This is a genomic window from Peribacillus sp. R9-11 (genome assembly GCF_031345095.1).
GTDB lineage: Bacteria > Bacillota > Bacilli > Bacillales > DSM-1321 > Peribacillus > Peribacillus butanolivorans.
Genome location: NZ_CP133763.1, coordinates 1,646,788 through 1,762,130, shown reverse-complemented (window position 1 = coordinate 1,762,130; position 115,343 = coordinate 1,646,788). Strand labels below are relative to the sequence as shown.

General features: G+C 39.5%; 114 protein-coding genes, 1 pseudogene and 2 other annotated features (1 of these 117 running past the window's edge). Of the genes and pseudogenes, 18 read left to right on the top strand and 97 right to left on the bottom strand.

The features are described 5' to 3' along the window. The 13 genes from pknB to RE409_RS08455 all read right to left on the bottom strand — a co-directional run. On the bottom strand, positions 1 to 805 hold the 5' portion of the coding sequence (pknB, locus tag RE409_RS08515; RefSeq protein WP_201249827.1) for a Stk1 family PASTA domain-containing Ser/Thr kinase. Its footprint begins 1,211 nt before the window's first position; only the first 805 of its 2,016 coding nucleotides appear in the window; the start codon lies at positions 803 to 805; its stop codon lies off the left edge, out of view. 5 nt (positions 806 to 810) lie between these two features. Beyond that, the gene (locus tag RE409_RS08510; protein WP_201181485.1) at positions 811 to 1,560 is read right to left on the bottom strand and encodes a Stp1/IreP family PP2C-type Ser/Thr phosphatase; all 750 of its coding nucleotides are present in this window, start codon (positions 1,558 to 1,560) and stop codon (positions 811 to 813) included. 4 nt (positions 1,561 to 1,564) lie between these two features. Further along, on the bottom strand, positions 1,565 to 2,659 hold the full coding sequence (rlmN, locus tag RE409_RS08505; protein WP_201181486.1) for a dual-specificity RNA methyltransferase RlmN: 1,095 nt from the start codon (positions 2,657 to 2,659) through the stop codon (positions 1,565 to 1,567). Next, positions 2,660 to 4,012 carry a 16S rRNA (cytosine(967)-C(5))-methyltransferase RsmB gene (rsmB, locus tag RE409_RS08500; RefSeq protein ID WP_309558818.1) on the bottom strand — a complete coding sequence of 451 codons (1,353 nt, stop codon included), beginning with the start codon at positions 4,010 to 4,012 and terminating at the stop codon, positions 2,660 to 2,662. Continuing rightward, complete coding sequence (gene fmt / locus RE409_RS08495) at positions 3,999 to 4,958, bottom strand: methionyl-tRNA formyltransferase (protein WP_056526637.1); 960 nt, start codon at positions 4,956 to 4,958, stop codon at positions 3,999 to 4,001. The genes rsmB and fmt overlap by 14 nt, the downstream gene beginning before the upstream one ends. Then, positions 4,955 to 5,440 (bottom strand): peptide deformylase, encoded by a 486-nt coding sequence (gene def, locus RE409_RS08490; protein WP_309558817.1) that lies wholly within the window; start codon positions 5,438 to 5,440, stop codon positions 4,955 to 4,957. Before def ends, fmt begins: the two co-directional genes overlap by 4 nt. 95 nt (positions 5,441 to 5,535) lie before the next feature. After that, entirely contained in the window at positions 5,536 to 7,947 is a 2,412-nt protein-coding gene (priA, locus tag RE409_RS08485) for a primosomal protein N' (RefSeq protein ID WP_201181489.1), read from the bottom strand. Positions 7,948 to 7,953: 6 nt separating this feature from the next. After that, entirely contained in the window at positions 7,954 to 9,156 is a 1,203-nt protein-coding gene (coaBC, locus tag RE409_RS08480; RefSeq protein ID WP_201221457.1) for a bifunctional phosphopantothenoylcysteine decarboxylase/phosphopantothenate--cysteine ligase CoaBC, read from the bottom strand. 273 nt (positions 9,157 to 9,429) lie between these two features. Further along, positions 9,430 to 9,636 carry a DNA-directed RNA polymerase subunit omega gene (gene rpoZ, locus RE409_RS08475; RefSeq protein WP_056526628.1) on the bottom strand — a complete coding sequence of 69 codons (207 nt, stop codon included), beginning with the start codon at positions 9,634 to 9,636 and terminating at the stop codon, positions 9,430 to 9,432. Positions 9,637 to 9,639: 3 nt separating this feature from the next. Then, positions 9,640 to 10,254, bottom strand: a complete 615-nt coding sequence (gmk, locus tag RE409_RS08470; protein ID WP_034313809.1) for a guanylate kinase — start codon at positions 10,252 to 10,254, stop codon at positions 9,640 to 9,642. A 10-nt stretch (positions 10,255 to 10,264) separates the two neighbouring features. After that, on the bottom strand, positions 10,265 to 10,528 hold the full coding sequence (gene remA / locus RE409_RS08465) for an extracellular matrix/biofilm regulator RemA (RefSeq protein ID WP_034313813.1): 264 nt from the start codon (positions 10,526 to 10,528) through the stop codon (positions 10,265 to 10,267). A 54-nt stretch (positions 10,529 to 10,582) separates the two neighbouring features. Beyond that, positions 10,583 to 11,458, bottom strand: coding sequence for a YicC/YloC family endoribonuclease (locus tag RE409_RS08460; protein WP_053345269.1), 876 nt, complete (start codon positions 11,456 to 11,458; stop codon positions 10,583 to 10,585). Positions 11,459 to 11,612: 154 nt separating this feature from the next. Continuing rightward, on the bottom strand, positions 11,613 to 14,291 hold the full coding sequence (locus tag RE409_RS08455; RefSeq protein WP_201224987.1) for a calcium-translocating P-type ATPase, SERCA-type: 2,679 nt from the start codon (positions 14,289 to 14,291) through the stop codon (positions 11,613 to 11,615). 450 nt (positions 14,292 to 14,741) lie between these two features. Here RE409_RS08455 and RE409_RS08450 point away from each other — a divergent pair, with 450 nt between their 5' ends. After that, complete coding sequence (locus RE409_RS08450) at positions 14,742 to 16,469, top strand: Rqc2 family fibronectin-binding protein (protein WP_309558816.1); 1,728 nt, start codon at positions 14,742 to 14,744, stop codon at positions 16,467 to 16,469. Positions 16,470 to 16,523: 54 nt separating this feature from the next. Here the strand turns inward: RE409_RS08450 and pyrE are convergent, their stop codons facing one another. From pyrE to murB, 30 genes are all read right to left on the bottom strand, one after another. Continuing rightward, entirely contained in the window at positions 16,524 to 17,159 is a 636-nt protein-coding gene (gene pyrE, locus RE409_RS08445) for an orotate phosphoribosyltransferase (RefSeq protein WP_116821766.1), read from the bottom strand. Continuing rightward, on the bottom strand, positions 17,153 to 17,869 hold the full coding sequence (gene pyrF, locus RE409_RS08440) for an orotidine-5'-phosphate decarboxylase (RefSeq protein WP_053345266.1): 717 nt from the start codon (positions 17,867 to 17,869) through the stop codon (positions 17,153 to 17,155). The genes pyrE and pyrF overlap by 7 nt, the downstream gene beginning before the upstream one ends. A 1-nt stretch (position 17,870) precedes the next feature. Then, a complete protein-coding gene (locus tag RE409_RS08435; RefSeq protein WP_201254405.1) occupies positions 17,871 to 18,782 on the bottom strand; it encodes a dihydroorotate dehydrogenase in 912 nt (303 codons plus the stop codon). Beyond that, positions 18,779 to 19,558, bottom strand: coding sequence for a dihydroorotate dehydrogenase electron transfer subunit (locus tag RE409_RS08430; RefSeq protein ID WP_053345264.1), 780 nt, complete (start codon positions 19,556 to 19,558; stop codon positions 18,779 to 18,781). The genes RE409_RS08435 and RE409_RS08430 overlap by 4 nt, the downstream gene beginning before the upstream one ends. Continuing rightward, positions 19,555 to 22,761, bottom strand: a complete 3,207-nt coding sequence (gene carB / locus RE409_RS08425) for a carbamoyl-phosphate synthase large subunit (RefSeq protein ID WP_309558815.1) — start codon at positions 22,759 to 22,761, stop codon at positions 19,555 to 19,557. Before carB ends, RE409_RS08430 begins: the two co-directional genes overlap by 4 nt. Continuing rightward, a complete protein-coding gene (locus RE409_RS08420; protein ID WP_098175394.1) occupies positions 22,740 to 23,846 on the bottom strand; it encodes a carbamoyl phosphate synthase small subunit in 1,107 nt (368 codons plus the stop codon). The genes carB and RE409_RS08420 overlap by 22 nt, the downstream gene beginning before the upstream one ends. Beyond that, positions 23,843 to 25,129 (bottom strand): dihydroorotase, encoded by a 1,287-nt coding sequence (locus RE409_RS08415; RefSeq protein ID WP_056526604.1) that lies wholly within the window; start codon positions 25,127 to 25,129, stop codon positions 23,843 to 23,845. The genes RE409_RS08420 and RE409_RS08415 overlap by 4 nt, the downstream gene beginning before the upstream one ends. Further along, positions 25,092 to 26,027: an aspartate carbamoyltransferase catalytic subunit gene (locus RE409_RS08410; protein ID WP_098175396.1), complete on the bottom strand. Its 936-nt coding sequence runs from the start codon at positions 26,025 to 26,027 to the stop codon at positions 25,092 to 25,094. Before RE409_RS08410 ends, RE409_RS08415 begins: the two co-directional genes overlap by 38 nt. Before the next feature lie 199 nt (positions 26,028 to 26,226). Next, the gene (locus RE409_RS08405; protein WP_309558814.1) at positions 26,227 to 27,516 is read right to left on the bottom strand and encodes a solute carrier family 23 protein; all 1,290 of its coding nucleotides are present in this window, start codon (positions 27,514 to 27,516) and stop codon (positions 26,227 to 26,229) included. Between the two features lie 182 nt (positions 27,517 to 27,698). Further along, positions 27,699 to 28,244, bottom strand: a complete 546-nt coding sequence (gene pyrR / locus RE409_RS08400; RefSeq protein WP_056527097.1) for a bifunctional pyr operon transcriptional regulator/uracil phosphoribosyltransferase PyrR — start codon at positions 28,242 to 28,244, stop codon at positions 27,699 to 27,701. A gap of 193 nt (positions 28,245 to 28,437) precedes the next feature. Further along, positions 28,438 to 29,355, bottom strand: coding sequence for an RluA family pseudouridine synthase (locus RE409_RS08395; RefSeq protein WP_201221465.1), 918 nt, complete (start codon positions 29,353 to 29,355; stop codon positions 28,438 to 28,440). Between the two features lie 4 nt (positions 29,356 to 29,359). Then, positions 29,360 to 29,818 carry a signal peptidase II gene (gene lspA, locus RE409_RS08390; RefSeq protein WP_053345257.1) on the bottom strand — a complete coding sequence of 153 codons (459 nt, stop codon included), beginning with the start codon at positions 29,816 to 29,818 and terminating at the stop codon, positions 29,360 to 29,362. Between the two features lie 252 nt (positions 29,819 to 30,070). Then, positions 30,071 to 32,839 (bottom strand): isoleucine--tRNA ligase, encoded by a 2,769-nt coding sequence (gene ileS, locus RE409_RS08385; protein ID WP_201181509.1) that lies wholly within the window; start codon positions 32,837 to 32,839, stop codon positions 30,071 to 30,073. A 396-nt stretch (positions 32,840 to 33,235) separates the two neighbouring features. Further along, positions 33,236 to 33,751 (bottom strand): DivIVA domain-containing protein, encoded by a 516-nt coding sequence (locus RE409_RS08380; RefSeq protein ID WP_053345255.1) that lies wholly within the window; start codon positions 33,749 to 33,751, stop codon positions 33,236 to 33,238. Positions 33,752 to 33,836: 85 nt separating this feature from the next. Then, positions 33,837 to 34,610: a YlmH family RNA-binding protein gene (locus RE409_RS08375; RefSeq protein ID WP_201181510.1), complete on the bottom strand. Its 774-nt coding sequence runs from the start codon at positions 34,608 to 34,610 to the stop codon at positions 33,837 to 33,839. Positions 34,611 to 34,750: 140 nt separating this feature from the next. Beyond that, positions 34,751 to 35,017 carry a YggT family protein gene (locus tag RE409_RS08370; RefSeq protein ID WP_053345253.1) on the bottom strand — a complete coding sequence of 89 codons (267 nt, stop codon included), beginning with the start codon at positions 35,015 to 35,017 and terminating at the stop codon, positions 34,751 to 34,753. A gap of 6 nt (positions 35,018 to 35,023) precedes the next feature. Next, positions 35,024 to 35,488, bottom strand: coding sequence for a cell division protein SepF (locus RE409_RS08365; RefSeq protein ID WP_201181511.1), 465 nt, complete (start codon positions 35,486 to 35,488; stop codon positions 35,024 to 35,026). A gap of 14 nt (positions 35,489 to 35,502) precedes the next feature. Next, the gene (locus tag RE409_RS08360) at positions 35,503 to 36,180 is read right to left on the bottom strand and encodes a YggS family pyridoxal phosphate-dependent enzyme (RefSeq protein WP_201181512.1); all 678 of its coding nucleotides are present in this window, start codon (positions 36,178 to 36,180) and stop codon (positions 35,503 to 35,505) included. Further along, positions 36,177 to 37,010, bottom strand: a complete 834-nt coding sequence (pgeF, locus tag RE409_RS08355; protein WP_201221471.1) for a peptidoglycan editing factor PgeF — start codon at positions 37,008 to 37,010, stop codon at positions 36,177 to 36,179. The genes RE409_RS08360 and pgeF overlap by 4 nt, the downstream gene beginning before the upstream one ends. 56 nt (positions 37,011 to 37,066) lie before the next feature. Next, positions 37,067 to 37,336 carry a YlmC/YmxH family sporulation protein gene (locus tag RE409_RS08350; RefSeq protein WP_053345249.1) on the bottom strand — a complete coding sequence of 90 codons (270 nt, stop codon included), beginning with the start codon at positions 37,334 to 37,336 and terminating at the stop codon, positions 37,067 to 37,069. Positions 37,337 to 37,574: 238 nt separating this feature from the next. After that, the gene (gene sigG, locus RE409_RS08345; RefSeq protein WP_053345248.1) at positions 37,575 to 38,354 is read right to left on the bottom strand and encodes an RNA polymerase sporulation sigma factor SigG; all 780 of its coding nucleotides are present in this window, start codon (positions 38,352 to 38,354) and stop codon (positions 37,575 to 37,577) included. 151 nt (positions 38,355 to 38,505) lie between these two features. Beyond that, a complete protein-coding gene (sigE, locus tag RE409_RS08340) occupies positions 38,506 to 39,225 on the bottom strand; it encodes an RNA polymerase sporulation sigma factor SigE (RefSeq protein WP_053345247.1) in 720 nt (239 codons plus the stop codon). A gap of 59 nt (positions 39,226 to 39,284) precedes the next feature. Then, positions 39,285 to 40,211: a sigma-E processing peptidase SpoIIGA gene (gene spoIIGA, locus RE409_RS08335; RefSeq protein ID WP_201181523.1), complete on the bottom strand. Its 927-nt coding sequence runs from the start codon at positions 40,209 to 40,211 to the stop codon at positions 39,285 to 39,287. A 585-nt stretch (positions 40,212 to 40,796) separates the two neighbouring features. Beyond that, positions 40,797 to 41,954: a cell division protein FtsZ gene (gene ftsZ / locus RE409_RS08330; RefSeq protein WP_053345245.1), complete on the bottom strand. Its 1,158-nt coding sequence runs from the start codon at positions 41,952 to 41,954 to the stop codon at positions 40,797 to 40,799. Positions 41,955 to 41,998: 44 nt separating this feature from the next. Continuing rightward, complete coding sequence (gene ftsA / locus RE409_RS08325; protein WP_201181525.1) at positions 41,999 to 43,297, bottom strand: cell division protein FtsA; 1,299 nt, start codon at positions 43,295 to 43,297, stop codon at positions 41,999 to 42,001. 262 nt (positions 43,298 to 43,559) lie between these two features. Then, on the bottom strand, positions 43,560 to 43,925 hold the full coding sequence (locus tag RE409_RS08320) for a small basic family protein (RefSeq protein WP_053345243.1): 366 nt from the start codon (positions 43,923 to 43,925) through the stop codon (positions 43,560 to 43,562). Then, positions 43,925 to 44,635 carry a DUF881 domain-containing protein gene (locus RE409_RS08315; protein ID WP_053345242.1) on the bottom strand — a complete coding sequence of 237 codons (711 nt, stop codon included), beginning with the start codon at positions 44,633 to 44,635 and terminating at the stop codon, positions 43,925 to 43,927. Before RE409_RS08315 ends, RE409_RS08320 begins: the two co-directional genes overlap by 1 nt. A gap of 41 nt (positions 44,636 to 44,676) precedes the next feature. Beyond that, positions 44,677 to 45,369 carry a DUF881 domain-containing protein gene (locus tag RE409_RS08310; protein WP_201181527.1) on the bottom strand — a complete coding sequence of 231 codons (693 nt, stop codon included), beginning with the start codon at positions 45,367 to 45,369 and terminating at the stop codon, positions 44,677 to 44,679. Continuing rightward, entirely contained in the window at positions 45,356 to 46,138 is a 783-nt protein-coding gene (locus RE409_RS08305) for a cell division protein FtsQ/DivIB (RefSeq protein ID WP_201181529.1), read from the bottom strand. Before RE409_RS08305 ends, RE409_RS08310 begins: the two co-directional genes overlap by 14 nt. Before the next feature lie 138 nt (positions 46,139 to 46,276). Next, positions 46,277 to 47,185, bottom strand: a complete 909-nt coding sequence (gene murB, locus RE409_RS08300; protein ID WP_309558813.1) for a UDP-N-acetylmuramate dehydrogenase — start codon at positions 47,183 to 47,185, stop codon at positions 46,277 to 46,279. Between the two features lie 423 nt (positions 47,186 to 47,608). Between murB and RE409_RS08295 the strand changes: the two genes are divergently transcribed. Then, a protein-coding gene (locus RE409_RS08295) for an IS3 family transposase (RefSeq protein ID WP_201221481.1) occupies positions 47,609 to 48,942 on the top strand; the annotation gives its coding sequence in 2 pieces (ribosomal slippage) (positions 47,609 to 47,981 and positions 47,981 to 48,942; 1,335 coding nt in all). An 83-nt stretch (positions 48,943 to 49,025) separates the two neighbouring features. Here RE409_RS08295 and spoVE read toward each other — a convergent pair. From spoVE to RE409_RS08235, 12 genes are all read right to left on the bottom strand, one after another. Further along, entirely contained in the window at positions 49,026 to 50,132 is a 1,107-nt protein-coding gene (spoVE, locus tag RE409_RS08290; protein ID WP_083450687.1) for a stage V sporulation protein E, read from the bottom strand. A gap of 156 nt (positions 50,133 to 50,288) precedes the next feature. Next, complete coding sequence (gene murD, locus RE409_RS08285) at positions 50,289 to 51,641, bottom strand: UDP-N-acetylmuramoyl-L-alanine--D-glutamate ligase (protein WP_201181531.1); 1,353 nt, start codon at positions 51,639 to 51,641, stop codon at positions 50,289 to 50,291. Beyond that, a complete protein-coding gene (mraY, locus tag RE409_RS08280) occupies positions 51,642 to 52,619 on the bottom strand; it encodes a phospho-N-acetylmuramoyl-pentapeptide-transferase (protein WP_053345236.1) in 978 nt (325 codons plus the stop codon). Positions 52,620 to 52,707: 88 nt separating this feature from the next. Beyond that, positions 52,708 to 54,180: a UDP-N-acetylmuramoyl-L-alanyl-D-glutamate--2,6-diaminopimelate ligase gene (locus RE409_RS08275; RefSeq protein ID WP_201221483.1), complete on the bottom strand. Its 1,473-nt coding sequence runs from the start codon at positions 54,178 to 54,180 to the stop codon at positions 52,708 to 52,710. Positions 54,181 to 54,338: 158 nt separating this feature from the next. Continuing rightward, positions 54,339 to 56,261: a stage V sporulation protein D gene (locus tag RE409_RS08270; RefSeq protein ID WP_201181533.1), complete on the bottom strand. Its 1,923-nt coding sequence runs from the start codon at positions 56,259 to 56,261 to the stop codon at positions 54,339 to 54,341. Positions 56,262 to 56,393: 132 nt separating this feature from the next. Then, entirely contained in the window at positions 56,394 to 58,556 is a 2,163-nt protein-coding gene (locus RE409_RS08265; RefSeq protein ID WP_309558812.1) for a penicillin-binding protein, read from the bottom strand. Positions 58,557 to 58,558: 2 nt separating this feature from the next. After that, positions 58,559 to 58,915, bottom strand: coding sequence for a cell division protein FtsL (ftsL, locus tag RE409_RS08260; RefSeq protein WP_201181540.1), 357 nt, complete (start codon positions 58,913 to 58,915; stop codon positions 58,559 to 58,561). Positions 58,916 to 58,945: 30 nt separating this feature from the next. Beyond that, on the bottom strand, positions 58,946 to 59,878 hold the full coding sequence (rsmH, locus tag RE409_RS08255) for a 16S rRNA (cytosine(1402)-N(4))-methyltransferase RsmH (RefSeq protein ID WP_201181542.1): 933 nt from the start codon (positions 59,876 to 59,878) through the stop codon (positions 58,946 to 58,948). 52 nt (positions 59,879 to 59,930) lie between these two features. After that, the gene (mraZ, locus tag RE409_RS08250) at positions 59,931 to 60,362 is read right to left on the bottom strand and encodes a division/cell wall cluster transcriptional repressor MraZ (RefSeq protein WP_053345229.1); all 432 of its coding nucleotides are present in this window, start codon (positions 60,360 to 60,362) and stop codon (positions 59,931 to 59,933) included. 342 nt (positions 60,363 to 60,704) lie between these two features. Continuing rightward, on the bottom strand, positions 60,705 to 62,333 hold the full coding sequence (gene bshC, locus RE409_RS08245) for a bacillithiol biosynthesis cysteine-adding enzyme BshC (protein ID WP_201181550.1): 1,629 nt from the start codon (positions 62,331 to 62,333) through the stop codon (positions 60,705 to 60,707). 109 nt (positions 62,334 to 62,442) lie between these two features. Then, the gene (locus RE409_RS08240) at positions 62,443 to 62,835 is read right to left on the bottom strand and encodes a DUF3397 domain-containing protein (RefSeq protein ID WP_053345227.1); all 393 of its coding nucleotides are present in this window, start codon (positions 62,833 to 62,835) and stop codon (positions 62,443 to 62,445) included. Positions 62,836 to 62,839: 4 nt separating this feature from the next. After that, the gene (locus RE409_RS08235; RefSeq protein WP_201181552.1) at positions 62,840 to 63,724 is read right to left on the bottom strand and encodes a 2-dehydropantoate 2-reductase; all 885 of its coding nucleotides are present in this window, start codon (positions 63,722 to 63,724) and stop codon (positions 62,840 to 62,842) included. 458 nt (positions 63,725 to 64,182) lie between these two features. Here RE409_RS08235 and RE409_RS08230 point away from each other — a divergent pair, with 458 nt between their 5' ends. Beyond that, on the top strand, positions 64,183 to 64,674 hold the full coding sequence (locus tag RE409_RS08230) for an N-acetyltransferase (protein ID WP_053345225.1): 492 nt from the start codon (positions 64,183 to 64,185) through the stop codon (positions 64,672 to 64,674). Positions 64,675 to 64,714: 40 nt separating this feature from the next. Here the strand turns inward: RE409_RS08230 and RE409_RS08225 are convergent, their stop codons facing one another. The 4 genes from RE409_RS08225 to RE409_RS08210 all read right to left on the bottom strand — a co-directional run bounded on the left by RE409_RS08225 (position 64,715) and on the right by RE409_RS08210 (position 67,088). Then, complete coding sequence (locus RE409_RS08225; protein WP_309558808.1) at positions 64,715 to 65,332, bottom strand: RsfA family transcriptional regulator; 618 nt, start codon at positions 65,330 to 65,332, stop codon at positions 64,715 to 64,717. A gap of 78 nt (positions 65,333 to 65,410) precedes the next feature. Next, complete coding sequence (locus tag RE409_RS08220) at positions 65,411 to 66,175, bottom strand: enoyl-CoA hydratase/isomerase family protein (protein ID WP_309558807.1); 765 nt, start codon at positions 66,173 to 66,175, stop codon at positions 65,411 to 65,413. A 152-nt stretch (positions 66,176 to 66,327) separates the two neighbouring features. Further along, the gene (rpmF, locus tag RE409_RS08215) at positions 66,328 to 66,501 is read right to left on the bottom strand and encodes a 50S ribosomal protein L32 (protein WP_034313929.1); all 174 of its coding nucleotides are present in this window, start codon (positions 66,499 to 66,501) and stop codon (positions 66,328 to 66,330) included. Positions 66,502 to 66,566: 65 nt separating this feature from the next. After that, complete coding sequence (locus RE409_RS08210) at positions 66,567 to 67,088, bottom strand: YceD family protein (protein ID WP_201181555.1); 522 nt, start codon at positions 67,086 to 67,088, stop codon at positions 66,567 to 66,569. Between the two features lie 218 nt (positions 67,089 to 67,306). Between RE409_RS08210 and RE409_RS08205 the strand changes: the two genes are divergently transcribed. Next, positions 67,307 to 68,515: a nucleotidyltransferase gene (locus RE409_RS08205; RefSeq protein ID WP_201221492.1), complete on the top strand. Its 1,209-nt coding sequence runs from the start codon at positions 67,307 to 67,309 to the stop codon at positions 68,513 to 68,515. Between the two features lie 125 nt (positions 68,516 to 68,640). On the opposite strand, the gene RE409_RS08200 is transcribed toward RE409_RS08205, so the two are convergent. Together RE409_RS08200 and RE409_RS08195 are read right to left on the bottom strand one after the other, a co-directional pair. Further along, complete coding sequence (locus RE409_RS08200) at positions 68,641 to 69,666, bottom strand: SepM family pheromone-processing serine protease (RefSeq protein WP_056526530.1); 1,026 nt, start codon at positions 69,664 to 69,666, stop codon at positions 68,641 to 68,643. Then, on the bottom strand, positions 69,656 to 70,453 hold the full coding sequence (locus RE409_RS08195) for a patatin-like phospholipase family protein (protein ID WP_053345219.1): 798 nt from the start codon (positions 70,451 to 70,453) through the stop codon (positions 69,656 to 69,658). The genes RE409_RS08200 and RE409_RS08195 overlap by 11 nt, the downstream gene beginning before the upstream one ends. A gap of 313 nt (positions 70,454 to 70,766) precedes the next feature. On the opposite strand from RE409_RS08195, the gene ylbJ reads away from it, so the two are divergent. Next, entirely contained in the window at positions 70,767 to 71,987 is a 1,221-nt protein-coding gene (gene ylbJ, locus RE409_RS08190) for a sporulation integral membrane protein YlbJ (protein WP_201221494.1), read from the top strand. Between the two features lie 42 nt (positions 71,988 to 72,029). On the opposite strand, the gene coaD is transcribed toward ylbJ, so the two are convergent. Both coaD and rsmD read right to left on the bottom strand, forming a co-directional pair. Then, the gene (gene coaD, locus RE409_RS08185) at positions 72,030 to 72,521 is read right to left on the bottom strand and encodes a pantetheine-phosphate adenylyltransferase (RefSeq protein ID WP_053345217.1); all 492 of its coding nucleotides are present in this window, start codon (positions 72,519 to 72,521) and stop codon (positions 72,030 to 72,032) included. After that, a complete protein-coding gene (rsmD, locus tag RE409_RS08180) occupies positions 72,522 to 73,097 on the bottom strand; it encodes a 16S rRNA (guanine(966)-N(2))-methyltransferase RsmD (protein WP_201181559.1) in 576 nt (191 codons plus the stop codon). 476 nt (positions 73,098 to 73,573) lie between these two features. On the opposite strand from rsmD, the gene RE409_RS08175 reads away from it, so the two are divergent. After that, positions 73,574 to 73,963 (top strand): DUF7147 family protein, encoded by a 390-nt coding sequence (locus tag RE409_RS08175; protein ID WP_201181561.1) that lies wholly within the window; start codon positions 73,574 to 73,576, stop codon positions 73,961 to 73,963. Between the two features lie 54 nt (positions 73,964 to 74,017). Here RE409_RS08175 and RE409_RS08170 read toward each other — a convergent pair whose 3' ends face one another. After that, complete coding sequence (locus RE409_RS08170; RefSeq protein WP_048684554.1) at positions 74,018 to 74,293, bottom strand: YlbG family protein; 276 nt, start codon at positions 74,291 to 74,293, stop codon at positions 74,018 to 74,020. Positions 74,294 to 74,431: 138 nt separating this feature from the next. On the opposite strand from RE409_RS08170, the gene RE409_RS08165 reads away from it, so the two are divergent. Next, the gene (locus RE409_RS08165; protein WP_201181564.1) at positions 74,432 to 74,761 is read left to right on the top strand and encodes a hypothetical protein; all 330 of its coding nucleotides are present in this window, start codon (positions 74,432 to 74,434) and stop codon (positions 74,759 to 74,761) included. A gap of 43 nt (positions 74,762 to 74,804) precedes the next feature. On the opposite strand, the gene RE409_RS08160 is transcribed toward RE409_RS08165, so the two are convergent. The 4 genes from RE409_RS08160 to RE409_RS08145 are packed head-to-tail and all read right to left on the bottom strand — an operon-like array spanning position 74,805 to position 76,502. Next, positions 74,805 to 75,254 carry a YlbF/YmcA family competence regulator gene (locus RE409_RS08160; protein ID WP_201181569.1) on the bottom strand — a complete coding sequence of 150 codons (450 nt, stop codon included), beginning with the start codon at positions 75,252 to 75,254 and terminating at the stop codon, positions 74,805 to 74,807. 60 nt (positions 75,255 to 75,314) lie between these two features. After that, positions 75,315 to 75,740 carry a hypothetical protein gene (locus RE409_RS08155; protein WP_201181571.1) on the bottom strand — a complete coding sequence of 142 codons (426 nt, stop codon included), beginning with the start codon at positions 75,738 to 75,740 and terminating at the stop codon, positions 75,315 to 75,317. Between the two features lie 60 nt (positions 75,741 to 75,800). Further along, positions 75,801 to 76,043, bottom strand: a complete 243-nt coding sequence (locus tag RE409_RS08150; protein ID WP_053345212.1) for a YlbE-like family protein — start codon at positions 76,041 to 76,043, stop codon at positions 75,801 to 75,803. A 24-nt stretch (positions 76,044 to 76,067) separates the two neighbouring features. Beyond that, positions 76,068 to 76,502 (bottom strand): YlbD family protein, encoded by a 435-nt coding sequence (locus RE409_RS08145; RefSeq protein ID WP_201221496.1) that lies wholly within the window; start codon positions 76,500 to 76,502, stop codon positions 76,068 to 76,070. Positions 76,503 to 76,636: 134 nt separating this feature from the next. Between RE409_RS08145 and RE409_RS08140 the strand changes: the two genes are divergently transcribed. After that, positions 76,637 to 77,131, top strand: a complete 495-nt coding sequence (locus RE409_RS08140) for a PaaI family thioesterase (protein WP_201221498.1) — start codon at positions 76,637 to 76,639, stop codon at positions 77,129 to 77,131. Positions 77,132 to 77,171: 40 nt separating this feature from the next. Here the strand turns inward: RE409_RS08140 and RE409_RS08135 are convergent, their stop codons facing one another. After that, positions 77,172 to 78,062 carry a CAP domain-containing protein gene (locus RE409_RS08135; protein WP_309558805.1) on the bottom strand — a complete coding sequence of 297 codons (891 nt, stop codon included), beginning with the start codon at positions 78,060 to 78,062 and terminating at the stop codon, positions 77,172 to 77,174. A gap of 489 nt (positions 78,063 to 78,551) precedes the next feature. Between RE409_RS08135 and RE409_RS08130 the strand changes: the two genes are divergently transcribed. Then, complete coding sequence (locus RE409_RS08130) at positions 78,552 to 78,914, top strand: YugN family protein (protein WP_053345208.1); 363 nt, start codon at positions 78,552 to 78,554, stop codon at positions 78,912 to 78,914. A gap of 113 nt (positions 78,915 to 79,027) precedes the next feature. Here the strand turns inward: RE409_RS08130 and RE409_RS08125 are convergent, their stop codons facing one another. The 7 genes from RE409_RS08125 to cyoE form a co-directional block, all read right to left on the bottom strand. Further along, positions 79,028 to 79,489: a DUF420 domain-containing protein gene (locus RE409_RS08125; RefSeq protein WP_053345207.1), complete on the bottom strand. Its 462-nt coding sequence runs from the start codon at positions 79,487 to 79,489 to the stop codon at positions 79,028 to 79,030. Positions 79,490 to 79,740: 251 nt separating this feature from the next. Beyond that, positions 79,741 to 80,643: a cytochrome c oxidase assembly factor CtaG gene (gene ctaG, locus RE409_RS08120; RefSeq protein WP_201181577.1), complete on the bottom strand. Its 903-nt coding sequence runs from the start codon at positions 80,641 to 80,643 to the stop codon at positions 79,741 to 79,743. A gap of 150 nt (positions 80,644 to 80,793) precedes the next feature. Next, positions 80,794 to 81,129 (bottom strand): cytochrome c oxidase subunit IVB, encoded by a 336-nt coding sequence (gene ctaF, locus RE409_RS08115; RefSeq protein ID WP_053345205.1) that lies wholly within the window; start codon positions 81,127 to 81,129, stop codon positions 80,794 to 80,796. 3 nt (positions 81,130 to 81,132) lie between these two features. Then, a complete protein-coding gene (locus RE409_RS08110) occupies positions 81,133 to 81,762 on the bottom strand; it encodes a cytochrome (ubi)quinol oxidase subunit III (protein ID WP_098175429.1) in 630 nt (209 codons plus the stop codon). Next, on the bottom strand, positions 81,762 to 83,633 hold the full coding sequence (gene ctaD / locus RE409_RS08105; protein ID WP_309558803.1) for a cytochrome c oxidase subunit I: 1,872 nt from the start codon (positions 83,631 to 83,633) through the stop codon (positions 81,762 to 81,764). Before ctaD ends, RE409_RS08110 begins: the two co-directional genes overlap by 1 nt. 24 nt (positions 83,634 to 83,657) lie before the next feature. Then, on the bottom strand, positions 83,658 to 84,740 hold the full coding sequence (gene coxB / locus RE409_RS08100) for a cytochrome c oxidase subunit II (RefSeq protein ID WP_053345202.1): 1,083 nt from the start codon (positions 84,738 to 84,740) through the stop codon (positions 83,658 to 83,660). A gap of 267 nt (positions 84,741 to 85,007) precedes the next feature. Continuing rightward, positions 85,008 to 85,946 (bottom strand): heme o synthase, encoded by a 939-nt coding sequence (gene cyoE / locus RE409_RS08095; RefSeq protein ID WP_057213479.1) that lies wholly within the window; start codon positions 85,944 to 85,946, stop codon positions 85,008 to 85,010. A gap of 621 nt (positions 85,947 to 86,567) precedes the next feature. On the opposite strand from cyoE, the gene RE409_RS08090 reads away from it, so the two are divergent. Further along, entirely contained in the window at positions 86,568 to 87,554 is a 987-nt protein-coding gene (locus RE409_RS08090; protein ID WP_309559249.1) for a COX15/CtaA family protein, read from the top strand. Positions 87,555 to 87,735: 181 nt separating this feature from the next. Here RE409_RS08090 and pyc read toward each other — a convergent pair whose 3' ends face one another. Beyond that, complete coding sequence (pyc, locus tag RE409_RS08085; protein WP_201181579.1) at positions 87,736 to 91,173, bottom strand: pyruvate carboxylase; 3,438 nt, start codon at positions 91,171 to 91,173, stop codon at positions 87,736 to 87,738. A gap of 702 nt (positions 91,174 to 91,875) precedes the next feature. After that, positions 91,876 to 92,157, bottom strand: a complete 282-nt coding sequence (locus RE409_RS08080; RefSeq protein WP_201181580.1) for an Fpa/YlaN family protein — start codon at positions 92,155 to 92,157, stop codon at positions 91,876 to 91,878. A 247-nt stretch (positions 92,158 to 92,404) separates the two neighbouring features. On the opposite strand from RE409_RS08080, the gene RE409_RS08075 reads away from it, so the two are divergent. Beyond that, positions 92,405 to 92,908, top strand: coding sequence for a peptidyl-prolyl cis-trans isomerase (locus RE409_RS08075; protein WP_201181581.1), 504 nt, complete (start codon positions 92,405 to 92,407; stop codon positions 92,906 to 92,908). Between the two features lie 75 nt (positions 92,909 to 92,983). On the opposite strand, the gene RE409_RS08070 is transcribed toward RE409_RS08075, so the two are convergent. Further along, a complete protein-coding gene (locus RE409_RS08070; protein WP_053345196.1) occupies positions 92,984 to 94,315 on the bottom strand; it encodes a PhoH family protein in 1,332 nt (443 codons plus the stop codon). A 267-nt stretch (positions 94,316 to 94,582) separates the two neighbouring features. On the opposite strand from RE409_RS08070, the gene RE409_RS08065 reads away from it, so the two are divergent. From RE409_RS08065 to RE409_RS08055, 3 genes are all read left to right on the top strand, one after another. Further along, positions 94,583 to 95,182 carry a YhcN/YlaJ family sporulation lipoprotein gene (locus tag RE409_RS08065; RefSeq protein ID WP_309558802.1) on the top strand — a complete coding sequence of 200 codons (600 nt, stop codon included), beginning with the start codon at positions 94,583 to 94,585 and terminating at the stop codon, positions 95,180 to 95,182. Positions 95,183 to 95,344: 162 nt separating this feature from the next. Next, complete coding sequence (locus RE409_RS08060; RefSeq protein ID WP_072272690.1) at positions 95,345 to 95,545, top strand: YlaI family protein; 201 nt, start codon at positions 95,345 to 95,347, stop codon at positions 95,543 to 95,545. Next, positions 95,535 to 95,960 (top strand): hypothetical protein, encoded by a 426-nt coding sequence (locus RE409_RS08055; RefSeq protein ID WP_201181585.1) that lies wholly within the window; start codon positions 95,535 to 95,537, stop codon positions 95,958 to 95,960. Before RE409_RS08060 ends, RE409_RS08055 begins: the two co-directional genes overlap by 11 nt. A 37-nt stretch (positions 95,961 to 95,997) precedes the next feature. Here the strand turns inward: RE409_RS08055 and RE409_RS08050 are convergent, their stop codons facing one another. The 3 genes from RE409_RS08050 to typA are packed head-to-tail and all read right to left on the bottom strand — an operon-like array spanning position 95,998 to position 98,465. Beyond that, positions 95,998 to 96,282 (bottom strand): hypothetical protein, encoded by a 285-nt coding sequence (locus RE409_RS08050; protein WP_053348008.1) that lies wholly within the window; start codon positions 96,280 to 96,282, stop codon positions 95,998 to 96,000. Positions 96,283 to 96,286: 4 nt separating this feature from the next. Continuing rightward, positions 96,287 to 96,595 (bottom strand): YlaH-like family protein, encoded by a 309-nt coding sequence (locus tag RE409_RS08045; RefSeq protein ID WP_053345193.1) that lies wholly within the window; start codon positions 96,593 to 96,595, stop codon positions 96,287 to 96,289. 22 nt (positions 96,596 to 96,617) lie between these two features. After that, positions 96,618 to 98,465 (bottom strand): translational GTPase TypA, encoded by a 1,848-nt coding sequence (gene typA, locus RE409_RS08040; protein ID WP_309558801.1) that lies wholly within the window; start codon positions 98,463 to 98,465, stop codon positions 96,618 to 96,620. Positions 98,466 to 98,589: 124 nt separating this feature from the next. Here typA and RE409_RS08035 point away from each other — a divergent pair, with 124 nt between their 5' ends. Beyond that, a complete protein-coding gene (locus tag RE409_RS08035; RefSeq protein WP_053345191.1) occupies positions 98,590 to 98,772 on the top strand; it encodes a YlaF family protein in 183 nt (60 codons plus the stop codon). Positions 98,773 to 98,916: 144 nt separating this feature from the next. On the opposite strand, the gene RE409_RS08030 is transcribed toward RE409_RS08035, so the two are convergent. Then, positions 98,917 to 99,720 (bottom strand): inositol monophosphatase family protein, encoded by an 804-nt coding sequence (locus RE409_RS08030; RefSeq protein ID WP_201249840.1) that lies wholly within the window; start codon positions 99,718 to 99,720, stop codon positions 98,917 to 98,919. A gap of 417 nt (positions 99,721 to 100,137) precedes the next feature. Beyond that, entirely contained in the window at positions 100,138 to 100,335 is a 198-nt protein-coding gene (locus tag RE409_RS08025; RefSeq protein WP_053345189.1) for a hypothetical protein, read from the bottom strand. Between the two features lie 201 nt (positions 100,336 to 100,536). Between RE409_RS08025 and RE409_RS08020 the strand changes: the two genes are divergently transcribed. Beyond that, positions 100,537 to 101,157 (top strand): YktB family protein, encoded by a 621-nt coding sequence (locus RE409_RS08020; protein ID WP_201221515.1) that lies wholly within the window; start codon positions 100,537 to 100,539, stop codon positions 101,155 to 101,157. 101 nt (positions 101,158 to 101,258) lie between these two features. Here RE409_RS08020 and trpA read toward each other — a convergent pair whose 3' ends face one another. The 9 genes from trpA to RE409_RS07975 form a co-directional block, all read right to left on the bottom strand. Beyond that, positions 101,259 to 102,038 carry a tryptophan synthase subunit alpha gene (trpA, locus tag RE409_RS08015; protein WP_309558800.1) on the bottom strand — a complete coding sequence of 260 codons (780 nt, stop codon included), beginning with the start codon at positions 102,036 to 102,038 and terminating at the stop codon, positions 101,259 to 101,261. Continuing rightward, a complete protein-coding gene (gene trpB / locus RE409_RS08010) occupies positions 102,031 to 103,236 on the bottom strand; it encodes a tryptophan synthase subunit beta (protein WP_053345186.1) in 1,206 nt (401 codons plus the stop codon). The genes trpA and trpB overlap by 8 nt, the downstream gene beginning before the upstream one ends. A 4-nt stretch (positions 103,237 to 103,240) precedes the next feature. Next, the gene (locus tag RE409_RS08005) at positions 103,241 to 103,855 is read right to left on the bottom strand and encodes a phosphoribosylanthranilate isomerase (RefSeq protein WP_057213461.1); all 615 of its coding nucleotides are present in this window, start codon (positions 103,853 to 103,855) and stop codon (positions 103,241 to 103,243) included. Between the two features lie 10 nt (positions 103,856 to 103,865). Beyond that, the gene (gene trpC, locus RE409_RS08000; RefSeq protein WP_201181595.1) at positions 103,866 to 104,642 is read right to left on the bottom strand and encodes an indole-3-glycerol phosphate synthase TrpC; all 777 of its coding nucleotides are present in this window, start codon (positions 104,640 to 104,642) and stop codon (positions 103,866 to 103,868) included. Next, positions 104,643 to 105,665 carry an anthranilate phosphoribosyltransferase gene (trpD, locus tag RE409_RS07995; RefSeq protein WP_201181597.1) on the bottom strand — a complete coding sequence of 341 codons (1,023 nt, stop codon included), beginning with the start codon at positions 105,663 to 105,665 and terminating at the stop codon, positions 104,643 to 104,645. Positions 105,666 to 105,693: 28 nt separating this feature from the next. Then, entirely contained in the window at positions 105,694 to 106,299 is a 606-nt protein-coding gene (locus RE409_RS07990) for an anthranilate synthase component II (RefSeq protein ID WP_201181598.1), read from the bottom strand. Continuing rightward, on the bottom strand, positions 106,296 to 107,690 hold the full coding sequence (trpE, locus tag RE409_RS07985) for an anthranilate synthase component I (protein ID WP_201181600.1): 1,395 nt from the start codon (positions 107,688 to 107,690) through the stop codon (positions 106,296 to 106,298). Before trpE ends, RE409_RS07990 begins: the two co-directional genes overlap by 4 nt. A 175-nt stretch (positions 107,691 to 107,865) precedes the next feature. Further along, positions 107,866 to 108,103, bottom strand: a binding site (T-box leader). A 35-nt stretch (positions 108,104 to 108,138) separates the two neighbouring features. Further along, positions 108,139 to 108,377: a binding site (T-box leader), on the bottom strand. A 71-nt stretch (positions 108,378 to 108,448) separates the two neighbouring features. After that, positions 108,449 to 108,721, bottom strand: coding sequence for a UPF0223 family protein (locus tag RE409_RS07980; protein ID WP_053345180.1), 273 nt, complete (start codon positions 108,719 to 108,721; stop codon positions 108,449 to 108,451). Positions 108,722 to 108,771: 50 nt separating this feature from the next. Beyond that, the gene (locus tag RE409_RS07975) at positions 108,772 to 109,731 is read right to left on the bottom strand and encodes an NAD(P)H-dependent flavin oxidoreductase (protein ID WP_309558799.1); all 960 of its coding nucleotides are present in this window, start codon (positions 109,729 to 109,731) and stop codon (positions 108,772 to 108,774) included. A gap of 398 nt (positions 109,732 to 110,129) precedes the next feature. Between RE409_RS07975 and RE409_RS07970 the strand changes: the two genes are divergently transcribed. Continuing rightward, positions 110,130 to 111,587: an aminotransferase class I/II-fold pyridoxal phosphate-dependent enzyme gene (locus RE409_RS07970; RefSeq protein WP_201181602.1), complete on the top strand. Its 1,458-nt coding sequence runs from the start codon at positions 110,130 to 110,132 to the stop codon at positions 111,585 to 111,587. 223 nt (positions 111,588 to 111,810) lie between these two features. On the opposite strand, the gene RE409_RS07965 is transcribed toward RE409_RS07970, so the two are convergent. Both RE409_RS07965 and RE409_RS07960 read right to left on the bottom strand, forming a co-directional pair. After that, complete coding sequence (locus RE409_RS07965; RefSeq protein WP_098175446.1) at positions 111,811 to 111,936, bottom strand: GapA-binding peptide SR1P; 126 nt, start codon at positions 111,934 to 111,936, stop codon at positions 111,811 to 111,813. 533 nt (positions 111,937 to 112,469) lie between these two features. Further along, positions 112,470 to 113,043: pseudogene (locus tag RE409_RS07960) on the bottom strand (aromatic amino acid lyase); the annotation flags it as partial. Positions 113,044 to 113,458: 415 nt separating this feature from the next. Here RE409_RS07960 and RE409_RS07955 point away from each other — a divergent pair. Next, on the top strand, positions 113,459 to 113,893 hold the full coding sequence (locus RE409_RS07955) for a DUF1885 family protein (protein WP_053345171.1): 435 nt from the start codon (positions 113,459 to 113,461) through the stop codon (positions 113,891 to 113,893). A 27-nt stretch (positions 113,894 to 113,920) separates the two neighbouring features. Here the strand turns inward: RE409_RS07955 and RE409_RS07950 are convergent, their stop codons facing one another. Both RE409_RS07950 and RE409_RS07945 read right to left on the bottom strand, forming a co-directional pair. Beyond that, on the bottom strand, positions 113,921 to 114,784 hold the full coding sequence (locus RE409_RS07950) for a polysaccharide deacetylase family protein (protein WP_309558798.1): 864 nt from the start codon (positions 114,782 to 114,784) through the stop codon (positions 113,921 to 113,923). Between the two features lie 16 nt (positions 114,785 to 114,800). Next, entirely contained in the window at positions 114,801 to 115,058 is a 258-nt protein-coding gene (locus tag RE409_RS07945; RefSeq protein WP_309446312.1) for a hypothetical protein, read from the bottom strand. Positions 115,059 to 115,343 lie beyond the last annotated feature (285 nt).

The window sequence follows — 115,343 nt, the reverse complement described above, 5'->3', positions numbered from 1 at the left end:
TTCGAATATCATCTTCCATTGAATCTACACTTTCATAGCGGTAATATGAATCTTTTGCTGTCGCTTTTAAGATAATATTTTCCACACTTTGTGGTATTTCAGAGTTCCAGCGTTTTGGCGAAGGAGTTTCTGATTGTAAATGTTTAAGAGCTATCGAAACGGCAGATTCACCTGAAAAGGGTAATCTCCCCGTTAGCAATTCAAACATGACGATACCAAGTGAATAAATATCAGATTTCTTATTGGCCATTCCGCCTCTAGCCTGTTCTGGAGATAAATAATGAACAGAGCCTAAGACTGCGTTCGTCTGAGTTATATTCGTTGCACTTAGGGCCAATGCAATACCAAAGTCCGTAATTTTGACGGTTCCTTCTTTATCAATCAAAATATTCTGTGGCTTGATGTCCCGATGGATAATCCCGTTATGATGGGCATGGGAAATCGCTGCCGTAATTTGCTTCATGATATCCAAGGCTTTTTCAACCGGAATCGGATAATATTTTTGTATGTATTGCTTTAGTGTAAAACCGTCCACATATTCCATGACAATATAATAGATAGCATCTTCTTCACCAACATCATAAATACTTACAATATTCGGATGAGCTAGACTTGTTGCTGATTGTGCTTCACGATTAAAACGCTTGATGAACTCTTCGTCATTATTAAAATCCATGCGAAGGATTTTCAACGCTACATCACGGTCCAAAATCATATCCCTTGCAAGGTAAACATTCGCCATACCGCCGCCACCGACCATCTCGATCAGTTTATAACGGCCGTTGATTCTTCTACCAATCAACATTGAGTTCACCTGCTTTCGCTTTCATCGACAAATTGAACAAGCACAAGGGTGATATTATCTTCTCCACCATAGTGATTGGCCTTATCTATTAACGAATTCGCCTTTTCTTCAAGTGATTGCTCATTGGTAACTGTTTCTTCAAGTTCCTGTTCACTCACTTTATTCGTTAAACCGTCCGAGCAAAGCAAAAGTAAATCACTTTCTTCAAAAATGACTGTCGTAATGTCCATTTCCACTTGCATTTCTGTACCTAAGGCTCGTAATAAAACATTTTTCCGTGGATGATTCTCGGCGTCTTCCTTAGAAATCTGGCCTGAACGGACTAATTCGTTAACAAGCGAATGATCTTCAGTGACCTGCTTAAAACCACTTTCATTATACAAATAACATCGGCTGTCCCCGATGTTGGCAATAGTTGAAAATTTATCAGTACAAATGGCTGCAACAATGGTTGTCCCCATGCCTTTGCATTCTGTATTCGCCTCGGCATGTTCAAAAAGCAATTGATTAACCAAGAAAATTTTCTTTCTCAGCCAATCCTCTGCATCATTTGCTGTATCAATCCCGTTGGATTCCTCCCAGCCCTTTTTCAAAAGATCGATCGTCATTGCACTTGCTACATCTCCGGCTCGGTGGCCGCCCATGCCATCTGCAACGATGGCAAGGCGAACGCCTTCCGAATTCTTAAAGATTCCGCCATTATCTTCATTATGCTGGCGGACTTTTCCACGGTCAGTTTTAAATATTGCCCTCATAGGGTCACCTCGTCTCTTCTTTGCGCTCCTTGGCCCGAAGCTGGCCGCAGGCTGCATCAATATCACTGCCTTGTTCCCTTCGGATCGTTACATTAATACCACGCTTTTTCAATGTTTTTTCAAACTCAAAAATTTGGTCCCGAGGTGTACGTACATAGTCGCGTTCCGGTACATAGTTAACCGGAATTAAGTTGACATGGCATTTAATGTCTTTTATTAAATCGGCTAATTCTTCGGCGTGTTTCACTGAATCATTTTCGCCTCCGAATAGACCATATTCAAAACTGACCCGGCGCCCTGTTTTTTCTGTATAGTATTTGATGGCTTCAATCAAGTCTGGCAGTTTATAGGCCTTGTTGATTGGCATCAATTTACTTCTCAATTCTGTATTAGGGGCATGAAGGGAAACCGCAAAATTGATTTGCATGCTCTCTTCAGCAAACTTATAAATTTTTGGAATGATACCACTTGTTGAAACGGTAATATGACGTGCTCCAATGTTTAAGCCTTTTTCATGATTTATATTCTTCAAGAAAGACATCATATTATCATAGTTATCAAACGGTTCACCGATTCCCATGATTACGACTGAGCTAACGCGTTCTTCCACTTCATCAAGTGCCTGTTGTACCTTAACGACCTGGGCAACGATTTCTCCTGATTCAAGGTTTCGTTTTAAGCCGCCAAGAGTTGATGCACAGAATGTACAACCAATCCTACAACCCACCTGTGTTGTAACACAGATAGAGTTTCCATATTCATGGCGCATTAATACCGTTTCAATCGAATATCCATCATGCAGTTCAAATAAAAACTTCATGGTCCCGTCATTTGACGTTTGCTGAATCAATGTTTTTAATGTAGTGAATGTGAACTTTTCTTCCAGTTTATCGCGTAAAGATTTCGAAAGGTTGGACATATCTTCAAAACTAGAAATACGCTTTTTGTAAAGCCAGTCATAAATTTGATCTGCACGGAATGCCTTCTCGCCGTTTTCAACCAGCCATTCTTTAATTTGGTGAAGCTCTAATGAATAAATCGATGGTTTTTCTGGTGTTGTGTCTTTTTTTACTCTTGATGATTTAGTAATCTCTGCCATTTACAGCACCTTCTTTCTAAAACTCGCAATAAAGAATCCATCACTGCTAAAATATTGCGGGAACACTTGCAACGTATGGCCTTCAATAAATGGCTGAACACTTTCAGGCATTCTTGTGGCTAATGTCGTATCACTTTCAAAATCCGGATGGTTTTCCAAAAATGCTGCAGCAACTTTATCATTTTCTTCTTTATCCACCGTACATGTACTATATACTAACCGTCCGCCTTGTTTTACTAGCGGGGCAGCTGATTCCAATAACTGTTTTTGTATACTTGAGAGTTTAATTATATCATCTTTTGTTTTTGTGTACTTTACATCCGGCTTCCGGCGCATAACACCTAATCCTGAACATGGTGCATCTATAAGAATCCGGTCAAACCCTTCTTTATTAAAGTGTTCTTGGACGTTTCTGCTATCAAGGGCCATTGTCTTAATGTTGTTTCTTAGCTTTAGCCGCTCTGCCTGCTCTTTAATGAGTTTAACCTTATGCTCATGAAGATCAAGGGCATATACTTGTCCTGTGGTTAAGCCTTCTGCGATATGAGTTGTCTTACCTCCAGGTGCAGCACAACAATCGAGAACAGCATCATTGTCATTGGCTCCTAACGCATGAGCGACTAGCATCGAACTTTCGTCTTGAATCGATAGATACCCCAATTTATAGCTTTCTGAATGAGCAAGATTTCCCTTATAGCTAATAATTGCTTCTGGAACAACATCACTTGCTTCAACATCATAGCCTTCTTCTGTCAAAATGCTGATTAGTTCACTGCGAGAAATCTGCTTTAAATTAACCCTTCCCGTCTGCAGTGGAGCTGTTAAGTTAATTTCACACATTTCCTTGGTTTTATCATAGCCAAATTGCTCTACCCAACGTTTGACTAGCCAAACAGGATGGCTTACCTCGATTGAGAGGCGCTCAAGGTCATCTTTGATATCATCAAGAGGAGCTACACCATTTCTTTGAATATTACGAAGGACACCATTGACCATTGAAGACGTTCCCTTATGGCCACGCTTTTTCGAGATTTCGACAGCTTCAAAAATAATCGCGTGATCTGGTACTTTATCTAAATAAATCATTTGATAAACGGAGAGCCTAAGTAGGTTGATGACCCAGCTTAGCGTTTTTTTCGGTTGTTTAATAAATGGCTTCAAATAGTAATCCAAAGTCATTTTCCGCTGAATCGTACCGTAGCTTATTTCTGTTAGCAAACCACTATCCACACCGGATAACTGGTGCTTTTTAATCAAGTTGTTAAGTAAAAGGTTGCTGTAGGATTGGTTTTTTTCTACAGATTCCAAAATATCGAGAGCAATTTCACGTACTCCCTTTTTAGTTTGCTTCATTCTGTTCTCCTAACTTCATGCCTGCTTTAATGAACGACCCGGCTCCGCGCAAGTAATCTTTCGCCGGCATTTTTTTCTTTCCTGAAGGCTGCAGTTCCGTAACTAGTATAGCCGTCTCATTGCCTGTCGAAACGACGAAACCATCGTTACGTACATCAATAATCGTCCCCGGCACTGCCTGATTGTTATGTTCAAGCTTGTTTGCCTGCCAAATTTTTAAAATGGATTCATTTAAGAGTGTATAGGCAACAGGCCATGGATTCAGGCCACGTACATGGTTATAGATGTCTTCCCCTGTTTTCGACCAGTCGATTTTTTCCTCCGACCGCCTAATGTTAGGTGCGAAAGTTGCTTTATCTTCATCTTGCTTAATCGCATTTAACTCATCATTTATAAGCTTTGGCAATGTTTCTGCAAGTAAATCCGAACCGACCTTGCTTAATTTATCATGTAGAGTGCCGACATTGTCTTCTTCTTCTATGGTAACTTCTGCCTGCGTTAATATATCCCCAGCATCAAGTTTCTCGGCCATATACATGATAGTTATTCCTGTCTTTTCTTTCCCCTGTAATATGGAATAATGGATAGGTGCTCCTCCACGTAGTTCAGGAAGCAGGGAGGCATGTACATTAATACATCCGTATTTTGGAGCTTCCAACAATTCATTCGGGAGAATTTGTCCGAAAGCAGCCGTCACCACTAAGTCAGGTTTCAATGCAATGATTTTTTCTAGATCTTCTTTTTCACGGATTTTTTCGGGTTGATAAACGGGAATTCCCTGTTTTTCAGCCTCAACCTTAACAGGCGGAGGTGTTAGCACCTTTTTGCGACCCACTGGACGGTCAGGCTGTGTAACAACCGCAATCACGTCATAGCCTTCGTCAAGGATTCTTTTAAGTACCGGTACTGAAAAGTCCGGTGTTCCCATAAAAATAATTTTTGTCATTCTTCTTCAAACCTTTCTAACTCTTCTTCCGTAATATAGCGTAAAACCTTACTTGTAAATAACACTCCCTGCAAATGATCTATTTCGTGCTGGAGAGCTCTAGCCAGGAAATCCTCCGCTTCTATTTCGAAAAAGGATCCTTTTCGGTCCTGTGCCCGCACCTTGACGCGGTAAGGGCGCGATACTTCCCCGTATATACTTGGAAAACTCAAACAGCCTTCAACGGCTTTCTGTTCGCCTTCCACTTCTAGCACTTCTGGATTAATCAGTTCGATTACACCAGATCCTTCATCTATTTCAACGACCGCGACTTGCTTTTTCACGCCAACCTGAGGTGCAGCAAGGCCAACGCCATCAGCTTCAACCATCGTTTCGTACATGTTATTTAACAGCTTAGCCAATTTTTTATCAAAACTTGTTATTTTATCGCATTTTTGTTGTAAAATTTTTTCAGGAAACAAGACAATCGGTAAAATAGCCAAAATTAAAGGTACCCTCCTAAATATAAAAACCAAAACTTAACTATATAAAAACGCAAGCTAGAACAGCTCGCGGTAATCATCCAATGTTAAAACAATTACATCATAATCTGCGGATTTAAATCTATTGAAATCTGCAGATGATTTTGGGCCGTTTCTTTTTGATAATGCTCTAAAAGTGTTCGTAAATGCTGATTAAGATCCGGCTCTCGTTTGTATTTTATCAGACATTGGTATCGATATCTATTGTTGATTCGACTAATGGGCGAAGCAACCGGACCGAGTACGATAGAATCCCGATTCAATCGTGAACTTAAATAATTTGTGATTTTATCCGTGACACTCACTGTTTTCATTAAGTCTTCATGTGAAACAGTTATTAGCACAACATAATAATAGGGAGGGTAATGACTTTGCCTGCGGAGATACATCTCTCGCTCAAAAAAGAAATCATAATCCTGCATAGCTGAAAGCTCGATGCTGTAATGCTCAGGCGTATAGGTTTGAATGACTACCTCTCCTGGGAGTTGGTGACGTCCCGCTCTTCCACTTACTTGTGTCAGCAGTTGGAACGTTTTTTCCGATGAACGGAAATCGGGCAAATGGAGCATTGTGTCAGCTGAAAGGACTCCAACTAAAGTGATATTGGGAAAATCAAGTCCCTTGGCAATCATTTGGGTGCCGAGTAATATATCAGCCTTTCCCTCACCAAAGGCATTCAGCAACCGCTCATGTGAACCTTTTTTACTTGTTGTATCGACATCCATTCGTATTACTCGTGCATCTGGGAGAATTTTTGCAAGTTCTTCCTCCACTTTTTGCGTACCTGTACCGAAGAATCGGATATGTTCACTAGCACATTCAGGACAATCAGAAGGCATTCCTTCCTCAAATCCACAATAATGGCATTTCATTATATCATTAAAGCGATGATAGGTGAGTGAAATGTCACAATTTGGACAGTTGATGACTAATCCACAGCTTCGACACATCACGAAGGAGGAATGTCCTCGTTTATTTAGCATCAACACCGCCTGTTGCCCCTTTTCAAGCCGGTCTTTCAACTTCGTAAAGAGCAGCTCTGAAAACATCGATCGATTTCCCGTCCTTAATTCTTCCCTCATATCAACAATATCCACTGCCGGCAACGCATTTTTATTCATCCGCTGACTAAGAGTCAATAACTGATAGACGTTTTTCTTGGCACGTGCAAAGGATTCAAGAGTCGGAGTGGCACTACCAAGAATGACCGGACATGAATATGATTTCGCTCTTTGAATTGCAACGTCCCTCGCATGATAGCGGGGCGTTTCTTCTTGCTTATAACTGGATTCATGCTCCTCATCAATGATGACTAGGCCCAGGTTTTCAAAAGGCGCAAATACGGCTGAACGGGCCCCTACCACTACTTTTACTTCTTTTCGGTGGATTTTCCGCCATTCATCATATTTTTCGCCCACAGACAAACCACTATGCATGACCGCTACCTGCTCACCAAAGCGTTCCTTAAACCTTTTCACCGTTTGTGGCGTCAAGGAGATTTCGGGAACCAGCATAATGGCTTCCTTACCTTTATCCATGACAGAGGCAATCGCCTGCAAATACACTTCAGTCTTCCCGCTTCCTGTTACACCATATAAAAGGAAAACTTCATGTTCGTCATGTTTTATTTTCTCCTGAATGGGCTTCAAGGCAGCCGCTTGTTCATCCGTTAAAGTAAAGGGATTGGATTTTTCAAACACACGATTTTCATAGGGGTCGCGGTATATTTCCTGATCCAGTTCCACTAAAGCCCCTTTTGATACAAGGGACTTTACCGTGCCGCTTGAGGCATTAACCATTTCAAGCAGTTCCTTAAGCGAGACTGGTTCTGGATGTTCAATAAAGTATTGAAGAAGTTCTTGTTGTTTTTTTGCATTACCGGAAAGTGTAGAAGCCATTTCTTTCAATTCCTCTGGGGAAAGTAACGGTTTAATGATACGGACCGTCTTCTTATTGAGGCGGTTTTTTACATAATACATTAGCTCTAAATTGCCGTTTTGTACTTCTTTTTGAAAAAGGGAGGCATGCTCACCTTCAATCACATCTTTCCAGGATAATGAATCATGTTTTCCGAAAAGCTTTTGAATGAGAGGTGGAAGTTGCTCCTTTTTATCTTCAATGATATTGATCACTTTTTCATATTTTGCTTTCATTGCAGCAGGAAGCATTGCCTGAAGCGCTGAAATTTTAAAACACATGGCCTCTTTGGTCAACCAGTCACCAAGCTTAAGCAATTCATCATTTAGAATTGGCTCCAAATCCATTGGTTCTTTGATATTGCGTAATTTCGCAAAATCACTTTTGGATTTTAATCCGGTCACGAAGCCCTGTACCATTCTCGGGCCAAATGGGACAATGACGCGCATTCCAGGCTTGATGACTTGTTTCCATTTTTCAGGGATGCGATAGTCAAATTCTCGATCTGTTTGTTTTGCAGGTACATCCACAATAACGGATGCAATATCCATAAGACATCATTCCTTTTGCATGCGAGATACTTCTGACAGAATGCTTTTGGCTATATCCGCTTTACTCATTTTAGGAAGGTCGGTAGCACGTCCATCTTTATTGAAAATCGTCACAATATTTGTGTCCGTGCCAAAACCTGCCCCGGCAACGGTAACATTATTAGCAACAATTATATCTGCTTTCTTTTTCGCTAATTTCCCTCTTGCATACTCTTCAACATTATTCGTTTCCGCTGCAAATCCTACCAATATCTGATGGGTTTTATTCTCACCTAGTTCCTTAAGGATATCCTTTGTCCGTTCAAATTCAATCACATTTTCACCCGGCTGCTTTTTCATTTTCTGAGCATGATATAATTTCGGTTTATAGTCTGCCACTGCGGCCGTCATGATCACGACATCACTAGTATTATATTGTTCAAAAACCGCATCATACATATCTGCTGCTGATTCCACATGGATGACCTTGACCTTTGAAGGAGGTGTCAAGCTTACGGGGCCGGTAATCAATGTCACCTCAGCCCCCTGCTCAGCTGCCTGCTCAGCAAGTGCATAGCCCATTTTCCCGCTGGAATGATTCGTCACATAACGAACCGGATCGATTGCTTCACGAGTCGGTCCAGCAGTTATCAAATATTTCGTTCCTTTAAGAGGTTGTAATTTTCTTTCACCGAAATATAGATTGAGGTGTTTTACAATCGTTTCCGGTTCCTCCAATCTACCCTTCCCAACATATCCGCAAGCCAAATACCCTTCACCTGGTTCAATGAATTGATACCCGAACGTACGAAGTGTCTCTATATTTTTTTGGACCGCTGGGTGTGCGTACATATGGACATTCATTGCGGGTGCCACCCAAACAGGAGCCACCGTTGCTAAAATTGTCGTCGTGACCATATCATCTGCGATTCCATTGGCTATCTTGCCAATAACATTTGCCGTAGCTGGAGCCACAAGGATGATATCTGCCCAATCAGCCAGGTCAATGTGGGCAATAACTGAAGAATCTTTTTCATCAAATGTATCAGTATAAACATCATGTCTCGAAAGTGCTTGAAAGGTAAGCGGCGTCACAAATTGACGTGCCGAATCACTCATGATTACTTTAACTTGGGCACCTGCCTGTGTGAGCTTACTGGTCAGGGCAGCAGCCTTATATACAGCAATTCCGCCGGTGACACAAAGAAGAACTTTTTTATCGTTAAGCATGCAAATTTCCCCTAACTATATATTCTATTTTTCTTAATTATGAAGGATTACAGAAGAAATTTCATTTGATATGCGCAGCAACATATGGTTTTTTGCATTATTGTGATGTCTATGCCTGCTTTTTCAATGCTTTCCGTCTGCTTAAGGAGCATTTATAAAAATCAAAACAAACAGGCCTGACACCTTGGCCGCAGGAAGGAAGCAACTTTCAAATGTAACGCATCCTGTTTGCTTTAGGGTGTCAGGCCCGATAGGTCAAGCTTATGTGTTCGCTTAGTTTTCCTCGTAAGAATTATCGTAAGTCAATTTTCCAGAATGAATTTCTTCAAGGGCACGACCAACAGATTTATGAGAAACTGGTTTATTAATGAGGCAATTATCTTTAATTTGCATTTCTCTGGCACGTTTAGCTGCCACTGATACAAGTGAGTATTTTGAATCGATTTTTAGTAATAGGGAATCAATTGATGGATATAACATAGTTTATTCCGCCTCCAACATTTTTTTATATAAAACAGCAACTCTTTCCCGACGGCAATGCTCGGCAATTACAATTGCATTAATTCTAGCACAAGCAGCATCCACATGGTCATTTTCAACGACATAATCATACAGATCCATAAGTTCTATTTCTTCTTTAGCTACTTTCATCCGCCCTTTAATCGCTTCCTCTGTCTCGGTACCGCGTGTTACAATTCGGCTTTCGAGTTCAGTCAAGCTTGGGGGTGCAAGAAAAATGAAAAGCCCTTCAGGAAATTTCTCCCTGACCTGTTTGGCTCCTTGAACTTCGATTTCCAGAAAAACATCTTTTCCAGAGTCGATTGTTTCACGAACATAATCCACAGGTGTTCCATAATAATTGCCGACGAACTCAGCATATTCAAGCAGTTTACCTTCTTCAATTAACGCTTCGAATTCCTCACGTTTTTTAAAGAAATAGTCTACTCCGTCCACTTCACCATGGCGTGGCAGTCGTGTCGTCATCGAAATTGAATATTCAAATGCCGTACCAGGCTGAGAAAAGATCGCCTTCCTTACTGTTCCTTTACCAACACCGGATGGACCGGACAAAACGATTAATAAACCTTTTTCTCTCATATTCTTTTAGTTACCCCTCTTCTACGCTGTCATCTCTATCTTGAAGCCTTGCTGCAACCGTTTCTGGTTGAACCGCTGATAAGATAACATGGTCGCTGTCTGTAATAATAACGGCCCTTGTTCTTCTACCGTATGTAGCATCTATTAAGGATCCGCGATCTCGAGCATCCTGGATAATCCTTTTAATCGGAGCTGATTCAGGACTCACGATGGATACGATCCGGTTTGCGGAAACGATATTCCCAAATCCAATATTAATGAGCTTTATTGACATTTTTGTCCCCCATTCATATTCTATTGTCACCTTGATAGGTTCATCATAAACCGACTACTCGATATTTTGAACCTGTTCCTTTAATTTTTCAAGCAGACTTTTCATTTCAACCACTTCTTTAGTAATGGTCGAATCATTTGCCTTTGATCCAATTGTATTGACTTCTCGATTCATCTCCTGAACAAGGAAGTCAAGTTTTCTACCAATTGGTTCACCATGTGTAAGCGTTTCTGAAAATTGCTGTACATGACTTTCAAGTCTCGTCAGCTCTTCATTTATATCACATTTATCAGCAAAAATGGCCGCTTCTGTCACAATACGGCTATCCTCAATCAATCCTTCTGTCAACTCAGCTAGCTTGATTGCCAACCGTGCTTTATATTTCTCGACAACTGAAGGCGCATAGTTTTTAACCCCCACTACAATCTCACCAAACTTTTTCAGCTGATGTTGCAGATCCTGGGCCAGCTCCTGACCTTCCTGAGTCCGCATTTTTTTCAAGTTTTCCAATGCCCCCGAAACAGCCTCCATGAGTAAGGCTTCCAAATCGGTGGGAACAATCGGTACTTCTTCCGTCACGAAAATTGATTCAAGTTGTAGCATATCCTGTAATGTAACGGAACTTTCCAGGTTGTATTTCCCTTTAACCTTATCCATCAAACTCACATACTGATCAGCAAGATCCCAATCGATCTTGACCTTTTTGGAAACTAGGCTATCACCTTCTACTGTAATGAAGATTTCCACCCGTCCCCTTCTTATGTATTGATTCGCCTTTTTCTTCACTTTTTCTTCCAAAACCAAAAGTTGGCGCGGCATTCGAATCGTATATTCACAAAAACGATGGTTCACCGTCTTGATTTCGGCAAAAATCTTGACCTGTTCGTTTGCTGCTTCTTCTCTTCCATAGCCCGTCATACTGGTAACCATGGCTTCACTTCCTATCAAGCATAATGTAGTAACTTGGCGTTTACATTAATTATATATCAGCTTCAGCACGGACGCTTGAGCTTATAAATAAAAGGCTATAAAAATAAAAAGGTAATAGAGCAAGACTCTACCACCTTAAAGATTATATCATATTTCATTGTGCTTTTCTTGCTAAAAAAGTTCCTGCTAGTAAAAAAGTTGGGATGGACGACATTCCTAATACTAAAAGCCAATCTCTCCCCGAAATCGGAACGGTATGGAATATCGCTTGCAAGGGCTGAACATACATGACGGCGAGCATTAACAAAAGGGAAGACAGCACAGCTCCCACTAAATATAGATTACCAAATGGATTTCTCGAAAAGATTGATCGTTCACTTCTACAATCGAAAACGTGGATTAGTTGAGCAAGAACAAGGGTAGCAAATGCGATCGTTTGTGCATAAGTCAGATTATCAGGGTTCGCTCGATATACCACGTAAAACGCTATCAGAGTTGAAATTCCAATTAGAAAACCACGAGAGATAATTTTCCATCCAAGTCTTCTGCCGAATACACCTTCATTTGCATTTCTAGGATTTCTCTTCATCACATCGTCTTCTGGCGCATCAAGCCCCAAAGCCATCGCAGGAAGACCGTCCGTAACGAGGTTCACGAATAGAATTTGGATCGGAATTAATGGTAAAGGCAAGCCGCATAGCATCGCAAAAAACATAACCAAAATCTCTCCAACATTGGATGCGAGCAAATAACGAATGAACTTTCGGATATTTTCATAGATATTTCTGCCTTCTTTAATGGCTGATTTTATTGTTGCAAAATTATCATCAACCAATATCAAGGAGGAAGCCTCTTTGGCAACATCTGTCCCGGTGATTCCCATAGATATACCAATATCCGCTGATTTTATTGCTGGTGCATCATTGACTCCATCTCCTGTCATCGCTACTACATGTCCTTTATTTTGCAATGCCTTTACGATTTTTAGCTTATGTTCCGGGGAAACGCGAGCAAACACCGAAACACTTTCTACTATTTCCTCAAGCTCTCCGACTTCCATATCTGATAATTGTCTGCCTTCTAGTACGAGGTCTTTCCCTTTTAAAATACCAAGTTCTTTAGCTATCGCCTTTGCGGTTATTACATGGTCACCAGTGATCATGACGGTTTTGATTCCCGCATCACGGCACTCTTTAACCGCCTGCTTCACCTCTGGACGCGGAGGGTCAATCATGCCCTGCAGTCCCATGAAGGTCAAATTGCGCTCAGCTTCTGTTTCATGGAGCAGAATTGTTCCTTTTGAAAGTGGCTTATAACCAACGGCAATCATCCGCAGTGCCTGTGAAGCTAACTCACTCATGTCTTGTTGAACTCTTTCCTTACTTTCCCGATTCAGCGGGCCCGACTTCCCTTCCCATAGAATCGTGTCGCACTGGGCGAGCAATACATCAGGGGCCCCTTTTACGATGACGAAATGATTCTCTTTATCATCCTTCACTATAACGCTCATCATTTTCCGGCCCGAGTCAAATGGAAACTCCTTCACTATCGTGAACCGAGTAGATAAGTATTCCCTTGTCAAACCTGCCTTCATTGCGGCAACCAACATCGCCCCTTCTGTCGGATCTCCGTCAAGGACATATTGTTTTCCTTTCTCGTTTAGTTCAGCTTTGTTACAGAGCAGTCCAAATGTCATCATTTGAAGCAAAGCTTTGTGGTTTTTCGGAGCAACGGAAACTCCACCTAATGAAAACTCCCCAATCGGATTATATCCAGTCCCGCTGACATCCCAGGTTTTACCTCCACTCCAAATTTTAGTCACCGTCATTTTGTTTTGCGTCAGTGTACCTGTTTTATCTGAGCAAATCACTGTTGCGCAACCAAGCGTTTCGACCGCTGGAAGCTTACGTACGATCGCTTTTTGTTTGATCATACGCTGAACGCCTAACGACAAGGCTACAGTCACAATTGCTGGCAATCCTTCCGGAATCGCCGCAACTGCTAAAGAAACGCCTGCTAAAAACATTGTATAGAGATCATGTCCTTGAATGACTCCAGTCAGTACGACGATCACCGTTAATATCAACGCCGTGACGATTAAAATTTTACCTAGCTGCTCTAAACGGCGCTGTAAAGGTGTTTCTTTTGTTTCAGCTGTCTGAAGCAAGTCGGCAATCTTCCCCATCGCAGTATTCATGCCTGTAGCGACAACAATACCGACTCCATTCCCTCTTGTAACCATGGTTCCCATAAAAGCCATATTTTCCTGATCACCGATACCTTCTAACTCATTAATTATCGGATCAGAACATTTAACAGCCGGGAGCGACTCACCGGTAAGTGCCGACTCTTCAATCTCAAGGCTTGAATTATCAACAATCCGTAAATCGGCGCCAATTCTATCCCCGCTCGAAAATTTCAAGATATCCCCCACCACGACTTCTCTAGATGGAATCTTCAGCCAGTGCCCATTCCTAAGAACATGGACTTGTGGTGCTGACATTTCCTTCAGGGCATCCAAGGATTTTTCGGCCTTTCGTTCTTGAAAAAAGCCTAGCACTCCATTCAAAAAAACAATCGCCATGATGGCAATCGCATCGATATATTCACCCAAAATACCGGAGACCAAGGTCGCCGCAAGTAAAACAATGACCATAAAATCTTTAAATTGTGCGAAAAATAAAAGGATGGCTGACTGTTTTTCTCCTTCTTTTAATTCGTTAAAACCATGCTTATGCAGCCTGTCCTTTACTTCATCATCGTCCAAACCGTGTGTAACGTTTGTTTGAAGCGCTCTCTCCATTTCTTGCTTATTCATTTCCTTGAACTCCATCAAGTATCACACATCCCTTTGAATAGAATGAAATAGGCCCCTGTATACAACCAAACAGGCGCTCTAGCTCTGCTCATCCAACACCTGTCCGCATACTAAATACATAAAACAACCTGCTCTTCTTCCATGATTATTCAGGCTCGTCCAAAAAAATGCTATAATTAAACAGAAATGCGAAAGATGAATGAACCTTATCCAAAATTGGACGAACAACTGCGTATAAAAATAGGCCACCTTAAAAGGTAAACTTTGGCTAGTTTAAACTAGGTACATATAAGAATTGATCAATTCAATTTACCTGAACATTTTAAAGCTCGCTTCATCGAGTTTTTCTAAACTTGCAAATGCCATTTTTGCGAGTTAATTATAGGACGAAAAACTCTCTGTAACTAACATCAATTAAAATCAATGGAGTCATAGAAAATCTTATGTAAAGGAAGTAAAAATAGAATGTCATTTGATGGATTATTTACGAAAGCGATGACGGAAGAAATCGCTTCTATACTAAAAGGTGGACGCATCAATAAAGTTCATCAGCCTTATAAAAATGAAGTTATCCTGGTTGTTCGCGCTGGAGGTAAGAACCATAAACTCTTATTATCAGCCCATCCAAGCTATTCAAGAGTACAGTTGACAGAAGAAAGTTATGAAAATCCAAAAGAGCCGCCAATGTTCTGTATGCTGCTTCGAAAGCATCTCGAAGGCTATACGATTGAAGATATTTATCAATATGAACTAGATCGGATGATTATTTTTGAGGTGAAGGGTCGTAACGAGCTTGGTGATGTCTCGCAAAAGCAGTTAATCGTGGAAATCATGGGTCGTCACAGTAATATTGTTTTAGTTGATAAAGAACGGAATATGATATTAGACAGCATTAAGCATGTCTCTTACGCTGTGAACAGCTATCGGGCGATATTACCTGGGCAGGAATACAAAGTGCCCCCCGCACAAGAAAAGCATAACCCCTTTGATGCTACTGAGGATGATATAAGGAAAAATATCGACTTTAATGCGGGAAAACTCGATCGTCAACTTGTTGCCCAATTTTCTGGAGTTTCTCCGTTAGTTGCAAAGGAGGCCGTTTATCGGGCAGGGTTAGCCAACAGTACCACTCTTCCATCGGCCTTTTCAAGTCTTATCAAGGAAATATCGGAACAAAAATATACCGCAACTATAAAACAAGACGGCAGCAAAGATGTGTTTTATATGCTTTCGCTAGAGCACCTGACTGGAAAATACCGAACATTTTCTTCCTTAAGCGAAATGCTCGATCGGTATTACTTTGGAAAGGCAGAGCGAGATCGGGTAAAGCAAAAGAGTCAGGATGTAGACCGTTTCATTGCGAATGAAATTGAAAAGAACTCTAAAAAAATCGGCAAACTCGAACGAACATTAAAGGAAACGGAACGCGGAGAACAATACCAATTGTTCGGTGAACTGCTGACAGCTAACTTATATCAAATGAAAAAAGGCATGAAGGAAATTGAAGTGGTCAATTATTATGATGATGAACAAAGTATGGTCATAATCCCTCTTGACCCATTTAAAAACCCATCTGATAATGCGCAAAAGTACTTCTCTAGATACCAAAAGTCCAAAAATGCAGTCGGTGTCGTACAAGAGCAAATCCAGAAAGCAAAATTGGAATTAGCCTACTTTGAAGCGTTGCATCAGCAACTCCAATCAGCTTCACCTAAAGATATTGAGGAAATACGCGAGGAACTTCAGGAAGAAGGATATATTCGTCAAAAAAAGAAAAAAGGCATGAAAAAGCCTGCCAATGCAAAACCACAACTTGAAACATATTATTCCACAGATGGAGATCTCATTTTTGTCGGGAAAAACAATAAACAAAATGATTATTTAACGAATAAATTTGCACGTCGCGATGAAATTTGGCTTCATACAAAAGATATCCCTGGGTCACATGTTGTGATTAGGAATGAATCACCGAGTAAAGAAACCATAAAAGAAGCAGCAGTTTTAGCAGCCTTCTTCAGTAAAGCAAAGCAATCGAGTTCGGTGCCCGTAGACTTTACACAAGTTCGCCATGTAAAGAAGCCGAATGGCTCGAAGCCCGGCTTTGTCATATATGAACAGCAGCAAACCGTATATATTACACCAGATGCAGATATAGTTATTCGCTTAAAAGAAGCAGAAGCTGTAAAGGATTGATTTAAATACAAAAATATAAGTGTGTCCCAATCTACAAGATTGGGACACACTTTTTTATGCTAAAATCCACGCGGTATCTTCTGGGTTTTCCCGCCATTTTTTCAACTTTTCCAGTTCGCCTTCTGTGATGTAGCCTTTTTCGTTAGCGACTTTGATTAAGGTCGAATAGTCACTTAATGAATAGTTCGTAATGCCTTCAGCAAGGAACTTTTCTTTTCCCTTTTCCAGTTGGTAAGAAAAGATAGAAACGACCCCAAGGACATCACAGCCAGCTTCTTTAAGCGCGTTTACAGCCGTAATTACACTTCCACCGGTTGAAATCAAATCTTCCACAACCACAACTTTTTGTCCTGGAACAGCGCGACCTTCGATTTGATTGCCCTTACCGTGCTCCTTTGCTTTGGAGCGAACATAGCACATTGGTGCATCTAATTTTTCACTCACCCAAGCCGCATGCGGAATGCCAGCCGTTGCAGTACCGGCAATCAATTCAGCCTCAGGGAAATGCTGTTCAATTAATACTTTCAATCCTTCTGCTATTTCCTTGCGAACCTCAGGGTAAGAAAGGGTTAAGCGGTTATCGCAGTATATAGGGGATTTAATTCCAGATGCCCATGTGAATGGATCATTCGGCTGTAGGTACACTGCTTTAATTTCTAATAGGTGTTCGGCTATGGTTTGGTTTAACATGATATTCCCTCCCAGGCTGCTTTCATATCTAAGTATGCTGTTAATGGATCTTTCGCCCCAGTTATCGCTCTACCTACAACGATGGCATCAGCTCCAAAATTTCTTGCCTGTTCAGGCGTGGCAATTCTTTCTTGATCGTGTGTTTGGCCACCTGCATTACGGATACCAGGTGTGACCGTTAAAAATTCCGGGCTAATACGTTCATGAATTGTCTTTACTTCATGCGACGAACAAACAACGCCGTCTAATCCGGCCTGCTGAGTAAGCTTTGCATAATGAAGCACCGAATCCTCTAGAGAGCCGGCAATGTTTTGGTCAAGATTCATTTGTTCCTGTGACGTGCTTGTCAGCTGTGTAACCCCTATACATAACGGACGTTTTTTTCCTGCAGCTGTTCCACTATCTAAACCTTCCAGAGCTGCTTCCATCATATTTCGGCCACCTGCCGCGTGGACATTTACCATGTCAGCGCCTAAAGCTGCCAGACCTGTCATTGCCTTTTTGACTGTGTTCGGAATATCATGAAGCTTTAAGTCTAAAAACACATCGTGGCCTTGTTCTTTTACGTAAGAAATGATTGACGGTCCATTCTGATAAAATAATTCCATCCCCACTTTTACAGCTAGTTTTTCAGATGAAAACTGGTTTAAAAATTGTTCTGTTTGTATAAGGTTGGGAAAATCAAGCGCGATAATTAGCGACTGCTTCATTCTACTTCCAGCTCCTTCCGGTACATTGTGAAATATGATCAAATCCTAGCTCATCCAGCAGATTGGGTAATTCTTCAATGATCGTTGGGCATACAAACGGATCCACGAAGTTAGCGGTTCCCACTGCAACAGCGCTCGCACCTGCGTAGAAAAACTCAATGACATCTTCCGCTGAAGCGATTCCTCCCATTCCAATGATTGGAATCGAAACTTGCTGGCTTACCTCATAAATCATCCGGAGAGCGACTGGTTTAATCGCAGGACCCGATAACCCACCAGTTTTGTTCGATAGAATCGGTCGACCTGTTTTTAAATCCAAACGCATACCGACTAATGTATTAATCATAGTCAGCCCGTCGGCACCGCCATCTTCAACCGCTTTGGCCATTTCCACAATATTGCTGACATTTGGAGAAAGCTTCACATAAACAGGCACAGAGGAGACTTCCTTGACTGCCTTGGTTACCTCTTTGGCAACTTCCGGAACCGTACCAAAAGCGATGCCACCTTCTTTTACATTTGGACAAGAAATATTCAACTCAAGAGCCTTCACATTTCCTACCTTACTGATGTTACTAGCCACTTTTACATAATCAGCTATTTGAGATCCCGCAACGTTAGCGATAATAGGGACATCATACCCACTTAGCCAGTCCAGTTCTTCATTGATGACTTTAGCCAAACCTGGATTTTGTAAACCAATCGCGTTCAGCATTCCCGAAGAAGTTTCCGCAACACGCGGGGTTGGATTACCGAACCGCGGCTCAGGAGTTGTCGCTTTAATCATAATTGCTCCCAGTACATCCAAGTTGAAGAACTGGCTGTATTCACGACCAAATCCAAAGCAACCAGATGCTGGCATGACCGGATTTTTCAGGTGTAATCCTGGTAACTCAACTGAAAGTCTGCTCATAATACCACCTCTCCTGCCCGGAATACGGGTCCGTCACTGCATACTTTTTTGTAACTGAAACCATTCGGATCATCTCCTGTATGACACACGCAGGCAAAACACGCACCAATTCCGCAGCCCATCCTTTCTTCAAGAGACAGGTAAAGTTTTTTTTCACGATATCCCGCTTCCAATGCTTTTAGCATTGGTGTCGGCCCGCAGGAAAAGATTGTCTCAAACTCCGTATCCAACTTGTCAATTACTGTCGTAACAAATCCTTTTGTTCCATACGATCCATCTACTGTGGCAATATAGGTATCACCTAATTTACTAAACTCTTTTTCATAAAAAATGGCAGACTTCGTTTGGAAGCCTAGTACATGTATTACCCTAACTCCTTTAGCAACCAACATCTGCGATAACTGATACAGAGGTGGGACACCAATCCCACCACCAACCAATAGAGCTGTTTCTCCCTTATTTGCTTCATGAACCGGAAAGCCGTTGCCAAGCGGACCGAGGATATCTACACCTTCTGCCTGCTTACACTGTGACAGCAGTGTCGTTCCTTTCCCTTCAGCCCGGTATATCATCGTGAACTGTTTTTCACTACTGTTATAAGAAGAAATCGAAATCGGGCGTCTTAACAAAGGCTCGTTGCCTTCAGTTGTCTTTACGTGTACAAACTGGCCCGGTTGCTTCATTTCTGAAACTAATTCACCTTGTAGGGTAAGTTCAAATATGGATGGAGCCAGTTCTTTATGAGTCAACACCTTCATCGTTTCCTTCTTGATCATGTATAGCTCACCTCACGACTTTTTTCCGTTTTCCCCATGGCTTCTGCCGAAAAGTTCATTGATTCAATTACTCTTAAAATGGCTTCTGCTGTATCCAGGGATGTCAGACATGTCACTCCATTTTCAACAGATTCGCGACGTATTCTAAAACCATCTCGTTCCGGCTGTTTCCCTTTCGTCAAAGTGTTGATGACGAATTGTGCGTCCCCATTTCGGATAACATCCAAAAGGTTTCTTCCCTCTTCACCAATCTTACCAACAACCGCAGTTGGGATACCAGATTGCTCCAACAGGGCGGCGGTTCCGCTTGTGGCAATCAACTTGAAGCCAATATTATGAAAACGTCTTGCCAGCAATAGTGCTTCTTGCTTATCTTTATCCGATATCGTTAACAAGACTGAACCGTGACCTTGAATTTTGAAACCGGAAGCAACAAGACCTTTGTATAAAGCCTTTTCAAGTGTACTGTCTTTCCCCATTACTTCACCAGTCGATTTCATTTCAGGTCCGAGTGAAATGTCCACACCTCTTAATTTTGCAAAGGAGAAGACCGGCACTTTTACAAAGACTCCGCTTTGTTCCGGAACTATACCGGATTGGTAGCCCTGGCTTTCAAGAGAGTGTCCTAATATGACCTTCGTGGCCAAGTTCGCCATCGGCACATTCGTGATCTTACTTAAGAATGGAACCGTGCGGCTAGAACGCGGATTTACTTCAATGACATACACTTCGTCATCACTGATGACATATTGAATATTCAAGAGACCGATAATATTCAAGCCTTTTGCCAATCTAGTCGTGTAATCGATGATCACTTCTTTTTGTTTTTCCGTTAGGCTTTGCGGAGGGTAGACGGCAATCGAATCACCGGAGTGGACGCCTGCGCGCTCGATGTGCTCCATGATTCCAGGAATAACTACCGTTTCGCCATCAGAAATCCCGTCGACTTCGACCTCTTTCCCCGTTAAGTAACGGTCAATCAGGACAGGATGATCCGGATTGATTTTCACCGCATTTTTCATGTAATGCAGCAATTCTTCTTGTTTATAGACGATTTCCATTGCTCTTCCTCCGAGAACATACGAAGGTCTTACTAAAACTGGATAGCCGATATCTTCAGCTATGACGATAGCTTCATTTACAGATGTGGCAGTTTTACCTTTTGGTTGCGGAATTCCTAAATCCTTAAGAGCACTTTCGAATTTATTACGATTCTCCGCACGATCCAAGTCTTCTAGAGAAGTACCTAGGATCTTCACTCCTCTTTCAACAAGACCATCTGCAAGATTGATGGCAGTCTGACCACCAAATTGGACGATAACACCTTCTGGTTTTTCCAAATCGATAACATGCATCACATCTTCAAGTGTTAATGGTTCGAAATAAAGCTTGTCAGATATACTGAAATCCGTCGAAACCGTTTCCGGATTGTTGTTGATGATGATCGCTTCATAGCCTGCCTCTTTGATGGCCCAGACTGAATGAACGGTCGCGTAGTCAAACTCTACCCCCTGTCCAATCCGTATTGGACCCGATCCTAGCACAATGACACTTTTCTTATCTGTAACAATTGATTCATTTTCATCCTCGTATGTTCCGTAAAAATATGGTGTTTCCGATTCAAATTCCGCTGCGCATGTATCGACCATTTTATAAACCGGCACAATTCCTTGTTGTTTCCGATACTCATAAATTTTCTTTTCAGTAACTTCCCATATATCTGCAATCGTTTTATCAGAAAAGCCAAGTTCCTTAGCCTTCTTCAGGACTTCACAATCGAATGAATGTTCACGAAGCTCTTTTTCAAAGTCGATAATCTTTTTCAGCTTATGCAGGAAGAATAAATCGATCTGGCTCCATTCGTGAATGGTTTCGATTGTTTTGCCTCTTCTTAGTGCCTCACCGATATAAAATAACCGCTCATCTCCTGCTTTCCGAATCCTTTTTTCTATTTTTTCATCCTCGAACTCGTCGTTCAACTCGAGATGATAAAGTCCTGCTTCAAGGGAGCGCACAGCTTTTAAAATTGATTCTTCAAATGTACGACCGATTGCCATGACTTCTCCAGTCGCTTTCATTTGTGTACCGAGTCTACGGTTGGCGCTTTCGAACTTATCAAAAGGCCAGCGTGGAATTTTCGTGACTACATAGTCAAGCGCAGGTTCAAAGCTGGCATATGTTTTGCCTGTAACCGGGTTCATCATTTCATCAAGCGTTAAACCAACTGCTATCTTGGCCGCAAGCTTTGCAATCGGATATCCCGTCGCTTTTGAAGCAAGTGCTGACGAACGGCTAACCCTTGGGTTAACTTCGATGACATAATACTGATAGCTGTTTGGATCTAACGCAAGCTGAACATTACATCCGCCTTCAATTTTCAAGGCGCGGATAATCTTCAATGACGTATTTCGAAGCATTTGATACTCTCTGTCACTTAACGTTTGGCTTGGTGCCGCAACAATAGAGTCTCCTGTATGTACTCCTACAGGATCAAAGTTTTCCATATTACAAACGACAATCGCATTGTCATTGGAGTCACGCATTACTTCATATTCCACTTCTTTAAAACCGGCAATACTCTTCTCAAGCAGACATTGATGAACCGGGCTGCTTTTTAGGCCACCTTCAACAATCTCGATTAACTGCTCTTCGTTATCACAAATCCCGCCGCCTGTTCCACCTAGTGTAAAGGCTGGGCGTACGATAACTGGATAGCCGACTCGTTCCACAAACGTATAAGCCTCATCCAAATTATGAATAATATCGCTGTCAGGAACAGGTTCCCCAAGGTCGTTCATCAGGGTTCGGAACAAATCACGGTCTTCTGCTTGTTGGATAGCGGAAAGCTTCGTACCAAGGATCTGCACATTGCATTCTTCCAAAATCCCTGCATCGGCTAGTTCAACAGCCATATTCAAACCCGTTTGTCCTCCTAGAGTCGGAAGCAGAGCATCAGGGCGCTCTTTACGGATGATTTTGCTAACAAATTCCAGAGTAATCGGCTCGATATATACCGCATCCGCCATTTCGCTATCTGTCATGATTGTAGCAGGATTTGAGTTAATTAGGATTACTCGGTAACCCTCTTCCTTTAAGGCAATACATGCTTGAGTTCCTGCATAATCGAACTCAGCAGCCTGGCCGATTACGATTGGACCAGAACCAATTACTAGGATGCTTTTTATATCTGTGCGTTTTGGCATGTTTTTTCCCCCTTCGTAGGTGCAGCTTCAATCATTTGTAAAAATTCATTGAATAAGTAGTTGGCGTCTTCCGGACCAGGTGAAGCCTCCGGGTGATATTGAACTGTGAAAGCCGGATATTTTTTATGGCGTAAGCCTTCAATTGTATCGTCATTTAATGCTGTATGTGTCACAACAAGGTCAGTGTTTTCAATAGAAAGCTCCTCGACTGTATATCCGTGATTTTGAGAAGTGATGGATACTTTTCCAGTACGAAGGTCTTTAACCGGATGGTTTGATCCTCGATGACCAAATTTCAATTTTGCTGTATCTGCACCGTTAGCCAGCGCGAATAACTGATGACCCAGGCAAATTCCAAATAGCGGTACTTCTTTCTGCACTATACGAATCATTTCAAGCGTTTCCTGAACACTTTTCGGGTCTCCAGGGCCGTTTGAAAGCATCACTCCATCTGGATGATATTGCAGCACTTCCTCTGCCGTAACGTTATAAGGTACAACCACAACATCACAACCACGCTTCGTCAACTCGCGTAAAATACCATGCTTCATGCCATAATCAACAAGAACGACTCGGGGGCCTCTTCCAGGACTTGAGTAGGCAGCTTTTGTTGAAACCTGCTTCACTTGATTAGAAGGAATCACCGTTGCTTTTAGCTGGGAAACAATCTCTTCAGCATCTTTATTGATATTGCAGAGCGCTCCTTTAAGTGCACCTGATTTCCTAATGATTCTTGTCAGCTTTCTCGTATCAATTCCACTTATGCCAGGTATGTTCTTCATTTTCAAATATTCATCAAGAGATAATTGGTTGCGCCAGTTGGAAGGAAGATCAGCTGTTTCCTTAACGACGAACCCTGATATCGCTGGATTGATAGATTCAAAGTCATCTCGGTTTATTCCGTAGTTTCCGATTAGCGGGTAAGTTAGCGTAACTATTTGGCCGCAATAGGATGGATCAGATAAAATCTCCTGATATCCTGTCATCCCTGTATTAAAAACAACTTCACCTATTTTTTCTACGTCCCCTCCGAATGCTTCGCCGAGGAATACCGTTCCATCTTCTAAAATAAGCTGTCTTTTCATCCTTGAACACGTCCTTTTTCCCAAGCTGTTTTTCCTTCTGCAATCGTCATAACTGGCCAGCCATAGCATTTCTTTTCATTAAAAGGTGTATTTTTACCTTTTGAAGCAAACTCTTCTTTATTAATTTCTTTTTCAGTATCCAAATCGATTAATACGATATCAGCAGTAGCACCTTCCTTTAGCTGTCCATAAGGAAGTGAGAAACTCTCAGATGGTTTGATGGTCATGAAGTCGACCAATTGCTTTAAGGTGATTACATCCTTTTTGACTAATTCTGTGTAAAGCAGCGGGAAGGCCGTTTCTAGTCCCACAATTCCAAAAGGAGCTAGCTGCATCCCTTGAGCTTTTTCCTCAGCTGTATGCGGAGCATGATCTGTAGCAATAAAGTCGATTGTTCCGTCCAGCAGGCCTTCGATCAATGCGTCACGATCTTCTCTTCCTCTTAAAGGCGGATTCATTTTATAATTCGGATCAAGTCCTGGGATATCATCTTCACACAGCAATAAGTGATGAGGTGTAACTTCCGCTGTGACCCGGATACCGGCGCGTTTGGCATCTCTTACAGTTCTCACCGATTCTTTCGTAGAAATGTGGCAGACATGATAATGGCAGTCCGCTGCTTCCGCAAGCAGGATATCCCTGGCTATATGTACAGCTTCGCATACAGATGGGATTCCATTGATTCCTTGTTCTTTGGAGTATCTTCCTTCATGTACAGAGCCTTTATTGATTAAGCTATTATCTTCACAATGAGCAACAATAGCCATATCTTGAGCGGCAGCCTGTTTCATCGCAGCCAGCATCATTCCGGCTTCTTGGATACCAACGCCGTCGTCTGTAAAGGCGAAAGCCCCAGTTTGTTTTAAAGAAGAAAAGTCAGTCAATTCTTTGCCAGCCTCTCTAATCGTGATGGATGCATAAGGCAGTACACGAACATGTGCTGTTTCTTCAATTTTCCGGTTAAGTGCTTCAAGATTTTCAATTGTATCAGGAACAGGTCTTGTATTAGGCATCGCTGCTACAGTGGTAAAACCGCCTCTTGCTGCTGCAAGCGTTCCAGTTGCTATTGTTTCTTTATGCTCGCCGCCTGGCTCGCGTAAATGGATATGCAGGTCAATAAATCCTGGTGTAATAAGTAACCCTTTGGCATCTATTACCTCACAATTTTCTGTTGCCAGGTTCTCTCCGATTTTCGTGATGATTTTTCCTTCTATTTCAATATCTGCTTTCTTGAATGAATTTTGATTATCTAGCAATACTCCATTTTTGATGACAGTTTTCATGGATGATTCCTCCCTCAAATTGTTCTAGCACATTTTTTAATACGGCCATTCTAATAAACACACCATTTTGCATTTGTTTAAAAATTCTTGAACGGCTACATTCGACTAAATCACTGTCAATTTCAACGCCGCGATTTATTGGTGCAGGATGCATGATGATCGCACCCGGTTTCATATTTTTTTCACGTTGTTTGGTTAAACCGAATCTTTCCAAATAATCCCCATTTGCCTGATTGTATTTTTCATTATGTCTTTCGTGCTGAATCCGAAGTAGCATAACCACATCCGATGTCGCTATCGCTTGATCGATGTCTTCATATCTCCCTAAGCTGTTGTTTCTATCAAACCATTCAGGCGGACCTGAAAATACGACATTCGCTCCTAGACGAGTTAAGGCTTCTGCATTCGATTTTGCCACTCGGCTATGCATTACGTCCCCAATTATTGCAATCTTCAGACCGGTAAAACTATTAAACTCTTGTTTTATCGTCAATAAGTCCAGCAATGACTGCGTTGGATGATTTCCGCAACCATCACCTGCATTGATTATTGGAATGTTGAGTTTTTCTTTTAGTTCATCAAAGTAATTATCCTGTTCATGGCGGATAATTAAGGCATTGACACCGATTGATTCAAACGTTTTTGCTGTGTCATATAAGGTTTCTCCTTTTAAAACGGATGATGTCCCGGCATCAAAAGGAATGACCTCAAGACCTAATTTTCTTTCAGCCATTTCAAAGCTTGATTTCGTACGTGTACTCGGTTCAAAGAATAGATTGGCAACCATGGTCTGCTGTTTAGGATTCCAGCTCGTTCCATTAGCAAACCCCTCTGCTTCTTGTAGAATTTTTTCAATTTCAGTTATGGTCAATTCATTCATCGTCAATAATTTTTTCATTGATCCTGCTCCTTTCACAATTTGTTGTGATGCGGGGTAAAAAAAAACACCCCGCCAATAAGGACAGGGTGTAGGTAATAAAGACTTACAAGAACTAGGACTGGTTTATTTCCCGTTCTCATTTGTCTTTACAGCAACACCCTTTCAAGCCTCTCTGGACTTCTTTTAAAAGGTGATATATTGTGTGATACAGTTTAACTTATTTTTCAAAGATGTCTCCGGAAATTTTTTCTCTGTCCGGTAATATCAAGTTAAGCAAGATTCCAACAATCGCTGAAAGTGCCATTCCAGATAGCGATACCTTATCCGATAATTGTACAAACGCTCCGCCGATTCCAAGTACCAGGATGACTGAAGCTATCATCATGTTGCGTTTTTTATCAAAATCAACTTTATTATCAATCAGCATCCTTAATCCGCTTGAAGCGATGATACCGAAAAGTAAGATTGATATTCCACCCATCACAGCTGTAGGAATCGAGCTGATGACTGCTGAAATCTTACCGTTAAAGCCAAAGACGATTGCAGTTAAAGCAGCTCCGCCGATGATATACACGCTAAATGCCTTTGTCATCGTCAGGACGCCGATATTTTCACCATATGATGTTAGTGGTGGCCCACCGATGAAGGAACCAATCATGATTCCGGCTCCATCCCCTAGGATGGATCGATGTAAACCGGGCTTTTCCAAAAAGTTTCTGCCAACTACTTTACTCAGTACCATCTGGTGGCCGATGTGTTCTGATAATGTGACGACGGCCACAGGGACCATGATAGCAATGACTTCCCATGAAAAGATTGGTGTATAGGTTATATAAGGAAACATGAATTTCGGCATTTCCCACCATTGTGCAGATTTAATTGGTTCATAATCTATAATTCCCGCAACTGCTGAACAGCTGTAGCCAACTATAATTCCCATTAAAATGGGAATCAAGTTAATGAATCCTTTAAAGAAAACGTTACAGATAATGGTTACCGCTAAAGTTATTAGCGCTATTATAATATATGTGACACTGTATTTATCTTGCGGATCATACATCGCCATGTCTACAGCCGTTCCAGCGAGGCTTAACCCGATTACAATGATAACTGGTCCAACCACAACCGGAGGCAGCAAATTCATTAACCAGCGTAAACCAACTTTTTGGATAATCAAGGCTACTATTCCATATATGAGTCCTGCTGCAAAGCAGCCAATCATGGCCGCTTCCGGTCCGCCCAACGCCTTTGCCAAAATAATTGGCGTGATGAAGGCGAAGGATGAACCGAGATAAGCAGGTATTTGACCTCTGGTAATCAACAAGTAGGATAATGTTCCTAAGCCGCTTGAAACCAAAGCCACAGCCGGGCTTAACCCTACTAGGAATGGCACTAACACCGTTGCACCAAACATTGCGAATAGGTGCTGGATACTTAATGTTATCCACTGGCCAACTCTAGGTACGTCTTCAACATCAAGTACGACGTCACTTTTTATTTCTTCCATTTTCATATCCCCCTCATGAAAATTGCATCAAAACTGCAAAAACCCTCTTTGCAGTATTACACAAAGAGGGTTTCTCAGAAGATCATTACCTATACATAGGCATAGATCTCCCAATTCACTCCCCTTTGCCAGCCTCTCTGGACTGTCTTTAAAAGGGTTTTATTTAATTTTCATGTTGTTGTTTATTTTTCTAGTATAGTGACTTGATCTACTTCATCTACTTCTGTTAAAGTAACGGTGATTTTTTCCGATTGTGATGTTGGAACGTTCTTCCCAACGAAATCTGCACGGATCGGCAACTCTCTATGTCCTCTGTCAACTAATACTGCGAGCTGGATTTGTGAAGGTCTTCCCAGATCCACAAGTGCATCCATTGCCGCCCTAACGGTTCTACCGGTAAAGAGAACATCATCTACTAAAATCACTTTCTTATCGCTAATATTGACTGGAATGTCTGAACCTTTTACGACCGGTTCACCATCATTCGTATTTTTCGATAGGTCATCGCGGTAAAGTGTAATATCAAGTTCACCTAACTGAATTTCTTTACCTTCTATTTGATTGATGCGCTTTGCAAGTCGGTCAGCCAAGAAAATCCCGCGTGTACGAATCCCAATTAAGACGCAATCCTCAATCCCCTTATTTTTCTCAATAATCTCATGGGCAATTCTCGTCAAGGCTCTGCTAATGGCCTGTTCATCAAGTACTATTGCTTTCTCATTCAACATATTGGCCACCCCGAATTCTTTCATCTGATTGGTCCCCTTTAACAAAAAATCCTCACACCCAGAAGGCGTGAGGATTTCATCGCTATGGGTACAATTATCCCATTTAGCGTATCCGTTTCCTTCTCAGTCTCTCTGGACTGTGTTAAAGGTTCTCATTAAGTTATTATTATAATATATCATAAAAACTCTATTGTCAATCCTTACTTCTACGTAATTGATTAATAAGATTTTCGAACTCTTCCGGAACTGGTGCTTCGAATTCCATATACTCATTTGTACGAGGATGAACGAAACCAAGCAAACCGGCATGCAATGCTTGTCCATCTAACTTCAACGTCTTCTTCGGACCATATTTTGGATCTCCTGCAAGCGGGAATCCGATATATTTCATATGAACACGGATTTGATGAGTTCTTCCTGTTTCAAGCTGACATTCCACCAAAGTAAAAGCAGTGAAACGTTCGATGACACGGAAATGAGTTACAGCATTTTTGGAGTTAGAGTCTGTCACCGTCATGCTTTGGCGTTCTTTTTTATCACGGCCAATTGGAGCGTCAATCGTTCCGAAGTCATGCGGGATAACCCCATGAACTACAGCTTGGTACTTACGGGTAACAGTTTTATCAACCAGTTGCTGAACAAGCTTTTCATGCGCCATATCATTTTTAGCAACCATTAATAAACCTGATGTATCTTTATCGATTCGGTGGACGATACCTGGACGCATTACACCGTTGATTCCAGAAAGATCCTGGCAGTGAGCCATCAATCCATTTACAAGGGTACCAGATACATGTCCTGGCGCTGGGTGGACTACCATACCGCTCGGTTTATTAACAACCAGCACATCTGCATCTTCATAATAGATATCCAAATTCATTTCTTCAGCGACTGCATCCAATTCCTCAAGTTCAGGAATCGTTACTTCAATTGTATCGCCTGTAATACATTTGTAATTCGTTTTTATTGCAGACCCATTAACTAAAACGTGGTCATCTTTAATCCATTGCTGGACTTGAGTACGTGACCATTCCTCATTTAATGTAGAAAGAGCCTTATCAATCCTAACGCCTTTTAGTGTTTCATCGATGCTGTATAACCTTTTATCCATTATCTTACTCCTTAGCGTTTTTTTCTTCTAAAAACATATGAATCACGAGCAGTCCGACACCAATTGAAAGCGCAGCATCAGCAACATTAAATACCGGGAAACTATAGCTGAATATATAGGTATGAACGAAATCGACTACTTCCTGACGAACAACACGGTCGATAAAATTACCAATCGCACCGCCTAGCATGAGCGCAAGTGAAACTCCAAGCAAACGGCTTTCCTTCGCCATTTTCTGAATATAATAGACAAGTCCAATAATGACAGCGATGGTGATGATGTAGAAAAACCACATTTGACCTTGTAGAATTCCCCATGCGGCCCCACGGTTACGATGCGAGGTGATATATAGAAGGTTTTCAATAATTTCAATGCTTTCTCCGTACTCCATTTTTTTCACAATCATCCATTTTGTCAGCTGATCGAAAGCTATGACCAAAAGGGCAATTAAGTAATAAAACACATTTTTTCCCCCAAACTAATCAAATCTTCACTTTTGAATTGTAGCATAAACTAGAAATAATGACTAATACGAAAAACAGAAGACCTCAATCAGCACGTGGAGAATATAAGCTTGGGCTGACAAGGTGCTCTTTTCCTTTTTTAGGAAACAATTTATTTTCGCAAATGATTTTGGTTGTTTCACACACTAGATACCATTTCCCATGAAAAAGGCCGGTCCCCTCATCTAATGGGAACCGGCCCTCCTTTTAAATTATTGATTCACATAATGCTCTTTCACTACAGTTGCACAGCGTGGACAAAGTGTTGAATGTTCTTCCACTTGGCCTACTTCTTTTGAAACATTCCAGCAACGTTCACACGTTTCACCTTCTGCTTTTGTTACAAGAATAGCAATATCCTCAAGTTTTACCGCTTCTGCTGGGGCACTTGCCACATCGCCAGCGATTACAAACTCGGATACGATGAATAACTGTTCAAAGCTCTCTTCGATGCTATCAAGCAGATTCTTTGTTTCTTCATTTACATATACCATCACTTTTGCGTTCAGTGATTTTCCGATAACTTTCTGATTACGAGCTTCTTCCAATGCTTTTAAGACATTATCACGGACATCCATAAATGCCGTCCATTTTTCTTCAATGGCTTCAGCATTATCGATTGAAATTGCTTCGGGCATCAATGTCAATTGTACACTTTCTTCCGTTACACCTGGAATGAACGCCCATACTTCATCAGCTGTATGAGAAAGAATTGGTGACACCAATTTCGTTAAGCCGACCAATGATTCGTAAAGAACCGTTTGGATCGCCATACGATCTTTACCGTTAGGTGCTTCACAATATAAAATATCTTTCGCATAATCAAGGTAGAACGAACTTAAGTCCTGCGTACAGAAGTTATTGACCATATTATAAATTGTAGCAAACTCATAATTCTCATAGCCTTGTTTCGATTGAGTAATCAGCTTATTCAATTTTACTAGCATATATTGATCGACTTCACGTAATTCTTGGAATACCACTTTATCAGTATCAGGATTAAAGCCATCCAAATTACCTAACAGGAAGCGGAATGTATTGCGGATTTTGCGATACACTTCAGAAACTTGTTTTAAAATCGGATCTGAAACTCTTACATCTGATTGGTAATCCACAGAAGCAACCCAAAGGCGTAAAATATCTGCGCCAAGTTGGTTCATGACTTTAGATGGAAGTACAACGTTCCCAATCGATTTACTCATTTTACGGCCTTCACCATCCAAAGCGAACCCGTGGCTTAACACACCTTTATATGGTGCTTTTCCTGTTACAGCCACACTTGTTGAAAGAGATGAGTTAAACCAGCCGCGGTATTGATCCGAACCTTCTAAATAAAGGTCAGCAGGACGCTGCAGATCATCTCTTTCTTCAAGTACTGCTTGATGGGAAGAACCTGAGTCAAACCATACATCCATGATATCCGTTTCCTTCGTGAAGATACCGTTCGGGCTGCCTTCATGGGTAAACCCTTCTGGAAGAAGATCTTTCGCTTCCTGTTCGAACCAGATATTTGACCCTTGTTCGCGGAATAATTCTGAAATATGGTTGATTGTTTCATCCGTGATGATTGGTTCACCATTTTCTGCATAAAATACTGGAATTGGCACGCCCCATGCACGCTGACGGGAAATACACCAATCTCCACGGTCACGGACCATATTAAACAGGCGTGTTTCACCCCATGCCGGCACCCATTTCGTTTCTTCAATCGCTTTTAGCAGTTCACCACGGAAGTCTTTAATTGACGCGAACCATTGCGCCGTTGCACGGAAAATAGTCGGTTTCTTCGTCCGCCAGTCATGTGGATAAGAATGGGTAATGAACGTCAAATTCAATAGTGCGCCCACTTCTGTTAATTTTTCCGTAATTGGTTTGTTTGCTTGATCATAAAATAATCCTGCAAATTCCCCTGCTTCTTCTGTCATGACACCTTTTTCATCTACAGGACAAAGAACATCCAAGCCATATTTTTGCCCGACGATAAAGTCATCTTCCCCGTGTCCAGGTGCAGTATGAACACAACCAGTACCAGCCTCAGTTGTTACGTGCTCGCCCAACATAACAAGTGATTCCCGGTCATAAAGAGGGTGTTTAGCAACGGCACGGTCCAGTTCGCTACCTTTTACCGATTTCAATATAGTTGGGTTATCCCAGCCTAGAGTTTCTGTAACTGATTCAAGAAGAGCTTCAGCTACTAAATATTTTTCATTTTCGACAGATACCACCACATAATTTAATTGTGGATGCAATGAGATTCCAAGGTTAGCTGGAATCGTCCAAGGTGTTGTTGTCCAAATAATGATTTTTACGCCTTCTTCAATTACACCTTTTCCATCTGTGACTTCAAAAGCAACATAGATAGATGCAGAACGTTTGTCTTGATATTCAATTTCAGCTTCCGCTAGGGCTGATTCACTTGAAGGAGACCAATAAACAGGTTTTTTTCCTTTGTAGATATAGCCTTTTTTCGCCATTTCACCAAAAACCTTGATCTGTTGTGCTTCATATTCAGGTTTTAGGGTAATATAAGGATTCTCCCAATCTCCGCGAACCCCAATACGTTTAAACTGCTCACGTTGATTGTTGATCTGTACGTACGCATACTCTTCACATAGCTTTCTGAATTCAGCTACGCTCATTTCTTTCCGCTTTACACCTTTTTTAGTTAGTGCCGTTTCAATCGGTAGTCCGTGCGTATCCCAGCCCGGTACATATGGTGCTTGAAAACCGCTCATTGATTTAAAGCGGACAATGAAATCCTTTAAAACTTTATTCATTGCATGGCCCATATGGATATCGCCGTTTGCATATGGAGGTCCATCATGCAAAATAAATAAAGGGCGTCCTTCAGTTTGTTCTTGCACTTTTTTATAAATGTCCATTTCTTTCCACTTTTCCTGGATTTCTGGCTCACGTTTCGGTAAATTACCACGCATTGGAAATTCAGTTTTAGGCATCAATAAGGTATCTTTATATTCCATTATAAAATCCTCCATCCGTCTTTACACAAATTCATTCGAACCGATGACTTGATATCCGGACAAAATAAAAAGCCCTCTCATCCCTAAAAAAGGGACGAGAAAGCTTTGCTTCCCGCGGTACCACCCTGGCTAGAAAGATTCACAATAAAGCGAATCCATCCTCTCGAGCATTCGTAACGTGAATGAAACGCATCGTTTACTTACTGCAACAGCAGGTTCAACTCAGAACTCAAGGGTGATATTCAAATTCTTCGCTTATTCCGGGCTTGCACCATCCCCGGCTCGCTAAATATAAGTGTTTGAAGAATCTACTGTCCCTGTCATCGTCTAATGTCATCATGAATAGTATTGTTAAAAAATTATATGCGAAAAAAGTGTTTAAAGTCAAGGAAACCTTTAAATTTCCTCTTCCACTCTTTCATTTAGTTCTATTTCAGTCGCATCTACTTCATAATCAAGAAGATGATCCCAATCGTCATTGTCCAGCAAATCAAGCTGTGCTCCGACAAGCATTTTAAAACGTGTCCGGAATACTTTTGACTGCTTTTTCAAATCCTCAATATCCATCGCTATTTTTCTTGCTTTCACAAGCGACTCATTGACGATCCGATCAGCATTTTTCTCAGCTTCCTTAATGATCAGCTTGGCTTCTTTTTGAGCATTGCGCTTTAATTCTTCTGCTGCTTCCTGTGCGACAATAATCGACTTATTAAGTGTACCCTCAATGGTCGTAAAATGTCCTAAACGATCATAAGTTTCGTTTAATTTTTCTTCAAGTTCTTTTTTCTCTCTCAAAATCAGTTCATAATCTTTAATGACCTGGTCGAGAAACTCATTTACTTCATCTTCATCATACCCTCGAAATACTTTACCAAATTCCTTGTTATGTATATCTATCGGGGTTAAGGGCATTACGGCACCTCCAGAACGGTTTCTACTCTAGTATGTTAAAACTCTATATTCGACAATAAATGTATGAATCCTGCTTGCGATTGAATTATTTTTGTCTGCCTAATGAGATTCTCCACTTATCCTTTTTGGTTTTTCCATCTATTGAGGCTAATTTACATCTACCAAAACCTCTGATAGAAAGTGTATCACCCTCGCGACATTCTTCCGAAACATTATCTGTTTGCTTAAAATTCACCTTTACTTTTCCCGATGTTATCAGCACTTGTGTTTTTTGACGAGAAATATTCAAGACGGACGATAAAACACTGTCAAGCCTTAAAGAAGTAACAGTAGTTACTTGCTCTTCCCAATTTTCTTTCAACTTGATGATATTCTCGATGGGAAGCCTTTTAATCGTAACGGAAGCGCTACCGATTTTTTCTAGGTTTCCTACGAGATATAAATCCATCTCTTCGGCAGCGATAAATTGAATTTGCTCCTCTGTCACTATTATATCACCAAATTTTTCACGTTTTACCCCCAGAGACATCAAGGTTCCAAGTATTTGCCTGTGCTCTAATGTAACAAATTTTTTTGGATAGGAGATATCGTATAAGGAGATATTGAAATCTGATGGTTCAGGAGAGTAATAATCAGGGTAAATGAGCACACGTTTTCGTTCAACGAAATCACTCCCGCCATAAAATTGCAGCTTTGCATCCGAATCATTCCCTAATAAGGAAGAAAGGATTTCCTGCTGACGCGGATCGAGAAAATCAGAAAGTTTTGGAGCATAAGAATTTTTCACCTGGTCAATCCAATTCACTGCCTGATCGATAAAATCCTTTTCCTCCGGCCTGAAATGCTGATAAATACTCATGATTGAATAATTGCTCCTTACTTGTCTAATTAATGGTCGCTCATCAGGATATAAATATTGACTTCTTCGTTGCGCTACTACACAGTGGGGCATTATCCAACTGTGTAGTAAGAAATACGCATTTTCAGATTAAAAGTTAATCACCCGATTAAAGTTTGCAGATAATAGATTCCATATCCGCTGGCAAAGTTAAGAACCAACAAGGCCACAAGCGGTGAAAGGTCGATCATGCCAAGGGGTGGTATAAATTTTCTGAACGGTTCTAAATAAGGTTCGCAAATCTTTTCCAGGAATTGGCCAATCGATGTTTCCCGAGCATTAGGGAACCATGACATTAATATGTAACCGATTAATGCCATTGAATAAATTTCAATTAAATAATATAAACCTTGAAGCACTAAACCCATTAAACATTACCACCTCGCTTCTTCATACTCCTCTTCGGCGGCGAAACCGGTAATATTACCCGAAACATCGACGTTATCCGGAGTACATAAGAATATATCTGTTCCAATTTTTTGGATATCCCCGCTGATTGCATAGACAGTTCCACTTAAAAAATCAATGATTCGCTTTCCTTGGTCATGTTGAATCCGCTGAAGGTTCACAACAACGGCACGACGGTTTTTCAAATGGTCCGCAACTTCTTGGGCTTCTGCATAAGCACGAGGTTCCAACAATACTACTTTAGAAGATTTCTGTACGCTTTGCAAACTTACGATATTCTTATTGGAGTTATTTCCTGTAGAAGTGGGCTGCTGTTGTTTACCTGATTTCACGACTTTTTGTTCAGCCTCCTCTTCTTCCACCACTTCTTCCTTGTACTCATACTCATCATCCAGCGCGAAATAAGATTTAAATTTTGATACGAACGTCATCTATGCGTACCTCCTTATAATTCTTCGCCTACCAGTGCTGTACCAATGCGAATCATTGTAGCGCCTTCCTCAATCGCAATCGTAAAATCATTGGACATCCCCATGGACAATTCAGTGCATGGAGCATGTCTTAAGCCAGCTTTTTGGATTTCCACTTGAAGTCCCTTTAATTTTCGGAAGCATCTGCGCAATAATTGTTCATCATCTGTCAAAGGCGCCATTGTCATTAATCCAGCAACATTTACCTTATCTAAAGTCGATAGCCCTTGTATAAAATCAAGTGCCGCTTCAGGATCTATTCCATGTTTAGATTCTTCACCTGAAACGTTAACCTGGACTAAACAGTTTATCGGCTCATTTGCCCGTTTTTGTATTTCTTCTGCCAAAGAAATACGATCCAATGAATGAATATACGAAATTTTATCAATGACATTCTTTACTTTGCGTGTTTGCATGGAGCCAATATAATGCCAGTTTGGTTCATCCTTCAGCACTTCATATTTATTCAATAAACCCTCATCTCGATTTTCACCTAAATCGAATATGCCTGCTTCCAAGGCCTCTTTTGCTCTCTCAATGGAAACATATTTCGTCACCGCGATTAACTTTATCTCATCACGGTTCCTTCCACTAATTTCACATGCTTTATTTATCTTTTCTTCGATGTTTTTTAAATTATCTACTACTTTCACTGCTTCCCTAAATCCTCCTTCCAACCAATAAAACTCATCAATCTACCTGTCTTTCCGTTATCACGGCGATGCGAAAAAAACAAGTCATGATTACAGCTTGTACAATATGATGTCACGTCAATCTGACTTTTTGGAATTCCCGATTTTTGAAGAACCATTGCATTAAGCTGTTTAAGGTCTAAATGATATTGTCCTTCGCTGATTAAATTATAGGGCTTTTCGTCATTATCTTCCAGCAAATTCTGCACCAAATCTATCACTTTATCATCAACAACATAGCACTTTGAACAAATCGATGGTCCAATTACAGCAAATATCTCCGTTGACTTTATACCCTTACTCTGCCAAGCTTCAACCATTTTTCGTGCAATTCCATTAACGGTACCCTTCCAGCCAGCATGCGCCACTCCAATCATACCATGTGCTGGAGCCAGAAAATATAAGGGCACGCAGTCAGCATAGCAAAGGGTCAATAAAACATTTTTATCCTTCGTATAAAACCCGTCGGTAGCCTTAAAGCTTGAAGCATAATCTGCTGCGCCTTTCCCGGCATCGAGACTGGTCACTTGCTGGATATATGTTTCATGCGTTTGCTCGGCTCCTATCCATTCATCGAGCGGAAAAGATAGCTTTTCTGCTAAAATTCGGCGGTTTTCCTGGACATCATCTAGCTTATCCCCTACATGAAAACCGGTATTCAACGTTTTAAAGTTTCCAGAACTAACTCCCCCATCTTTCGTGGAGAAGCCCGCTACAAGCTGGAGGTTTTGATGTCTCCAGCTGTCAATGAGCAAATATTGGTCTTCTATTATAACAAATGGTTCTTTCATAATTTAAACCTCTTTATTTTTAGTCTAGTGTATCATATATTTGCACCCTGCACCCTCTAAAACCTTTCATCTTTCAGTTCTGCTTGAAATACTGTCTGATGTTCAACAAGAATGACATCCGCACCGATTTTTTTTATTTTACGCCAAGGAATCACGATGTCCTGTTCCCTCCCGAAAAACCCCATTAACCTGGTGCCATTGGAGACTATAATCGCTTCAATCTTCCCTGTAGCTGTATTGATTTCAAGATCTGACATATTACCTAATTTCTTCCCATCAGCTATATTGACGATATCCTTAATTTGAAATTCAGAAATTCTAGTCATTTCACTCAGCTCCTCAAATTTTCATCATAAATGAAGGTCCTATTTCTATGTATATGACATGATTCACTTAAGGATGAAGATTACAATAAATAAACGTACCTTCATGGTGTTTGTGAAGTATACTTCTTCAGAGTTTTTAAACATAATAAAAAAGCCGCTATGGATAAGTTGCTGATAAGCGGGTAGTTGGACGTTTTGTCCCTACCCGCTTCAGCCAACTTTTTCTCATGCTCAGCTTCTACTGTTGGATATTTTTATTCATTTGCTTAATTGCTGCTTTTTCCAATCGGGAGACCTGCGCTTGTGAAATGCCGATTTCCTCAGCTACCTCCATTTGCGTCTTCCCTTGGAAAAACCGTTTTCGAAGAATCATTTTTTCCCGGTCATTCAACCGTCTCATGCCTTCATTTATTGCTATTTCATCAATCCAAGTACTATCTTTGTTTTTCTCATCACTCAGCTGGTCGAGTACATAAATCGGATCCCCGCCATCATTATAAATCGGTTCAAAAAGGGAAACTGGATCTTGTATTGCATCTAATGCAAAAACAATTTCTTCATGAGGTACCTCCAACACTTTGGCGATTTCTTCAGCTGTCGGCTCTCGAAGAGTTTGGCTAATGAGCTTTTCTTTAACCTGCAAAGCTTTGTAAGCAATGTCTCTTAAAGAACGGGAAACTCGAATCGGATTATTGTCACGGAGATATCTTCTGATTTCTCCAATAATCATTGGTACAGCATACGTTGAAAACCTAACATTTTGACCTAAGTCAAAGTTATCTATCGACTTCATCAACCCTATACAGCCTACCTGAAATAGATCATCTACATACTCTCCCCGATTGTTAAAGCGCTGAATAACGCTTAAAACGAGTCGAAGATTCCCGTTTACCAGTTTCTCTCTTGCTGAAATATCGCCATCTTGCAGTTCTTTAAAGAGTTTTCTCATTTCTTCATTCTTTAAAACCGGTAATTTTGATGTATCCACACCGCAGATTTCAACCTTATTACGAGACAAAATTATTCCCTCCTCACAGGAGCGCTGTACAAAAAACAGTATTTCCGCGGGAGAAAAAAATATGCACAAGGCTTGAACAGAAAATCACCATTATTTTTCATTATTGCATTCAAAGCATTGATTTAATTGGTATTTGCGCCCATCATTTTTTTTACACCATTTTATTAAATTCTTTTCGAAGCCTCTTAATAATTCTTTTTTCCAAACGTGAAATATAAGATTGGGAAATTCCCAACATATCGGCAACATCTTTTTGGGTTTTTTCTTCTCCACCTGCAAGTCCAAAACGAAGCTCCATTATCTGTTTTTCACGTTCGGAGAGCTGCGTTAGAGCCTTCGTTAGCAGCTTACGGTCCACATTTGCCTCCAGGTCCTTCGTAATTATATCATCGTCAGTACCAAGGACGTCCGATAGCAGGAGCTCATTTCCATCCCAGTCAATATTCAGTGGTTCATCAAAAGACACTTCAGAACGTATTTTGTTATTCCTTCGTAAATACATTAAAATTTCATTCTCTATGCATCTAGAGGCATATGTAGCTAATTTAATTTTTTTCTCGGGGTTGAATGTATTTACAGCCTTAATTAAACCTATGGTACCGATGCTGATTAAGTCTTCTATATTGATACCTGTATTTTCAAATTTCCTTGCAATATAGACAACCAGCCTTAAATTTCGTTCGATTAAAATCGATCGTGCAGCTTCATCGCCCTTAGGCAATTTATTAATCAGTATTGCCTCTTCTTCTTTTGAAAGCGGCGGTGGCAGCGCCTCACTCCCTCCTATATAAAATATTTCGTCCGTTTTCAATCCGAGCTTGAACAATAGTTTGTACCAAAAATAAGTGAGTCGAAGAATGAATTTCTTCAAAATAATTCTCCCTTCTAAATAAACGGTTAATGGGTAAAATTTTTGAATGAATCAGTGGTTCAGGAGGCATTTTGCACCGGTATGCCGGTTAACATTTTTGGATGAACAATAGATTGATAGCTATTGTCGGGAGAAAGTTGCTGAAAGGTAAACGAAACGAGTCCCTGCTTGACATGATACTCTTTTTCACCTTGAACGATTTTAATAAAATCCGGCTTAACCGCAGTTAACAATTGATGTTCATGACCGACAACTTTATAAGGGATAACTCGCATTCGTCCAGTCCACGAATACTCAGGCTGTTCCTCCTGCTGAACCAGGCTATCAGGGTTTTTAAACAGGTCTAGCATATCTGCTGGGATTCCTTCTTCCCCCCCTGAAAGGGAGATAATCATTACTGGAGAGCGGGTAATCGGATCATATAACTGATTTCCACTATCCACCAGCCCATTAAATGTTCCTTCAAAGTCTGAAATTTTAACCGATACTGAAACCATTTGTTCATGTGTAAGCTTTGTCATCTCCATCCCCTCGAGTGTGCGCTTGGAAAATTGCCAAGCAAGCGGGAACCCAATCATCACAAATATCCAGCTGACAGGGTCACCAAAACGATTGATTCCAGCATATTGGCTAGGGTCCTTGGAAACTATTTGAAATTCAAACAAATAGTGAAGGCCAAGAAGGATTCCTCCCGATAAAAACGTCACAAAATATAAAGTAGCTACCGACTTCATGAAAAGGTTGAACCTATTAAACCCAAAGGTAGCCAGAACCATAAATAGAGAAACTAAAATCTTCATGTAAACTCGGTCGGCAATTGCATAAAAAGGAGTGAACGCCAATACGATAATGAAGGAACCAATCAGCCCACCGACACAAACCCGCCATAGAGCAACCCTTCGTTTGAGAATAATTGCAGTCCAATATAGAAGGAGGCAGTCAAATGACCAATTCAACAACCAGATCACATCTAAATATAAGGTCAAAAACCCTCCCCTCCTTTTAGGAACTAACCTTCCACTTGCAAAAAGTATAGCGTACCTTCCCTTAGAAAGTGTGTCACTTTTTGTACTGAAAACTTAAGAGTTTTTCAGTCATTTTTTCCCTTTTTGTAGAAAAACAGCTATTGATATTTTCAATTAAGTCATAGAGACTATCCTGCTCCCTTTTATTGCTGTCGATTTATGTTTCAAAAGATAAAGAATTTCTTCCCGCCCGTTATCTTTTTCTCCTTAAGATGATGAAAGTTCAAAATACAAATAGAACGTCTGCTCGGAAACGTTCTTCACCTATTTTTCAAATGAGAATGTCTAGTTGTTTTTACTACGTTTAAAATAGGGCATTGAGTGCAATGAATAACCCTAAGCCACTTCTCAGTTTACTCTTAGTTAGAAACCCATTAGTCAGATACAGAGAAACCGTGTAACACTATTGATAGTACCTTTTTGAAGGCCATAGAGTATTTAATGCGCTTATCTGATGATTTCAATCAAAATTCAGCTTTTCAGCAGAGATTTTTTTAAACACAAAAAAACCGTTCCCATTGGGAACGGTTCATTATGGTTAAGAAATTAACGCCTTCTATTACGGTTACGAAGGAAGGTTGGAATATCCAGAGCCTCATCACCTTGATTAGTATTACGCACAGGCTGCTCATTGACTTCTTCTCTCTTCACTTCACGCTTAACATTTGACTGTGGCGTTTGTTGTGTCTGAGGTCTAGGTTGCTGCTGTTGTCCAAGCGTTGGACGTCCAGCAGGCCGTATTGAAGATTCAACCTCGTTAAACCCAGTTGCAATAACTGTAACGACGATTTCATCTTTAAGATTTTCATTGATAACCGAACCGAAAATCATGTTTACGTCTTGATCGGATGCAGTAGCCACGATATCGGCTGCTTCCTGAACTTCAAAAAGACTTAGGTTCGTTCCACCAGTAATATTCATCAGGACGCCTTGAGCACCATCAATGGATGTTTCAAGGAGGGGACTGGAAATAGCTTTCTTCGCTGCTTCTGCTGCACGGTTTTCCCCTGAGGAAATCCCAATGCCCATAAGAGCTGAACCTTTGTTGGACATGATTGTCTTAACATCGGCAAAGTCTAAGTTAATAAGACCAGGGACGGCAATTAGATCTGAAATCCCTTGTACACCTTGACGAAGAACATTATCCGCTTCACGGAATGCTTCAAGCATTGGCGTACTTTTATCAACAATTTCGAGGAGACGGTCGTTTGGAATGACGATTAGTGTGTCAACCGATTCCTTCATGGAAGAAATACCGCCTTGTGCCTGAGTTGCACGTTTTCGGCCTTCGAATGTGAATGGACGTGTGACTACACCTACCGTAAGTGCTCCTAAATCTTTAGCAATACCAGCAATAACCGGCGCAGCTCCTGTACCTGTTCCGCCACCCATTCCAGCAGTTACGAAAACCATATCGGCACCTTTAAGCGCTTCTTCAATTTGTTCTTTGCTTTCTTCTGCGGCTTTCTTTCCTACCTCCGGGTTGGCACCAGCACCCAATCCACGTGTAAGCTTACCACCGATTTGCATTTTGATTTCTGCTTTTGATAGATTAAGAGCCTGCGCGTCAGTATTGACTGAAATAAACTCAACACCTTGTACGCCATGCTCGATCATTCTGTTTACCGCATTGTTTCCGCCGCCGCCAACACCTATTACTTTTATCGTTGCTAATTGTTCTAAATTAGAATCAAACTCCAACATGACAATCCTCCTATTTTGACGAAATTCCCGATTCTTTATGATTGTTATTCAAAAAAGTAACCCAGGATTTTTTTGAATTTAGATTCACCTTTTTCACCTTGTTTTTTAGCCGTGTTCTCTTTACTTTTCTGAGAAACTTTTTGACTGCGCTGGTCATTATTTTCTTGTGCTTGTCCAGCTGCTACAGGAGTTTTATTAGCGGTGTTTTTTTGCATTCTCTCTTTCTTGCATGCGTGTTTAATCAGACCTACAGCTGTCGTGTATTGAGGCTCTCTAACTCCGATATAATTCGGTTCTGCCGTCCTCACACGATTTTGGAACACATATTGAGCAAGCTCCAGGACTCCTGGCATCTTGACGACACCACCGGTCAACACAAAACCTCCCGGGACATCCTGGAAGCCAAGTCTCCTCAAATCATCTTGAATCAGCTCAAATATTTCGGTCACCCTTGCTTCAATAATATCTGAAAGCATTAACTGATTGCAGGGCTGCTGCTGGTCGCTGCCGATGATTGGTATTTGGAATACTTCATCTTCAGACGCGTCATCATAATAGGCATGTCCATGCTTAACTTTAATTTTTTCAGCTTCTTCCATCGTTGTCCTTAGAACGATGGAAAGATCTTTCGTAAGAGTCTCCCCGCCTATAGGAATCACAGACGTATATTGTAAATAGCCTTGTTCGAAAATTGCCAGAGTTGTAGAACCTCCGCCAATATCGACAAGTGCCACACCAAGTTCTTTTTCATCCTTGGATAATACAAGGGCACCTGCTGCTAAGGGCTGAAGAGCAATATCGGTTATTTCTAACCCAGCTCTTTCCACACACCTCAGAGTATTATGTAAGATTGTCCGCAGACCCGTGATTAATATCCCTCTCATTTCCAAACGAACACCTATCATGCCCCTTGGATCACTGATTTCATCAAGTTCATCAACCTTGTAATGAATCGGTACCACGTCGATAATTTCCCTGTCGGATGGTATCGTTATTAACTCCGCTGCTTCTCTAACACGGAAAACGTCATGCTCAGTAATCTCTTTATTGTCACTGGATACTGCTACCACCCCATGACAAGGTTGAAGCGTGACGTGATTTCCACTGATACCGACGATTACTTTTTTTATCTCCATCCCAATCATTCGCTCAGCTTGCTCTACAGCTTTTTGAATAGATTGGACGGTTTCATCTATATCGACGATCGAACCCTTTTTGAGCCCTTCTGATTTAACATTCCCTACGCCGATTATATTTAATGTGTCATTGACCATTTCCCCAATGATAACTTTTACACTGGATGTACCGATGTCAAGACTTACGTAAATTTCGTTGCTGTTCATTCCATGGCACCTCCTTCGGTTTTATACATGTATTAGTAGAATAACATTTTTATATTGAAAGACCTATTCATAATTGAATAACAAACCTAATTGCAACTCGCTAATATGATAATAAACTAGATTATCTAATATGTTTTGGATAAAACTCGTAGGTTTAGCTCTTTATGATGGTTATTGTTCGCTTCTCAAAAAAACGGATATCATTTCCAAACTAGATACTGCCTTAAACTATTCGTCATTTATCACGTAATTCCCTTTAAAATTATAGATTTTTTTTCTGTTTTTTCCGTGAAATCGACCATTTATCAATTAATATTCTTCTAATCTGTGCGATATTTTGAAAGAGTCTAACGCCAAACACAAAGATTGCGGCTAAATACAAGTCTACACCAAGATGTACACCTAGAAAAGCCAAACCTGCGGCTAAAACAATATTAAAGAAGAATCCCGTTACAAATACAACTTCATCATAAAGATTTTGCAAATGTGCCCGTATTCCTCCAAATAAGGTATCAAAAGCAGCAAGGACGGCAATGGAAAGATAATTTGAATATTCATGAGGAATATCAAAATCCACCAAAAAGCCTAGGGTAATCCCAATTAACAGTCCAAAAACTGGAAGCCACATTACGATTCCCCTCCATCTATAATGGGCTCCATGTGTTCCACATTAATCGTATTTTGATATGCTGGCAATGTCAGTTCACTAGATGGAGTTGTAATTTGAACTTCAAAATTATCTATAAAGAAATCATCCATTAGTTCAGAACCTTGAATACGCTGTTTTAGTTTTTTGGGATTAACGGTTAGGGCTTGTATTTCAAGCGGGTAATCAGTGAGCGAATATCCGTCTACTTTTGGCTTCCCATTAATATCACGAATCACTGATGTAGAAATGTACCGTTGTCCCGAAATGGAAATTTCATCTGCGCCAAACATATACATTTCATTAATGAGCCTTCTTAATAATACAGGGGAAATATACTCTATCTTCTCACCAAGTAGGAGACCTTCTTTTATAGGTTGGACAGACACACTGACTCCTTTTCCCGTTATCTCAGTCAAACCTGCGTCAGTCTTAAATTCAGAAAGTGTTTCACGCAATAATTCTTCTTTACTTTCATTTTTCTTTGTTTCATAGGATGCAATTTTCTCCTCAAGCTTACTAATACTCTCTAATAATTCAACCTGGGACTGCTGTTCTTTTAATAAATCATTTTTCAGTTGCCACATATCTCTGGTATCAGAAACTACTGGCTGATTTACCAAATTGAATTGAATAGCAAGCATGAAGCCAGCAATCAAAGTAATCAAACTAAAAGATAGCTTTTTTCTCATTTCCAGTGTTTCACCAATCTTTCATCGAATCCGGCGATTATTCACCCTCCAATAATTGGATCAAAAATGATTTTCTTTTGCTTTTCCATAGTAAAAATAACATTTTCATTAACCAACTGTTCCTTTATACCACCTGGTATATCTAAGGAAGCCTCTAAGATATCGGGGTCCCCAATCGCCGAAATGATAAATGGAGCAGGGTGCTGATGACCATCGATTGTAATCACAGGTCCATTACAGACTATATACGAATCATGATCTAGCCTCTGACCGTTAATCGCGACAGCCTCTGCCCCTGATATGTATAATTCATTGACAACCTTGAAGACGTGCTGTTCATGAACCAGGTAATTATTCACATTGGCTTCTGAATCAATATCGGAACCATCTTCAAGTGTTACCTGAAGGCCTGTACCTTTCACTTTCACTTTTCCAAGGTACATCCGATATTTCTCGGTATCCTTTGCTAGATTGAAAAACAGCTGCTTTTCCTGTGCTAAATCTTTTTCTATGTTGGATACTTTTGCTTGCTTTTGAAGGAGTTCCTTCTGTAGTTCCCGGTTCTGCTTCTCTTGCTCTATTAATTGCTGCCTGAGTTCATATTCTTGATCCCACGCTTTATCTTTCACTACTCCTTGACCATCTTTCGTTAAATTGTAAGAAAAGGCAATCATAAATCCTAGAACAACACTAACAAGGGATAAAATCACCTGTTTGCTATTAATTTTCCTCATTAGTGTCTTCCTTTTGTTCAGCAGGTTTATAGGCTTTGAAATAAGAACCGACTTCTAGATCAATGACACCCTTTACCTTCGGATCCAACTGACTGACAATCGATGGATAGTGAATCATTTTTTCGGATAAAGTTCGACTTGTAGCACTTACTTCATATCCATCATTCATAAACATTACGATATGGTAACCATCAGTTTTAGTTGGAGCATGATGGATTTCCGATATAGCGTTCTGAATCTCGACAGGAAGCTTGTCCAACTCCTCTAAAAGCAACTTTAATGCTTTACCCTCTTTGAAGCCAATTAAAACCGGGGCAAATACTGGAATTTCACCAGTTGCTAACTCTTCCAAAACAGAACCATTTTCCAAAATAGGTGAAAACTTCCCATCATTGGATAGATACGCCATTCTATTATGTTCAGAAACTGTAATTTTTATAGAATTGGGAAATATAGGTGTAACCTTAACGCTCGCTATTTCCGGATTTTTTTTAATATTTGCTACTGTTGATCCTGTATCAACCTTCCAAATACTTCGATCCTTCTTTATTTCACTTAATTTAACAATTTGCTTAGAAGTAATATAACGATTCCCTTCTACCTGCACGGATTGAACATAGCTCAAAGGGGATAAGAAATATAACACACAAGCAATCAGAATGAAGAAAAGGGAAAGCAAAAGAACAAGTCGTCTGTTTGCTTTACTTTTTCTTAATTGTTTTAGTTTCGGGATGCGGTCCTCAATAGAAACGATTTTCCCCTTTTCCATCCCTTTCACCTCTTCCTGAAAAAATGGATGGTTTTTGACACTATATTAAATCATGACAAATTTAAGAAAAACTTATTACTATACTTTTCAGGTAACACATTATACCACAATATTTGGATATGAAAAATAAATCTTCTTTTATTTCCGTCCGATTATTTCCACTTCGGTTTCCAATTCAATTTCAAACTTGTCATACACAGTGTCCTTCACGTGCTGTATCAATGCTTGAACATCTGCTGCACTTCCATTTCCTGTGTTAACGATAAAGTTCCCATGCATAGGGGAAATCTGTGCTCCACCAATGGAGTGTCCCTTTAGGCCAGCATTCTCCACTAATTTCCCTGCATGATGTGGCAGCGGATTTCTAAATATGCTCCCGGCACATGGTAGATTATACGGCTGGGTATCCTTACGATAGTTTTTGTTATTCTGCATTCTTTCTACTATTTCAGTTTTATTTCCCTCAGTTAGTTGAAAAATGGCTTCCAGTACGATTCCTGGTTTTTTCTTTTGAAGTATTGAAGTTCGATAAGAAAACTCCATTTCCTCCTTAGAAAGCCAGGCCAACGTTCCATCTTCAAACAGAACATGCGCCTCCTTTAGAATTTCACTCATATCGGAACCGTGTGCACCAGCGTTCATATAGACCGCTCCACCAATTGAGCCAGGAATTCCACTGGCAAATTCCAGACCTGCATATCCTTTTTTGCTAATTTGTACAGACAAGCTAACAAGAGACACACCAGCCCCTGCTTTAATCTCCGGGCCATTTATCTCAAGATGGTCAAGTCCTTTGCCCAATTTCAGCACTACACCTTCAATTCCGCCATCGCTGACTAAGAGGTTCGAGCCCCTACCAATCGCTCTCCAAGGTGTGGCATATTCCTTGATGACCTGCATCGTTTTTTCTATATTTTCAATGGATGATGGCACGATGAATAAATCAGCCGGTCCCCCAATTTTCATAGTTGTATGATTCGCAAGTGGTTCCTGTTCAAGAACTTTGCCGATTTGCAGTTCTGTTAATTGTTTTATCATTTTATTCATGATAAACCTCCTTGTTGTTCCAAAAATTCCAAATTATAATTTTCATATCCTCACCCTACGAGGTCTCTTATTATACAAAAATAATAACACCTTTTATTTAAAAGCAGAAATATGAGCAGAAGTAAGCGCCAATGCGGCCTAACCCTCTTATACTATAGTCTAAACAAAGCCGTATTGCCAATATTTATTATAGAATCCCTAACATTCATACATGGTAATTTTTATGTAGCATTTCAGATATTTCTAAATTGCATCAATGTACCCGCTACTATCTTCCCCACAACGGTTTTCAGCTAAAGAATAAAAAAGGAAGCCTACTGTTTGTGAACTATACCCCGGATAACGGACACACATAAAAAAGTGTCCCTTATCCGGGTTTTTTTATGTTTCAATAGATGTAATGAGTATGGACGGAGGGTTTCTATGAGTAAGAATATATATACTGAATTTCAGATTAAAGAACTTGAAAAGAATCCAAATATCATTAGTGCTTCCGAGCGATCTATTTCCTATAGTCCTGAATTTAAGACAAAAGCTGTTAAGGAATATAAAAAGGGGAAAGCCCCCTCTCAAATTTTCATTGACCAGGGAATTAATCTCGAAATAATTGGAAAGAAACAACCCAAACGTTGTCTACAGCGCTGGCGTAGTACCTTTGAAAGGTTTGGTGAGGAAGGCTTCCTTACGGAACGCCGTGGAAAAGGAAGTACAGGACGCCCCACTTCCAAGCCACAGTCTGTAGAGGATCAACTTAGGAAGGCCGAGGCGAGAATCAAATTCCTTGAAGCAGAAAATGACTTCCTAAAAAAGCTGGAAGAGCTAGAAAGGCAGGCTCTGAAAAAGAAATGATTCTAACTGCTGCTGAGAAGTTCTATCTGATTGAAAGGACGATCAGAATACACCAATTAAAGAAGGCTGTTTCTTATCTATGCAAATTGGCTGGTGTAAGTCGAAGTGGCTACTATGATTGGTTAAAGGCAGCTCCTTACCGTGAGCTTCGTGAAGAACAGGATGAATTGGACATAAAATTGATCAGAAATATCTTCATCAGTAAAAAGGAAAAAGTAGGCGCCCTCCAAATCAAAATGATTATGGAGAATGACTACTCGGCCGTAATGAATCATAAGAAAATCAGACGGTTGATGACAAAATATAATCTCCTAGCGAAAATCAGAAGGGCCAACCCGTATCGGAAGATGGCCAAGGCAACCAAGGAGCACCTTACTTGTCCAAACCTCCTTAATCGTGAATTCAATCAGGAGGTGCCAGGGAAGGTCCTGCTTACTGACATTACCTATCTTTATTATGGGAAAGGCCAAAAAGCGTATTTATCCTGCGTAAAAGATGCCGCCACAAAAGAAATCGTTACGTACCATTTATCTACTTCATTAGAAATGGATATCGCTTACGAGACTTTAAATAAGCTAAAGCAGGCTGTGTGTCACGAGTTCCACCCGAGTGCAATCCTTCATTCTGACCAGGGGTTCCATTACACCCATCCGCTATTTCAACGCAAAGTGAAGGAACTTGGGATAACCCAATCCATGTCCCGCAAGGGAAACTGTTGGGATAATGCGCCAATGGAAAGTTTCTTTGGCCACTTTAAGGATTTGGCAGAATATAAAACATGTACTAATTTAACGGATGTGAAGGAAGAAATTGATCGAGTTATTGAAGAATATAATGAACATCGTTATCAATGGGGGCTAAAGAAAATGGCCCCGGTACAATACCGGGACCACTTATTAGCCGCTTAGGCACTTTTTTATACTGTCCGTAAAATGGGGCACAGTTCATTTGAACAGGGCTTCCTTTTGATATAACACATGTTTTATTATGGTTAGAACCTTGAATAGCGGCTAATATTCAGTAGTACACCGATGGCCATCAGCATGAGCGTTAGGGATGAACCCCCATAACTTAAAAGCGGCAAGGTAATTCCAGTAACAGGCATCAAACCAGTGACAACACCTATATTGATCATCACTTGAATGGCGACCATCGCAATGATCCCCACCGCTACAAGGCTCCCATACAAATCTGGTGCACCAAGAGCGATTCGAATGCCCCGCCAGAGCATAAGCGAAAATAACAAGATAATCATCGAGCCTCCGATGAAGCCAAGTTCCTCAGAAAGTATTGCGAAAATAAAATCGGTCTGTGGTTCTGGTAAATAGAAAAACTTCTGCCGGCTTTGGCCCAAACCGAGACCAAACAATCCCCCGGGTCCGATTGCATAAAACGATTGAATCATTTGAAAGCCGCTCCCCAAAGGGTCTTCCCATGGATCCAGAAACGAAGTGATCCTTTTTATCCGGTACGGAGCCGACAAAATCAGACCAACAAAACCTAGTACCCCGATTAACCCTAAGCCAACAAAATGGCTGATTTTTGCTCCTGAAATAAAAATCATCACGATACATGTTCCAACCATGACCGTTCCCGTCCCAAGATCGGGCTGTAACATAATTAGTCCAAATGCTAAAAATACAAGGCCCAAAGATGGGAGCATCCCTTTTTTAAAGGAGGTGATCAACTTTTGCCGTTCAGATAAAAACTTAGCTAAAAAAGCAATCATCGCTAGCTTCATGAACTCTGATGGTTGAACCGAAAAGGCCCCTACACCAATCCAGCTCCTAGAACCATTTCTCGCCATTCCGATACCAGGAACCAGGACAGCCAGTAGCATAATGAAACAAATGATGATTAGGATTTTGGCCCAAGTTCGCCACGTCCAGTAATCCACATTCATGATGAAAAACATTGCTATAACCCCAACACAGGCAAACAGCAGCTGTCTTTTTGCAAAATAAAAGGAATCATCAAATTTATAAGTCGCCCAAATGGCACTCGCGCTGTAAACCATGATTAAACCTACGGTCAAGAGACTTAAGGTGACGATAATGAGAATGAGATCAGGATTGGATTTTTTTAATGGCACGGACATCCACCTCTAGGAAGTTTTTCGAGCCTGTACGAATATAAAACATGTATGCTGATTGCTTGTCAGCACTTTAGTCAAAAAAAAAGCGATAACGGCTCATTATCGCTTTTTTCCAAGATGTCAACGTAGAAGCAGGTTCACTTCCTTCTGCGAAAGCTCTTATTTCAGTTTATGCACGGCCTCCATAAACATGTCTCCTCTTTGCTCAAAAGTTTTATATTGATCCCAGCTTGCACAAGCCGGGGAGAGGAGAATACAGTCGCCTTCATTTGATAAATCAAAAGCAGCCGGTACGGCCTTTTCTACATTATCGACACGTTTTATATTCGTTATTCCTATTTCTTTGGCTATCCGTTCAATTTTTTCTGCCGTTTCACCAAACGTAATCACGGCTTTGACATTTTTCATAGCAGGTTTTAACTCGTCAAATTCATTTCCACGATCCAACCCGCCTGCCAATAAGATTACAGGTTCTGTAAATGATGTTAGAGCTTTGGAGGCAGCAAGAATGTTTGTGGCTTTCGAATCATTATAAAATTTACGATTTTCAACCGTCGCCACAAACTGCAGACGATGCTCTACACCATAAAACGTTTTTAATACTTTTTGAATAGCTTCGTTAGCAACACCCTTAAGTTTGGCCGCTGAAATTGCCGCGAGCACATTTTCCAAATTGTGTTTTCCAGGAAGGGCGATATCTGAAACATCAATCACTTTTTCCCCTCGGAAAAAGACAGCAAAATCTTCGACATATGCTCCATTCTCATGTTTTACTTCAGTTGAAAATGGTACAAGCTCGGCCTTGGACTTATTTGCCATAGCCAAAACAGCATCTTGATCTGCATTAAAGATCATGAAATCTGAAGCTATTTGATTTTTCGTAATCGCAGCCTTTGCTTCAGCATATTCCTGCTTGGAGCTATGATAATCCAGATGCGCATCATATAAATTCGTCAAGATTGAGATTTCAGGACGGAATTCCTCAATCCCCATCAGCTGGAAAGATGATAATTCAATGACAATCGCGTCATCAGATTTTGCTTTCTCAGCAACACCAGAGGCAACCGTCCCAATATTCCCAGCAATAAGTGGTGATTTTTCACCGGTCTTCAACATTTCAAAAATCAACGTTGTCGTTGTCGTTTTCCCATTTGTACCCGTGATGCCTATGAAAGGAGCCTCACTGATCTGATAGGCAAGTTCAACTTCCGTGATAACCGGAATCCCTTTTTCCAAAGCACCTTTAACAAGTGGATTTCGATAGGGAATTCCTGGATTTTTTACAATCAGTTCAAATCCTTCATCAAGCAGTTCTATCGGATGGCTACCGCAAATGACTTTGATTCCCTGTTCAAGAAGCCCCTGCGCCTCCGGATTTTCTGATAATGGCTTCATGTCATTAACCGTCACGAAAGCACCTAATTTATGTAGAAGCGAAGCTGCCATCACTCCGCTTTTCGCCAATCCTAATACCAATACTTTTTTCTCTGAATACTTTACAGTCTCTTTCAATTATATCCACACCTCTAAATAGATTCCAAGTACCGCACACAGTAGCCCTACTGTCCAGAAAGTCACGACGACGCGCCATTCCGACCAGCCAGAAAGCTCATAATGATGGTGAAGCGGACTCATTTTAAAAATACGCTTTCCAGTGGTTTTAAACGATCCTACTTGTAAAATGACCGATAGCGTTTCAATGACGAAGACGCCACCAATGATTACCAGCAGTATTTCAAGTTTAGTTAACAGGGCAATGGTAGCAATCGCTCCCCCAAGAGCTAAGGACCCTGTATCCCCCATAAATACCTTTGCAGGATGTGCATTGAAGACAAGGAAACCTAAAACAGCACCGACAACTGCTACAGAAAATATAGCAACATCATATTGTGACTGACTCCAAGCTAGTACTGCAAAAGCACCAAAAGCAATAGCAGACGTACCTGAGACAAGTCCATCAAGCCCATCCGTCAAATTGACGGCATTAGAAAAACCGACTAGCCAGAAAATCACGATAAAGAGATAAAACCAGCCAAAATCAATCGCAAAATCAGTACCAGGAATCGTCAATTCCGGATTAAAACGGTCTGTCTGCTTAAAGACGAAGTAAAAAATGACTGATATCACGATTTGGCCCAATAGTTTTTGCTTCGAAGTCAAGCCTAGATTCCGCTTCATGACCACTTTGATAAAATCGTCCAAGAAACCTAATAAACCAAATCCTAAAGTAACGAATAATAATAAATACGTTTCGGTAGATGGTACCGAAAATTTAAAAGTCATTATTAATGTAGCGATGGTCACCGATAATAATATAACCAGTCCGCCCATAGTAGGTGTTCCTGTTTTCTTTTGATGTGATTGTGGGCCTTCTTCCCGAATACTTTGCCCGAATTTCAATCTTCTTAAAAACGGGATAAAAATCGGCGATAGAAGAACGGTTACTAAAAACGCCACCAAAATTGTATAAAAAATTACTTGTTCCAACATTCCTTACTCCCTCATTCCTAACACAATTCAAATATAAATTCTACTTGTTGTCGTTTCATGTTTGTCCGGTGGGTCAAATATCTATGATTCAGACTGAACCCAACCTTCTTTGAATCGCTTTTTCTGCTTCTTCACGGTCATCAAAGTGAAGTACTTCGTCACCGACTTGTTGATACGTTTCATGTCCTTTTCCCGCTATTAAGATAACGTCGCCTGTTTTGGCTTTGGAAACAGCATAATCGATTGCCTGTCTGCGATCTTCGATAACCGTATATTCTTTACCAGCTACACCAGCTTCCATATCCCTCAGGATTTGGGCGGCATTTTCACTACGGGGATTATCTGAAGTGAATATAGGGTCAGACGCCAATCTGCAAGCTATTTCAGCCATGATTGGACGCTTTGTTTTATCACGATCTCCACCGCAGCCCACTATTACAAAAATTTTCTTTTCAGCAAATTCCCCGACTGTCTTTAAAACATTTTCTAAACTGTCCGGAGTATGAGCATAGTCAACAATGACCGGGAAATCCTGATTCGCCGAAATAAGCTCAAAACGGCCGGCAACACCTTCTATTTCCTCAATAGATTTTATGGTCTCATCCAAATCGTTCCCGGCGCATAGAGCAGCAGAAATGGCTGCTAGAACATTATAGACGCTGAATTTACCAATTAGCTGCAGCTGAACTTCACGCTCTTCTTTACCTGCAGTCAAGGTGAATGCTGTGCCTTTTGCATCAATCTTTATATCCTTGGCATTAATATCAGCTTCTTTGTCAATTCCATATGTAACAACTGTAGCAGCGGTCACCTTGATGAAATCATCTGTTGCAGCATCATCAGCATTAAGCACAGCATATTTGGGACGATTTTCTATGTAGGCATTGCCAAGCTGGGAGAAAAATAATGATTTTGCCTGCCTATATCTGTCCATGGTTTTATGGAAATCCAAATGATCCTGCGTTAAATTTGTAAAAACGGCAATATCATAATCACATCCGTGGACACGCCCAAGCTCAAGCGCATGTGAAGAAACTTCCATGATAGCCGTTGAGACATCTGCTTCGGTCATTTCATGAAAAGCTTTCTGTAACGTAACACTATCTGGCGTCGTATTCTTAGTTTCATACACCTTGTCAGCAACTTTCGTATACATGGTGCCAATCAATCCTGTTTTTTCCTTTTGATCCTCGAAAATCTTTTCAAGTAAATGACTGGTCGTCGTTTTGCCGTTCGTACCTGTAATTCCAATCAAGCGCAACTTTTGGGTCGGATGGCCGAAAAATGCATCTGCAAGGACTGCCATGGCTCTGCTTGAATCACGGACTACAATTACTGGAACATTCAAGTCAAGCGGCCGTTCGGCGATCACTGCCGAAGCTCCATGTTCGACAGCTGATTGGGCAAAATCATGACCATCGACTGTATAACCTTTTATACAAACAAATAAACTTCCGTCTTTGACTTTACGGTTATCATTTTCAATGGAGGTGATCTCAGGATTTTCTCCTTCATACTTAAATAAGGAGTGTAAATAAGATAGTAATTTGTGAAGCTTCATTTTTCCATCCCTCTCAACTTAATTTGAGGATTCATTATATGTGATTAACTTTGGCTTGTCGAGAAACCAATTTTTATTATACGGGGTTTACACGACTCCGTAAACAAAGCGGCTGATGATTCTTCAGCCGCCTTAACTAATCATATATTATTTTATACTTATTCTGTATTTTCGCCAAGATAAATTCTTATTGTAGAGCCTTCTTTTACTTTAACCCCTGCATCCGGAGCTTGATTTATGACTTTATCCCCATTACCGGCTATATCAAGTTTAAGATCAATGAGCTGGGTTTGCAGCTCTTTCCTGCTCATACCTACAACATTTGGTACCTCGATCATAACAGGGTCCGTCCAGAGCGTTTCTTTTTCAATCTGGTTTTTCCTTGGCTTTACACCCATGGCTCTTAATGAATCTTCCATGATATTTCCGACGATTGGTGCGGCAACAACGCCACCGAATTGAACCGTTCCTTTAGGATTATCAACCGCTATATAGACGACGATTTGCGGATCATCCGCCGGAGCGACACCAATAAATGAGAGTATAAAATTATTTTCTAAATATCGGCCATTTTCCGCTTTTTGGGCAGTACCCGTTTTCCCACCGACCCGATACGACTCCACGAATGCTCCTTTACCGCTTCCTTTTGCAACAACGGATTCAAGTGCTTCACGGACTTTCTTGGAAGTTTCTTCTGAAATCACCCTTTTTTTCGCCTGGGGGGTCTTTCTCATTAGTACATCGCCATTTTTTGGATCAACCAGTTCCTTTGCAATGTAAGGTGTATATAATGTTCCTCCATTAACTGCTGCCGAAACCGCTGTGACCTGCTGAATAGGTGTTACAGCAACACCTTGTCCAAACGCAGTTGTTGCCTGCTCAACTGGGCCTACCCGATCCATATTAAACATGATTCCTTTTCCTTCTCCTGTTAAATCAATTCCAGTTTTTTGTCCAAAACCGAAATCATTAATATATTTAAACAGCTTATCTTTGCCAAGACGGTTACCAAGCTCTACAAAACCAGGGTTACATGAGTTCTCAACAACTTCTAGAAAAGTTTGGTCTCCATGTCCTCCCCTTTTCCAACAATGCAACGTGGACCCTGAGACTTCCACATGCCCGGAATCGTAAAAGTGTTCATTTTGTAAGTCGACCTTCCCTTCCTCAAGCGCTGCAGCAAGGGTGATGATCTTAAAAGTCGAACCCGGTTCATAAATACTCCAAACTGGTAAATTGCGATTATACACTTCAGAGGGTACATTTTGAAAATTAGCTGGGTCAAAAGTCGGCCTGCTCGACATCGCCAATATTTCCCCGGTATTAGGATCCATCGCAATGGCAATAAGACCATCAGGATTATAAGTCGCCTCTGCATTATCGAGCTCCCGTTCGACTATTGTCTGAATTCTGCTATCAATCGTCAGTTTCAAGTTATCTCCATCAACAGGCGGCTTATAGTCATCTGCCATATTCTCAAGCCTTTTCCCTTTGGCATCTGAATAAAATTTCACAAATCCTTTTTCCCCACTTAGCTCCTTATCATAGGATAATTCAATTCCCATCAATCCCTGGTTATCCGAACCCGTAAAGCCAAGCACATGCGAGAGGTATTCCCCAAATGGGTAATGACGCTTTGAATCTTCGGCGATATACACGCCTTTTATCCCTAATGCTTTAATTTCTTTCGCCTTTTCATGAGATATCTTTCTACCTTCCGGAATTCTGACACTCATCGCCTGTTTCGTTAACCATTGATAAGCTTTTTCCTTCGTCATATCTAATATTGAAGCCAGCTGTTCCGCCGTCTCACCGGGGTTCTCAATCTGTCTCGGGATGACATATACTGTTGGTGCTGATATATTCGTTGCCAGTTCGACACCATTCCGATCTAAAATCTCACCACGTTTGGCCTCGAAAGGAATATTCCTGCTCCAGGAATCCTTAGCCAAACCGGTCAACTTGTCCCCAAGATAAAATTGAACAATCCCTAAGCGGATATCAATGATAAAAAACACAATGAGACCTACTGCCAATGCGATTGCCAGCCTTTTTCGGACCGTAACATTTGAAACACGCAAAAACAGGCACCTCCATTTCATACATGCTTCAATATATATGCTTGTCTACTCAATGCTAGACTAAGAAAACAATCAAAAAAAATAAAGAGGGTGATCTATTTGGATCACCCTCTTTTTTTAAATTCTATATTTTTAATCAGACCCTTTATTCTCATTACTTGATAAATTATCGGCAGCGCCTTCGGGTTGGGACAATTCAACATTGAAAGAGTCCCCTTCCTTAACCTTTTTACCTACCTTGATATTCTGTTTACTCACATAACCTGTTCCTGAAGTTTGGAGATCCAGCTTCGCAACCTTAGCTAATTTCATTACATCACGTAAGGACCATCCTTTCATATCAGGAACTTTCATATCACCTTCTGTTCGAAGGATTATTTTTTCACCCTGTAAGAGGGTGCTCCCTGCTTTAGGTGATTGATCGAGAACTTTCCGACCGCTTCCGATCGTACTAACTTCATATCCTAACTGTTCCAGCTCCTTAACAGAAGAACTCTCAGATTGATTAGTATAGTCTTCAATTTTATTGGCTGTTTGTTTTTTCACATCAGAAGGCTTTATATTTAAATATTGCAGGCTATTTTGCATGACAGGATTAAATATCTCAGACAATGGATCCGCTCCTACATAAGTGGCACCTAAGTTTGGCTTTTTGACCGCCACATAGATGACCAGTTGTGGGTCATCTTTTGGAGCCATACCTAAAAAGGAGAATACATAGTTATTCTTCCCTTCTAAATATCGGCCTGTTGGACCGGCAATCTGAGCTGTACCTGTTTTCCCTGCTACTTCGTATCCTTCAATTGCATATTTTTTCCCTGTTCCTTTTTTCGCAGAGATTACCGTTTCCAAATAGTCACGTACTTGTTTAGCAGTCTCTGCTGAAATCGGTTCACCTGATACTTTTGGTTTTGTCGTTTTCAATACTTTTCCGGTATCCTGATCGGAAATACTTTTAATCACATACGGTTGCATCATTTTTCCATCATTGGCAATTGCCGAGGCTGCTTGGATCTGTTGAATCGGTGTAACGGTTGAGCCTTGCCCAAAAGATGTTGTAACCTTTTCAAGCTTATACTTATATTGAATTTTACCAGTTATCTCATTCGGCAGATCAATCCCCGTCTTATTATCGAAACCAAACTTCGTCAAATATTCTCGGAAGGTATCTGCACCGATTTTATCCATTGCCAATGTCGCAAAAGCGACATTGGAAGAACGTTGTACACCTTCAAGAAAGGTCATACTTTTTCCTCTTTCGATTCCGCTGTGATCACCGATGGAGCCCGCTCCCGTCTTGTAAGTGCCGGCAGTAAAACTTTCATTGGGATTAAAGACCTCTTCTTCCACAGCAGCTGCAAGGGTGAACGTTTTCATGGTTGAGCCTGGTTCGAATGATTCTTCGATAGCAAGGTTACGCCACGTATCCGTAAGCCCCTCTTTCGTTGTCGGATGGAAGGTAGGTCTTTGCCCCATCGCTACAATTTCCCCCGTTTTGGGATTGGATACAATCGCTATGATTTGCTCGGGATCATACTTTTCTTGCACTTTACTCAACGAATCTTCCAAGAAAGTTTGTATTTTCTTGTCGATGGTCAGCATTACATCATTACCATTATCCGGAGCTACCACCTTTTCCTTCGTATCCGGTAAAAGAATTCCCCATTTGTCACTGTCATATGTCAGTTTTCCATCCGTTTCCTGCAATTCTTTATTGAGGTACTTTTCTATTCCGAACTTACCAGCCATTTCTCCGGTTTTCTCATCTTTTTCTACATAGCCAATTAGATGCGAAGCGAAGATTCCATTCGGATAAAAGCGTTTATTCGTTCTTCCAAATGTAATTCCCGGCAGTTCCAATTTTTCTATTTTCTGTTTGACAACCTGAGTCAAATCCTTGCCGGCCTTCCCAAACTCCACCTGGTATGCCCCTTTTTTCGTAAGGCGCTCATAGATGTCCTGCTCATCCATATCTATATATTTAGCAAGTTTAGCAGCCGTCATTTCTGGGTCTTTGACATGTTCAGTTTCCTTTTCACTAAGTACAGCCCTTAAAATATAGGAAGAAGTATCCTCGGCAATGACTTCACCCTTTGTATCGAGGATACTTCCCCTTTTAGCTTCTATGACCTGTTCTCTTTCATATTTCTTGTCGATTTTCGAAGCTAATACCTCACCACCGGCTGTGCCTGTCACCTGAATATACAAAAAGCGGCAGATTAATACAAAAAAGAGCAGGCCGAATAAGAAGAATAATCCGGCTGCTCCATGCTTCATATTTTTTTGTTTCTGCATTATCACTGCACACCCTTCACATTATTCTTATTTAACTTGAACCCTAGCTCTTCAGCTTTTTTCCAAATTCTTTCGTATGTACTGAGTTCATCAACCTGCACTTTCAAATCTTCGTTCACTTTACTCTGTTTATCAATTGATACTTCGACTTGCTGGATCTCTTTATTCGTTTCATAAATGGCCGCTTGGTTAGAAACTATTTTCACTCCCAAAAAGGTAACCATAATAGCAAGGGCACATAGTAAGATTACTTCACCAATGGATATCTTCGCTTTACGGATGACCACTGTTTGATGTGTCTGTTGTTGCTGTTGGTCTTCATATTGCTGTTCTTGTATTTTTTTGGCTATGGAACTCATTCATGCTCCCCCTTACTGATTTTTCTATATTTATTGTTTCTCGGCAATTCTTAACTTAGCTGAACGGGAACGATTATTCCCTTCCAATTCTTCTTCTGAAGGTAAGATTGGTTTTCTCGTGATTAATTTCATAGGCGGTTTAAATTCATCAGGAATAACTGGAAGTCCATGCGGAAGGTCAGGCAAGGCACTGGCTTTTTTAAATACTGTTTTACAAATTCTATCTTCTAGTGAATGGAATGTAATGACAGATATTCTTCCTTCTATATCCAATAGGGAAATAGCTTGCTCTAAAGAATCTTCAAAGACACCAAGTTCATCATTTACAGCAATTCGTATTGCTTGAAATACTCGTTTCGCGGGGTGTCCGCCTTTTCTTCTTGCCGGTGCAGGAATTCCATCTTTAATTAGCTCTACAAGCTCAAACGTTGTTTCAATCGGTTTTATTTCACGAGCTGCTTCAATTTTCCTGGCAATTTGCTTAGAAAATTTTTCTTCTCCATATTGAAAGAAGATTCTCATCAATTCATGGAATGACCAAGTATTCACAACATCATATGCAGAAATAGCAGCACTCTGATCCATCCTCATATCCAGTGGCGCATCATGGTTATAACTGAATCCTCGCTCTGGTGTATCCAACTGTGGAGATGACACACCTAAATCATAAAGAATCCCATCCACTTTCTCGATTCCCCGGGCATTCAACTCTTCTTTTAAGTATTTAAAATTATTAGGAACGAGTACAATACGGTCTCCATAGCTTTCTAATTTAGCCTTAGCATTCTGAATCGCCGTCTCATCCTGATCAAAAGCATAAAGTCTGCCCTTGTCAGATAGCTGTGAGAGCAAGTATTGACTGTGACCTGCCCCTCCTAAAGTACAATCTACATAAATTCCATCAGGTTTGATGTTTAATCCATCAACCGTCTCTTTTAATAACACTGTTGTATGTTGAAACATGCTAGACATCCTTCCAATCGGTTATTGAGTAACTCTATTTCTGAGGGCAGCCTTAAATATCAAAGCCAATCATATTTTCTGCTATCTCAGCGAAAGAATCCTCTGAAGCTGAAAAATAGTTTTCCCAAAGGGATTTGCTCCAAATCTCAATACGATTGGTAACACCAAGAATTACACATTCTTTTTCCAATTGGCCATATGAAGTAAGCGGCGTGGGAATATTTATTCGCCCTTGTTTATCTATTTCGCATTCTGTTGCTGCCGAAAAGAAAAAACGGGTAAAGGCTCGGGCATCTTTTTTAGTTAAAGGCAGGGCTTTCAGCTTCTCTTCAAGCAGCTTCCACTCTTCCATAGGGTAACCAAATAAACATTGATCAAGTCCACGGGTCAGTACAAATTGTTCCCCAAGGTTGTCCCTGAATTTAACTGGGACAATCAGACGGCCTTTTATATCGATGTTATGATGGTACTCTCCCATGAACATACCCACAACCCCCACATTCTAATCTCAATGTACCACATTCCCCCACCTTTCTCCACTTGTTTTTACTTTCTCCTTATAAGTAAAAATTCCCTTCTTTTCTCCTTAAGTTTATTTAGCCAATTTATTTAAAGACAACACCATTTCACTCGAATTAACGCACACTAAGACACAGTCACACTAATACTGTCGAAGGCTTACATGCAAATGGCCACCAACAAAAAAAAGACAGGCTGGCCGCCTGTCTTTCTGCTGATTTTTATACTTCCATTTTTCATAAAGGTAGGTGAGTCTCTTTATTCAAATTCATTAGCCCACCACTCTCATCCAATCAGGTGAGTTTTTCTACAAAAAAATCAATTTGTGCTGGTTATTAAACTGATAATCCAGTTTCATAATTTCCCGAACAAAATCTGGTCCATATTGATTCAAGTAATAAAAAACATTCCAAATCCTCTCCTGTGGTGATTCAAGAGGATACAGCGAATTTGCTATCCGTTCAAACTTTTTCAATACAACCGAGTGGCGTTCCTTAGTACGGTCACCAATTTTCCCATACATGAAATCCAATTGCTTTTGGATGAATTCGATATTTTTATTCAACATCGGCTCAAGACCTCTATCTAACGAAACAGCGTGCACTGATAGCTTTTCATGATTATCTTCAAGTTGCGATTTCAACTGCCCGAATAATTGATCAATCGTCTCATCCTTCACAGTATCAAGGTAACATCGAACAGCATTCGTGGTTCCTTCAGTCAACACGGTCTCCAACTCGAGTTCTGTTTCCTCAAGATCAGTTTGAACGCCACGCTCTACAAGCGTGATGTTTAACCTCGGAACGATTGGCGGCATCTTCATTGAAAACAACTCAAATGCCTGTTTCAATTCTGCCCAATAAGCAATTTCCCCCGGTCCAGAAATAAAGGCTAATACCGGGAAAAGCATTTCCTGCATAAGCGGACGAGTAATGACATTATTGCTTAGTTGTTCTGGATGACCTTTGGCTATCTGCAAGAGTTCCTGCTCAGAAAATGAAACCTCTCCGTTCTTCCCGCTGAACATACCATCTACCCGTTCGAGTAAACATCGATCTTTTTTATCTGTATCATAATAAAATAAATTAGCTGCCTGTTTATCCATTTCTATCATTTTTGCATAGCCTTGAGCATGCATATATGATTGTTGCTCCACGACAACTTCTGCAATCCGTTCACTTTTTTTAATCATCGATTCAAAGAAGCCTGTTTCTATTTCCCTTAGTTTCGGATCACCAGCATCGACAAGTAAAAGGCCATATTCATGGAACCATTCGTGAATCAGACGGGCAAAAAAGTCGACGAATGTGTTCGATTGCTCGATTGTTTCTTTAATATCAATAAGAAGTTTATTCGTAAAGGCTGTTTCTCCGTAAGTTTCAATGATTTCTTCGAACCACTTCTCTGCCTTTTCCGTATCAAGCTCCATATCCGAAACCATTGTTTTATATGGCTGATATGAAGGGTATGTCTTTTTATTAGGTTTACTGTTTTTCATCACATAAACATGATTGACTTCAGCTAAATCATGATCTTCACCAGCTATCCAAAAAACAGGAATTACAGACTTCCCTAGTTCTTTTTCTTGTTCTTCAGCAAGCTTAATGATTGATATCACTTTATGAATCGTATAAAGCGGACCTGACAATAAACCAGCCTGCTGCCCGCCAATCACGACCACTGAATCGTTACTGCGCAACCTTTCAATATTTCCATTAACAGCATCACTGCTTGGAAAACGAGACATGTATTGTTGTATGTAATCTGATAACTCCCCTCGTAAAAACGAACGGTTCATCAATTCAAGGTATCTATTACGATATATGTCCGGATTGGACAGGTCATAGTGAAAATACTCCTCAGTTTCAAGACGGTTTTGTAAATAGTCCGATGCAAATCGATTTAAAGATGGTAACGCGAGATCTTTCATCTCCATTTCTGTTCTCCCTTTCTCTGCAACTACAATTCTTTTTAGAGTATAACATTCTGTTTTAAGAAAACAAAAGAAGTTGCCCAGCAGCAGAAAATTGATGTTATGTTCTATGTTATGTAGTCAATATCTTCGTAATACTTGTAATCAAACCAATGGAAAATAATAGTAGGTAAGCGCAGAAAAAGAAAGCAAAATTCACTCTCCAAAAACCTTTTAAAACCTTATGAAAAATGATTTCTTCTTTCACCTTATAATGGACAAGAACAACAACAAATGCGTTGACAATCATGATCAGCATGATCACCCAAAGAATATGTATATCCCAAATTGTAATAATTAAATAATGGACTGATAAAACGAAAAGCAATGTACTCATATCCATCGCAAATTGAACGGATCGTCTATGGTTTCCAGTGAATTGTTTAGCACCGATAAAAAATAGAATATACCCTATAAAGGGCAGGGTAATAAAAATCGCAGCAAGACTTGATACAAAGTTCGGCACACCCTCATCCCCCCTGAAACTCTTTTCCTTTAACCATCTTATATAGAGAAGCCGTTACGCAATCACTTTTCTCTTTCCTCTTTGCCTCCGAGAGGATATAACCCAAAATAGCATCGATTTCCGTTTTCCTGCCATTTTCTATGTCTTTAAGCATGGAAGATCGGTTTTCTGCTGTTGCAAAGCATACGGATCTTACATGTTCAAATGACCCCATCTTATTTGGCAATTCTAAAATAGCAGAAATTTCCTCGAAAAGAGCCTGAAACAGCTGATAATAAAAGGGATTACTGATTAATTTTCCATTTTCCACAGATAGTATCGCTGTTAATGGATTAATAACTGCATTAACGATCAGCTTATCTATCAGCATAGAGTGATAGTTCTCACTCTTAGAAAAAGGAAAACGATTGATTTTTTCATCTAATAACGACAGCTGATCAAGACTTCCTTTGAAGGATGCCACCCGCGTGATACCGAGTCCCGTATGCTCCACAGTATTCTGGTCATGTTTCAGTGCCCCATGCTCCACTACCCCAACATAGATGACTGGTGATTGCAGCTGTTTCAAATAAGATATATGTCCATAGCCATTCTGCAAGAATAGCAATGGAACTTGTATTCGTTCAATAACGGGTAAGATTTGCGAAAGGTGATATTGCTTGACAGTTATTATGATAAGATCTTCACTCGATGTACCTTCTTCCATAGCCTTCGAAACTATCCCTGTCAGCAACCGGCTTTCCCCATTCTCAATAAGACACAGACCATCACGATTTATAATGGATGCTTGTTCCATTGTACGAGTATAAAGAGTAACACTATGATTCCCACTCAAACGAGATGCGAACAACAAACCGATTGCCCCGCCCCCTATGATTCCAATTCTCATAATAACCTTCCTTACTTTTTGATATATATTTACTATTTTAACACATTTTCTTTTTTAACCTGCGGCGATTCCTCCCCTCGATCGAAGAAACCCCTGCATCGCTATCCCCATGCTCTTTTCCGCTCGCTATAAAAATAAGGGGAGCGAATTATAAATACGACAGCCTAAGTTTTATTTCCTTCTTTATGAGATAAATTAATGGTATATTAGATATAAAAGCCGAGCCATTTTTTTGACTTTATAGGAACAAAAGATACCTCCAATCTTACGCCGACGAGAAATCGAAGGAAAAAGGGCGGGGGATACTCGGCTGTAAGCATTTAGTCAGCAAGGATGAATCGATTGATGCCACACTAGATTTATGCCTTAAGCTGGAATTCCACATGATAACTTAGCATTGAGGTACTTTCAAAGGTATTGTTGGAAGAGGTTTATCAGAATTAAGGGGGAGCTTTTTTATGGAATACAAGGTGGAGAGATTACTTGTAAATTTTAAAACGCTTGAGGAATTCAAAAAATTCAAAGAATACGGGATACAGGAACTGTCAATGCTCGATGATTTAGAAGGTAACATCATTGAAAATGACAGCCAATCACCTTTTTACGGTATCTTTTATGGTGACAAACTTGTAGCAAGGATGAGTCTGTACAAAAAAAGTGCTAATTTTGACCAGTATTTTGATAATACAAGAGACTTCCTCGTTCTTTGGAAACTTGAAGTCTTGCCTAACTATCAGAAAAAAGGTTATGGAAGAGCTTTAGTTGAATTCGCTAAAAGTCTGAACATGCCAATCAAAACGAACCCAAGAGTTCATTCACAAGACTTTTGGAAAAAAATGGATTTCTCTGCTGTTTCCTATGATATGGACCGGGACCTTGGAGAAAACCCGCTAATTTGGAGCCCATTTGTCAAACAAGAAGAGAACATTAACATAGATACACAAGAATAAGCTGATAAAAAAAGCGGGCGGATATTTCCACCCGCTTTTTTTATTTATTAACCCTTTCCAAATTTCCGTTTTTATCCATTTGGAAACTAACTTTCGGATTCGCCTTTTCGTCTTCTAGCACACTGAGCTTTCTAGCCCGCTCCATAATTTGCATTAACGCACGATAATCTTCCTCTACCACTTTCAAGTTTTCTTTCAGCAGTCTATTTTCATCCTGTAAACGATCATTTTCCTGTTCAAGTAAAAGTGAGCGCTCAGAAATTCGTTCTTTTTCCTTACTATCAAGTTGGATTAATTCATCCATTTTCGTTAAATATAATATAACTTCCTGAAGGGTAATAGATTCATTTTCCCTTTCCTCGTTTGTCTTTTGTTCAATAGTCTTGAATTCTGCTACTACAGTTTCCATTTCAAATTCGGTTTCCTTTACAGCCTGTTCTTTCCTTTGCTTTTTGGCCAGCTCAATTCCTGATCTATATTGCTTTCTTACAAAAGAATTCCAACGAAATCCACAAGCGGCTGATGTTCTCGATACCTGCTTCCCTACTTCTTCAAATGCCCTTAACTGTGTACTGCCTTCTCGAATATGCCTTAATACCACTTCAACCAGCAACAAATCCTCATCCTGTGTCCATGCATCTTGTCTCGTAAGTGACATCTCTCTACCTCCCAGCAAGTTTTACTTCATAATATGCACATGCTAGGAAAGATAGAAGAAATATAGAGGGTGTAACATTTATTTTTTCTTGTTTAAAAATCGATCGACTGCAGCATGATGTGCATCAGTCGCCCATAGTTTAGCACATTCACGAATTTCCGCTTCCATTCTTCCTTTAATCCCGCTATCCTTCCATTTCTTGACCAATAATTTTTTATAAGCCATCAGTACTCCTGTCTCATGACCAAGTAAATCTTCTACAAATTCTTCCCATCCATTCGTATCTTCTTCGATTATCTTATCTACGAAACCAAATTCCCTGGCTTCTTCAGCTTTATGTATTTTTGCATCCAACAATAGTTTCAGCGCTTTTTGCTCTGGTATTTTCTCAAGTAAAAGCGAAGCACCGCCCCATCCTGTCGTAATCCCAAGTGTCCCCTGTACAAAACCAAGTTTCACTCCACTTTTTGCCAATCTAAAATCACAAGCAGTCGCTATTTCACACCCGCCACCGACAGCACTCCCATTAAGAAGTGCTAGTGTAGGTTTTGGAAAAACCGCTAGTGAATAAAGAATCTTACCCATTTTTGATAACATGGTAAAGGCCTCTTCCTCTGTGTAGAGGTCATGAAACTCGCTTAAATCCCCACCTGAACAGAACGCCTGAGAGCCTGCCCCTGTCAGGACCAGCATCTTTACTTCGTCGTCGCTTGCCGCTTTTGACAAAACCGCCTCAAGTTCGTCCATTAATTGATAATTCACAGCATTCCTTTTTTCCGGTCTATTAAATAAAATCTTCATGTAACCGCGTACATCCTTTTCAACAATTAGCACCTTATTCATGTAAACACCTTCTCCAATAAATTGTCTGTCAAGCTGCAAAAAATTCTAAATATTCTGCCAAAAATCTTAGTAAAAAAAGCACAGAGAAATATCTCTGTGCTTTGATTAGCGTGTTGCATCAAGAAAGCAAAGCTTTCAAGTAGGTCAAGAAATTATTTTGCGACAACTTCTTTTCCTTTGTATGTTCCACATTCTTTACAAACGTGATGTGAAAGAGTCATTCCACCACAGCTTGGGCATTCTACCATACCAGGTACTTGAAGCTTGAAGTGTGTACGACGTTTTCTTTTTACAGTTTTCGACGTTCTTCTAAAAGGTACAGCCATTATTCCCACCTCCTTAAAAAATATAAAAAAGCTGGAAAAATCGAATTAACGATTTTTCGTTCCAATCAAGATTCTTTATTGTTGTCAAAAAAGTCGGCAAGCTTTGCAAATCTCGGATCAACCTTATGTTTACTTTCTTCTTCAGAAATAACAGCCCAGTCTTTCCCAGATTGAGGAGCAGCTTCGTTCGAATCGACATCCTCACAAAAAACCTGCATCGGAATTTCTAGCAATAAATTTTCTTTAATTACCGGTATAAGGTCTACAACATCGCCTTCCACAACAGTGACATCATCTCCGTAGAAATCAGTGTCTTCTGCCTTTAAAAGAAAGGTTTCCTTTGTATCAATATCAATCGGATATTTCACGTCTACCAGTGTACGGGAGCATGGTAATGTTAATTCACCTGAAAGATGCAAGTGAAAAGTAATCTCGGTCGAGTTGATATCAGCTCTTCCTGCTACTCTAATCGGAGAAACATCGCGAATTTGCGGGTCTCTTTCCTTAATGTCTAAGACATCCACTAGTTCATCAAACCGTAAATCTTTGTCCCGAATTTTTTGAAGTTGACTAATCGTCCATTTCAAATGAAATCACCTCAAGGCAACAAAAATAATTATAGCTTTCAATTATAAGTTTGTCAATATTTTTTCTTTACACTATAATGTAGTCATCCTAACTGATTATCCAAGTTTATGATTCATTTTAAACAAAAAATCACGAAGAATCATTATAGTAATTTTACTTGAAATACTATTTTAGCACTAAGTTGAAAAAATACAAAGTTTTTCTCTGAGGTGAAGGAATGAAAGCTTGCGGTTTAGTAGTCGAATATAACCCTTTTCATAATGGACATGTTTTACATGCTAGAGAAAGTAGAGAAAATACAGGGGCAGATGTCGTGGTAGCGGTTATGAGCGGACCATTCTTACAGCGCGGTGAACCTGCTATTGTCAGTAAATGGGCAAGGGCAGAAATGGCTTTACGCGGCGGCATTGACCTTGTCATCGAGCTTCCCTATGCCTTTGCAACCCAGAAGGCGGAGATCTTTGCAAAAGGCTCGATTTCTCTTTTGGAATACCTTGGCTGCGACTCTTTTTGCTTTGGAAGCGAGGATGGCCGAATTGAACCATTCATAACGGCACATAAAATTCTTTCTGACAATTCTGTAGCATTCGATGCAGCCATTAAATCGGCCATGGATGCCGGTAACAGCTATCCGACAAGTGCCTCCCTGGCTTTTCAATCAATAATCCAAAATGATGATGTTCTGGATTTGACGAAGCCAAATAATATTCTTGGTAAAGAATATGTTAGTGTTGCCCTAAAAAACGGTTTTTCAATTCAACCCTATACGATTCAACGGGTTGCGGCCGGATACCATGATACACAGTTATCTTCCGAGTCGATAGCAAGTGCAACAGGAATCCGGAAAGCCATCATGGAACAAAAACAGGAATTGGATCCTGTTGCTGGCTATATTCCACAATCAACAAGAATCGGCCTTGAGCATTATTTATCGACCTACCGTACCTTACATGACTGGGAAATGTATTGGCCTATGTTGAAATACCGGATTCTATCCTCTTCACTCATGGAGTTGGCAGAAATTTACGAAATCGAAGAAGGCATTGAGCACCGATTTAAGGAAATGGCAAAACAAGCTACAACCTTTTCAGACTTCATGGCCGCAATGAAGACAAAGCGCTATACCTGGACACGACTCCAGCGGATGTGCGTCCATATTTTCACACATACCTTAAAGGGAAAAATGATACACAATGATCTACCTTCATATATCAGACTCCTTGGCATGAATGCCCGGGGGCAGGAGTACCTTCGCACCGTCAAGAAAGGCTTGCCGGTTCCGCTCATCTCTAAACTATCAGCATATCAAAAGCATGGCATTGAAACGGACTTACGGGCGGCACAGGTATATGCATTGGGCTTACCTGACCCATATCAAGCTTCCTTAATGAAACGAGAATACGAATCACCAATTATTATCAAATAAAGAAAATACAGGTTGACCCAGGCCGCCAAGTCCCACCAGTTTATTTCGCAGTGAAATTCAGCAGTGTTTTTGACATCGAAATTTAACAAAAAAAAGCGCAAACAGATGAACTGCTTGCGCTTTTTTTATTCTTCTTTTTCCTTTAATTTCGTTAGATAATCTAACGCATCTTCAAAATTGTCAACCGGGACAATTTTCATTTTTGTTTCAATGTCCTTTGCTACAACCAATGCGTCTTCATAATTCGAACCAGCTGCTCCATTTTCATTTGGCGCAAAGAAAATTTCCGCTCCGGACTTATCGGCAGCGACAATTTTCTGCTGAATCCCTCCTATTGGGCCAACTGTTCCATCATCTGACATCGTTCCTGTCCCCGCAATATCGTAGCCTTTTGTGAGATCTCCCTCTGTTAATTGATTATAAATTTCCAAAGAAAACATCAATCCAGCTGAAGGACCACCTATTTGTTCAGAATCTATGGCGATGGCAGGTTTCGTTATGACCCTTCGATTATCATCGAGAGAAATGCCTATCCCAACCCTACTTGGATCATCTTTAAAAGACTGCAACGAGAGATGAGCTGTTTTCTCTGTCTCTTCCCTCTTATACACTAATTCAACTTCGTCTCCAGCCTTTTTCCCATTAATGTAATCCATGAATTCCTCTGCGGACTTAAATTTCACATTATCCACCTGAATGATTTGGTCGCCCGCCTTCAGTTCTTTAGCAGCTGGCATTCCTTTTAGCACGTCCAAAACATATACACCTAAGTATTCGTAATCCACTTCTTTCCCTGCTTTTTCATAAGCTATTTGGATTGCATTATTTTTAGAACCATCCATCAAATGCAACTGCCTAATATTATATTCTTCATCGGTTTCATCCTCGCTACGAATCGATGTCTCCGGATAAATTTCCTGATAATCACTCCACTTTGCCAGCATATAGGAATAAATATTAGCCTTGCCCATCCTTACCGTGGTCAGCATAAAGCTACCTTCCGCTTCATCACCACCGGAAACCTCAATAATTGGCTCTAATTCTTTAGCCATTCCTGGTTTTGACACATAATAAGGTAGGGAATAAAGAGCAGATGCTATCAGTAGTATAGCGGCCACCAGGAAAGTGCGTACATACATTTTACGGCTCATCTTCAAATGACTCCTTCCAAGTAACAATGCTTTGCTTAATTTGATCGATCTTTCCTCTTGCAGCTTCTTCTCCAATACTAATTATCTCCTGTATGTTTGTAAATGATTTCGAGCTGTATTTCTCAACCCTAGGACGGATCATGACGTCTGAGGCAAATTCCCTGCTTTTAACCAATTCCATTTGAAGGATATCGAGGCTTTGCATGATAACATCATAGATAGAGTTTATCTCCATATCTTGTTTAACATGAGCAACATCTACTCCTATTATGATATCCGCTCCCATATCCTTCACTACAGAAACAGGAACCCTGTCAACAACGCCTCCATCGACAAGAAGTCTATTTCCGATTTTTTCCGGAATGAAGATACCAGGAATTGAGATGCTTGCTCTGACAGCAGGGGCAATAGGACCTTCCTGAAAAATGACTTTTTCCCCAGTCTTTATATCCGTAGCAACCACTGCTACAGGAATATCAAGTTCTTCAAATTTCTTTCCATATGTAAATACTCTAATTAAATCTTTTGTCCGTTTACCTGAAATGAAACCCATTTTAGGTATCGTAAAGTCTAAATAATATTTTCGTTTAAAAGCCCTCGACAGCTTATAGAGCCTCTCAATATCTGAACCTGCGCCATAAAAGGCAGCAACCATCGCCCCCATGCTGCTTCCAGCAATCATATCTATCGGAATGCCTTCTTGCTTCAACACCTTTATCACGCCAATATGGGCAAAGCCTCTTGCTCCTCCAGACCCAAGTGCAAGCCCAATCTTTGGTTTTGACAAAGAAATCCCCCCTCTCTGTAAGAAGTTCAAAATATTGAAATAACACTCATACAAAGTTATGGTCTTAAACAGATTTATAGAAGCATATTGTTTATATTGACAGTGAAACAAGCATGGTAGCACGAACAAAGACTCCCAATGTAATGAAATTGAAATATTACAGCCATTTCTAGTACCTAGTATCTTCATTTTATCATGTTTTTACAATCGATAACCCATACTGTGCATTACTTTTAGAGAAAAGGAAGTTCGTATTTTATATAGACGAAACGAACTGCCCTTATTTAGTATCCCTTCAAGAGGAGGCTGAACTTTGCTTAAATCAAAATCTAAAACAGTATTATTAGCTCTCACCGTCACGATAATGACAATTGGCTTAATCATTTTCCCCCAGGAATCTTTTGAAGCTTCCAAAGGTGGGCTGAATATGTGGTGGAAAATTGTTTTTCCTTCTCTCCTACCCTTCTTAATTTTCTCAGAGTTATTAATCAGTTTTGGTGTTGTCAGATTCATTGGAGTCATACTCGAGCCGTTCATGCGCCCTTTATTTCGGGTACCCGGAGTGGGCGGTTTTGTCTGGGCGATGGGACTTGCCTCTGGGTTTCCAGCCGGAGCCAAATTCACCGTAAGGCTTCGTCAAGAGAAACAGGTGACCCGCATTGAGGCTGAAAGACTTGTTTGCTTTACTAATTCATCAAATCCATTATTCCTGTTTGTTGCCGTTGCTGTAGGGTTCTTCCATAATCCTCAATTAGGTATCATCCTTGCACTCTCCCACTACCTAGGAAATTTTTGTGTAGGAATTTTAATGCGCTTTTACCGTTGGAAAGAGGAAAAGTCCCAGTCAAAAGGAATCACCAAACTACCTTCCATTAGACAAGCCTTTAGCCAGATGCATCGAACCCGGCTAAAAGAAAAGAGACCATTTGGAAGTTTGCTTGGAGATGCTGTTCTATCCTCCATCCAAACTCTTCTAATGATTGGTGGATTCATCATTCTTTTTTCGGTAGTCAATAAACTTTTATTTCATATGAATATTACCGGACTGCTAGCCTCGTGGGTCGGAGGAATATTACATATTATGAATTTCCCTGATTCTTTAAGCCTCCCGTTCATTTCAGGGTTGTTTGAAATGACTCTTGGCTCAAAATTAACCAGCTCAGTCGAAAATGCGAGCCTCCTTCAGCAGACTGTAATGACAAGTTTCATCCTAGCTTTCAATGGATTCAGCATTCAAGCGCAAGTAGCCAGTATTATAGCCGCAACAGACATTCGGTTCATGCCATTTTTTCTAGCTAGAATAGCACATGGTTTTCTTGCATCCATTTTCACTGTATTGCTTTGGGAGCCATTCTATAAAGGCAATAATTACAGCGGCAACCCATTTAATGCCTTCCCAGTCAGCGGATCGACAGGTGAACGTGCAAGCTCTCTTTATCAGAATATGCTTGATTTTGGCCCGTTGTTAACCCTCGCTTTTTTAACCCTTTACATCATGATATTCGCCAAACGACTATTCAAAGGACTTTCTTAAATAGAAAAAAGAGCATTGCCTAGGTCGGCAATGCTCTTTTTTCTATTCTTTTTGTTGCTCATACTTCTTAGTCAAGGCTTTTTGGACGACAGGAGGCACTAGTTCAGAAATATCACCGCCATATTTCGCAACCTCTTTCACGATACTTGAGCTCAAGAAAGAATATTGATTTTTTGTCATGATAAAGAACGATTCTATGTTATTGTTCAGGAAACGGTTCATTGAAGTTCCCTGCATTTCATATTCAAAGTCAGAAGTCGCCCGTAATCCTCGGATAATCGCATTCGCGGAAACGCTTTCAGCATAGTCGACCGTCAGTCCCTGATAGAAATCCACCTTAACATTTGGCATATGAGCCGTTGCTTCTGTAATTAACTCCAGCCTTTCTTCTACCGTAAACAATGAATTTTTTGCTGAATTGTTCACAATGACCACATATACCTCATCAAATACATTCGCTCCCCTCTGAATGATATCAAGATGACCAAATGTGATTGGATCAAAACTTCCCGGACAAATCGCTATTTTTGACATTCATAGTTCCCCCTGTTCGTTTACGTTCCCCCAATGATAAATCGTAACAGCAATGACACCATAAACTTCTTTTCTCTTAACAGTAAAGTCACCAACTTGCTCAGGCAATGTAACATCATGGCCATGCTCACAAACAATATACCCCGTATTGCTTAGCAATCGGTTTTTATGTATTTCTTCAAGTAAATCCACAAGCTTTTGTTTCTTATAAGGTGGATCAAGAAAGATTAATTGAAAGGTTATTTCCCTTTTCACCAAAGCTTTCAATGCACGTTCTGAATCATTTTTGTAAACCTCTGCACGTTCTGAAAACTTACATATCTCCAAATTTGCCTTAACCGTTTGATTTGCTTTAAAGTCTCGGTCTACAAATATGGCTTTATCCATTCCCCTGCTTAATGCTTCAATTCCTAGTCCACCGCTACCAGCAAACAAGTCAAGTACGAGCCCACCTTCGAAATAAGGACCAATCATATTAAAAATGGATTCTTTAACTTTATCCGTAGTCGGCCGGGTTCCTGTTCCCGGTACAGCCTTTAGTGGTCTTCCTTTACAAATTCCAGAAACGACCCTCATCATTCTCACCACATTTTATGACAAATTTCTGTTACTTTCCTATCCTAACATATTAGAAAAATCTAGCCAATAATAAAAGCCAACCTTCTTCCTAAGACAAACATCAAATTATATTTTCCTACACCCAATTACAACACCTATTCTTCATCCATTCTTTTTATAAATCTCTTACATTTTGAATATTTAAGTTGTATTTGGCAATAATGTGAATAACAACATTCCTTATTAGGTGTTGTTGCCAACCGCGGAGAAGGCTTACGTTTCCCCATAAGTTCTTCCTCCGGTTTCTCCTCTCCCTTTGCCTTCTAGTCCTAAGTTAGACATAGAAGGACCCTGCAGATTTTTGCAGGGCTTTTTTTTTGATAAACCTCCATTACTCGTTGGGCTTTGTCATGATTAGACAATGAAATTGTCCTTCTCTTTTAAAGGAGATAATGATAAAGTAATGAATAATAAGTTAGTTAGGAGAGGTTTAATTGATTCAACGTTTTATTGAACTTGGACAAGGTTATTCTGATATATATGAGCTGCTTGAAGTAGGACGCAATCAAAAGCATCGTGTTGCAAGGCTTTTAGCTCTACACACTACGATAAATGATAAAAAGGTAACTTCATTAGTTGTTGTCATGCAACCTACAGATCCAGGGAAATTCCAGCCGCTTTATATTTGCCGTGAAGGAATTCCGAACCCTCATGTTACCGTAAACAAACGCTATGAGCTTTTTGAGAAATTAGCAGAGGAACTAGATAAATCCATTATTGAAATCGATGTAAAATCTTCAGTCCTCTTTGCAGAAATCGAGTTATACTATCAGCATTTGATTGGTATATTACGAATGAATAGATATCTACCTCCATTAGGTTGAAGAAAAATAGATGTCCTGAATTAAAAAAGCTGACTCCGCATGAGTCAGCTTTTTTTAAATTCCCATCTTATAATCATATTCTTTCGCTTTATCTGGTTTGGAGTTTTCAAATTCCACTTTCAAAAAAGGCTTATAAGATAGGTCAACTTTTTTTACAAACGAATAATTATTCAGCTTTTCTACCAGTGGTTCGACTTCATCCATGTTTGTATAAAGGACTACATATTTCAATTTTTTTGAAACATAATGGATATTCCCGAATTTCCTAAGCATTTTGGCTTGTTTTAATGTATGTAAATAGACGATAATTCCTTGTCTCGCTCCAAGCATATCAATAACTCCCTTTTATAAAGGTTTTAACTAAGTTTAGCATAGCAGAATCTGTACTTTCAACCAAGAAAAAAAGATTATAAACTAAATTCTCTTACTATTATGAATATAAATAATAAGAAAGGAGCCTAAAAAGAGATGGATTTAGACCAAATCTGGAATCAATTTATCGGACATCTAGTAGATAATGAAGAGATAAGCCAAGCCTCGCTAAAGAAAATTACGGGCATTCCATTTATATATATTCATTATTCTCAGAAGGATAAGGAAAACGAAAAAAATAATCTCTTTCTCTTAATAAAAAAAGCAGCAAGCCGTTCAATGAGAGGCAAGCAACTCCATTGCGAAACCATTTTCGTCCGGCAGGAAAACCAATTATTTGTATTCCGCCACCGTTTTTATGTACCACAACAAAAGATGTTTTGCTGTGGGAATCTCTGTCCGGACTGCATTCTATTTAGAAGTTAACACTGCAATAAAAAAAAGCCTGGAAGGACCAGGCTTTTTCCTATTAAGCAGAGCATCCACAACTTCCACCAGTACCGCAACTTCCGGTTGAGCACCCACCTGAAGATACAAAAAATGGATTTCCCGCAGGGGTTTTAACCTGCTCAGAAACTGCCCGGCCAATTCGTCCGCTGATTTCGTCAAGAACGGATTGCAATTCCGTCTCTGCCCTCTTAAACTGGGCAACGGTAGAATGCATATCCATATCTCGTTTAGCTTCTCTAGTCTCTAAATTGATACGTTTGTAGTCCGGATGATATTTACCGAACCTTTGAACATCTTCAAACAGATCCTTTAAAGAAGTAAACTTTGAAATCTTCTGCTGTGCCTCTTTGTCGCTCTGTAATTTATATAAACTAAGGAGATATTCTTCTCCTATTTCAGAATGAAGGATTATTTCAGCTAATCCGTCAGCCTGTTGTAAAATGTCGATAATTTCCATAGTAGCAAGCATAAACAAGCTCACCTCCACCATCATTTTAACATTTCTTACTATCAGATGCTAATGGTTTGATTAAATAGAGGAAGTGATATGTACCTCAAACTCTTTTTGTAATCCTGTTTTTTTACCTGAACCATTTAAAATCTCCAGCTTAATCTTATGCATGCCATTTGGAACATCCTTTAAGATAAAAGCCGCTGTCCGCATATCTTTTTTCTTTTGATTATCAATAGATACCGACACAGTTGCCAATTGTTTAGGATTTGTTTCAGAAAAACCATAATCCTTTAGGTAGCATTCAACATATACAGAGTTCCCTTTCACAAAAGTTTTCACCTGAAAGTTCTCATCCAAATTTTGGACGGTTGATACAGTGGTGGCAGCTTTTAAGTTAGAAACATTTTGTAGAGCTGCTCCTAAATTTTCAGGTTCCGGTATTTTCTTTCCACAACCTGTCGCTGCCATCAACACTGTTAGAACCATAATGAATCTTCTCATATCATCGTCCCCCTTTTGCCTTTATTGTTCGCCAAAAGGAGTAATTTACTCTTTTTTTCTTCATTCTCCTGGAGTATTCATCGCTTGAAACATATGAAGCATCATAGAAGCAACCTGAACGCTTTCTGAAAATTTAGAAACCCGATGTGGTATCGACTTCTCAAAATAGTATTTCGCTTCCGTTTCGAATACGTCCACTTCATGTGGATTCCGCATTAACCTTTTGTACCATGCAGGTTGAACCCTCAAGTAATTACGCATATCTTCATTTGTTTGAATGAATTCATATACATTCTGGCGCATGAAAAGCCCTCCCCTCTTCACTACTTAATCTTTGTTAAATATAAATGGATTCGCTCTCTTCCCATTGTCCTTCGGGGGCGGATTGGAATCACCACCTGATTTATTCCCTTGGAAAGCCGATAGCACTCCCTGTATTGCCCCAATTGCCTGATTGGCATTTGTAATATATTGTTGTATCTGACCCATATCCATATTTTTAACTGCACTCATTAACGAACCTATCAACTCCGTACTTTGATCTCCCTTTTCTACCGGCTGTGATTGAGGTTCAGACTTCACTATAGATTCATTCACACTGCCGTCAGCCTGCCAGCGTGAATGATCTTCTCCGAGTAAGTACCATTCTTCAAAAAGTTCCTGCCATGTTGCTTGCTTGTTTCTCACTTCATTTACTAAATAAGGATGCTCCTTGACAAACTCCCGAAATCCATCGACGGAGGGGCGCTTTTTTTTTGCCATTACTCTCACCTCACACTAAGACATCGCCTATGTTCACCATATGCTAAAATGAAATAAAAAGTGCATGGCATTTCTATTCCGAATTTAATTACATTTCCTTATAGTATAATATTAGAAAATGAGGGGGTATTTTCATGATAGATTTCAGGGATTTAGTCGAAGACTTTCAAAAACTGGCAAAGTCAGCAGATGAAACAGAGTTAGCCGTTTTATCGGGAATAATCTCAGGAATACAAGTAAAAAGAGAACAAAAGAAGTATTCCTATATTTCAAGCCTATTGCAGTTAAATAAGGATGTAAGCCAACAGGATACCTCACTTACAATGACCATGCCTAACACACCACTTGTACATAATGAATTGAACATTACCCACGGCGGAATGATTGCTACCATGATAGATTCGTGTATGGGGAACCTTGCCAACTCAACAGTTCCAGAAGGGTACGCTACAGTAACGACAGATATACAAGTTCGGTATGTAAAACCCGCTATTGGTGATCATTTAACATGTAAGTGTGAGTTAATACATAGAGGCAATAAAACGATTATCGTCGAAGGAAAGGTATACCGCGATGATGGCGAACTTTGCGCGGTATCGACAGGCAACTTTTTCATCTTGAAAATATAATAATTAGAAAATAAAAACGGATCCCATAAGGGATCCATTTTTATTTTCTTATGAAATTCTGTGTATAATACTTTTTATAAACCCCTACACCCAAACCTGTAAAGTCCTCATTCAGCATCGCATCCCGATGGCCCTTACTATTTAGCCAGCCTTCCATGACTGCCGCTGCATCCACATAATCTTTAGCAATATTTTCACCTGCTGCACTGTATTTGACGTGACCTGCGTTCAGACGCTTTTCCAAATCCCCTTTTGTTTCAGGGACCTTTGTCCCTTCAGGAGTATCCCTCATTTCACGGCTATGAAGGTAAGCAACATCCGCTGCAGAATCATCCCATTCTAGAGGCTTCAAATCAAATCTGCTACGCATGATATTCGTAATATCGAATATTTGCTGTTCGTTGCCTTCCTCCACCTTTTCCCAGTCTTTCTCAGAAAGATCCTCCACCTTCACAAGCTTACCATGGTAGGTCAACTCATAAGGCTGTTGTTTTAAAAGGGTAGAATCATTCAAAAACCGAACACTTGAAACCGTTCCTGAGAATTTATCTAAATACAACTGTACATGAATATCCCCAAGTTCAATCAAAGGCCTCATGTTCATATCTTCCTCCGACAATTCAAAACGATAGGAACTATCCCCAACCTCAATATCAACAGTTGGTTCTACATACAAACTAGAATAGATGGCATCAATGGATTGTCCGATTTTAAATGGCGCAACATTAACCTTATCACCTATACCATATGCAGAAACCACTTTTTCATTTTCAATGGCTAATTGAAAATAATTACTATAGTCTTTTTTATAAACCCACCAATCATAGCCATAAGCGGACATATCAATTCGATCAGGTTCTCCGAATTCTTTTTCTATCTCTTTCGCATTTTTCCCAATTGTAACTGCCAAACCTTCTGTAGCTTCAGTCACCTCTTTTTCAGAAGAAGTACTTTTCTCATTTATATGTTCATTAGGGTTAACACCTTTGTTACCATCAATTAGGGGATTACCTTCATCTTCACCGCCGATATTAAGATAAATACCGATTACAAAAAAAATAATAATTAATACCGTTACCTTACCTAACCCGCGCAGAGGAACACTCCCTCTCTCTATCTAATTTATGTATACAATGCTCACATCTTTCTTTCCTGATTATATCATTGTTCAATCATAATTTTCTAATTTACAATGGAATGCCACTCCATTTAATTTATTTTTAAAAAGTGTAACTTTTGTGAATGATGAAAATACCATGTTTGAGTTCATTGCAACTTCCACCATTTCGTACTATTATAAAATATAGGATAAAATGGTATATTATAAACATACTGGAGAATTATTTAAATATTTTATGTACATAACATTTTCCTGGTATGTCATTTTAATTCTCAAATGTAAACATAGGAGGTACTACTCGTGAAATTTGAAAGCTTTGGAATCGAGAACATCACAGCCGACTTAAACCGACTAGATGACCTAATGCCGCAATATGGTTTAATACGTGCAGAACAATGGGATTACGAAAGAGTTAGTTACGATCGTAAATTTGAAATAAAAGAAGGCACGTTCTATCTGCGAATACTTGGCTTTGCTACAGAAGGCGATGTAGGCGCTCACAGAGCCGTCATCAAACTAATGGTTCCTCTATTAGGAAAACACTATTATCCACACGGCGTTGAATACGGCGAAGGAGAGGACTTCCCTGCTTCATTAGTGAAGCAAAGTGAAAAAATCCTTGCTCAGATCAAAGAAGAACTCACACAATTTAATGGCCTGTAAAAGCCTTTAGCAAAAAATACAGTAAAAAAAGAGGGTGTCTATAGATGCTCTCTCTTTTTTTAATACCTATAACAAAAGCCTGATGCTTTTTTGCACCAGGCTTTTTCTTTGTTTTAAAACCCTAGAATTGCCTTTATTAAAGATGTTGTTTCTCCACCGTGATAAATGACATAAAGCAGAATATAAACGGCTACTCCAGTGATTCCAGTGAAGAACCAAATAATACTTGTCGTAGGCCCAATTTTTTTATGGATAGCAAAATTGCCTTTAAACCCAGTGGTAAGCATAATAATTCCAAGAACAGCTCCTGTCGTAGCAAGCGTTATGTGGAAAATCAAAAAAATCGTATAGTAAATTTTAATGTCATCAGGTCCACCAAATGACGTACTGCCAATAAAGACTGTTCGTGAAAGGTAGATAGTGAAAAAGATTACCGCAAAAACTGCAGCTACCATCATTGTCTTCTTATGGGTCTCGATTTTGCGCTGTTTAATTTGATACCAGCCTATTGCAACAGTGATGGCACTTAATACAATGAAAGCTGTACTTATCGTTGGAAGGATTGGTAAAGACATAAGAATTGTAGTCCTCTCTATATTTATTAATCAACTACCATTTTATAAGAGGTAATCATAAAATACAATAAAATCAAGGATTTTTAACAGAATGCTCACTTTTATAGAAAAGCTAAGACTAATCACTAGCTTTTACGATTTATAAAAAAGGTGGCCTCTTATCCCTATTAAAGTCTTCGTTAGGCAGCACCGTAATGGCGATGACATCATAAAAAACTTGTCCGTTACTAGACAAGTCCTTTATGATACGACTATTCTACAGTCTGAAATTCTGAAGGAATCGGATCGATCCCATTTTGCTCTCCATTTTCCTTCTTGAACCATGCAAAGAAAATGACTCCTAAAACATATCCTAAAACGATTTCTTGAATAACCTTCATAAGTACCCCGCCAAGCTGCTGGTCTTCAAGTAACGGCAGCCCATTAAACATTTCTGGACCACTGAGTGATAAATTGGACAATGCTGAAGCAGGCACGCAAAGCTCCATCGCACTGGCCCATGATTCCGCATTCGTAAACGTATCATACATCGGATAATTAGCAAAAATGATTAATGCACAAGCTGGTGTCATTAAAATACCACTGCCAAAAATATAAGCTACTTTTTTAACACCTGATAGACTTTCTTGTTCTGGAAGTTGATTAACAAGAGGAAACCACATCAGAACTGCAGTTGTAAATAAGATCGCCGTGTAGCCAGCATGAAACCATATCCCCGTTTTAATAAAGTCAAAAACTAACGGGATATGGTACAACGAGAAAAGGACATTAAATAGTAAAAGAGCCACGAGGGGTTTCGTGAAATACTGAAATAACGGTTTCACTCCCCTTGAACCTATGAAAGATCTCCAGAACCAGTCTGGTATCGCAATGATAAATAATGGCGGAATCACCAAGTAAAGCAGAGCCATTTGAAACATATGGGCACTGAACATGATATGACTCAATAAATCCAGCGGGGAACCCTTTACCATATAAAGAAGGAACATTGCTATTAAGAAATAAGTTACCTGCTTTACGGAAAGCGATGAACTACCCGGAAACTTCCCTCTGTATTTTGTCGCCAACCAAAAATATCCAACCGTTATAAGTACGAGGGCGGCAAAATAGTATGGACTCCACAAAGCACGAAAGCCGAAAATATCAATAGACAAAAAATCACCTCGTCATAAACTTTTTCTTACTTTCATTATACCTAAAATAAAAATTAGTAACAAATATAGATAAACTTGGATTATTTTCCTAACAAATGAATGAGACATAAGAAAACCGGCTATTAATCAATAGCCGATTTTCTTTATGGTTTATAACCAAACAATCGTTGTGAAAACAAGGACAGTTATTAAGCCGACTGCAAGGCCAGAGAATAAAAACAATGCAATAGTACCATGCCCTTTGTGCTTCATATGCATAAAATAATACAATTGGAAAACCACTTGTACGGCTGCCAGTAGCAAAATGACTGGTTTAATGAACCAATGTGAAAATCCTTCAATTCCAACTGCAGCAAAAGCAATTAATGTAAAGAAAATCATAAGTGTAAATGATATCACTTGATGTTTCATCTCTTCAGCATTTTTCTTACGGCGATATTTTAAATCGACATTCGGGTTCGCTGAATTTGATTGTTCATTCGCCATCAGTTATCCCACCATTCCCATTAAGTATACGACTGTAAAGATAAACACCCAGACTACGTCAATGAAATGCCAATATAGACTCGCAACATAAAATTTAGGCGCATTATATAAATTCAAGCCCCTTCTTGCATTACGAACCATCAGCGAAATAATCCACATCAAACCGAAAGCAACGTGTCCTCCGTGAAAGCCGACTAACGTATAGAAAGCGGAGCCGAACGCACTACTCGTAAAAGTATGATGATATTCATGAACATAGTGATTAAATTCATAAATCTCAAGACCTAGGAAAGCAAAACCAAGTGCAACCGTAATCACAAGCCAAGCCTGCATTTGTTTAAAGTGATTATTTTTCATATGATACATTGCATACACACTAGTTAATGAACTAGTCAATAACAGCATAGTCGCAACAAAAGTAAGTGGTAATTCGAATAAATCTTTTGCTAGGGCTGCATCACCATTTGGAACTTTATCCTTTAAAGCAAGGTAAGTTGCAAATAGTGAGGCGAATAATACCGTCTCTCCACCAAGAAACAACCAGAATCCCAAATACTTATTTTTACCTTCTAAAGTCGCTTTCTCGGGAGAAGCAGGCCAAGTAGCATCCGTGAATCTTTCATCTGCTTGCATTATGCCTTACCTCCCTTATCTTTATCGTCCATAAGGTCTTCTTTATGAATATGGTATCCATGATCGTCTTTAACGGAACGGATTAACATTGAACCAAATGTAATCAAAAGTCCAACAATGATTATAGGTAGGGTCCATGTCTTATCATCCATATTATATAAAGCACCGAATGCGGCTACAAATAAACCGAAAGCAATCGTTAGAGGAAGAATAGATGAATTTGGCATATGGATATCCCCAAGTGGTTCTGCAGGAGTCATTTCCGTTTTTCCTTCCATTTTTTCAACCCAGTAAGGATCTAAACCACGCACAAGCGGAAGTTGTTTGAAGTTATAAAATGGCGGTGGTGATGGAATAGCCCATTCAAGCGTACGACCATCTCCCCATGGATCATTGCCTACTTTTTCATTTTTCACAGATGTAATGATTATATTGATGACCATTACCAAGACACCAAATGCCATTAAGAAGGCTCCAACGGTACTAATCATATTACCTGTATTGAGACCTTGATTGTCCAAGAATGTAAATACGCGACGAGGCATCCCCATTAGCCCTAAGAAATGTTGAATAAAGAATGTTAGATGGAAACCAATTAAGAACGTCCAAAATGTGATCTGCCCCAATTTTTCATTTAACATAGTTCCAAACATCTTCGGCCAATAGAAATTGATTCCAGCCAATAAACCTAATACAACCCCACCGACAATTACATAGTGGAAATGTGCAACAACGAAATAACTATCATGGTATTGATAATCAGCAGGTGCGGATGCGAGCATGATACCTGTTACGCCACCCATTGTAAATGTAGGAATAAAGGCAACTGCATAAAGCATTGGAACCGTGAACTTGACGCTTCCTCCCCACATCGTAAAAATCCAGTTGAATATCTTAATACCTGTTGGTACAGCGATAGCCATGGTAGCCACCGCAAAGATTGCATTTGCGATAGGACCTAAACCAGTGGTAAACATATGATGGGCCCAAACCATGAAACCTAAGAAACCGATTAAAACGGTTGCAAATACCATCGATGAATAACCAAATAATCTTTTTCTAGAGAATGTCGCAAAAATTTCAGAAAAAATACCAAACGCCGGAAGAATCAGAATATATACTTCTGGGTGACCGAATATCCAGAATAAATGCTCCCAAATAATCGTATTACCTCCAGCTGCTACATCAAAGAAATTCGAGCCAAACATCCGGTCAAACATCATTAACACTAATCCTACAGTAAGTGGAGGAAAAGCAAATAATATTAATGCAGAAACAACAAACGTTGACCATGTGAACAGCGGCATACGCATGTAGGTCATACCAGGCGAACGCATATTTATAATGGTTACAAGGAAGTTGATCCCTGCAATTAATGTTCCCAGTCCGGATATCTGTAATCCTAGGACGTAAAAATCAATACCATGGCCTTCAGAGTGCAGAGAAAGTGATGCATACGATGTCCAGCCTGCATCAGGTGCTCCTCCTAGAAACCATGAAAGATTTAAGAATATACCTCCAAAGAAAAATAACCAAAAACCTAATGAGTTTAAAAATGGGAACGCAACATCACGAGCCCCTATTTGTAATGGCACAACTGCATTCATTACAGCGAATACTAATGGCATGGCTGCCAGGAATATCATCGTCGTGCCGTGCATGGTCAAAATTTCATTATAAAATCCGGCACTTACAAAGTCATTATTTGGGATTGCAAGCTGGATACGAATAAACATCGCTTCCAAACCGCCGATCACAAAGAACAATCCGCCAGAAATAAGATATAAGATGGCGATTTTCTTATGGTCTACCGTTGTCAGATAATCCCAAATCGTAGCGCCAAATCCTTTTTTATTAGCGTACGTACTCACGATTTAACCTCCTTAATCAATGTTCTATTTTCCTTCCACCTTCAGCTGTAAAAGATAAGCTGCTAGTGCATTAATTTGTGAATCTGAAAGTTCACCGTAAGTACCGGTCATCGTGTTACCCGGTTTATACTTCTCAGGATCCTTGATCCAATTTTTCACATTTTGTTCAGTATGATCCAAAACTCCAGCTACTTTCTCACGTTCACCAAATGTAGCCAGATTCGGAGCTTGACGGGCAGCCTCAGGTCTACTGTCATTAGGCGTAACCGCATGACAACCGATACAGCTTTGGTTAAAGACGTCTTCACCCTGTTTTGCTAAATCACCAGTAACAGTGGGTTCTTTTGCAGACTTCATATCCTTAGTCCATGCTTCAAAGTCGGATTTAGATTTTGTTACCACCTTAAAATCCATCAAAGCATGGGAAGGTCCGCAAAGCTCAGCACATTTCCCGTAAAATAAATTGTTCGAATCTTCTGCCTTTTTACTATCGAATTCTAAGAAAAACTGATTAACTCCATCTGTATTTGTATCCATCTTTCCTCCGGCAGCCGGTACCCAGAATGAATGCTTAACATCTGAGGCAGTTAAATTGAAATACACTTTTTGGTCAGTTGGTACGACCAAATCCTGACTTGTAACAACACCAAGGTCTGGATATTCAAACTCCCACCAATAAAGGTTCGCCCTAACATTTACCACAAGTGCGTCCTTCGTCTTTCCATCCTTATCTTTCTTATCCATTGCTTTTGTGTCAGCTAAGTCAAAAGTTGTGACGACAGTTGGAACAGCCAGAACAATTAAAAGAAGGATAGGAATAACAGTCCAGATAATTTCAAGTTTATGACTTCCTTCAATTTGTTTCGGTATTGTTTCGTCGCCTTCCTTTCGGCGGAAGCGCAGTAACACTACAACGAACAAAATAACCACAACAATAATAACCAGTACCATGATTAACGTACTCAATATCAGTAAATCATACTGAGATTGCGCAACATTGCCAGCTGGCTTCAGCGCGGATAGGAATGGTTCGCCGCAGCCCGAAAGGACAAGTCCTACAATACCCAGCAAAGCAATTAGGCGCCATTTGTGCAGCCTTTTTTTCATAGCTTCAGAAACCCCTCTTTCGTCAAAATTTTCTCACAAAAATAAAAATGGGCGCAATTGCGAATATTCTCTCTATGTCAATTTCTAAAAAAAGAAAGAATCCCTAATCTAAGGAATTATTAAAATGGCTCATGTAACCGCTCTTATGAAGTACTCTCTTGATGCGTTCTCAGTTTATATGTATGGTTGGCGGTTAGTGGACAATTATTGATAAGTAAGCTGCAGCCTGTCAAAGAACAGGCTGCAATATACATTATTTAACTAATACTAAATGAGTGTGACAATAACCATCGCTACAAATAAAATGGTCATATAGTTTAAAGAATATACAAACATGGATGTTGCCCATTTAACATCATCTTTCTTTCTATACCCTTTTATTCCTAAAATAAGCCAACCTGTGCTCAATAGAGCAGCCAGAACAACTAACGGAGTACCTAAAGGTGTTAAAAAGAAAGGAATAAACATTAATACAATAATCCATAACATAATCGATCTTTTTGCGGCCTTGAACCCTTTTACAACTGGAAGCATTGGCACTCCCGCTGCACGGTATTCTTCGACACGTCTCATTGCAAGCGCATAAAAATGAGGAGGCTGCCACAAAAACATAATAGCGAACAAAACCCACGCCATAGTATCAAGACCAGGATCAACGGCAGCCCAGCCAATAAGTGGAGGAACGGCACCGGAAATGCTGCCTATAATTGTATTTGAGACAAATCTCCGCTTAAAAACCATAGTATATAAGACAACATAGGCAAATACGCCAAATGCACCGATTATGGCAGTTGTCATATTAGTCAAAGCGAGTAAAATTAGTCCAGCAGCAATCAAGCCAAAGCTTAACACCAATACCTTTGAAGGCTGTACTTTTCCAGTTACTGTTGGCCGATTTTTCGTTCTTTCCATTAAATGATCGATATCACGATCATAGTAATTATTAAAACTGCAAGATCCAGCCATAATGAGCGCCGAGCCTGCAAGCGTATAAAACACTACATCAAGATTACTTAAAAAGCTAAGCCCTGAAAAATGAAGGGCTAACCATACTCCGGTAAAAGCTGTAATTATATTTGAATTGACAATCCCCACTTTAATAAGTGAGAGAAAATCCTTCCAAACTGTTGTTTCCGGTATATCCGATTGAAGGGCGGCTTTACTGTCCTTCATGACAGCTTCTGACATACCCCTTGTTTCTGACATTTGTTTTCCTCCTTTAAATCATTCACCAAAGACGCAAATGTAAAAAAAGTTACTTACGATACTATAGAACATTATTTCATACTTTTCGATATTTGTAACCAAAGAAGCGTAAACAAAAAGTAAACTATTTACCAATGACCGTTGTCAATGGAATCCTTCTAGAGCTTTTATTCTTTATATCATGCTTAATAACAGTAAAATTTAGTAAAATCATTTCTTCAATATATTAAAACACATTTTTGGAAGCTTTTGTGAAATTTTTTTGGATAATTTTTGACCAATTTGTGTCGCATGAATTTTACTGTGTTTGCTGGTGTTTCATGTCTTTTATTAATAACATATATAGTCAGTTATTATCATCATCCCCTAGGCTATATCTCTATTTTGCTCCTACTTAAAGATTTACACTCCCTTTATTTCTATCAAAGTCTCTTGTAACTTTCAACTATTTCAGGCGTTTTATTTAATAGGTATAATATTAACTGAACTTGTAAAATCATTCTATTTTGTGTAATATCAAGAAAGTTCGACAAATATTTATGCAATATCTTATGCTATTATTTAAGTATGAAATTTATGGAACTAACTAATTTGGCTCCAGAGAAAAAGGTGGGACTTCTAGTGAAATCGTCTCTTAAATGGTTTGCTGTTTTAACTACGATTGTAATGCTTTTCATCTTACTTGGTGGAGCTTTAGTCACTAAGACGGATTCCGGCATGGGATGTGGCAGGTCCTGGCCATTATGTAATGGTCAATTGATCCCTGACAAAATTACGCTTGAATTAGTTATTGAGTTTTCCCATCGACTTGTTTCAGGTGCTGGAGGATTCATGGTTTTAGTTTTATCTTATATGTCTTGGAGAAAAATAGGGCATATTCGTGAAGCACGCTTTTTATCTGTTATTTCTTTTAGTTTTCTAGTTCTTCAAGGGCTTATTGGAGCAGCAGCGGTTCTTTGGTCACAATCTGATTTCGTTCTGGCTCTCCATTTTGGTATATCACTAATCTCCTTTGCTTCTGTCTTTTTATTAACACTTTTGATTTTTGAAGTAGACAAGAAGTTCGAAGCTGAAAAACTTATAGTTGATAAGCGGATGAGATTTCATATTATTGGCATACTAATTTTCACCCTAATAGTCGTATATACGGGTGCACTTGTGAGACATACAGAATCTAGTTTAATCTGTAAGGATTGGCCTTTATGTGTAAATGACAGCCTTGCATTCCCTTCCAACCTATATGAATGGGTTCAGATGGGTCACAGAGCCATTGCTGGGGCATTATTCATTTGGGTATCTTACGTGTCATTTATTGCCCATAAATACTACAAACATCAAAAAGTAATATATGGCGGTTGGATTGCTGCATTCATTCTCGTTTTTTTACAAGTTACCGCTGGAGCCTTTATTATTTTTTCACGACAGAATTTATATATTGCATTGGCACATGCCTTATTCATAGCTTGCTTTTTTGGCGTAATGAGCTATTTAATGCTGCTGACTTCTAGAAGCAAAAAAAATGCATTAGCCGTTAAAAAAGGGAGTGCAACACATACCGTCAACGGACAGGATGAACAAGAAATAACACCAACCATACCCGCTCGTTAATGTCTGATTGTTCAATTAATAGATTCAAAAAAAGCCATCATTCCTCATAATGATGGCTTTTTTGTATAAGAAAGACAAATTCGATGTAACCAACTTAACCCAAAGGAGGGCATACAGCAGCTTGAAATCTCAAGGGTACTAATATGCCCAACTTCGATAACAATGTCCTTAGTCAGTGGTATTACTTAGTTATTTCAATCAATAAATCACCAGTACTAATCGCTTCACCATCTTTAACATAAATGTCTTTAATAGTCCCAGAGAATGGCGCCTGCACGGTTGTTTCCATTTTCATGGCTTCCGTAATTATTAGGTGATCACCCTGCTTAACTTGATCCCCTTTTTCGACGACAACACGAATTACCGTACCAGGCATTGTTGCACCGATTTGCTCTTTATTTTTTGAGTCTGCTTTCACTTTGGATTGAACAGAAGATTTAATGTTTTCATCCTTAATGATTACTTCACGAGATTGACCATTCAATTCAAAATACACAACACGAGTTCCATCAGCCAATGGTTGACCGATTGATACTAATTTAACGATAAGCGTTTTACCCTTTTCAATTTCAACTTCGATTTCTTCCCCTAATCTCATGCCATATAAGAAAGTGGCCGTATCAAGGTTTGAAACATCGCCGAACAATTCAATAGTTTTATTGTAATCTAAGAATACTTTTGGATATAGGGCATATGCAAGTACATCGAAATCTGTGACAGCACGTCCCAATTCCTTGAACAATTCTTCTTTTAAAGCGCCAAAATCTACGTCTTCCAACAATTCACCCGGTCTTACAGTAATAGGTTTTTTTCCTTTTAAGATAACTTCCTGAAGCTCTTTTGGGAATCCCCCAACCGGTTGACCCAAATAGCCTTCGAATAACTCTATTACGGAATCAGGGAAATCAATGGTTTGGCCTTTTGTAAGGACATCTTCTTCAGATAGGTTATTTTGCACCATAAATAAGGCCATGTCTCCTACAACTTTAGAAGAAGGCGTTACTTTAACGATATCTCCGAACATTGCATTAACGCGCTGATACATTTCTTTAACTTCATGCCAGCGTTCTCCTAGCCCTACCGCTTTAGCCTGCTGCTGCAGATTACTGTATTGACCACCAGGCATTTCATGTTTGTATACTTCAGTATGAGGTGCGTTCATTCCACTTTCGAAGTCATGATAAAATTTCCTGACTTCTCCCCAGTATTCGCCTAACCGCTCTAGTGAATCAACTTCCAATTTAGGCTGTCTGCTTGAGCCTTCTAATGCATATTGAAGCGTTTGTACACTTGGTTGTGAAGTCAATCCTGCTAGAGATCCAATCGCCGTATCAACAATATCCACGCCAGCTTCAATCGCTTTTGAATACATGTAAATTCCATTTCCGCTCGTATCATGAGAATGCAGATGGATTGGAAGGGAAGTTGTTTCTTTCAATTCTGATACCAGACGGTAAGCAGCATCCGGTTTCAGAAGTCCAGCCATATCCTTAATAGCTAAAATATGAGCACCGGCATGTTCTAACTCCAACGCCATATTTTTATAGTACTCGATATTATATTTGCTACGTGACGGATCATTTAAATCCCCAGTATAACAAATGGCCGCTTCAGCAATTTTACCCGATTGACGGACTGCATCTATCGCCACTTCCATACCTTTTACCCAGTTTAAACTGTCGAAGATCCGGAAAACATCAATTCCTGCATCCGCTGATTTCTCAACGAATTCGCGAATGACATTGTCAGGGTAATTTTTATAACCCACTGCATTTGAAGCCCTTAATAGCATTTGTAAAAGCACATTCGGTGCTTTTTTTCTAAAGCTTAATAGACGGTCCCATGGATCTTCTTTCAAGAACCGATAAGCTACATCGAAAGTTGCCCCGCCCCACATTTCCATAGAAAACAAATTAGGAAGAAGTTTCGCCGTAGGCTCAGCGATATCAAGAATATCTTTCGACCTAATTCTGGTTGCCAATAAAGATTGATGTGCATCACGGAAAGTCGTATCAGTAATCAATACCTCTTTCTGATCTTTAATCCAATTAACAAGCCCCTCTGCACCTTGTTGTTCCAGAATATTCTTCGTACCCGAGATAAGCGGCAGTCCGGCAACATTTGGAATTGGCGCTAAATCGAAAACAGGTTTTTTCTTTTTTTCCACTCCTGGGAATCCATTTACCGTAACATTACCGATATATGAAAGCATTTTTGTTCCACGGTCTTTTCTGACTGGGAAGGTAAATAGTTCCGGTGTTGAATCAATAAAGGAAGTATCGTATTCACCACTAATGAAATTCTCATGTTTTACAACATTTTCAAGGAATGGAATATTCGTTTTAATTCCACGAATCCTGAATTCCTTAAGGTTACGAACCATTTTTGATGCAGCCTGTTCAAATGAAAGCGCATGTGTCGAAAGTTTAACGAGAAGTGAATCATAATATGGTGTGATAACAGCCCCTTGGAACCCATTACCAGCGTCCAAACGAACACCAAAACCTCCACCAGAACGATACACCATCATTTTTCCAGTATCCGGCATAAAATTATTCAATGGATCCTCAGTTGTTACCCGTGACTGTATTGCAAAACCATGTGTTTTAATACCAGCTTGTTCAGGAATCCCAATCTTTTTGCCATGAAGTTCATGTCCTTCAGCAATCATGATTTGTGATTGAACAATATCGATACCTGTAATCATTTCAGTAATGGTATGCTCAACCTGTACCCTTGGATTGACTTCAATAAAGTAAAATTCACCATTTGCTACAAGGAATTCGACAGTACCCGCGTTGACATAGTCAATATTTTTTGACAATTTGACTGCTGCCTCACAAATTCTTTCACGTAAGTCCTCAGAAAGCGAAACAGAAGGTGCCACTTCTACAACTTTTTGATGACGTCTCTGAACAGAACAGTCACGTTCGTATAAATGCACGATATTCCCGTGAGTATCAGCCAAAATTTGAACTTCAATATGTTTTGGATTTTGAATAAATCTCTCTACATAGACTTCATCATTACCAAAGGCTGCTTTGGCTTCAGATTTTGCTCGATCATAAGCCTCTTCAACATCTTCAACTTTCTCAACGATTCGCATTCCGCGCCCGCCGCCGCCTAGAGACGCTTTTATAATAATTGGAAAACCGTATTGTTCACCAAATTCTTTCACTTCTACCACACTTGTTACAGGACCTTCGCTACCCGGGATGACCGGAATATCAGCTAGTTCTGCTTGTGTTCTTGCTTTTACTTTGTCTCCAAACATATCTAGGTGCCTTGATTCTGGTCCAATGAAGATAATGCCTTCTTCTTCACAACGTTTAGCAAAATCAATGTTTTCTGAAAGGAAACCATAACCAGGATGAATCGCATCGACTCCGCTCATCTTAGCAATTGCAATAATACCTTCAATATCCAGGTATGCATCAATCGGCTTTTTGCCTTCCCCAACTAGGTATGCTTCATCCGCCTTATATCGATGGTAAGATCCATAATCTTCTTTTGAATAGATTGCAACTGTACTAATATCTAATTCCGTACACGCCCGAAAAATCCGAATCGCTATTTCTCCACGATTTGCCGCAAGTACTTTTTCTATACGTTTCACCATTGCTACCACCCTAATCAATATGTATTTTTATTGAATATATAGAAAAAAAGCGTGATAAACTTCACAACTTTTTATTCACACGTTTATTTCTCCAACAATGGAGACAGTCCTATTAAAATCGTCGTTCCTCAACATAATTATATTTCGATATATTTTTCAGCTATGCATTTATACGTTTCTGAAAAATAAATACACAAAAATAGAAACTTTGCCAATTAGTTAAAATACATTGAAATTATTATAATATACTATCAATATGTTAACTTTGTATTTTTTCAACAATTAATATAACCATAATACTAAAATAAACTGAATACAATAAAAAAATAAAAAATTATGTATATTCGTATAAAAGCACAGGGATTTTCCGTCTTTTGACCCCTCAATATCTATAGTTCTAGAACTAAAGATTCAATACTGATTGAAGATCATCTTACAATCTGCACAAGTTTACTCCATTTTTCTATTTATGAAAAAAGAGTTCATTAACTAAAATGCTAATTCGAATATGTGGTGATAGATTTTCCCGAAAATATTTCTATTAACATTCCATACCCAATAAAAAAAGCTCATTTTGAGCTTCAATCGCACTAATTAGTATAACACTATTGAATTATAGTATAACGCTATTACCTAGTATTGTATATAAATAAAAAACTCAAACAATCATCGAGATTTGTTTGAGTTAGTATGTTTTGTATATTATTTTTTTAATGATGCTTCATGCAAAACTGACAATTGCTTTTCAAGAGTTTCCAAAAGGGACTTGCCCTCTTTATCCTCTACTAAGCCTAAACGTACGGCGAAATCAATTTCTCGTGATAGACCGAACATTTGTGTATCAAGTACCTCTTCGTATAAAGGACATTGAGGCATAGTGAGATTCTCCATTTGAACTTTTATCAGTTTTAGAATCTTGTCAGCATCTGCTTTTAATAAAGCATAAGCTTTTTCTCGATGATTGACAAGCATATCAGATGCCATGTTAAATCCCCCCGCTCAGAGCGATTATATCTTAACTTATCTTATCATTAAATTCTACCTTTTGTTGTATGAAAAAGCAAGGACATTGACAAACAAATTGAATAATCCAAACACTAAAATAACACAATCAGCCTCTATACTCATAAACCCGGCAGTAGATATAATCACTATCCTAGATAATGTGACATTTCTTATATAATTGATTATACTTATATAAGAATGTTAGCAACAGAAAGGAATGAGATATTTGGAACCCATCGTGTTTATTAATGGAAAAGTGAAATATCCAATTACTCTAGATCCTGGAGTGTGGATTTTTGATGACCGTAAAATTGAAATCGATACATACTTCAATGCTGAGAGAGTTCAAGTCAATGAATTAGAAGAGTATACAATTGCAGCGTCCAAACATTGGCAAAAGGAAATTCAAGAGGGCGCTACCATGCCTCCTACATTAAAAACGGAACGAAAGTTTGAGAAGCAAAGATTGATGGAGGGGACTTTTGGCATTCCTTTTGAACCTTTTTTGAAAAACGCCGAACCTGAAACCGGTGTAACAGAAGTTATTGTTACAACTGATGAAAAAGAGCTTACATTTCCATTCGAAGTAGCGCTTGAATTTTTCCTTGGCTTTTCCAAGGATGGAAAGCCAATTAAAGTAACCGAGGGCGGACCTATGGAAATTTATTTTGGAGATGCCTCTAATATCAATAACCCAATTAAGAATGTACGATCTTTCACTGTTAAATAAAAGTACATGTACCATAGTTATAGAAGCCTGAATGCATTATTTAAAACGACAAGGGAAATTTCCCTTGCCGTTTTTTTATAAAAGTGTAGCAGCAAGCTGAGCTAAACCGGATCTTTCTCCTTTTATCAGTTTAACATGGCCAGCAATACGCTCGGTCTTGAATTTTTCTACAACGTAGGTCAAACCATTATTATATTCATCTAAATAAGGATGATCGATTTGCTCCGGATCCCCCATCAAAACAATTTTACTCCGCTCCCCTACTCTTGTTAATATGGTCTTCACTTCATGTTTCGTTAGATTCTGCGCTTCATCTATGATGATGAACTGATCCGGAATACTCCTACCCCTGATATAGGTTAAAGCTTCTACTTCAATCGAACTCATGCCAGCTAGAATTGCGTCCAATTCCCCTGGTTTTTTCGTATTGAACAAATATTGCAGATTATCAAAAATAGGTTGCATCCAAGGTCTAAGCTTCTCTTCTTTTTCCCCAGGTAAATAACCAATATCTTTACCGACCGGAACAATAGGCCTAGCTACTAGAAGCTTCTTATATTGAGATAAATCTTCTGTTTGCATCAATCCTGTTGCCAATGCCAATAGCGTTTTTCCTGTCCCAGCCTTACCAATAAGCGTCACAAGCTGAATGTCAGAACGAAGTAACAAATCAAGGGCCATCGTCTGTTGAACGTTTCTCGGCTTAATTCCCCAAATATGTTCTCCTTCATACATTAGTTTCTTAACATATCTGCAGTTCTCATCTACAATCCCAATCGCTGAGGCTGAACTTCCCAATGTATCCTTCATCAGCAAGAATTGATTAGGGTAGTATAAATCTTTTGTCAGTTCTTCAAGCTTAAGATGACTTTTTTCATAAAACTTATTCAGATTGTCAATCGACACAAAAACTTCTTTATGCCCTCCATAAATATGGTCCATTTCAACAACACGATCATTTAAAAAATCCTCCGCCTCAAGCCCTATTGCATCAGCTTTTACACGCACTAGAGTATCTTTACTGACAAGAATGACCGTCTTCCCATCTTCCTTTGTTTCTTCCTCTAAAGATAAATTTTTTGCAACTGCTAATATTCGATTATCATTTGTTTTCTCCACGAAAATTTCCTGAAGTTTATGAAATGAACGATGATTAAGTTCAATTCTTAAGCTACCTCCATTATGAAGCTGAATGCTTTGATGAAGCTTTCCTTTTTCACGAAAGCTATCGATCAATTTTGATACCTGCCTGGCATTTCTTCCGATTTCATCCATATACCTTTTTTTCGAATCCAATTCTTCTAAAACAACTGCTGGAATGACTACTTCATTATCTTCGAATGAGTAAATCGCATACGGATCCTGCAACAGGACATTCGTATCTAAAACATAGATTTTTTTCCCCAATATGACGCCTCCTGCCTGCTCTTTATCGGATATGTCTTACCATTGACTGCACTCAGCAGTTATGTAGCGGACGAGACTGTTGATAAAATATATGTTCCTTTGCATAAAGATAGAAGAACATTTACAGACTATAAAGAAAACTTCCTGCAAAGTGAGCTTTGATCATATGGAACACAGCAGGTTTACTGCAATTTATGCATCAGACTTAGTTGGAGTGGACAGGCTGTAATTAACGGAAAGGTAATTTCCTAAAAGGAGGATGAACATTTGCGGAAACTTATTTTATCTCTTGCTACTGTTCTGTTAATGACAGGCTGCTCGATGAATAATAATAATGAACAGTCACAAGATAACACAAAAAGTAATCTAACTAAAGTTAATAATTCGCTTGTTCAGGAAACGGATAGAAAAACTGGTCAGCAAACAGCAAAAAGACTCACTGGTCTGGCTAAATCCATTCCCGAGGTGAATGATGCCACTGCAGTCGTACTTGGCAAATATGCCATAGTCGGAATTGATATTGACCAAGACATTGAACGTTCACAGGTAGGAACGATTAAATACTCGGTTGGTGAAAGCTTCAAAAAAGATCCAAACGGAGCAAATGCTATCATCGTCGCTGATCCTGATATAAATGAACGAATTAGGGAGGTGGCTAAGGATATTAATAATGGCAAACCTGTAAGAGGAATACTAAATGAACTGGCTGACATCACCAGTCGAGTCATTCCTGAGGTTCCAGGTGATATTTTAACCCCAACGCCCACAAAAGTCATTGAAAACGAAAAGGCTAAACTTAAAGATAAAAAGGAAAGAAAACAGCTTGATGAGGAGCAAAATGATCAAGCTAATCACTATAAAGAGTAAATAACCCCAACCCGAAGAGACCTTCGGGTTTTTGTCTTTTATACAGTCATAACCTTAATAATGATTAGTCACTCACATGTAAGTTTCACTTTATCCTCGTTTTACCATAAAAATATTGGTATACTTAAAAGCATATTGAAATTGAAGTGAGGTTCAAATAATATGAAGGTTAAATGTGTAATATGTGATCAAATTGAATCTATACCAGATGATAGTCCAGAAGCAAAGAAACTTCGTAACCGTCCTATACATACCTATATGTGCAATACATGCAATCAACGCATAGAAGAGCGTACAAACGAACGGATTGCCACCGGGAATTTCCGTCTTTACCGCACTATCAAAAATGAAGATGAATGGTAAAACATTAAAAAAGGTCTGTTTGATTGGCCTGATTAATGGGATCATGCTCGGCTTCTTAATGAAGTGGATGGAAATGTATTCAGGAAAACAAGTGTATCAGCTTTTATTAAATGTAGATTTCCTTCCAGTAATCGGGGCAATCCCCTGGAGTGAGGCAACGTTGTTCCTTTTCCATCTCCTTGTCTCACTTACAATTACTTTTAGTTATGTATATATCCTTCATACTTGGAGCATATTTCGCAAATGGAAAACATACACACTTGCTATTTGCATCATCACTCCTGCGATTCTGCTTTATTTTCCATTATCCTTGCTTTCACAAACGGAAGTTGCCCATCCATTCGATCTGGCTGCTTTCTTTTTGTGGTCTCTCTTACATCTTATTTACGCGATATTTCTTCCAAAAGCAATATAAAAAGAACCGTGCGAAATTCGCACGGTTCTTTTTATCATCACTCGATATTTTTATACTTATCTGGTTCTAGTTGTATTTGATCCAACATAATATCAATCAATTCAATAGGAAAACGTTGCTTTTTCATTTCGTCTCCTATTAGAAATTCAACGAAATAAAAAGGTTCTATTTTTGAAACGGAATCAATGATTACTTGATGATCATTTTTCAGCATCTGCATGAAAAACATTTCTGTTTCGCGCGCAGCTGAATCATCAGGTCTTGCATCACAGACAACTCTAATCGTCAACCAATTGTATAAAGCATCTTGTAATGATTTCATCATCTTATGCCTGTTCTTCTTTTCTCGAATTATGAAGACGAATTCTATAAATCCCTAGAACAAGCGATGCGATGACTAATGCTTCCCCCATTGGCAGAAACACTGCAAAGAAAGAAAGAAGGGTACACCCAAGTGCCATTACCGCGTAAATAATCACATTTTTTAGCAAAGGTAACTTTTTGGCAAAACCTAGCTGATAGACAAGGATGCATAATCCAAAAATCGTTAAATATAAATACCACATTCCTGCTTCAGGATTTTCATCCACTCTGTACAAAGCTGCAAAAAATGATAATCGCTCTTGGATATCCAATCTTTTCTCCTCCTCTTGCTATTTATTTTTCTTCAACAGCAACTTTTTTTCTTTTAGCTGCTCTTTCACGTTCATTTTTATCAAGAATCTTTTTACGAAGACGGATTGATTCCGGAGTTACTTCACAGTACTCATCGTCGTTCAAATACTCTAGAGCTTCTTCAAGAGACATAATTCTTGGTTTTTTCATTGAAGAAGTTTGGTCTTTATTAGCTGAACGCATATTTGTCATTTGTTTCGCTTTTACGATATTAACAGTCAAATCGCTATCACGGTTATGTTCTCCGACAATCATACCTTCATAAATATCCGTACCTGGCTCAACGAAAATGACACCGCGGTCTTCTACTTGCATCGTACCATATTGTGTAGTTTTTCCAGATTCCATTGATACAAGTACACCTTGACGTCTTCCACCGACTTGACCTTGGGCCATTGGTTGGTAGCTGTCAAATGAGTGGTTCATGATACCATAACCACGTGTAATTGTTAAGAACTCAGTAGAATAACCAATAAGTCCACGAGCTGGGATCGTGAATAGTAAACGAACTTGACCACTTCCGCTATTAATCATATCTAACAATTCGCCTTTACGAGCTCCCATGGATTCCATGATAGAACCAGTGTGCTCTTCAGGTACATCGATTTGAACACGTTCAACTGGCTCACAACGCACTCCATCAATCAAACGAACGATAACTTCAGGTTTAGAAACTTGCAGTTCATAACCTTCACGTCTCATGTTTTCAATTAAGATAGAAAGGTGAAGCTCTCCACGACCGGAAACAACCCAGACATCTGGAGAATCTGTATTTTCAACTCTTAAGCTAACATCAGTTTGCAATTGGCTTTTCAAACGCTCTTCAATTTTACGAGCTGTTACGAATTTACCTTCACGGCCTGCGAATGGGCTGTTGTTTACAAGGAAAGTCATTTGTAATGTTGGCTCATCGATACGTAGAATTGGAAGGGCATCAGGATGTTCAATAGGACAAACTGTTTCCCCAACGTTAATATCTTCCATACCAGAAACAGCAATTAAATCACCGGCAACAGCTTCTTGGATTTCAACTTTTTTCAAGCCAATATAACCAAAGATTTTCGTTACACGGAATTGCTTAACTGATCCATCAAGTTTCATTAATGAAACTTGTTGACCTACATGCATTTTCCCACGGAATACACGGCCAACACCAATACGTCCTACATAATCATTGTAATCAAGTAAAGCCACTTGGAATTGAAGTGGTTCATCAGTGTTATCAATTGGTGCAGGGATCGTTTCGACGATTGTTTCGAATAATGGGGTCATGTCTTTTTCTTGTTTGGTAGGATCTGAATCCAAGCTTGCTGTACCAGCAATACCTGAAGTAAAGACAACAGGGAATTCTAATTGTTCTTCTTCAGCTCCAAGTTCGATGAATAAGTCAATTACTTCGTCCACAACTTCGTTTGGACGGGCAGAGTCTTTATCAATTTTATTCACGACAACGATTGGCGTTATTTTTTGTTCCAATGCTTTTTTCAACACGAAACGAGTTTGCGGCATACATCCTTCATATGCATCAACAACAAGTAAAACACCATCAACCATTTTCATGATCCGCTCTACTTCACCACCAAAGTCGGCATGACCAGGTGTATCCAAAATATTGATTCTTGTATCTTGGTATTGAACTGCTGTATTTTTCGCAAGAATCGTAATTCCGCGTTCTTTTTCAATAGCATTAGAATCCATCGCACGTTCTTCCACATGTTCATTTTCACGAAATGTACCAGATTGCTTAAGCAACTGATCCACTAAAGTTGTTTTACCATGGTCAACGTGGGCAATGATGGCTATATTACGAATATTATCTCTTAATTTCAAAAAATTCACTCCTAAAAAAGTTTGTGTATAACGTATCACTAGTATTAACTTACATATTATATCACAAACATAGTAGAAACAAATACAGAAATTATGTACAATAGATATATTAGGGGTGATATTAATGAATATTAAATGGAATTTCTTAATATTAGCGATACTAGCAGCATCAAGTATTGGCTCTATAGGCATCTTTATTGCTGAAAAAAGCTTACTTGGAATCTTAGCTGCAATCGTTGTACTTTGCGGGATTATGGGGTTTGGTTTCACTCAAAAGAAAAAATTACGCGAAGCAGGAAAGTTATAATATAAAAAACTCGCTGTAAACAGCGAGTTTTTTTTTGCTAATTTTTTCAAGTGAAATATATTCTCCACTCCCCTAAGTCTTTAGTCTTACTTTATCCACTTTAATATCCTTTTTGAACATTACCAATGACTTAGGTCAGGGGTATTAAAAGCTAGTATTACCTGTTAAATATTTCTCAAAAACCTCTTTGTGCAGCCCAGGCTTAGAGACAAATAATGAATCTCCCTCTAAAAAATCCAATTTTTTATCAGTTATATTGCTTACTTCTCCGCCCACTTCCTCAACCAGTAAAACTCCACCGGCAAAGTCCCAAGGCATAAGTCGCATAGTTATATAAGCATCTAGCCTGCCTGCAGCCACGTATGCTAACTCCAATGCTGCTGAGCCATATGAACGGGTCCCGCGCGCATCCCGCACAAGCGGGGCTAGAAGACTCGGATCAATCCGGCGATTTTCCGTTACCCAGCTTGCATTCATGGAAAGGATGGCTTTGCTAACCGATACCTCTTTCAGCGGAGAGAGTCTTTGATCGTTCATAAATGCCCCCTCCCCTTTAATTACATGGTACAGTTCATCATTTACGACATCATAAACCATACCAATTTTCCCGATACCATCCTCATAAATCCCAAGAGAAATCGCAAAATTCCGCTGTTGATGAATAAAGTTCAATGTTCCATCAATTGGATCAAGAATCCACACCGTTCCTTTTAAATCTTTTATCTCATTACCCATTCCCTCTTCCCCAAATATACGATGTTCGGGAAAAGTTTCGGTAATTTTATCGCAAAAAAACGTTTCTATTGCCTTATCCATATTGGTAACCAAATCATTAGGATTCGTTTTAATTTCAATATTCAGCTTGGTTTCAAAGGACGCTCTCAGCTTCAACCCTGCTTCTTTCATCCATAATTTCGCATATGTATCCATTTCCTTAACCGATGCCATTATTATATCCCCGTCCTTTGTAATCAGAAACTACACTAACATGCTCTACTAAAGATTAAAGCAAATATATCAAGTCTTCAAGTTTTTAACATCATAAATTTACCAATTTTTAAAATATCTTTGAATAATAAGGGTTATTTAATTCACGATTCTTCACTCCATTTAAGCTTATAAGCTAATTATCCTCATGCATTTTTTGTATACTTTTGATAATTTTTTTCCTAATTAACAGGAAAGTAGTCCATTTTAAAAATCAAAGACCAGCTTTTACTACTATTTTGTTCATTTAACGAAAAACGGACACATTATTTTTTATAAAATAAGTGTCCGTTCATCATCTATAATAGAATTTCTTGTATTGAATTTGATTCATTTCGTTCATTAATTCTCCTTCACGATCTCTGCAGCTTTATCATTTTACAAGGCTTTAAGTTTTAGCAATTCTAACCGGATACGCTCAAGCCTTTGCTTGCATTGTGACCTCTTTTGATCATTCTCTTCACTAATTGCTTCAAAAAGGGTTGCTAATTCATAGTCCATTTCCATTCTTAACACTGCAGCTCTATGTCTTTCAACTTCTTTAGCTTTTAATGCTTGGTTCATGACTTGTTTCATAATTAACATTCTCCCTTCGTCAATTAACTTAATTTTCTGAATTTATTTTTATTTTATCATATGTCTTCCTACCACAAATAGCAACTAATTTGTTCTTTTAACTTAAAGGAATTTTTCGATAATGAACTAAATCGTTATTTTTCAATTATTACTTTTACTTATGCTACAATATGTGCAGATATTACGGTAGGAGAGATGATAATGAATATAGCAAGTTTTTCAGCTGATGATTTTAACGTTTTTAAAATTGATGGATTGGAACCGCGAATGGATGCTTTAAAAGAGCAGATCCAACCCAAGCTACAAGCACTTGGTGAGCACTTTTCACAACAATTATCTGTGATGACCGGTGAAGAGATGTTCCCTCATGTTGCTAAGCATGCTAGAAGGAAAGTAAACCCTCCTAACGACACTTGGGTTGCCTTTGCTGCCAACAGCCGAGGTTATAAAATGATGCCACATTTCCAAATTGGTTTGTGGGAAACACATATGTTCATTTGGTTCGCAGTCATTTATGAAGCTCCTAATAAAGTTGAAATCGGGAGGCATCTAGAGCAAAATGCGAAGCAATTCATAAAAAATATTCCCTCACATTATGTTTGGTCGATGGATCATACGAAACCTGAAGTAATCCCTCATGATGGCCTTTCGGTTGATGATTTGAATTCAATGTTTAATCGTTTGCAGACAGTAAAGAAAGCTGAAATTCTTTGCGGGATAAGAATTTCTCGCGAAGAAGCCATTCAATTAAATGATGATGATTTCATTAAAACCATTAATGATGCTTTTGAGCATCTTTTACCCTTATATAAATTAAAATAAACACATATTCTACGTATTGCATTGGAATTAGTAGATGAATAGAGCATTCATACTTTAATATAAATAAAGAAAAGGGAGAGCCATTAAAGGCTCTCCTTTTCTTATTTTTGCACCAATTCTTTACTTGCTTGTATCAATTCACTTATTTGATTTTCTTTACCCGCTTCAAAGCATTCGATTATCTTGCTTCCGACGATGACACCATCGCAGGATTGCACCGTATTGCGGACATGATCTGGAGTAGAGATGCCAAATCCGGCAAGAACAGGAACAGGGCTTAGGTCTTTTACCTGTTTTAAATAGCCTCCGAGTTCTCCTCCAAAGGCATCACGGGTCCCCGTAATGCCCTTTACAGTCACAGCATAGATAAAACCCTCTGCCCCTGCCGTAATCTGAGTAATCCGTTCTCTAGAAGACGTGAGCGTCACGAGACGGATCAGTACAATCCCTGCAGTTTTTATAGTTGAAAAGACAGCTTCTTCTTCAATTGGCAAATCAGGGATAATACATCCGGCGATTCCTGCCTGAAGACAATCTTCTGTGAATTCTTTAAGGCCATATGCCATAATAGAATTTGCATACCCCATTAAAATGATTGGAATGTTTACATCGCCTTTGATTTCAGTCACTTTTTTTAGGATATCTTTTAAAGTTGTACCATTCTCCAAAGAACGGATTCCCGCCTGTTGGATAACCGGTCCATCAGCAACAGGGTCTGAGAATGGGATACCTAATTCGACAGCTGTTGCCCCGCTTTTTTCAAGGAATACAAGTTGGCTCTTTAGCCGTTCAAGACCGCCATCTCCTGCCATAATGTAAGGAATAAATGCTTTTTCTCCCCTAGATTCACATTCCTGCAGCGCTTTTGTTAATTTATTCATGTTCGCTACCCCCTAATATAGATTGGACCGTTTCAACATCCTTATCGCCACGGCCAGATAAGCAAATCACCAAGCCTGTCCCTTTCTCCATTTCTTTGGCAAGTTTTAAACCGTAGGAGATGGCATGTGAACTTTCCAATGCAGGTATGATCCCTTCTTCCTTTGAAAGCAAAACGAGAGCTTCTAGGGCTTCTTGATCGGTAACTGAAGTATATGTCACACGATTTGTATCTTTTAGAAAACTGTGTTCCGGTCCAACCCCCGGATAATCTAACCCTGCTGAAATCGAATGTGCCTCCTGAATCTGGCCATCTTCGTTCTGCAATACATACATGAATGCCCCATGAAGCACCCCTGGCTTTCCTTTTGTTAAGCTTGAAGCATGTAACGGTGTATCAAGACCATGACCTGCTGCTTCTACTCCATATAATTTAACCGTTTCATCCTCAATGAATGGATAAAACATACCCATGGCATTGCTGCCACCGCCTATGCAAGCGACTATGGCATCAGGAAGAGCATGTACCACTTCAGAATATTGACGCTTCGTTTCCTTACCAATCACGCTTTGAAAATCGCGTACAATAACAGGAAATGGATGCGGCCCAAGGACTGACCCCATAATATAATGAGTGTCTTCCACATTAGCTACCCAGTACCGTAACGCCTCATTGACTGCATCCTTTAGTGTCCCACTTCCTTGTGATACAGATATGACCTTGGCACCCAGAAGTTCCATCCGGAAAACATTTAATTTCTGTCTCCTGATATCTTCCTCTCCCATAAAAATGATGCACTCTAACTTCAGCAAAGCACAAACTGTCGCCGTTGCCACTCCATGCTGTCCTGCACCTGTTTCGGCAATGACTTTTTTCTTGCCCATTTTCTGTGTTAATAAAGCCTGACCAATCGTATTATTGATTTTATGGGCACCCGTATGATTTAGGTCCTCACGCTTCAGATAAATATCGGCACCACCAGCAAGTTTCGTTAAATTTTCTGAAAAATAAAGGGGCGTTTCACGACCAATATATTGAGTAAGGTAGTAATTCAGTTGCTTTTGGAATTCTGGATCTTTTTTTGATTGTTCATATACTTCTTCAAGCTCTGTTATTGCCGCCATTAAGGTTTCCGGAACGAAACGGCCACCATATGCTCCAAAATGACCAGTTTGGTCGGGCTGTGTATAAGTACTCATCTATTTATTCCTCTTTTCCGGCTGTATTTTTCGCCTTAGTAATAAAAGCTTTTATTTTTGCAGCATCCTTTAATCCATTTGTTTCGACACCACTCGCTACGTCAACTGCGAATGGTGATACGGCAGTAATCGCTTTTCCGACATTTTCTGAAGTCAATCCTCCAGCTAGAAAAATTTTCTCCTTTGGTAAGCCCGCTTTACGAAGCATATCCCAATCCAAAGTCATTCCCTTACCAGAATTTCCTTTAGGAAGATCTACTAGTAGAAAATCAGCCGGATAATCGTGAAGGCTTTCAAGATCTTTCTCTGACTGGATGGCAAAGGCCTTAATAACCGGGAGAGGCATTCTCTCAGCAAAACTGGCAGACTCGTTACCATGTAGCTGAATATAATCCAATCCGGCAATTTCAGCACTTCGTATCACTTCTTGTTCGGTTTGATTAGCAAACACTCCGACTTTTTTTACGTGTGCAGGGAGATTCCCCGCTATTTCACATACTATTTCGGGATGAACTTTCCGGCTACTTTCTGCAAAAATGAACCCAATAAAGTCTGCACCGAATGTTACAGCTGTCTGAGCCGCTGCTAATGTCTTTATCCCACAAATTTTTACAAACATATTAATCTCCTTATAAACTCATTTGCAGTTCTGCCATCGTATTTGGAAGGTTAGGTGATATCATTAATGTTTCTCCAACTAAAATGCCCCTCGCCCCTGCTTCCCTCACACGCTGTACGTCTTCTTTTGTCTTGATTCCACTTTCGCTGATAATGATGTGACGTTTTGGATCAAGTAGCTTCGCAAGTCGTTCCGTAACCGCCAAATCCACTTCGAATGTTTTTAAATTTCGATTGTTAATCCCTATCAGCTCTGCATTAAGCTCAAGTGCTTGCTTTAACTCGGCTTCATCATGGACTTCTGTTAATACATCAAGCCCTTTATGTTTTGCATATTGATATAAATCATGAAGGCGTTCTTTTGAAAGAGCTGCCACAATTAATAGAATGATAGTCGCACCAGCTTGATAGGCACGGTCGATTTGAATTTCATCAATGATGAAATCTTTACATAACCTTGGAATTTGTATAGCCTGGCTCACGTTTTTTAAATCGGCAATTGACCCTTTAAAGAAGACCTCATCCGTCAATATCGATATGGCTGCGGCTCCACCTTTTTCGTAAGAAAGAGCCTGCTCGATTGGATCGACATTCATTTTAATGTCTCCTTTTGATGGGGATGCTCGTTTAATTTCCGCGATAACCGCGATTGATTTCGCCGTTTTCAATTTTTCTACAAGAGAAGGTCTGACTGTATTGATCATTTCCCCATCATCTAAACCCATTTCTTTTAACTGTGCTACTTCTACTTTTTTCTGTTCAATAATTTTCGTTAAAATATTATCCATTTACATTACCACCTTATTTCTGTTGCCATAGGCAATTAGATTTTCTAATTTTTTCAGAGCCGATCCGCTGTCCAGACTTTCTTCCGCCAAGGTAATTCCTTTTTTGATCGTCGCTGCCGTTCCATGGGCGTATAAACCCAAACCTGCATTCAATAAAACGGTGTCACGATATGCACCTTTTTCTCCTTTTAAGAGACGGAGCATAATATCAGCATTTTCTTTTGCATCACCGCCGCGGATTGCGTCATTTCCGTAAATCGGCAAATCCACTTCCTCAGGATGGAGTGTAAAAGGGATAATATCCCCTTGCTCCAGAAGCACGAGTGAATTTTCTCCCTGTAGGCTGGCTTCATCCATAAAACCTGCACCATTGATGACAACCGCACGTGTTCTGCCTAATTTATGAAGTACTTCTGCAAATAGCTCGAGCATATCACGGCGGTTAATACCTAATAATTGTGTATCGAGCTGAACGGGATTCGTTAATGGTCCTATCAGATTAAATATTGTCGGGATTTTCAATTCTTTTCTCACTTTCATGATTCGGGCAATATTAGGGTGTACAGAAGGGGCAAATAAGAAAGTGATTCCATTTTCCTCTAACAGTTCTTTCATCATTTCTGGTTCTAAGAACAAATTAACACCGAGCTCTTCCAAAACATCTGCACTTCCTGTTTTACTTGAAATGCTGCGGTTTCCATGTTTGGCAACCTTAACACCTGCACCAGCCAGCACGAAGGCTGAAGCGGTACTAATATTGAAGCTTTGTGAGCCATCTCCACCAGTTCCGCAATTATCCATCACATTAAGGCAGTTTGTTTTCACACTTCTTGCTTCTTTTCTCATGACTCGGACAAGGCTTGCAATTTCACCTGCCGTTTCACCTTTTGCTTTTAGAGCAATAATGAAAGCCGCCATCTCGCTTTCCGTAATATCTGTAGAAAATAACGCTTGGGCTGCTATACTCATCTCATCTTCCGTCAATGTTTGACGCTCTGCTAACTTTTCTAAATACTCCTTCACTACTAACTCCCCCAATTGTTTTTTGTGATTATAAAATGGATTCTTTCTTCTCTAATTGATATGTCTCGGCAATCTTATAAAATTCATGTAATAGTTCCTTACCGATTTTCGTTCCAATAGATTCAGGGTGGAATTGTAAACCGTAAAGCGGATAATCTTGATGTTTTAAAGCCATGATTTCTCCATCATCCACTGCGCTCGCCGTAACAGTTAATTCATTAGGTAAGCTTTCCCTTTCAACTACTAAGGAATGGTAACGCATCACTGGAAATTGTGGATTCTGATTGACAAATACCCCTGTTCCGTCATGTTCGATAACCGATGTTTTGCCGTGCATGATATATTTGGCCCCAATCACATTTGCCCCAAAGGTTGCACCAATAGCCTGATGACCAAGGCAAATACCTAAAAGCGGAAGCTTCTTATAAAAAGAACGTATGATTTCCATGCTAATTCCAGCATCTTCTGGACGGCCTGGCCCTGGTGAAATAACGATTGCCTTAGGATTCATTTCCTCAATTTCAGCAATGGTGATTTCGTCATTTCTTTTCACGATGATTTCTTTTTCTACTTCCCCTAAATATTGATAAAGGTTATAAGTAAACGAGTCATAGTTATCAATTAATAAAATCATTTTGTGTTAACCTCCATGAGCGCTCGTGCTTTATTTTGTGTTTCCTCATATTCTGTTTTTGGATCTGAATCATATACAATTCCTGCTCCGGCCTGTACATACGCACTGCCATCTTTTATGATCATCGTCCGGATTGCAAGAGCCATATCTAGATCTCCACCAAAACCGATAAATCCTATTGCCCCTGAATAGATCCCGCGTTTACAATTTTCAAGTTCGTTAATCAACTCCATTGCCCTAATTTTAGGGGCTCCTGAGACAGTACCTGCAGGAAGACATACCGTTAATGCATCTAAACTCGTGAATCCTTCCTTAAGTTCTCCGCTAATCTTTGAGGCAATATGCATGACATGTTGATATCTTTGAATTTCCATTTCCTCGGTAAGGTGGATTGAGCCTATTTCACAAACCCTCCCAAGATCATTTCTTCCGAGATCAACAAGCATTCTATGTTCAGCGAGTTCTTTTTCATCCATCAGCAGGCTTTTTTCCATGCCTTTATCTTCTTCATCCGTCTTCCCTCTTGGTCGTGTACCGGCAATGGGGTTAACATGAACCATTCCTGCTGAAACACTGATCAAACTTTCAGGGGAGGAACCTATAATAGTATAGTCACCAAATTCGATATAAAACATATAGGGAGATGGGTTGGCTAAGCGGAGACGGCGGTAAGCATCGAAAGGCTCTCCATCAAAGTCGGCCTGAAACCTTTGTGACAAGACGACTTGGAAAACTTCACCTGCCACAATCGCTTCCTTTACTTCAAGTACCATTTTCTCGAATTCATCCTGGCTGAAATTAGAATTAAATTCTAAAGATTCTGACGATATTTCCTTTGAGGGTTTACTAGGCCGATTGATTTTCTCCTTCATTCCCATTAGGCTTATTTCGCTATCCTCTTCCGCAGTCAAAAGATGAATCTTTTGAAGTACATGATCAAATATATACAGTTCCTTAAAGAAAAGGAAATGAGCATCCGGCATTTGAAGAGAATCAGGTGGCACCGGACCGATGTTTTCATAAAGACGAATAATATCATAGCCCATATACCCGATTGCCCCACCATTAAATGGCGGAAGATGAACTGGGGAATCTTCTATTTCTACCAACAATTGATTTTTCAGAAATTCAATGATATTGATGTTCCTTACGAGTTTCTCACCTGTATTAGAATCCTTCACATATACTTGATTACCTAATGACGTCACCTCCAAATATGGGTTTGATCCTAGATAGGAGTAGCGACCATTATCATGATGTGAATTCGAACTTTCCAATAAAAACTTCTTTTCTTCATCCAATTTTTGGAAAATGGCAATCGGTGTATGAATATCCCCTTCAATCGTTTCCATTTTGAAACGGAGTATCTTTTTTTCATCCAAATGATTCATCTAATATTACCTCCTAATTTTCAATCCAATAATGAAAACTTCCGATTGCTATACCTTTAGGCAAACATATTCGGAGTTGTGTTTATATTTTTTCTCTAAAATCTTTCTCCAGTTCATCTTCACAATAATTGTAAATGCATAAAAAAAGCCCCCTGCAAACACAAATTATGTGTCTGCAGAGGACGGTATACCGCGGTGCCACCTCAAGTTGGAAAAACATATTATTTTTCCCTCTCAAGCAAGAAATTATACATTTCTTGCCAAACCCATTAACGGTGGAAGCCGAGTTTCCCTACTTATTTCAAGAAACCACTCATAAGTCCATTCACCTTCTTATATCGTACCGGTTTCCACCTGTTCCGGCTCTCTTTGACGACTCTAAAAAGATTACTACTCTTAATCATAGATTTAATTATCCATTTTAAAAAAACACAAAAAGGGCCCTCATCCAAAGGACGAGGAACCCGTGGTACCACCTTAATTAGCTTAATAAGCTCACTTTACGGCATTATAAATATTATATGCCTATCTCCATTAACGATGAGATAATCGCCAAAGCCTACTCCGTCAATCCGTTTCGGTTTGGGGCTCGGAAGTCCATTCGCTTAAATTTGTTCACCAGTTTTCAGCAACCACTGGCTCTCTGCAGAACAGCATTAAGGTACTCTTCTTCGTCATTGCCTTTATCATTTCTTGATTATTATGTTAAAACAATCTATTCATGAAGTCAATGGAGTTTTCTAAAAATAATATTTTTATTATTTCATTCGTATCCAGTCATCGTCTTCGATTTCTTTTGCTTTCTTAATAACAAGATATGCGGAATAGTCGCTGACAGACTCAAACTCATCCGTATATTTTTTTTCATCCGCTTTGCCGGGGACTATTTCCTTAAACCTTCGATATGCTTTCATAAAAGCTTCTTTTTGTATTTTACTTTCATATGCCTTTTCGACTGCTTCAAAAAATTTAATAACATCGACGATTTCTTCCGTTGACCAATCAAGATCCATTGGATATTGATAATCCATGCTTACACGCTCCTTCTAGATAGTTATTCCTGTTGCTTGGGAGACTATTATCAGTCTGCCCATTTTGAGCGAATTGCCTCTGCTTGGCTGATAATCCGACTGAGTAGCTCAGCCGTCGTTGGTACATCATGAATCAGACCCATTACTTGTCCAGCCCAAGCATATCCTTCACCTTCAACTCCATCATGGATATAACGCTGGTTTGCTTTTCCACTTATGTAATTCTGCAGTTGCTCATATCCGCCGTCTTCCTTTTCTATTTCAAGAATTTTATCAGTCCAACCATTTGCAATAACACGGGCTGGTGCACCAATAGACCGCTTAATGACAACGGTATCATTTTCTGTACCGGAAACCAAGGCATTTTTGTATAATTCATGGGCATGAACACATTCTTTTACTGCAATGAACCTGGTGCCCATTTCAATCCCTTCGGCTCCAAGTGCCAACGCCGCCATCAACCCGCGCCCATCACCGAAACCACCTGAGGCGATGACTGGAATTTTCACGGAGTCTACCACTTGAGGAATTAATACAGAGGTTCCGATATCATCGCGTCCTAAATGTCCTCCGCCCTCCTGACCAACTACCATCACTGCGTCTGCACCCAGCTGCTCAGCCTTGATTGCCTGCCTTCTTGCCGCAACTAGCACAAGTTTTTTCACCGGAGTATCCTTAACATAATCGATAAATGGCGCTGGATTCCCACCAGTTACAGAAACAACGGCAATCTCCTCTTTTAGTGCTGCTTCAAGCATATGTTCATATGGTCTTCCGTGCTGACCAATTGCAAAATTAACGCCAAACGGTTTGTCCGTCAATGATTTTGTTTTTCGTATTTCCTCTACCAATTGATCAGGGTTATCCAACGACATCGCTGTTACCTGCCCTAGGCCCCCTGCATTCGAAACAGCCGCAGCTAGTTCTGCATAAGCTAAATGCGCCAATCCTCCTTGCACAATCGGGTATTGAATCCCTAACAAATCAGTCACACGAGTTTTCCAATTCAAAATCTTCATCCCCCTTTTACTTCTGAGTGAGTTTTATTAATGAACACTCTCTATTACACCTTTATTATGGCAAATATTGTTTTTTCATTCAATTTTAAAACTCATAGTTCAAATTGTTTTTGATTTAAAAGATAAACTCTTGAACTGGTAAATATTCCTTCCTGCTATTACAAGGTATGTACAATAGAACTCAAGCTGTTATTTTTTACATTAAACTCACGCTAGGCATTTATATGTAAGACGTGCTATAATTCATTTGTTTTATGTCTATCCACAAGAGCTTACTAACCGTTTTTTAAGGTTACTCCAAATAGGAGAAACATACGACTGTAAATAGAAAGGGAGTATATTTCCCTGGATATTTCGTACCTATTATATTGAAAAGGGGCCACAAAGAATTGTCACAGAATGAAACACCATTATATACTGCCTTATTACAGCATGCCAAAAAAAATCCCGTTCAATTTCATATTCCAGGTCATAAAAAAGGAAAAGGAATGGACGCTGATTTTCGTGATTTTATTGGAGAAAATGCACTATCTATAGATTTAATCAATATCGCACCACTCGATGATCTCCACCAGCCAAAGGGAATCATTAAAAGAGCCCAGGACCTTGCTGCAGAAGCATTTGGGGCCGACCATACATTCTTTTCCGTTCAGGGAACAAGCGGTGCAATCATGACGATGGTCATGGCAGTCTGCGGTCCTGGGGATAAAATCATCGTCCCGAGGAACGTACATAAATCTGTTATGTCTGCTATTGTATTTTCAGGAGCGGTTCCTATTTTCATCAATCCTGAAATTGACAAAGACTTGGGAATCTCACATGGAATTACCATTGATGCTGTTGAAAAAACATTAAAGGAACACAGCGATGCAAAAGGCTTACTCGTAATCAATCCGACCTATTTCGGCATTTCTGCTGATTTGCAGAAAATTGTAGAAGTTGCTCATTCCTACCAAATACCTGTACTGGTTGATGAAGCCCATGGTGTTCATATTCACTTCCACGAAGACTTGCCTATGTCCGCTATGCAAGCTGGAGCTGATATGGCCGCTACGAGTGTTCATAAACTGGGTGGATCACTAACAGGAAGTTCCATTTTAAATGTTAAAAATGGTTTAATTTCTGCCAATCGGGTCCAGGCAATTTTGAGTATGCTCACTACTACCTCAACTTCCTATATTCTTCTTGCATCTCTCGATACCGCAAGAAGACAACTTGCGACCGTTGGAAGAGAAATGATAGATGGTGCTATCAAGCTTGCAGAGTATATCCGGACAGCTATTAATGAGATTCCTTATTTATACTGTGTTGGAAGCGAAATTTTAGGTAGTAAGGCAACCTATAGTTATGATCCGACAAAACTAATCATCTCCATTAAAGAATTGAATATTACCGGATACGACGTTGAGAAATGGCTTCGAGAAAAACATAATATTGAAGTAGAACTTTCTGATTTGTATAACATCCTTTGCCTAATCACACCAGGGGACTCTAAAACAGAAGCAGATTTGTTAATCGCTGCCCTTAAAGACTTATCGGATGAGTTTAAAGAAATGGCTGCTGATCATGAAAAAATCGAAGTCCTGCTTCCCGATACACCACCTCTTGCTTTATCACCGAGAGATGCATTTTACGCAGAAACTGAAGTGGTTCCTATCGAGGAATCTGTTGGCAAAATCAGTGCTGAATTCATCATGGTCTATCCGCCAGGGATTCCAATTTTTATACCTGGTGAACTGATAACAGAAGATAATATCACATACATTCAGAAAAATATCGAGGTTGGTCTACCAGTTCAAGGTCCAGAGGATCCAGAAATTAAATATTTACGAATTATTAAAAACTGATTGAATATCAAAAACCAGAGCATAAACAAACTGCTCTGGTTTTTTTATGCGACTCCAAAGGCCCACCCCATTCCAGTTGCCCGTGCTTTACACAGATAAAGTTCAGAAATATAGGGATTTGCCAAATTCTGAGTTCCTACTGTACAAGCAAAAAAAGGGTGCCCCAGGTTACAGCTCCTGAAACACCCTCGAATTCTATTAATATCTGAGATTATCTTTTTTATTATTTTTCAGAGGCAGCCGTATCACAGCTGTGGCAGTTGTGATTGTGTGTATAAAGTACACTTACTTTTTCATCTTCAAAATGTTCAATCGTGCTATTGCAAGTTTGACATACGATAGTTCCCATTTTTACAACCCCTTCCTCTATATTGTATGCATTAATCATTAAATGTAACCGCTTTATATGAATTATAATATAACACATTTATAATTTCAAGCTATTAAGTATAACATATATAAAATTCCCTTAAATTCATTTCATTCAATGCCTTTGATTTATTTCTCTCTGGATTGAAGCCCCCTTAAAATGGTTAGAAGGACAGAGACTCAAAGCTTCACAGTAGGCTGATACATTTTATCACGAAGCGAATCCAACGACTCTTCCATTCTCCATATTAAAGTAGCTGGTTAAAGGTTAGGCTATTCGAAGTCGTTTAGCTTGTTCTACGGTCTAACCTAAACATGGTATTTATCCATACAAAGTATCCTGAGTAGATGTTGAATCTGTCAACACCCTGAAATTAACCTCCTCATAATCATAGGCGGCAGAATGTCAGTTACGAGTTCTGCAGTGATTGTTATTGTCTGTTTTATAAACCCCTGTAAATAATTCTTCTTTGTCCATTTGTGACCTTTTTCACCCTATATATAAATTCATGCTTACACTTGCATTAGTTCATCAAAATCGTAAGTCTTCAACCAGGACGCACATGCCTCAATATCAGTGGAAAACATACGGTCCTTTGTAATACTCGGTACAATCTCCCTGGCCTTTTCAAAGAAACGAAGGGTTCTCGGAGCCATTCGTTCGATTCCCCGGTATTCGACCCCCTGCATCGCTGTAATACATTCAATCGCCAACTACATGCCATGTATATTTTGAATGATCTGGTATGCGTGTCTTGCTGCAATCGTACCCATGCTCACATGTCCTCTTGATTAGCTGAAGATGGAATGGAGTCTTACACTTGCTGGATGGGCCAGCGCCTTATTTTCCTATATGAGCGATGCCGCACAATATTGCATAATCATTGCACCTTACTGTAGCCCAGGTCTTGCGCTCAAAAAAGGTGGCAGATCATTCAGCTGTGGATTTACGAGTCGTTCAATCCTCCGTTCTGATATACTAGCAATTTCTGCAACACCCATCTTAAAAAAATCCATTGCAAATGCAAGAGGTTGACCATGAAAGTTCCCCTGAAATCATAGTTTCTCCTTCATCAAAAATAAGGGGATATTGGGAGAAAGGGTGACCATCTCTTTATTAAAAATGATTTTTTGATTGACTTATTGTTAAAACTTTACCGGTAAGCATCATCCCCTACACCCCTTTAACATAGTAAAGGAGCTGTATCGCTTTAAATTAAGTGATACAGCCCCTTTTTTGTAAAACATTAATATCTTCATCAAATTGTATATTCATAATATATTCATGATTCCCACCTCTTATTAACTATCATCTGTATAAATTTTACATCGAAATAAAAACTGGAAGCCAACACACTTTAACAATTTTTAAAAACATTAACAAACTAACCTAGCAGAGTGAAAAAGGCATTTTACCTTTAAATTTACATATAGATAAGTATATAAAACAACCATAAAATGTTAAAATACAATTAAAATCTATAGAGCTAAGGGGGATTCAAATGATTGAAAATGCCTATATCAAGCTCGTTCCTGAGTCTGTGAAAGAAGCCGTAACCATTGAAGACGTGAAGGAATTACTCACATATTACCAAATGATCACCGCTAAAACGGGAAAACAACTCAATTGGGATTATGATAAGAAGGCATTTCCTTATGAAATGAAAGAGCCTGAAAAGATGAAAGATAAAGTAATTTATCTCCAATCCAATGTGGACAGATATCACATGATACTAATCGGAGTCGACCAAGAAATCGTACAGGACGAAGATGGACTAGAGCGAATTCAATCTTATATCCAATTCACCCTCCCAGAAACGGCAACATTCGGTGATAAAGGGAAAGCTAATGAATTATGCAAATTCCTTGCAAAGAAGTTACGAGCACAGCTCCATCTCTTTAACAAGCGAGTGATGTATTACTATCCAAGAAAATAAAAAACTGATAGTGGCCGTAACTTCAAATCATTCAGGCGTTTCAATTAATTTTGGGTCAAGAATCTTATATCCTTTCTTATGAAAATCTTTCACAATATCCTCTATCGCTTCTCTCGTCCATTTTCGGTCGTGCATCAGTAAACTGGCTCCATTGGATAAATAAGGATTGTTCAACATGATCTCTTTCAATGCTTTTTTATCTTGATATTCCTTTTCCCAATCATATCCATATGTCCAATTCATGACCAGCATTTTTTCATTTGCAGCAACTTTTTTGGAAAAATCGGTATTAGATCCAAAAGGCGCCCTAAAATACTTAGGGCGTTCCCCGATAATGCCTTCCACCAAATTATTCAATTTTACGATTTCCCGCTTTTGCTCTTCTTCTGTCAGCTCTTTCAAATTGACATGAGAATAAGTATGATTACCGATGGAAAAGCCCATATCATGAATTTCTTTTAACATCGATTTCTTTTCATCACTTTCAAGAAAATGTCCATTTACAAAAAATATCGCCGGCACTTGAAGTTTTTGAAGTGTTTTTGCAATTTCTATCGAGTACTTATCAGGTGCATCATCGAACGTCAACAAGACAACCTTAGGTTCTGCATCCTGAATTGGTTCAAATGACCAATTATCTTTGTTCAACCGGTACTCGGCCTGAAAATTTTCTTTCTCTGAATTCCTAATTGTTTTTGAAGCTTCTTCTTTCATATCTTGCTCTTGTTTGGTTTCATCTTGGATAGTGGTAGTTGTTTCCACACTTTTTGGTTCTTTTTTTTCAGTTTGATTGGAAACTGAATTATTACAACCAATTAATAAAAGTGAAGCAAATATAAACATAACTACTACTTTGGTGATCATGTTTCCTCCGTGTTTTTCATGTGTCATTGTAAAGATTCAAAATTCAATAAATGGGTACTAACGTTTCCAAAAGAATTTGCATTACACCGTAACATAGTAAACTGATTATGGTAACAAGCATTGTCCGCTTGTTGGATTTTAAAATCATTTTACCAATGTAAATGGCCAAATAAGAAAAAACCAGAAACATAAATACCTTAAAAACAAAACGATCATTAACAGAAAGCCATTCAACCAATGTATATCCGCTCCAAACGATTAGTTGAAAGAGGATTACCAGATAATTTTTCAAGTGATCCACCCCATTTAAATTGAATAATCAGCCACTTTGTTTAATCGGCATCCTTATTCTTCAGTACATCGCTCTTTCTATTTTTTTTCCTCTTTTACTCAATTTAAACCTTTTATAGAAAAAAAGTATGAAGACCTTTGTATAGCTTATGCGCATTTTGCACTTTTCATTTAAATTGAGTAAAGAAAATATCCTAATTTGGGAGAAGACATTAAATTTGTACCAGTTTTAATTTATTTTTTATTTATAAAAACCAAAAAAGCGCACTGCAAATGGCAGCACGCTTTTTTTGGT

Excerpts from the sequence above, each read along its gene's own strand:
- RE409_RS08510 (WP_201181485.1), bottom strand. The coding sequence starts at position 1,560 with ATGAGGGCAATATTTAAAACTGACCGTGGAAAAGTCCGCCAGCATAAT.
- rlmN (WP_201181486.1), bottom strand. The coding sequence starts at position 2,659 with ATGGCAGAGATTACTAAATCATCAAGAGTAAAAAAAGACACAACACCA.
- rsmB (WP_309558818.1), bottom strand. The coding sequence starts at position 4,012 with ATGAAGCAAACTAAAAAGGGAGTACGTGAAATTGCTCTCGATATTTTG.
- fmt (WP_056526637.1), bottom strand. The coding sequence starts at position 4,958 with ATGACAAAAATTATTTTTATGGGAACACCGGACTTTTCAGTACCGGTA.
- priA (WP_201181489.1), bottom strand. The coding sequence starts at position 7,947 with ATGGATATTGCATCCGTTATTGTGGATGTACCTGCAAAACAAACAGAT.
- coaBC (WP_201221457.1), bottom strand. The coding sequence starts at position 9,156 with ATGCTTAACGATAAAAAAGTTCTTCTTTGTGTCACCGGCGGAATTGCT.
- rpoZ (WP_056526628.1), bottom strand. The coding sequence starts at position 9,636 with ATGTTATATCCATCAATTGATTCCCTATTACTAAAAATCGATTCAAAA.
- gmk (WP_034313809.1), bottom strand. The coding sequence starts at position 10,254 with ATGAGAGAAAAAGGTTTATTAATCGTTTTGTCCGGTCCATCCGGTGTT.
- remA (WP_034313813.1), bottom strand. The coding sequence starts at position 10,528 with ATGTCAATAAAGCTCATTAATATTGGATTTGGGAATATCGTTTCCGCA.
- RE409_RS08460 (WP_053345269.1), bottom strand. The coding sequence starts at position 11,458 with ATGGTTACCAGTATGACGGGCTATGGAAGAGAAGAAGCAGCAAACGAA.
- RE409_RS08455 (WP_201224987.1), bottom strand. The coding sequence starts at position 14,291 with ATGGAGTTCAAGGAAATGAATAAGCAAGAAATGGAGAGAGCGCTTCAA.
- RE409_RS08450 (WP_309558816.1), top strand. The coding sequence starts at position 14,742 with ATGTCATTTGATGGATTATTTACGAAAGCGATGACGGAAGAAATCGCT.
- pyrE (WP_116821766.1), bottom strand. The coding sequence starts at position 17,159 with ATGTTAAACCAAACCATAGCCGAACACCTATTAGAAATTAAAGCAGTG.
- pyrF (WP_053345266.1), bottom strand. The coding sequence starts at position 17,869 with ATGAAGCAGTCGCTAATTATCGCGCTTGATTTTCCCAACCTTATACAA.
- RE409_RS08435 (WP_201254405.1), bottom strand. The coding sequence starts at position 18,782 with ATGAGCAGACTTTCAGTTGAGTTACCAGGATTACACCTGAAAAATCCG.
- RE409_RS08430 (WP_053345264.1), bottom strand. The coding sequence starts at position 19,558 with ATGATCAAGAAGGAAACGATGAAGGTGTTGACTCATAAAGAACTGGCT.
- carB (WP_309558815.1), bottom strand. The coding sequence starts at position 22,761 with ATGCCAAAACGCACAGATATAAAAAGCATCCTAGTAATTGGTTCTGGT.
- RE409_RS08420 (WP_098175394.1), bottom strand. The coding sequence starts at position 23,846 with ATGAAAAGACAGCTTATTTTAGAAGATGGAACGGTATTCCTCGGCGAA.
- RE409_RS08415 (WP_056526604.1), bottom strand. The coding sequence starts at position 25,129 with ATGAAAACTGTCATCAAAAATGGAGTATTGCTAGATAATCAAAATTCA.
- RE409_RS08410 (WP_098175396.1), bottom strand. The coding sequence starts at position 26,027 with ATGAAAAAATTATTGACGATGAATGAATTGACCATAACTGAAATTGAA.
- RE409_RS08405 (WP_309558814.1), bottom strand. The coding sequence starts at position 27,516 with ATGGAAGAAATAAAAAGTGACGTCGTACTTGATGTTGAAGACGTACCT.
- pyrR (WP_056527097.1), bottom strand. The coding sequence starts at position 28,244 with ATGTTGAATGAGAAAGCAATAGTACTTGATGAACAGGCCATTAGCAGA.
- RE409_RS08395 (WP_201221465.1), bottom strand. The coding sequence starts at position 29,355 with ATGGATAAAAGGTTATACAGCATCGATGAAACACTAAAAGGCGTTAGG.
- ileS (WP_201181509.1), bottom strand. The coding sequence starts at position 32,839 with ATGGAATATAAAGATACCTTATTGATGCCTAAAACTGAATTTCCAATG.
- RE409_RS08380 (WP_053345255.1), bottom strand. The coding sequence starts at position 33,751 with ATGCCCTTAACCCCGATAGATATACATAACAAGGAATTTGGTAAAGTA.
- RE409_RS08375 (WP_201181510.1), bottom strand. The coding sequence starts at position 34,610 with ATGAGTATTTATCAGCATTTCAGGCCGGAGGAAAAGGATTTTATCGAT.
- RE409_RS08370 (WP_053345253.1), bottom strand. The coding sequence starts at position 35,017 with ATGGGTTTAGTGCTTCAAGGTTTATATTATTTAATTGAAATTTATTCA.
- RE409_RS08365 (WP_201181511.1), bottom strand. The coding sequence starts at position 35,488 with ATGACGTTCGTATCAAAATTTAAATCTTATTTCGCGCTGGATGATGAG.
- pgeF (WP_201221471.1), bottom strand. The coding sequence starts at position 37,010 with ATGAAAGAACCATTTGTTATAATAGAAGACCAATATTTGCTCATTGAC.
- RE409_RS08350 (WP_053345249.1), bottom strand. The coding sequence starts at position 37,336 with ATGACTAGAATTTCTGAATTTCAAATTAAGGATATCGTCAATATAGCT.
- ftsZ (WP_053345245.1), bottom strand. The coding sequence starts at position 41,954 with ATGTTGGAGTTTGATTCTAATTTAGAACAATTAGCAACGATAAAAGTA.
- ftsA (WP_201181525.1), bottom strand. The coding sequence starts at position 43,297 with ATGAACAGCAACGAAATTTACGTAAGTCTTGACATCGGTACATCCAGT.
- RE409_RS08320 (WP_053345243.1), bottom strand. The coding sequence starts at position 43,925 with ATGTGGCTTCCAGTTTTTGGACTGTTAATTGGGATTACCCTAGGCTTT.
- RE409_RS08315 (WP_053345242.1), bottom strand. The coding sequence starts at position 44,635 with ATGAGAAAAAAGCTATCTTTTAGTTTGATTACTTTGATTGCTGGCTTC.
- RE409_RS08310 (WP_201181527.1), bottom strand. The coding sequence starts at position 45,369 with ATGAGGAAAATTAATAGCAAACAGGTGATTTTATCCCTTGTTAGTGTT.
- RE409_RS08305 (WP_201181529.1), bottom strand. The coding sequence starts at position 46,138 with ATGGAAAAGGGGAAAATCGTTTCTATTGAGGACCGCATCCCGAAACTA.
- murB (WP_309558813.1), bottom strand. The coding sequence starts at position 47,185 with ATGAATAAAATGATAAAACAATTAACAGAACTGCAAATCGGCAAAGTT.
- spoVE (WP_083450687.1), bottom strand. The coding sequence starts at position 50,132 with ATGTCCGTGCCATTAAAAAAATCCAATCCTGATCTCATTCTCATTATC.
- mraY (WP_053345236.1), bottom strand. The coding sequence starts at position 52,619 with ATGTTGGAACAAGTAATTTTTTATACAATTTTGGTGGCGTTTTTAGTA.
- RE409_RS08275 (WP_201221483.1), bottom strand. The coding sequence starts at position 54,180 with ATGAAGCTTCACAAATTACTATCTTATTTACACTCCTTATTTAAGTAT.
- RE409_RS08265 (WP_309558812.1), bottom strand. The coding sequence starts at position 58,556 with ATGCAGAAACAAAAAAATATGAAGCATGGAGCAGCCGGATTATTCTTC.
- ftsL (WP_201181540.1), bottom strand. The coding sequence starts at position 58,915 with ATGAGTTCCATAGCCAAAAAAATACAAGAACAGCAATATGAAGACCAA.
- rsmH (WP_201181542.1), bottom strand. The coding sequence starts at position 59,878 with ATGTTTCAACATACAACAGTGTTATTAAAAGAGACGGTTGATGGATTA.
- mraZ (WP_053345229.1), bottom strand. The coding sequence starts at position 60,362 with ATGTTCATGGGAGAGTACCATCATAACATCGATATAAAAGGCCGTCTG.
- bshC (WP_201181550.1), bottom strand. The coding sequence starts at position 62,333 with ATGGAGATGAAAGATCTCGCGTTACCATCTTTAAATCGATTTGCATCG.
- RE409_RS08235 (WP_201181552.1), bottom strand. The coding sequence starts at position 63,724 with ATGAGAATTGGAATCATAGGGGGCGGGGCAATCGGTTTGTTGTTCGCA.
- RE409_RS08230 (WP_053345225.1), top strand. The coding sequence starts at position 64,183 with ATGGAATACAAGGTGGAGAGATTACTTGTAAATTTTAAAACGCTTGAG.
- RE409_RS08225 (WP_309558808.1), bottom strand. The coding sequence starts at position 65,332 with ATGTCACTTACGAGACAAGATGCATGGACACAGGATGAGGATTTGTTG.
- RE409_RS08220 (WP_309558807.1), bottom strand. The coding sequence starts at position 66,175 with ATGAATAAGGTGCTAATTGTTGAAAAGGATGTACGCGGTTACATGAAG.
- rpmF (WP_034313929.1), bottom strand. The coding sequence starts at position 66,501 with ATGGCTGTACCTTTTAGAAGAACGTCGAAAACTGTAAAAAGAAAACGT.
- RE409_RS08205 (WP_201221492.1), top strand. The coding sequence starts at position 67,307 with ATGAAAGCTTGCGGTTTAGTAGTCGAATATAACCCTTTTCATAATGGA.
- RE409_RS08200 (WP_056526530.1), bottom strand. The coding sequence starts at position 69,666 with ATGAGCCGTAAAATGTATGTACGCACTTTCCTGGTGGCCGCTATACTA.
- coaD (WP_053345217.1), bottom strand. The coding sequence starts at position 72,521 with ATGTCAAAAATAGCGATTTGTCCGGGAAGTTTTGATCCAATCACATTT.
- rsmD (WP_201181559.1), bottom strand. The coding sequence starts at position 73,097 with ATGAGGGTCGTTTCTGGAATTTGTAAAGGAAGACCACTAAAGGCTGTA.
- RE409_RS08170 (WP_048684554.1), bottom strand. The coding sequence starts at position 74,293 with ATGCTTGGAGCGAGACAAGGAATTATCGTCTATTTACATACATTAAAA.
- RE409_RS08165 (WP_201181564.1), top strand. The coding sequence starts at position 74,432 with ATGGATTTAGACCAAATCTGGAATCAATTTATCGGACATCTAGTAGAT.
- RE409_RS08160 (WP_201181569.1), bottom strand. The coding sequence starts at position 75,254 with ATGCTTGCTACTATGGAAATTATCGACATTTTACAACAGGCTGACGGA.
- RE409_RS08155 (WP_201181571.1), bottom strand. The coding sequence starts at position 75,740 with ATGAGAAGATTCATTATGGTTCTAACAGTGTTGATGGCAGCGACAGGT.
- RE409_RS08150 (WP_053345212.1), bottom strand. The coding sequence starts at position 76,043 with ATGCGCCAGAATGTATATGAATTCATTCAAACAAATGAAGATATGCGT.
- RE409_RS08145 (WP_201221496.1), bottom strand. The coding sequence starts at position 76,502 with ATGGCAAAAAAAAAGCGCCCCTCCGTCGATGGATTTCGGGAGTTTGTC.
- RE409_RS08140 (WP_201221498.1), top strand. The coding sequence starts at position 76,637 with ATGATAGATTTCAGGGATTTAGTCGAAGACTTTCAAAAACTGGCAAAG.
- RE409_RS08125 (WP_053345207.1), bottom strand. The coding sequence starts at position 79,489 with ATGTCTTTACCAATCCTTCCAACGATAAGTACAGCTTTCATTGTATTA.
- ctaF (WP_053345205.1), bottom strand. The coding sequence starts at position 81,129 with ATGGCGAATGAACAATCAAATTCAGCGAACCCGAATGTCGATTTAAAA.
- RE409_RS08110 (WP_098175429.1), bottom strand. The coding sequence starts at position 81,762 with ATGCAAGCAGATGAAAGATTCACGGATGCTACTTGGCCTGCTTCTCCC.
- coxB (WP_053345202.1), bottom strand. The coding sequence starts at position 84,740 with ATGAAAAAAAGGCTGCACAAATGGCGCCTAATTGCTTTGCTGGGTATT.
- cyoE (WP_057213479.1), bottom strand. The coding sequence starts at position 85,946 with ATGTCAGAAACAAGGGGTATGTCAGAAGCTGTCATGAAGGACAGTAAA.
- pyc (WP_201181579.1), bottom strand. The coding sequence starts at position 91,173 with ATGGTGAAACGTATAGAAAAAGTACTTGCGGCAAATCGTGGAGAAATA.
- RE409_RS08080 (WP_201181580.1), bottom strand. The coding sequence starts at position 92,157 with ATGGCATCTGATATGCTTGTCAATCATCGAGAAAAAGCTTATGCTTTA.
- RE409_RS08060 (WP_072272690.1), top strand. The coding sequence starts at position 95,345 with ATGAAGGTTAAATGTGTAATATGTGATCAAATTGAATCTATACCAGAT.
- RE409_RS08055 (WP_201181585.1), top strand. The coding sequence starts at position 95,535 with ATGAATGGTAAAACATTAAAAAAGGTCTGTTTGATTGGCCTGATTAAT.
- RE409_RS08050 (WP_053348008.1), bottom strand. The coding sequence starts at position 96,282 with ATGAAATCATTACAAGATGCTTTATACAATTGGTTGACGATTAGAGTT.
- RE409_RS08035 (WP_053345191.1), top strand. The coding sequence starts at position 98,590 with ATGAATATTAAATGGAATTTCTTAATATTAGCGATACTAGCAGCATCA.
- RE409_RS08030 (WP_201249840.1), bottom strand. The coding sequence starts at position 99,720 with ATGGCATCGGTTAAGGAAATGGATACATATGCGAAATTATGGATGAAA.
- RE409_RS08025 (WP_053345189.1), bottom strand. The coding sequence starts at position 100,335 with ATGAAACAAGTCATGAACCAAGCATTAAAAGCTAAAGAAGTTGAAAGA.
- RE409_RS08020 (WP_201221515.1), top strand. The coding sequence starts at position 100,537 with ATGAATATAGCAAGTTTTTCAGCTGATGATTTTAACGTTTTTAAAATT.
- trpA (WP_309558800.1), bottom strand. The coding sequence starts at position 102,038 with ATGAATAAATTAACAAAAGCGCTGCAGGAATGTGAATCTAGGGGAGAA.
- trpB (WP_053345186.1), bottom strand. The coding sequence starts at position 103,236 with ATGAGTACTTATACACAGCCCGACCAAACTGGTCATTTTGGAGCATAT.
- RE409_RS08005 (WP_057213461.1), bottom strand. The coding sequence starts at position 103,855 with ATGTTTGTAAAAATTTGTGGGATAAAGACATTAGCAGCGGCTCAGACA.
- trpC (WP_201181595.1), bottom strand. The coding sequence starts at position 104,642 with ATGGATAATATTTTAACGAAAATTATTGAACAGAAAAAAGTAGAAGTA.
- RE409_RS07990 (WP_201181598.1), bottom strand. The coding sequence starts at position 106,299 with ATGATTTTATTAATTGATAACTATGACTCGTTTACTTATAACCTTTAT.
- trpE (WP_201181600.1), bottom strand. The coding sequence starts at position 107,690 with ATGAATCATTTGGATGAAAAAAAGATACTCCGTTTCAAAATGGAAACG.
- RE409_RS07980 (WP_053345180.1), bottom strand. The coding sequence starts at position 108,721 with ATGGATTATCAATATCCAATGGATCTTGATTGGTCAACGGAAGAAATC.
- RE409_RS07965 (WP_098175446.1), bottom strand. The coding sequence starts at position 111,936 with ATGGGAACTATCGTATGTCAAACTTGCAATAGCACGATTGAACATTTT.
- RE409_RS07955 (WP_053345171.1), top strand. The coding sequence starts at position 113,459 with ATGATTGAAAATGCCTATATCAAGCTCGTTCCTGAGTCTGTGAAAGAA.
- RE409_RS07950 (WP_309558798.1), bottom strand. The coding sequence starts at position 114,784 with ATGACACATGAAAAACACGGAGGAAACATGATCACCAAAGTAGTAGTT.